This is a genomic window from Microbacterium timonense (genome assembly GCF_900292075.1).
Taxonomy (GTDB): Bacteria; Actinomycetota; Actinomycetes; order Actinomycetales; family Microbacteriaceae; genus Microbacterium; species Microbacterium timonense.
The window spans coordinates 115,343-230,685 of sequence record NZ_OLMV01000005.1 but is presented as its reverse complement, the minus strand read 5'-3'; the positions used below and the strand labels follow the sequence as shown (position 1 = coordinate 230,685).

Here is a 115,343-nt window from a genome sequence, read left to right as displayed (position 1 = left end):
TGATGCTAAGGAGAGGCCGCCACGCGGTCACCGGGCTTGCGCGACAGCGGTGTCCTGTGCTTCTCGCGGGGGCTCTCACGGGGATGGCGTCGTGATCGCGGCGGACGTGACCGTCTACGGGGCCACCTCCGCCGGCGTCTGCGCCGCGGTGGCCGCCGCTCGCACGGGCGCGCGGGTGGTGCTCCTGGAGCCGGGACGCCACGTCGGCGGCATGACCAGTGGTGGGCTGGGCTACACCGACGTGGGGGACGTGCGAGCGCTGGGCGGCATGGCGGCCGAGTTCCGGGCGGCCGTGGCCGACCACTACGGCGTGGCGGTCGGCCATTACGCCGGCCCCGAGCCGCACGTCGCCGAAGAGATCTTCCTGCGCTGGATCGAGGAGGCAGGAGTGCTCCTCGTCACCGACGCGCGCCTGTCCGCGGTCGAGGTGCGCGATGGACGGATCGCGCGGCTGACCCTCGCAGACGGCTCCACGGCCGAAGCGGCGGTGTTCGTCGACGCGAGCTACGAGGGCGATCTCCTGGCCGCAGCGGGTGTCTCGTACGCCGTCGGACGGGAGTCACGCGCGCTGTACGGGGAGCAGTTCGCCGGACGGCGGGAGGTCGTCCCCGGTCGTCATTCCCTTCCACCGTGGATCTCACCCTTCCGCGACGACGACACCGGGCTGAACGCGGGGCCGCTCCTGCCGCAGATCAAGCCGGAGCCGATGGCCGAGGTCGGCGAGGGCGACGGCGGCATCATGTCCTTCGGGTACCGGGTGTGCCTGTCGTCGGCGCCCGACCGCATCCCGTTCCGCCGCCGGGACGGGTACGACGACGCCCATTGGGAGCTCGGGCGCCGCATCTTCGCCGACGCCGCGCGCCGCGGAGACGTCCATCCCGCCGGCCGGTACCTGGGTCTGGAGCCGAACCTTCCGGGCGGCAAGGCCGACGGCAACTCGCTCGGCCCCTTCTCGCTCAGCGTGCTCGACGGCAGCGCGTGGGAGTACCCCGACGCCGATCCCGTCCGGCGCGAAGAGATCCGGCTGCATCACCTGCGCCACGCCGAGGACTTCCTGTGGTTCCTCGCCAACGATCCCGCCGTGCCCGCCGGCGTGCGCCGCGACATGCAGGCCTGGGGTCTTCCGGCCGACGAGTTCGCCGACACCGGGCATCTCCCCCATCAGCTGTATGTCCGCGAGGCGCGCCGCATGCTCTCGGATGCCGTCCTCACCGAGCACGACCTGCGCGCGGGAGCCGTGCCGCCCGACGTGGTGGCACTGGGCTCGTACCACCTCGACATCCGTGAGGTGCAGCGCTCCTGGCGCTGGGTCTACGAGCACCCGGACCCCATCGCGATGGCGGTCACGGAGGGATACCTGTCGGTTCGCGTCCCGGTGTACGGCATCGGCTACGGGTCGCTCGTGCCGCGACGTGAGGAGTGCACGAACCTCGTGGTGGCGGTCTGCGTCTCGGCATCCCACGTGGCCTTCTCCTCGCTGCGTATGGAGCCGCAGTACCAGATGCTCGGCCATGCGGCGGGCCTGGCGGCCGCGTCGGCCGCGCGAGGCGGCCATGCGGTTCAGGATGCCGATACGGACCACCTGCAGCAGCGGCTGCGAGACGGCGGTGCCGTGCTGGCGGTCTGACCTGCTCCGCCGGCGGGCGGCATGAGAGGGTAGGCCCGTGACGACGGATCAGCACTCGCCTGATGAACTGTCGCGGTTCGCGGAGCTCATGCGGAACGAAGAGGAGTTCCCGGGCATCGCAGACCGCATCGATCCGGCGGTCCGCCGGCGACGGCGACGCCGTGCCCTCATCATCACGATCGTGGTGATCGCCCTCATCCTGTGTGCCGTCGGCGGATACACCGGCTGGGCACTGAGCGCACCGGTCGCCGCGCCCGCCGCCGTGTCGGCGGCGCCGCACGTGGCCGCTCCTGCCGCGGCCACGGTCAGTCTCCCCTCCAGCGGAGCGTCGGCGATCAGCGTGTCGGGCGCCGACGCCTACCTCGGGCCGACCGCCAGCGGCATCTGGGCCACGAGCGGCTCGAACGACCCTCGCCCCATCGCCAGCATCAGCAAGCTGATCACTGCGCTGGTCATCCTCGACGCCCACCCGCTCGCCGATGCCTCAGACCCGGGCCCGACGATCACCTTCGACAAGGCCGATCACGACCTCTACGACAAGTACTACGTGATGGGCGCCACGATCGCCGCGATGCCGACGGGCAGCACCATGTCGCTGCACGACGCCCTCGCCACGATGCTCATCCCCTCCGCCAGCAACTACGCCGAGGCCGTCTCGACGTGGGCGTTCGGCTCCCAGGGCGCGTTCCTCGGCGCCGCGCGAGCATGGCTCGCCGCCAACGGCTTGTCGGGCACGACCATCGTCGAGCCCACGGGGATCAGCTCGCGCAACACCAGCACGCCGACCGATCTCATCGCGCTCGGCAAGCTCGCCCTCGCCCACCCCGCGATCGCTCAGATCGTCGCCACCCCCTCGCTCACGCTGCCCGGCCCGGGCGCGATGCACAACACCAACGGGCTGTTGGGCACCGACGGCATCACGGGGCTCAAGACCGGCAACCTCGGTGAGAACAGCTACAACCTGCTCTACTCGGCATCCCTCGAGGTCGGGGCGGGCGAGCCGCTCACGGTCGTCGGGGTGGTGCTCGGCGGCGCCACCCGCGAAACGGTCAACGCCGACGTGGTGCGCACGCTCGACAGCGTCCGCAGCGGTTTCCACGAGGTGCCCGTGGTCGCGCAGGGCCTCGAGGTGGGCTCGTACTCGACGCCGTGGGGTTCCACGGCCCGCATCGTCGTCGCCGAGGACGCGTCGATCTTCACGTGGTCTGACACCCCGATCACGGTGGCGATCCAGACGACGACGCCGAAACTGTACGAGGACGGGGAGCAGGTCGGCACCCTCACCTGGACGGCGGGTCCGCAGACGGCCACCGCGCGACTCGAGATCGACGGAGACATCTCCCCGCCGACCGAGTGGTGGCGTCTCACCCACCCGTCCGAACTCGGGGCGGGATAGCCCGCGGCCCGCTGCCGCCCCGCGCGCGCCGCCGATAATGAGGTGGTGGAGCCGTGGGAGATGCGCGAGTGGTTCGGCGACTACCTCGACGCCTCCAACAGACACGACCTGGATGCCATCCGCTCGTTCCTCGATCCCGGCGTACGGCGCGCTCACCTGCCGGGCGGTGCGGATGCCTGGATCTCCGATGTCGCGGACCTCTTCCACGGCTTTCCGGACTGGCGGTGGCGGCGCATCCAGCTCATCGTCGAGGACGACCGCATCGCCGCGCACCTGCGCGGAAGCGGCACGCATCTCGGCGTCTTCCGGGGCGTTGCGGCCACGCGACGGCACGCGAACGTCGCGGAGTTCGCCATGTACCGGCTCGCGAGCGGGCGGATCGTCGAGTACTCCGGCTCCGACACCGACCGGGAGCTGCTGGCCCAGCTCGGCAGGACGGAGGCCTAGCGGGTCACCCGGTCCACGCCGTCGTCGGATCGAGGAGTCGTGCGGCCCGGCCGTGCAGGGTGAGGGCGAGCTCGGCCGCGGCCTCCAGCTCCTCGCACAGGTCCACGGCGCGCTCGAGGTCGGGGGCGCACACGACGCTGCCGTGATTGGCCAGCAGCAGCACGTGGGCGTCCGCGGCGGCATCCGCCACGCCCCGCGCGAGCGCGTCCGATCCCGGTGCCGCATAGTCCACCAGCCGCACGCGGCCGAGCGTCCGCAGCCGGTAGGGCGTGTAGGGCGGAAGCGGGTCGGCCCCTGGTGCGCAGGCGAGACACGACACCGCCGTCGCGGCGCGGGAGTGAAGGTGGATCACGGCGCGCGCATCCGGTCGCACCCGGTACGCCGCGACGTGCAGCGCCCATTCCTTCGTCGGGGCCGGTCCGGCCACGTGCGCACCGTCCAGGGCGAGCTCGACGACGTCGCCGGCGGTGACCCGGCGCAGGGACGAGCCCGTCGGCGTGATGAGGACCCGGTCACCGATCCGCACGCTGGCGTTGCCCGAGCTGCCCGGCGAGAGGCCCGCCGCCGCCACGGCCCGGCATGCGTCCACCAACTGTTGCGCGGTCATCGCTCCTCCTCCTCGAACGCGGTGGTGAAGAAGTCGCGGCCGCCGAAGTTGCCCGACTTGAAGCACAGGTCCAGCGCGCGACCGGCGGGATCGGTCGCCGTCGTCCATGCCACGCCCGGCGCGGCCACGCGACGCACGCGAAGCGTCGACACGCCGAGAGCCGCGGCGACCGCACCCGACGTCTCGCCGCCGGCCACGAGGATACGGCGGACGTCGGCAGTGACAACAGCGCGCTCGGCGATCCGCGAGAGCGCGGTCTCGACCAGGGCGGCGGCGCGGTCGCGACCCCATCGCTCCTGCACGCGCGCCACCACCGCCGGCTCGGCCGTCGCCGACACCAGCGGGATGCCGTCCGTCCCTCGCACGAAGTCGACGGCCGCCGCCACCACCCCGTCCAGATTCGCGGCGAGCGCGTCCACGTCGAGCACCCAGCGCGGGCCGGGGTAGGCCGCGACCTGCGCACGCGTGCGCTCTGAGCCGCTTCCCGAGAGGACGAGCGCGCGCCCGGCCGGCCGAGCCGGCGCGCCGACGCGGTCGCCGGTCGCGAGCGTGCGCGCGAGCGCGACCGCCAATCCGGCCGCGCCCCCGAGCACGAGATCGCCGGATGCCGCGACCGCGGCGGCTGCGGCATCCAGATCCTCTTCCATCACGGCGTCGACGAGGACGTGCCGGACGCCGTCGTCACGCAGACGGCGCAGGTGGTCCGCCACGGCGGCCGGTCCGGACCGCGCGGCCTCGATGGGCACCAGTCCGACGCGATGCGGCGTCTGCCGTGCGAGGACGCGCACCAGGTCGGGGTCGCGCATCGGTGTGAGCGGGTGGTGCGCGAGCGACGACTCCGACAGCAGCCGGTCGCCGACGAACAGGTGGCCGCGGTGCATCGTCCGCTCCACGGCCGGTGTGGCGGGGGTCCCGAACGAGACGGCGCCGCCCACTTCGTCGACGAGCGCGTCGGCGACGGGTCCGATGTTGCCGCGATCCGTCGAGTCGAACGTCGAGCAGTACTTCTGGTAGAGCCGCCGCGCGCCCCACGATCGCAGGACGCGCGCAGCTGTCACGCTCTCGCCGACGGCCTCCTCGACGGGGGCGGTCCGCGACTTCAGAGCGACGATGATGCACGCGGCAGCGGGCGCGGTCGCGGGGTCGGGAACCCCGAGGCGCACCTCCGCATCCAAGCCGGCAGCCGTCACGCCGGCGGCGACGTCGCACGCGCCGGTGATGTCGTCGGCGATGACGCCGAGCTCGACGGTCATTCGGCGACCCGCACGGCGATGCCCGCCTCCTCGAAGCGCGAGAGCACGCCGAAGTCGGCCCTCGCGTCGGTGATCAGCAGATCGACCGTATCGAGGGACGCGATGCGCACGACCGATGTCTTCTGGAGCTTGTCGGCGTCGGCCAACAGGACGACCCGCGACGACTGGCGTGCGAGCAGGCGCTTGATCGCCGCGTCGAGCACATTGGTGCCCCACAGCCCGTCGAGGCCGACCGCGGTCGCCGACAGCAGCGCGATGTCGCAGCGGATGCCGCGCAGGGTCTCCTCAGCGATCGGCCCGGCGAAGCAGCGGGTGTCGGGCTGATAGTGCCCGCCGGCGGCGATGAGTCGCGGTTCGGAGTCGCGGGCGAGCGTCTCGATGACCGGGAGCGAGTGCGTGACGATCGTGCGGTTGTGCAGGAGCGGCGCGACCGCTGCCACGGTGGTGCCGGCGTCCAGGGCGACCACCTCGGCGCCGTCGGCCTCAGCCGCCGCCACCCGGGCGATCGCTCGCTTCTGCGCGGCGCCGACCTCATCCCGCCGTTCGAACGGCACGCCGGCCGAGTGCGCTGCCGCACCTCCTGCGACGCGGCGCAGCACGCCCTCCTCCTCGAGCAGGCGCAGGTCGCGACGCACGGTCATCTCCGAGACGCCCAGGCGCTGGGCCGCGTCGGCCGACGAGATGTAGCCCCCGTGGGCGACGAGCCGCTCGAGCTCCGCGCGCCGCTCCGGCGCCCCCGTGTACCGCATGGCCGCTCCCTCCGCGTCCCCTCGATCCTGATGATTATCGAACACATTTGGCAAATCTGTTCAAAATGTCACAAACTATCGGTGATGGCTCGCACAGAGACCGGGGCGCTGATCCTCGGACTGGACATCGGCAGCACGACGACGAAGGCCGTCCTGGCTGCCGTGACCGATGACGTCCGCGTCGTGCACGTGGCGAGAGCCGCGACCCCGGGCGACCCGGTGGAGCTGATCTCCACGGCCGCCGCCGTCACCCGGGCCTGCGCGGCTGCCGCCTCTCGCCCCATCGCCGCGGTCGGCATCGCCTCGATGGCCGAGAGCGGCGCGGCGCTGGACGCCCACGGGGCCCCGCTGACCTCGCTGCTCCGGTGGGATCGCGCGATCGACCGACGTCATCTCGACGACCTGCTGGCGCGGCATCCCGATCTTTCATCGCGCACCGGCGTTCCGGCGACGACCAAACCGGCAGCCGTCGGCCTCACCGCCCTCCGGGACGAGGACCCCGCCGTCTTCGCCGCGATGCGGCACTGGGCGGGAGTTGCGGACCTCGTCGCCCACGCGCTGACCGGCACGCGAGCGACCGACCACACGCTCGCCACCCGCACGATGATGGCCGGAGCCCGCGGCGAGACGTGGGACGCGGAGGTCCTCGACACCGTGGGAATCGACCTCGCGACACTGCCCGAGGTGCGGGCACCGGGGGACCCGGCAGGGACCACCGCGGAGTCCGCGACCGCCTTCGGACTGGGCGCGGGCATCCCGGTGTTCGTCGCCGGACACGACCACGTCGTCGGCGCCTGGGCGAGCGGCGCGCGCTCCGCCGGCGCGGTGGCGGACTCCCTGGGCACGGCGGAAGCCGTCGTGAGGGTGACGGATGCCGCCGCCTCGGCCTCCGAGCCCGCGGATGCGGCGCTCATGCCGGCGGCGGTCTCGGCCGGGTTCTCGGTCGGCCGCACCGTGGACGGCACGGCGATCACCATCCTCGGCGGCAGCCGCGCGTGCGGCGCGATGCTCGAATGGTGGGAGCACGCCCACCCCGGCGACGACGCCCGGGCGACCCTGTGCGCCCAGCCCGCCGGGTCGTGGCGCACGAGCCGCATGACCGTGCTGCCCTACCCGTCGGGCCGGCAGTGCCCCGTGCCCGACCCGGCGGCCGGCGTCGTCGTGCGCGACGAGGCGCCGAAGCCCCGCGAGCGTGCGCGTGCCGTGCTGCAGGGGCTGGTGTTCCATGCCCGCTGGATGCGCGAGACCATCGACGCCGTCGCGGGCTCCCCCAGCCGCGAGCTGACCGTCCTCGGCTCGCTCGCCGACCGCATCCCGGCGTGGGCCCCGCTTTCGGCCGCCGCCGGGATCCCGACGTTCCGCGCCACCACGGCGGAGCCGGTGGCCGCCGGCGCGGCGCTGCTGGCCGCCGTGCGCGCCGGCGAGGCATCCGACCGGCTCTCACTCGCCCGCGAGCGCGTTGCGCCGACGCAGGCGCCCGACCTCGACCGCGCCTATCGGCGGTTCCTCGACACCATTCTCGAAGGAGACACATGACCACCCTCGATGCCATCGCCCGCCCGTCCGGAGCGTTCGCGATGGTCGCCATGGACCAGCGCGAGAGCCTGCGTCACATGTTCGACCTCGCCGGCCACGGCCGGCCCGCCGACGACGTGCTCATCGACTTCAAGCTCGCCGTCGCCGAGGAGCTCGGCCCGTACGCGTCGGGCTTCCTCGCGGACCGGCAGTACGGCTTCGACCGTGTCAGCGCCGCCGTGCCCGACTCGACCGGGCTGATCCTCGCGGTCGACGCCCTCGACCAGGCCGACGGCGGGCCGGTGGAGGACACGGATCTGGATGAGGCGGCGGTCGCGGCCATCCCCGCAGGCGTGGACGCGCTGAAGCTGCTGCTCATCTGGCGCCGCGACGAACGTCGTCAGGCACGCGTCGCGCTCGCCGAGCGGTTCATACGGGTGGCGCGCGAGAACGGCGTGCTCTCGGTGCTCGAGCCGGTCGTGCGACAGGCGCCCGGCGAGACGGGCTTCGATGCGGATGCGGCGATCCGCGAGGCCGCTCGGGAGCTGTCGACTCTTCGCCCCGACCTGTACAAGGCGCAGGTGCCGCTGGCGGGCACGGGCGACGAGAAGCAGCAGCGGGAGGCGAGTGCGCTGCTGAACGCCGCCATGACGGGCCCCTGGGTGGTGCTGTCGCAGGGGGTGGACCGCGACCGCTTCGCCGACGCGGTGCGCGCGGCATGCCTCGAGGGCGCGAGCGGCTTCCTGGCCGGGCGCGCGCTGTGGAGCGACGTCGTCGGCAGCGACACGGTGCGCGAGGACCTGCGCGCACGCTCCGTCGAGCGCCTGACGATCCTCGGTGACATCGTGGATGAGACGGCACGGCCGTGGGAGGAGGCGTGAGCGTGCGCGTCGGCGTCCTGCACACGGTTCCGGCGCTCGTGCCGGTGTTCCACGGCCTGCTGACCGAGCGCCGTGACGACCTCGACATCGTCCACGTCGCCGATCCGTCCCTGCTGTCGCGGGCCGTCGCGGCCGGCATCACCGACGACGTCGCCGGCGACCTGCGCCGGCATGTCGCCGCGCTGCGGGATTCCGGCGCGGGCGCGGTGCTCGTCACCTGCTCCTCGATCGGCGAGGCGGCGACGGATGCCGCTGCCGCGGTGGGCGTGCCCCTCGTGCGCGTCGACGCCGCCATGGCTGACGAGGCCGCGAGGCGGGCCGGCGCCGGGCGCGAGGCCGCGGAGCGGGCCGGCGCCGGGCGCGGACGCATCCTCGTGCTCGCCACGCTCGAGGCCACACTCGGCCCCACCAGCCGCCTGGTGCAGTCGGCAGCGTCGGTGTCCGACGTGGAGGTCACCGCACGGGTGGTGGCCGACGCCGCGGAGGCCCGGGCGTCCGGAGATCTCGCTCGTCACGATCAGCTCATCGCGGAGGCGATCGCGGCGGCGGGTGACGTCGACGTGATCGTGCTCGCGCAGGCGTCGATGGCGACGGGCGCCGGAGACGACCCGCGGGTGCTCACGTCGCCGGCGTCGGGGGCCGCGCGCTTCGTCGAGAGCCTCGCGGACCGATGAGCGGCGTCTCCCTGCTGACGTACGCCGACCGTCTCGCGGGCGACCTGCCGGGGCTCGGACGGCTGCTCTCCGCCGAGTTGGCCGTCTTCTCCGGCGTCCACGTGCTGCCGTTCTTCACGCCGTTCGACGGCGACGACACCGGTTTCGACCCGGTCGATCACACCGCCGTCGACCCACGCCTCGGCTCGTGGGACGACATCCGCCGCATCGCCGATGCCCGCGAAGTGACGGCCGATCTCATCGTCAACCACGTGTCGAGCCGGTCCGCCGAGTTCGAGGACTGGCTCACCCGAGGACCGGCGTCGGCGCACGAGGGCATGTTCCTCACGTTCGACCGCGTCTTCCCGCACGGTGCGAGCGAAGCGGACATCACCGCGTTCTACCGCCCGCGCCCCGGCCTCCCCTTCACGCCCTATCGCGCGGCCGACGGCACCCGCCGGCTCGTGTGGACGACGTTCATGCCGTCACAGGTCGACATCGACGTGACCCACCCGGCCGGCACCGCCTATCTCGAGCGTCTCGCCGGCACGCTGGCGGCCGGCGGCGTGGGCACCGTGCGGCTGGATGCCGTCGGCTATGCCGTGAAGACTCCCGGCACCGACTCGTTCATGACGCCCGAGACGCTCGCCTTCGTCGCGGAAGCCGCCGCGCTGATCCGCGATCGCGGCATGAGGGTGCTCGTCGAGGTGCACGCCCACTACTCGCAGCAGCAGGCGATAGCGCCCCTCGTGGATCTCGTCTACGACTTCGCGCTGCCGCCGCTGCTCCTGCACGCTCTCGGGACGGGCCGCAGCGACCGGCTCGTCTCGTGGCTCGGCATCCGTCCCGCCAACGCCGTGACCGTGCTCGACACGCACGACGGCATCGGCGTCATCGACGCCGGCCCTTCGGGCGATCGCCCTGGCCTGCTGTCGCAGGATGAGATGGCCGACGTGTTCCGCTGGGCGCACGAGGCCACCGGCGGCCACTCCTCGGTCGCGTCGGTGATCCCGGCGTGGATGACGCTGCCGCACCAGATCAACGCGACCTTCTTCAGCGTGCTGGGGCGCGACACGAAGCGGATGCTGCTGGCGCGGGCGGTGCAGATCTTCGTGCCCGGCGAACCGCAGTTCTACTACGTGGGCCTGCTCGGCGGCCAGGACGACACCGAGTTGTTCGCGCGGACCGGCCAGGGGCGCGACGTCAACCGGCATTCGTACACGCCCGGAGAGATCCGGGCGGCGCTGGCGACCGACGTGGCGCGCGGCCAGCTCGCGCTGGCGCAGCTGAGGCGGCATCCCGTGTTCGAGGGCACCTTCTCGTGGGAGGCGCCGGACGATGCCTCGCTCCTGCTGACGTGGCGCGCGGAAGGCCACGAGGCGGTCCTTCGCGTGCGGTTCGACGACCCCGACTTCGAGATCACGCTCGACGGCGTGCCGGTAGACCTGCTCGCCTGAGCGGACGGGTAGCGCTCGCGGGCTCCCCGCGTGGCTCGCGGCCGGCGGTGCGGCGGGTGGCGGGGCGGGCGGCGGTCGGCTGTCGGCGCGGGCGGCGGGCACCGCTCGACAGGTCAACCGGGCTTCCACAGGAGCCCCGGGCATGCAAACGTCCTGTAGAACCGCGGTTGACCTGTTGAACGGCGGTTGAGCTGTTGAACTGCGGTTGACCTGTTGAACGGCGAACCTCCTGTGGAACCGCAGGTTGCCCACGGCAGCGCGCCCGACCGACGAACGGCCTACGGACGCACCCGACCGGCGACGCGGCATGCAACAGGCGCGATGCGCCGCGGGCCGGATGTTCGCGGAGGGTGCCGCTGCGGTCGATGCGGGGCCGCGGCATCCGCTCGACAGGTCAACCGGGCCTCCACAGGAGCCGCGGGCATGCGAACGTCCTGTAGAACTGCGGTCGACGCTGGCGCCGGCATCCGCTCGACAGGTCAACCGGGTCTCCACAGGAGCCGCGGGCATGCGAACGTCCTGTTGAACTGCGGTTGACCTGTTGAACTGCGGTTGACCTGTTGAACTGCGGTTGACCTGTTGAACTGCGGTTGACCTGTTGAACTGCGGTTGACCTGTTGAACTGCGGTTGACCTGTTGAACGGCGAACCTCCTGTGGAACCGCAGGTTGCCCGCGGCAGCGCGCCCGACCGACGAACGGCCTACCGACGCACCCGACCGGCGACGCGGCATGCAACAGGCGCGATGCGCCGCGGGCCGGATGCTCGCGGGGCGTGCCGCAGCGGTCGACGCGGGACCGCAGCATCCGCTCGACAGGCCAACCGGGCTTCCACAGGAGCCCCGGGCATGCGAACGTCCTGTAGAACTGCGGTTGACCTGTTGAACGGCGAACCTCCTTGGAACCGCGGGTTGCCCGGTGCCGCGCCCCCGACCGACGAACGGACTACGGACGCACCCGACCGGCGACGCGGCCTACAACAGGCGCGATTCGCCGCGGGCCGGATGCTCGCGGGGCGTGCCGCAGCGGTCGACGCGGGCCGCGGCATCCGCCCGACAGGTCAACCGGGCTTCCACAGGAGCCCCGGGCATGCGAACGTCCTGTAGAACTGCGGTTGACCTGTTGACGGCGGTTGACCTGTTGAACCGCGGTTGACCTCTTGAACGGCGAACCTCCTGGGGAAGCGCGGGCTGCCCGGTGCCGCGCCCCCGACCGACGAACGGCCTACCGACGCACCCGACCGGCGACGCGGCATGCAAGAGGCGCGATGTGCCGAGTGCCGGATGCTCGCGGAGCATGCCGCTGCGGTCGATGGATGCTGCACCGGTGCAGCACCGGCGCAGCTTCGGCACTGCGAGGCCGGTGAGGCCTAGGACTGCCCCGCCGAGGATGCCGACCGGTCGTTGAACCCGCCGGCTGTGATGGCTCGCGGGTCACGACGAATTTCGCCGGCGGTTACGCTTCGGGTGTGGCGGGGCAGACGACAGACCATACTCGCGAGGCATACGACGAGATGGCCGGCAGCTACGCCGAGCTGATCCGCGACACCCGGTACGAGGCTGCCGTCGACCTCGGCATGGTGACGCTGTTCGTGCAGTCCCTGGCGCAGCGACCGGCGACGGTGCTCGACGCCGGCTGCGGCACCGGGCGCATGATCACCCACCTGTCGACGCTCGACCCCGAGCTGGTCATCGCGGGGAGCGACCTGTCGCCGGGGATGCTCGCGCGGGCGCGGTCGCAGCATCCCGGCCTGGAGCTGGTCGCCGCCGACAACGCGTCGCTGCCGTTCGCCGATGAGCGCTTCGACGGCGTCCTGGCCTGGTACTCGACCATCCACACCCCGCCCCACCGGCTCGGCGCAATCTTCGAGGAGTTCCGGCGTGTGGTCCGCCCCGGCGGTCTCGTGCTGCTCGGCTTTCAGGCGGGGACGGGCGACCGCCGCCTCGACAAGCCGTACGGCCACGATGTGGACCTCGTCGCCTACCTCCACCACACGCCGTATGTGCGCGATGCGCTGATTCACTCGGGCCTCGCGCCGGTCGCGGTGCTGGATCGAAGCGCCCGGGGCGGCGGCGCACGCCGCCGGGGTCGGGGCGCGTTACGCCCGGTGCCGCCTCCTCCACAGGGGCGCTGTTCACGACTCGAACTCCGGTTCTCCACAGTTTGGAAGTGACCGCTGATCAGGCCCTTTGAATGTCGGTGACCCTCGGCACAATGGTCTCATGAAAGCCCTCGCCGATGCTCTCGCCGAGCTCGGCGACGCGCTCGCCGAGACGGTCATGGCAGCGGGCGACGATCTTCGAGTCGTCGACGATGCCGAGGTCCTGACCGTGCTGGCCGCCGCGGGACGGCTGCGTCGCCAGACCGAGGCGGTGATGATCGAGGCGGTCGCACAGCTCCTCGATCGTGACGAGGCGGCACCCCACCCCGAGCGGGTGACGACGCGATACGGGTGCCGCAACACGAACGAACTCGTGCAGCGGGCGACGAGAGCGTCCTCGCGCACCAGCGCCGACGTGGTGGCAGCCGCGAAGGCGACACGGTGTCGGCTCTCCCTCTCGACCGGTGACGTGCTGCCTGCTGAGTTCCCACGGATGCGCGACGCGCTCGTCGCCGGTCACGTCGGGCTGGACGGAGTGATCGCCGTCGCCGGCGTGCTCAGCGGCTGCAGCGCCGGTCGCGCGGAACTCCTGGCGGCCGATGAAGAGCTCGCCGCCGCGTCGGGGCTCGCCACGGACGGTACGCCGCCCGCCTCTGCGGACGAGCTTCGCGCCCAGGCTCACGTGTGGGCGGCTTACCTCGATCAGGACGGCGCCGAACCGGCGGAGTCACGTGCGCTGCGTAAGCGCGGCGTCACGCTCGGCCGGTGCCGCGACGGGCTCATCCCCATTCGCGGCAACCTGCTGCCCGAGGTCGCGGCACAGTTCGAGACGGCGTGCGACAGCGTGCTGAATCCGCGCGTCGACGGCGCACCTGGGCCCGGACCGCGCTTCGTCGACAGCGACGCCGCCCCCGGCGGCGACGCCGAGAGCCCGATCGAGGCCGCGGCCGATCCGCGTACGGCCGCTCAGAAGCGACACGACGCCCTCGCCGTCCTGCTCACGGCCGCTGCGGCCTCCGGAGATCTGCCGATGCTCGGCGGCGCGGCCCCCACTCTCGTCGTGCAGGTGCGCGAAGAGGATCTCATCAACGGGCGGGGCTACGCCCACCTGCCCGGACGCGACGAGCCCATCTCGATCGCTGCGGCCCGCCACGTCGCGTGCGCCGGTGTGATCGAGCGCGTCCTGCTCGGCGAGAACGGGCGAATCGTCTCGCTGGGAACGCTCGAGCGCGTCTTCAACCACCATCAGCGACGCGCGATCACACTCCGCGACGGCGGTTGCGTCGTTCCCGGCTGCCACGTGCCCCCGCAGTGGTGCGAGATCCACCACGTCGAAGAGCACTCACGGGGAGGGCCCACCCACACCGACAACGGCGCGCTGCTGTGCTGGTTCCACCACCGCACGATCGACAACGGCGGATGGGAGATCCGGATGGTCGCGGGAATCCCGCACATCCGCGGGCCGTACTGGTGGGACGCTGCCCGACGATGGCGACCTGCCGGAAGGTCGCCGACGCGACGATCCGACCGACTCGCCCATCGAGGAAGCGGGTGATGAAGTGCAGTCCACGTGTGAACAGCCCGCGCTAGAAGAGCTCGTTCAGCAGCTCCACGACGCGATCGACGAGCGCCTCACCTGCCCCGGGCGCGACGCGGCACGCGTCCACCACCTCATACCCGCCCTCCGTGAAGGCGTGCCGCGGGGGCACATACCAGAGCGCACCGTCCGTGTATCCGACCACGAGGGTCACCGCGGCCCGCGACCGTCGCTTGATGGCGACGCCCAGTTCACTGAACAGCTCCGCCGGCACGAACGCGACGCCCACGTCGCCGATCCGCAGCGCCGAAACGTCGGCCTCGATGGTGGGCTCCCGGCCGGCCCTCCAGGCGTCGAGCACGGCCTCGGCTTCGGCGAGGTGAAGCTCCCGCCACCAGACCGCGGACTCGAGCTCCGGCTCCGCAGCCGCTCCAGCCCGCGCCCGCATGTCGCCGGCCCCAGCCGTCGTGTCGTCGGCTCGCCCTCTCTTGACGTCGGCCCGGCATCTGCTCACGTCGGCCTCCGCCTCCGCGACGGATGCCGCGCCCCTCCGCGGCAGCGGCACGCGCACGCGCCGAGACCGCAATGGAGCATCCGCGACCGCGGCTGCATCCCGCAGGAGTGCGCCTGCCGCCGCGGCCAACGTCACACCGGTCTCACGCGGACGCGACCAGTCCGCGCGCTTGTCGGGAGGATCGATGTCCCCCGCCGCGCCCTGGAGGAACAGCACCCGCCCACCGGACGACCGCTCCAGCTCATCGCGCAGCACGCCGGGAAAGTCGGCGGTGAGGCTGCGCACCGAGCTCTCCAGCGACGACGGATGGCACGCGTACGACACGAGCGTGGCGACGGCGCTGCCACGCGGCATCCCATCGCTCACTGCATCGAACGCCACCGCCACCAGTTCGGGGTCGACATGACCCGCGGGGTTGGGTGCGATCGCGACCGATCCGTCCGGCTGCGGCAGCCGGCGATTGACACCGAGCCGCACATCAGCCCGTCCCGCCCGGACGCGGACGGCGACCCGTGCGTCATCGGCCGCGAGCACACACTCGGCCACCGCCGCGGCGAGGTGGCGACGGTATTCCACCGTGAGCGGATGCCGGCCGCCCGGCATGTCGCCGGCCTCGGCGACCACGGGACCGTAGTGCGTGTGGCTGCACGCCAAGAACACGCGCTCCGGGCCGATACCGGTCACGGCGTGCACCGCGTGCTTGAGCGCTGCGACGAGCTCATCGCTGTAAAGCCCGATGAGATCGAGCGCGACCACGGCATGCCGGGTGTCGCCCGCATCCCCGTCGTCGGCGAGCACGAGCGCGGTCGCTGTCAGGTGGTCGTGCACGTCGCTGGCGACGCCTCTGCCCACGAACCCCGACAGCGGGATGCCGAGGGGCGGCGTGATCGTCGCACGTGCCGTCCCGGCGGTCAGCGCCACGACCGCGCCGCCCTCGGGATCAGCAGCACGGGTGCCGCCGACGGCCATCGTGCGGCGAATTGCGTCATGGGAACAGTGAACCCGCCCAGACCGGCCCGGCATAAGGGACGATCGCGATCGCAATCGCCCGGACCACGGCGCCCGGCGGTCAGCGCTGCAGCACCTCGCGCACGAAGGCGGGAACGACGTCCACCGCGACCTTGGCGTCATGCTCCTCGGCGCGAGCGAGCGCCGCCTCGACGTCGGCGCGCGACGCCGTCCCCGCCAAGAGGTCGAGGGCCGCGAGCCCCGCGACCCCCATGTCGGTCGCGGCGACCAGCCACGGCCGCAGCGAACGAGCGGGTTCCCAGGTCGTGTCCACGGCGGCAAGACTCGCCAGTTCGCTCAGCCGCTCGCGCAGTTCCCGGTCGCCCGCGCCGTCCAGCGCCGCGGCGGCGGCCCGGTCGAGCGGGGGATCCATGGGAGCCGACGGGGGCCACGACGACAACGTGCGCACGAGCGGCGCGAGGGCCGCCGCATCCGGACCGGCCACGACCCGCAGCGCCGCGGCGGCCGCACGATCGGGATCGTACGCGGCGGGGTTCCAGGCCCAGTCGGCGAACGCCGCGATGCCGAAGCACCCTGGCCAGAACTCGACCATCGGATTCGACCAGGCACCGCGAAGACCCGACCCGTCGACATGGGAGGTCCGCCCCACCAGCGGGCCCAGGAACGCCCGCCCGCGATCGAAGTCGTTCACCGGGAAGTTGTCCCACAGCAGCAGCCGGTCCCCGAACACCTGTGCGGCGGCGTCGATGTCATCGCGCGTGACCTCGCCGACGACGATGTCGCGACCCGTCCACCACACGAGCGCCTCCTGGGGCAGGCCTGCGGCGAAGGCCTCGCGATACGGCGACGTGGACGTCCCGGCGTAGTCGGTCGGCACGACGAGGAGATCCGCGCCGGGGCGATGCCGGCGCACCACGCGCTCGGCGAACCGGCGAGCCGCCTCCGCGTGGGCGGTCCCCAGCGCGGCGGCGTCCGCACCGAAGTGCGCACGGTCCTCCTCATGCCGCGGCTCCGGCGGCACGTCGTCGAACAGCAGCGCGATCCCGGGGATCCCGGCATCCAGCAGTTGCACCGCCTTCGTCGCGAGCAGCTCGTGCTCGCGCTCGTCCGAGAACACCATCGACCCGGCGGGGTGCAGCGCCACCACGACCTCGACGCCGACCTCGGCCCCCGCGCGCGCGAGCTCCCCCAGCCGTGCCAGCTCGGCCTCGGGGTACAGCTCTCGCCATCGCTCGCGATGCCACGGATCGTCCTTGGGCGCGTACACGTAGGAGTTCAGCTTGAGCCGGCCCGCCAGCCGCACGGCGGCCAGCCGCTCCTCATGCGACCACGGCTCGCCGTAGAAGCCCTCGATGATCCCGCGATGACGCAGCACCGGCGCGTCCTCGATGAGCATCGATGGCACGACTCCGTCGCGGGCTGCGGCCAGCTCGTCGAGGGTTCCGCGCGCATAGCGGACGCCGCGCGGACCGGATGCCTCGATGAGCGCGCGTCCGGCCGACACCTCGATCCGATAGGCCTCCGCGGGCAGATCCTCGACCACACGTTCGGTGATCTCGAGCTGCGTGAGCGACCAGTGGCCTGCCTGCAGGTCGAGACGCCGCGGGTGGGGGATGACGGGCACGGGACGCGGGATCGTGTCGGCATCGAGCACGTGGGAACGTTATCACATAGAATGTCCGTCATGGGCTCCACTCCCTCGCTGACGAGTGACTCCGATCATCAGACGATCCAGGCCGCGCGGTACTCGCTGTCATGGCGAACCGGCTCCCGCGACCTGGTGACCTCTCCCTACTTCGAATTGACCGACGCCGAAGGCGCTCGGTGGATGCGCATCTGTGCGCTCTCCAGCGTGCATTCGCGTGCGGCGCGCGACGAGAGCATGGGTCTCGAGCCGCCCCAGGTGCGCACCGAGGCCGACGCCCTCGTGGTGACGGTCCGCTCGCGCTCCAGCGCGTGGGACGACCGCGTGCTCGAGCTGCGCTGCACGCCCGACGCGGTGGAGGTCACGCTCGAGGCGCGGGGCGGCGGCGCCCTCACCGACGTCACGATCCTCGGGGGCGACGGCATCCTGCCCACCGGCGCCAGCGGCACGTTCCGCTCCGGCTTCGAGGCGCAGTCGCTGTATGTGCCGAGCCCGACCGAGCCGGTGGCGTTCGTGCGGCCGGTGTGGTCTGCCGCGTCGCTCGGAGTCGTCGGCGACGCCGACCCCGGCCGCCTCAACGGCGTCTTCTCGCCGCCCCCGCTCGCTCTGGCGTTCGGCCGCGACCCGGCGACCGACCCGTTCTCGCCCGGACCCGGGCCCTGGCTGGCGATGTGGCTGCGGGCGCCGGTGGAGGAGCTGGGCTTCACCACCATGCGGTTCGACCCGGTCGACGGCGGGGGACTCCTGCGTCTCGCCTACGAGGGACACACCGCGGTCGACGGACTCTGGCGCTCCCCCACGGTGGTCATCCAGCCCGTCGAGTCTCCCGCGCAGGCCCTCCACGATTACCGTGACGACCTCGTCCTCGCCGGCCACGCGCCCGCGCTGGCCCCCGCTGTCGAGCCCTGGTGGCTCGAGCCGATCTTCTGCGGGTGGGGCGCGCAGGTCGCACGCACCGGCAAGAACGGGTGGGCACCCGACCTGTGCCGTCAGGAGATCTACGACGATTTCCTGCACACCCTCGCCGCGGCATCCCTCGATCCCGGCACCGTCGTCATCGACGACCGGTGGCAGGCCCACTACGCCACCGCCGAACCCGACACCGAGGCATGGCCCGACCTGCGCGGGTGGATCGACGCCCGGCACGCCGAGGGGCGCAAGGTGCTGCTCTGGTTCAAGGCCTGGGACCCGGCAGGCCTGCCCCCCGAGGAGTGCGTGACGGATGCCGTGGGCCGGCCCATCGCGGCCGACCCGGGGAGCCCGGCGTATCTGGCCCGGTTGGACGCCATCGTCGAGCGGCTGCTTTCGGCCGAGGGCCTCGATGCCGACGGCTTCAAAGTCGACTTCACCCAGCGCGCGCCCAGCGGGACGATGCTCCGGTCCGGCGCCGACAGCGACGGCGTGTGGGGCGTCGCGGCGCTTCATCGCCTGGTCGCCCGCATCCACTCGGCGGCCAAGCGCATCAAGCCCGATGCGCTCGTCATCACCCACACCGTTCATCCGTCGTTCGGCGGCGTCACCGACATGATCCGCACCAACGACGTGCTCGAACACGACGTGAGCGGCCGCCCCGTGTCGGTGGCCGCGCAGCTGCGAGCGCGCTACGAGATCGTCGCCGCGGTGATGCCGGGCTACCCCGTCGACACGGATCAATGGCCGATGCCCAACCGCGAGGAGTGGCTCGACTATGCGCAGACCCAGGCGGGCCTCGGGGTTCCGGCGCTGTACTATCTCGAGCAGGTGCGCGAGGATGAGCCGATCGATCTCGAGCACCTCTCGCTCATCGGTCGCACGTGGGACGAGTACCGGAAGAGACTGAGATGAGGGCGACGGCGGTCGCGCGAGGTGTCTGGCGCATCGCCGACACCTGCCACGTCTATCTGATCGTGGATCCCGACGCCCCCGATGGCGAGCGCGACGCGATCGCCATCGACTTCGGCTCGGGGCTGGCACTCGGGGAGCTCGCCGAGCTCGGCATCCGTCGCATCACCGACGTCTTCATGACGCACCACCACCGCGACCAGGGACAGGGGCTCCCGCTCGCCGTCGCCCACGGCGCGCGCATCCACGTGCCGCCGGTCGAACGTGAGCTGTTCGACCGCGTCGAGGAGATGTGGGAGGCCCGCCAGCTCGACAACGACTACAACCTGCGACAGGACCGGTTCTCGCTGCTGGAGTCGGTGCCGGTGCATGCCACGGTGCCCGAGTACCGGCAGGTGGAGGCATCCGGGGTCAGCCTGTTCGTGCTGCCGACGCCGGGGCACACGATCGGATCGGTGACGTACCTGCTGGACCGCGACGACGAGCGACTGGCGTTCACCGGCGACCTGCTCTACGCACCCGGCAAGGTCTGGTCGCTGGCGGCCACGCAGTGGTCGTACACGCAGAACGAGGGCCCGGCGATGACGGTGCTCAGCGCGCTGCTGCTGCACCGCTATCACCTGTCGGTGATCGCCCCTTCGCATGGCGAGCTCATGCGCGACCCCGACCACGCACTGGAGCTGCTCGCGCAGACCATGCAGCAGTACGTCGACTCCCGCCGCTCGTACCCCTGGGATCTGCGCGCCCGGCTCGAGGACCCCTTCGTGGCGCTCACGCCGCATCTGCTGCTGAATCGCACGTCGATGTCGTGCTCGTACGTGGTGCTCTCCGAGACCCGCGAGGCCCTCATCGTCGACTACGGGTACGACATGACGACGGGCCTGGTGCTCGGGCAGGAGCGCGCGGCGCGACGGCCGTGGCTGGCGTCCCTCCCCGCCCTGCGCGAGCTGTACGGCGTGACGCGCATCAGCGTCGCACTGCCCACCCATTACCACGACGACCACATCGCGGGGCTGCCGCTGCTGCGCGACGTCGAGGGCACCGAGCTGTGGATCCCCGAGAACGTGGCCCCGACGATGGCCGATCCGTGGCTCGAGGACCTGCCCTGCCAGTGGTACGACCCGATCGTCGCCGACCGTGTGCTTCCGCTCGGAGAGGCGTTCTCGTGGAACGAGTACACGATCACGGCGCACGAGCAGCCCGGTCACACCCTGTACGCGGTGGCGTACGAGATGCAGGTCGACGGGGTGACCGTCGTCTTCACCGGCGACCAGCAGGAGGGTCTCGGCGGCCGCGACGGCCGGCGCGACATCATGAACTACCAGTACCGGAACCTGTTCCGCCTGGGTGACTACGTCAAGAGCGCGGCACTGTACCGCCGCATCGCTCCGGGGCTGATGGCCAGCGGCCACTGGGACCCGCGCTGGGTCGACGACCAGTACCTCGACTACCTCGCCGAGTCCGGGCGGTTCGTCGACGAGCTGCACGAGCGCCTGCTGCCGCTGGACGAGCTGTCCATCGGCCTGGACGGACAGACGGCGCGACTGCTGCCCTACCGTCGCCGCGCGGTTGCCGGTGTGTCGGCGGATTACACCGTACGGGTGCGCAATCCGCTCCCCGAGCGTGCACGCGCCCGGATCAGGCCCGTGCTGCCGGTAGGCTGGCGCTCGTCCGGACAAGAGTTCGAGATCGACCTCGAACCCGGCGAGGAGTCCTCTGTGCAGATGACCGTGACCCCCGCGTCCTCCGGGCGCCGGCAGCGAATAGCCATCGACGTCGCCATCGGCGACCTGATGCTCGGCCAGCACGCCGAAGCCCTTCTCGACGTCGCGGAGGCGGCATCGTGAACGACCGGCGCGCCCCTTTCGCGCGCCCGACCATCCGTGAGGTGGCCGACGCGGCCGGCGTCTCCCGGTCCACGGCGTCCCGTGCGCTGTCGGGGAACGGGTACGCCGCGCCCGAGGTGCGCGAGCGCGTGCGCGCCGTCGCGAAGGAACTCGGTTACGTCGTGGACGTCACGGCGCGCAGCCTCAAGCAGCGCACGAGCCGATCGGTCGGTGTGCTCGTATCGGACCTGCGCAACGTCTTCTACGCGGAGCTCGCCTCGGGCATCGGAGAGGAGGCGCGGGCGCACGGACGCACGCTGGTGCTCGTCGACCTCCGTGGCGACGGCTCCGACGAGCTCGAGGCCGCCGAGGCGCTCGTCGCCTCACGGGTCTCGGGGGTGATCGCGACACCGGTGTCGAAGGAGCTGAGCGGCTTCCTGAGCCGCATCGGGGTGCCGCTGATCGAGGTCGACCGCCGCTTCGACGCGGAGGGGACCGACGCGGTCGTCGTCGACAACCGCGCCGCTGCACGCGACACGACCTCGCGGCTGCTGAAGGCCGGGCACGAGCGCATCGCGCTGCTGATCGACGAGACGGAGTGGACCACCGGCGACGAACGCCAGCGGGGGTACCTCGACGCCCTCGCGGCTCGGAAGGTGCGCGTGGACGAGACCCTCATCGTGCAGGCGGGGTGGGATGCCGACGAAGCCAGGGCTGCCGCCGAGCGCATCCTGTCGCGGCCGGATCGCCCCACGGCGGTGTTCGCCGCGAACAACGTCCTCACCGAGGGCAGCTGGCGCGCCGCCGTCGCGCTCGGCCTCGACATCCCCTCGGATGTGAGCCTGGTGGGCTTCGACGATGCGCCGTGGATGAGCATGGTGGAGCCCGGCGTCTCGACGCGATCGCAGGATGCCGGCGCTCTCGGCGCGACGGCCATGCGCGCCCTTCTGGAACGCATCGACACGCCCGACTCGCCGGTGCGCACGATCGTGATGCCGACCCGCTTCGTCGATCGCGGGTCGATCGCGCCGCCTCGGCGATGACGGCACGCGACGGGGGCCCCGACGCCTCTCCGCTCGTCGACGCGGCCCGGATCGACGAAGACCTCGCCCGCGCCCTGGTTGCCGCGCAGTTCCCCCAGTGGGGTGATCTGCCAGTGCGCCGTGTGCGCGACGGCGGCAACGACCACCGCATCTTCCGGCTCGGCGACGCCCTGAGCGTGCGGCTGCCCAGCGCACCGGGCTACGTCCCGCAGGTTCGCAAGGAGCAGGAGTGGCTGCCGCGTCTGGCACCCGAGCTTCCGCTGCCGATCCCGGCTGTCGAGGGGGTCGGCGAGCCGAGCGAGCTGTTCCCCGCCCCCTGGTCGGTGTACCGCTGGATGCCCGGCCGGCCGGCCTCGGTCACCGAGGTCGCCGACTGGGCACGGTTCGCATCGGACCTCGCGGCCTTCCTCGTCCGGCTGCGGGCGGTGGACGCGACGGATGCCCCGGCCCCGGGTCAGCACAGCGCCTTCCGCGGCGGACCGCTGGAGCACTGGGACGACGAGATGAGCGTCATCCTCCACCGCGTGCACGGCCGGGAACGCGACCTCGCCTCCGGCATCTGGCGTGATGCGCTCGCGGCGCCCTCCACCGGACAGCCGGTGTGGTTCCACGGCGACGTGTCGCTGAACAACCTGCTGGTCGAAGACGGCGAACTGCGCGCGGTCATCGACTTCGGCTGCTCCGGCGCCGGCGATCCCGCCTGCGACACGGTGTTCCGCTGGACCTCGACGCAGCCGGCAGCACGCGAGCAGTACCGCACCGACTACGACGTGGACGAGGGGACCTGGGCCCGCGGCCGCGGGTGGGCTCTGTGGAAGGGCCTCATCATGATCACGAACAAGCCGCCGGGCCAGGCCGCGTTCGCCCGGCACGTGCTGGACCGGTTGTTCGCCGAGGCCTGACACGATCTCGTCGTTGTCACCTGCTGAGCTTTTGCTAGTATGTGGGAACGATGTCACATCGTGCGCGATTCCGTCGTCGCGCAGCTCGGAGGAACCAATGGCAACGCAGCAGCCCGTGCTCGCGCTCGACATCGGCGGCACGAAGCTCGCCGTCGCGATGGTGACGCCCGACGGCAGGACGCACGGTCTGATCGTCGAGCCGACCGACAAGCACCGCGGGCCCGACGCGGTCATCGCGCACCTGTTCGACATGGGGCACCGCAGCAGCGCTGCCGCCGGCGTCGGAGCCCCGGCAGCTGTGGGCATCAGCTGCGGCGGTCCGCTCGACGCCGAGACCGGCGTCCTCACCGGTCCTCTGCACCTGCCCGGCTGGATCGATGTTCCGATCGTGGCGATGGCCTCCGAGGCGTTCGGCGTTCCGGCCGTGCTCGAGAACGACGCGACGGCGGCGGTGCTCGGTGAGCACCGTTTCGGCGCGGCCCGCGGCGCCGACATCGCGCTGTACCTCACACTCTCGACGGGCGTCGGGGGCGGCTCCATCATCGACGGGCGCCTCCATCGGGGCGCTGCGGGCAACGGCGGCGAGTTCGGTCACGTGATGGTGCGGCCCGGCGGCCGGCGGTGCGAGTGCGGACGGCACGGATGCCTCGAGGCCTACGCGTCCGGGACGAACATCGCCGTACGGGCGAACGAGCTGCTGGCCGAGGACGACCGGCCGTCGTCGCTGCGTGACCTCCCGCTGGTGCGCGCCGAGCACGTCTCGGCGGCCGCGGCCGCCGGCGACACCCTTGCCCGCGAGCTGTGGGACGACACGATGGCGCTGCTCGGCCAGGCGGTGACCGATCTGGTGAACGTCTTCGAGCCGCACGTCGTCGTCCTCGGCGGAGGGGTGACCCGCTCCGGCGCGCTGCTGCTCGAGCCGGTGCGCGATATCGTGCGCCGTTCCGCCATGCCCCCCGCCGCCGCACGCGCGACCGTCACCCTCGCCGGACTCGGCGACGAAGTCTGCGTGGTGGGCGCCGGCGCGCTCGCCCTCGATCTCACCGTCAACCTCGATCTCAAGGGACCCGCACGTGTCTGACTGGCTGCACGCACAGCTCGACGCTCACATCCGCACCGCCCAGGAGGCGAAGCCGCTGCTCGATCAGGTGCGCGCCGTCGGCGCGGTCCTGATCGACGCCTTCGAGCGCGGCGGCACGCTCTACACGCTCGGCAACGGCGGCAGCGCCGCCGATGCGCAGCACTTCACCGGCGAGGTCATCGGCCACTACAAGCGCGACCGCCGGCCCCTTCCCGCGGTGACGCTCACCACGGATGCGACGGTCTCCACGTGCATCGCGAACGACTACGCGTTCGAAGACATCTTCTCGCGTCAGGTGCAGGCGCTGGCGCGGCCCGCCGACGTCGTCGCCGCCTTCACGACGAGCGGCCGCTCGGCCAACATCGTCAATGCGCTCACCGCGGCACGGGCCAACGGCGCAACCACACTGCTGTTCGTCGGCGGCGACGGCGGACCCTCGCTCCCCCTCGCCGATCATGCCTTCATCGTGCCCTCCTCCGAGACCCCGCGGATCCAGGAGCTGCACACCTTCCTCCTGCACGCGCTGTCGGAGATCCTGGATGCCTGGGCGGCAGGGGAGGAGCCGGCATGACCGACGCGACGACCCCCAGCGAACGTGCCGGCGTCGCCGAGCACGTCGATACCGAGGCAGCCGACCTCGCCCAGGCACCCGACGTCGGCCGACGACACGACGTCGCTCCCGATCACCCCGACATCACCGAGCAGGACCGCAAGGCGCCGGTCGCCAACGCTCCTTCGGGGGAGCAGCCACGCGGGATGGCGCCGGCTCCCCGCCCGGCCGCGACGCCCGACCGCACGCTGCACATGATCGGCAACGCGCACCTCGACCCGGTGTGGCTGTGGCCGTGGCAGGAGGGCTACCAGGAGGCCCGCGCCACCTTCGCGAGCGCGTTGGACCGCATGGACGAGTACCCCGACTTCGTCTTCACGTGCGACCAGATCGTGCTGCTGTCGTGGGTCGAGGAGCAGGACCCCGATCTCTTCGCCCGCATCCAGGAGCGGGTGGCGGAGGGTCGCTGGGTGAACGTCGGCGGCTGGTGGGTGGAGCCCGACTGCAACATGCCGATGGGCGAGTCGTTCGCCCGTCAGGGGCTCTACGGTCAGCGCTACCTGCAGTCCCGGTTCGGGACGATCTCGACCGTCGGCATGAATGTGGACCCGTTCGGACACAGCGCGTCACTGCCCCAGATCCTCCGCGGTCAGCGGATGGACTCGTACTGCTTCCTGCGGCCGGGCCCCCACGAGGGCGACCTGGACGACACGCTCTTCCACTGGGAGTCCGCCGACGGCTCGCGCGTGCTGGCCTACCGCATCCCGTTCGAGTACTGCAGCCCGCCCGGCGACGTGTCGGGGCAGACCGAGAAGTCCCTGGCCCAGCTCGACCGATCGCTCGGCGAGATGATGGTGTTCTATGGGGTCGGCAACCACGGCGGCGGACCGACGAAGGCCAACATCGAGTCGATTCACCGCTACGACCGCATGGGAAGCTTCGGGAGGATGACGATGTCGTCACCGCGCGCGTACTTCGACGAGATGATGGCGCGCGGCGAGGGCTTCCTCGACGGACTCACCGTGCGTCGCGACGACCTGCAGCATCACGCCCCCGGATGCTACTCGTCGCACTCCGGCATCAAGGCGTGGCAGCGCCGCGCCCAGTGGGCCGTGCTGTCGGCGGAGCGGTGGGGCGCGATCGACACCGCGCTCACAGGAGCCGAGTACCCGCGCGAGGACCTCGAGCGGGCGTGGAAGCAGATCCTCTTCAACCAGTTCCACGACATCCTCCCGGGTTCCGCGATCGAGCCGTCGTACGACGACGCGCGCGACCAGCTGGGCGAGGCGGTGGCGATCTCCAAGCGGATCATCACGCGCGCCCACAACCGCATCGCCCGCCGCATCGACATCCCGATGGATGCCGCGACCCAGCCGGTCGTCGTCTTCAATCCGCACCCCTGGCCGGTGTCGGTCGACGTCGACATGCAGTACGGCGCGCAGCCCCGGGGGGTGCGGATCGTCGACCACGAGGGCTCCCCGGTCCTCTCGCAGGCGACGCAGTCCACGGCGACGACCGGCGACATGTCGCGCGGCGCCGTGACCTTCCGCGCGGACGTCCCCGCCCTCGGGTACGCGCTGTACCGCATGCTGCCCGGTCCGGCACTGCCGGCCGAGACCGGTCTCACGGTCTCTGAGGACGGCACGGTGATCGAGAACGCCCACGTTCGCGTGGAGTTGGACCCCGAGACCGGCGACGTGGTGTCGCTGCGCGACAAGACGACGGGCCTCGACCCGCTCTCGGGCACCCGCGGCCAGCCGCGCACGGCCGTGTGCGACGACCCCACCGACACGTGGGGCCACCGCGTCATCTCGTACGCGTGGCCGGGGGATGCCATGACCCTGGATCGCATCGTCGTGCGCGAGACCGGCCCGCTGCGCTCGCGGGTGCGCGTCGAGAAGTCGTGGGGAGCCAGCACGCTGGTCGAGGAGTACCTGCTCGCCCATGACGCGCGCGCCGTGCGCGTGGACGTCACGATCGACTGGCGTGAGAAGGCGCACCTGCTGAAACTCCGGTTCCCCGTGGGCCTGGAGGACCCTGCCGCCACCTACGAGATCCCCTACGGCACCATCCAGCGTCCGGTGGACGGTGCGGAGGAGCCTGCACAGTCGTGGGTCGACCTCACCGGCACGGTCGGCGGCGCGCGGGCGGGACTGACCGTGGTGGCCACCGCCAAGCACGGCTGGGATGTTTCGCCGGCGGGCTCTGCGGGCCTGGAGACCTCGAGCATCGGCATCACGGCTGTCCGCAGCCCCGTGTACTCGTGGCACGACCCCCGCCTGCTCGACCCGGACGGCGTGTACGCCTTCCAGGACCAGGGCGTGCAGCGCTTCAGCCTCGAGCTCATTCCCCACGCCGGCGACTGGCGCGCGGCGCAGCCGATCCGCCGTGCGGCGGTGCTCGGGTCTCCCGTGCGCGCACAGCTGGAGTCGTTCCACGACGGCGACCTGCCGCCGCTCGACGGCTTCGCCGACGACGGCGCCGGCGCAGTGATGGTGACCGCCGTCAAGGGCAGCGAGGACACCCCCGACGTCGCTCCGGCGGACCTGATCGTCCGCGCCGTCGAGACGCGCGGCGAGGCGGCGTCCGCCCGCATCGACCTGCCCCTGGTCGGTCGCACGATCGAGGGGGAGTTCCGGCCGCACCAGGTGCGCACGTTCCGCGTGCCGCTGGACCCGGCCGCCGAGATCGTCGAGGTCGACCTGCTCGAGTGGCCGCTCGGCGAGCAGCCGACGTGACCTCCACCGCGTCGGGCACGGTGCCCGCTCCGGCCGTGACCGTGCTCGACGCCGACCCGGCGGACTTCGTCATCGACGTCCGGCGCGACGGCGACCGGCATCTCGTCACCGTCCGCTTCGCCGGTCACGAGCCCGTCGACGCGGCCGTGCGGGTCACCGTGCGCATGGAGGACGCCGACGACCCGTGGTGGCTCATCCCCGGACTGTTCTACGGCGAGAACCGCCCGGCGGCGAATGACCGGCTGTACCCGCGTTTCGAGGCCGGGGCGCGCTCGCCCGTACAGCACGCGGCGTTCGTCAGCGACGAGTGGCACTTCCGGTCGGACCGCGCGGCGACCCCCGTGGTCTTCGCGTGGCCGGCGCCCGGCGTCTCCGGTGTCGCCCTCTCGGTCGATCCCGCGACGACCTTGGGGCTGACCGGGATCGGCTTCGCCGCACGGGACGGGGCGGCCGAGCTCGCGGCCACCTTCCCGGCGAGGGAGTTCCCGGTGACCTACTACGGCGACGGCACACCGCGACCGGCTGAGGTCCAGCGGCACCGGTTCGAGCCTGGCGCAGAGGTGCAGCTGACCGTGCGCGTCCACGCCCTCAGCGCCGACCGTCACGACTACGCGCGCGTGCTGCGACGGCTGCACGCGGCATCCGCCCCCTCCGCACCGCTGCGCCCCTGGATCGATGTCGGGACCGCGGCGGAGCTGAGTGCAGAGGGTCTCCTGCGTTGGCACTACGATCCCGACCCCGGGGTCCTGCTGGAGACGGTCGGCTTCGACCGGGAGGTCTCCGGAGGAGACGGCAAGCCGGTCGATCGTCAGGCCATGCACGTCGGGTGGGTCTCGGGAATCCCCTGGGCGTACGCGATGCTGCGGCATGCCGAGCGCGTCGGCGACGCGCACCTGCGCGCGGCCGCCGTGTCGGTGATCGACTTCTGCACCGCGGAACTCTCCCCCAGCGGCACGCTGTGGGGCGTCTGGTACCGCGACCGCGGCTGGACCCAGAGCTGGACGACGCACCGCCGGGGGCTGCACAGCCGCACGCTCGGCGAGGCGACGCAGTTCCTGGTGCGCGCGGCGGATGTCGCGGATTCCCCTGCGTGGCGGCAGGTCGCGCGGTCGAACCTCGACGTCGTCGTCGAGCGCCAGCGCCCCGACGGCAACCTGGGCAGCATCCACCACGCCGAGACCGGCGAGGTGCTCTCGTGGCAGGGGTCGGCGGGCCTGGCGTGGGTCGGCGCTCTGGTGGAGGCGGCCGCGTGGGACGAGCGGTACCTGGATGCCGCGCAGCGCGCCGGCCGGTACTACGCGCGCTTCGTGCTCGACGAGTACCTGCACGGCGCCCCGGAGGACGTCGACCTGGCGGTCACCAGTGAGGACGGCTACGTCGCCGTGATGGCCTACATGGCGCTTCACCGCGCGACCGGCGACCCCGAGTGGATCGATCTCGCGCGTCGGTCCGCCGACTTCGCGCTGACGTTCCGCTACACCTACGACGTCGACTTCGCCCCCAGCACCATGCTCGGGGTCTTCGACTTCGGCACGCGGGGTGCCGATCAGGCCTCGGCATCCAATCAGCACCTGCACGCCTACGGCCTCGTCTGCACGCGGGAGCTGCTGGAGCTGTCCGCCGCGACCGGCGACATTCACTACCGGGAGCGCGCCCTCGAGACGCTCGCATGCTTCCGGCAGTTCGTGGCCCGCTTCGACGGCGACTTCAACGCGTATCGGGGCATGGTCACCGAGCGGTACTACCAGACCGAGTGCTTCCAGCCGAAGGGGATGCTGCTGACGCTCTCGCACGCCTGGAGCGCCGGCGTCCTCCTGCTCGGCTGCGAGGACGCGCTGGCCGCCGACGCCGCCTGACCGCAGGGGCGGAGCGCGAGAAGCGCTTGCACAGCGCCGCCGGGGAATCAAGCCCCTCGGCCCGGCCACCGCGCGGGGGCACCATAGCGTGTCGGCATGATGCGGAGGTGTGCGTGGACGTCATTCTGGTCCCGGGACTGTGGCTGGACGCCTCCTCCTGGCAGGACGTCGCCGAGCGGCTCGAGACCGCAGGGCACACACCCCACGCGCTGACCCTGCGAGGGCTCGACTCGCGCTCCGCCGACCGGCGCGGCAGCATGATGGCCGATCACGTCGCCGAGATCGTCTCGGCGATCGACCGGTGCCACGGCCCCGTCGTGCTGGTGGGCCACGCGGAGTCCTGCGGGCTCGTGCACGCGGCCGTCAACCGGCGGCCCGACCGGGTCGCGCACGCGGTTCACATCGGGGGCCTGCCCAGCGCCGACGGGACGCACGTGCTGAGCGGGTTCGCGGTGGATGCCCGCGGCACGACGACGCACACCGCGGGCTACCGGGCCGTCGACCAGACGCTGGCGTCGCTGCACCGACGGATGACGGAGAACTCCTCGCACGTGCTGGACCAGGTGCAGCGCCTGACCGACCCGCGCCGTTTCGCGGTGCCGGTCACCATCGTCGCGACGGAGTTCACCACCGAGGACGTGCGTCGCTGGGCGGCCGCCGACATCGATCCGGCGCGCGAGCTGCCGCACCTGCACCACGTGACGCTCGTCGACCTGCCGTGCGGCCGGTGGCCGCAGATGGAGCGCCCCGCGGACCTCACCCGCATCGTGCTGGACGCACTGCCGGTCAACGGCACGCCGATGGTGGGCGCGGAGCCCGCACCGATGTGACCCCCGGCGTCAGCCGACGGGCGCGGGTGCTGCCGCGGTCGTGCGGACGGCGGCGATCGAGCCGGTCAGCCCCGACTCGTAGGCGGCGAGGATGACGCCGAGCACCTCGATGCCCTCGATGTGCGTCTGGATCGGCCGCAAGCCCTCGAGAACGCACTCGGCGAAGTGGGCGACCTCGGCCGCGAACTCGTGGACCGGCTCGAAGGACTGGGTCTGCGGCTCCTCGCCGCGCAGCCGCACGTGCAGCGTCGTGCCGTCCGAGCTCAGCGAGCCCTTCTCGGCGACCAGAGAGAACTTCTCGGTGCCGACCGCCGGCTCGTACGCCCAGCTCGTCGTCACGTGGCCCACCACGCCGTTGTCGTAGCGCACGAGGACCTGTGCCGAGTCCTCCCCCTCCATGAACTCGAGCCGGTGACGCGAGAGCATCGCCGCCACCTCGCTGGGGCTTCCGCCGGCGAAGTGCTGCAGCAGGTACAGCGGGTGGTAGCCGGTGTCGATCAGCTCGCCACCGCCCGACGTCGCTGCCTGCGCCCGCCACCCCATGTTCTCGAGGGTGAAGTCGTTGAAGAAGCTGTCGGTGGTGCGCACCTCGTAGACGCGTCCCAGGGCGCCGCTGTCGACCAGGGCCTTGGCGGCGGCGACGGCGGGCTGGAACAGCTGGTTGTGCGCGCACATGATGGTCACGCCGTTGCGCTCGGCGGCCGCCGAGATCGCGTCAGCCTCGTCGAGGGTCAGGCACAGCGGCTTCTCGCACAGGACGTGGAGTCCGGCGTCCGCGGCGGCGATGATCGCCTCGGCGTGCAGGTGGTGCGGCAGACAGATGTCGACGGCGTCGAGACCGCCCGCCGCGATCATCTCGCGGTAGTCGGCGTACAGACGCACGTTCTCGTCGTCACCGCGCCGCTTCTCGGCGCTCTCCCGCACCGGGTCGGCGATCGCGGCGAACTCGACGATGTCGGGGTTGCGGCGGTAGCCCGCCACGTGAGCCCCGGCGATCCCGCCCGCGCCGATGAGTCCGATGCGTACCTTGCCCTGGTTCCCCGCGGTCATCGCAGTCCTTCCGTTCCGAATCGCACCGCGGAGCCCGTTGCAGCCGCGGCGTTGGCCGCGACGACGAACCGTGTCAGTTCGATCGCCGCCCGCTGGTTGTCTGAGGGGTCCGCGCGCCCCCGGATGGCGTCGACCCACAGCTCGAACGGTCGCGCGACGCGTTCTGCCGAGGGGACGGGCGTCCACTGGTCGCCGAAGCGGCCGCCCTTGGCGATCAGCTCCTCCCGGCCGAAGCCGAACAGCAGTGACGCCTCGGTGCCGCGCACCTCGAACGCGAACGCCCCGGGCGTGGTGACGAAGCTCGCCTCGGCCACTCCCAGCGCCCCATCGGCGTAGCGCGCGACGACGACCGCGTTGTCTTCCACGGCATGCGCGGTGACGTGCCCGTACTCAGCCGAGACGCGGTCCGGGCGGGCGCCGAGGAATCGCTGGACGAGATAGGCCGGATGGCACCCCAGGTCCGTGAAAGCCCCGCCGATCGCCGCGACGGGATCGGCGAAGCGCTCGGGCAGCCAGCCGCCGAGCCAGCCGTCGTGCGCCATCCGCACGCGCGCGTAGGTCACGGTGCCGAGCGCTCCGGAGTCGACGAGGGCGGATGCCGCGACCACTTCGGGATCGGCCAGCCGCGGCAGCGAGACCACGAGCGCGACGCCGGCCTGGCGCGCCTGCGCGACGAGCGCCTCGCACTCCTCGACGGTGGGAGCCAGCAGCTTCTCCGTGAACACGTGCTTTCCCGCGGCGATCGCCCGCGAGATCACCTCGGTGTGGTCGGCCGTGGCCGTGGTGACGGTGATCGCGTCCACGTCCGGACGGGAGACCAGCTCGTCGAGCGAGCCGGTCGCCTCGATGCCGAGGTCCGTCGCGCCTGCGCCGGCGAGTGCGGCGTCGGCATCCCATCCCGCGACCACCCTGGTGCCGGGATGGTCGGTCGCGTCCCGCGCGTAATCCCCCGCGTGCACGTGCCAGAAACCTGCGATCCCTACGCCGATGACGTTCTCAGTCACGTCGTCCACTCCTCTGTGTCCTCGGGTCCGGTCGATGCCGGTCGGCGTGTGGCAACGTTACCAGATAGGCTCGACGTCATCGCCGACGACGGCGGATCCGACCGGATCGGAGGGATGATGAGGCTCTATCTCATCGGCGCAGGGGTCATCGGGCGCACGCATGCCGCTGCCGCGGGCCGGCTCGGCGAAGACGTCGAGCTGCACGTCGCCGACCCGGCGCCGACCGTGCTGGCGGGTGTCGTGATGGATTGGGGCCCCTACGACATGTCCACGCTGTTCGATCTGCTCGATCCCGTGCGCGTGGAGGTGCGCGACGCCTGGGTGGGGCGCGCCGTCACCGCGGCCGACCCGGCGGGCGTGCCCTTCGACGTGGAGACGGACGCGGGCGCCGCCTGCGGTTCACACGTCGGGACGGCGCGGTCCTTCCCGTCGTGTTCGGTCGCGCGACGGGCACGCACGCGACCGAGACGGCGCACGCCGAGATCTGGGGCACGCACGGCTCCGTGCACTGGACCCCGTTCGACTCCCACCGGCCCGTGGTGATCCGCAGCGACGAGGATGGGCAGGCGGTGGAGCGCGAGGTGGCGCCACCGCCGCGTTCGGAGATCTCCATCATGGAGCGTCCGCTGCTCGCGTTCGTCGACGCGGTCCGCGGCCGGGCCTCCGCCGCGACGACGGGGCGTCGTGCGGTGGCCGAGTTCCTCGTGCTGCAGGCGATCTACCAGGCGGCCCGCACCGGCACGCCGCAGACGGTGGAGGTCGGCGCGTGAGGGCCGCGGGCGTCGCGACGGCCCTGTACGGCTGGATGGAGCGGTTCGCGAGGGAGGGCGTGGAGTGGGACTGGGGGTCGCTGTATGCCGCATGCGCGGCATCCGGAGTCGACGCCGTCGAGACCGATCCGACCCCGGCCAAGCGCGAGATCCTCGACAGGCTGGGTCTGCGCGTCTCGGCCTCGTACATCGGGATGCCGTTGACCCCGCCCTTCGCCGACCTCGGCGTCCACGAGCGGGTGATGCCGGTCGCCCGACGGCTCGCCGATGCCGGCGGAGAGGTGCTGGTGCTCAACTCCGATGCACCGGGTGGTGGTGCTTCGGCGAGGAAGTCCGCTGCCGAGGTGCGGCGGCAGGGCGAGAACCTGAGCCGCATCGCCGACCTCGTCGCTCCGCTCGGCCTGCGGATCGCGCTGCACAACCACGCCGCCGTCCACGCCGACGCCACCGCCGACCTGTCGTCGGTGGTCGAGCACGCCGACGCCGGTGTCGGACTCTGCATCGACACGGCGTGGGCCCTGGTGGCCGGGCATGATCCCATCGCGTGGGCGCGCGACTACGCACCAAGAGTGCTGGCCGTGCACCTGCGGAACCAGGAGGGGGTCCTGCCCACCGAGACACTCCCGGAGGGAGAGCTCGACGTCGCCGCGTTCCTGGACGCCCTCGGCGATTACGACGGCTGGCTCACGCTGGAGCTGTGGCACCCTGAGCCCCTGACCCCGGGCGTCTCCATGCAGGAGGCCGTCCGCGCGTCAGCGGGCTGGCTCCGTCGACAGGCGCCCCTCGCCTGATCCGGCGCCATGCGGACCGGGCCACGACCGCGACCGGCTCACAGCGTGAGCAGCACCTTCGTAGCCCGCCGCTCGTCCATCGCGCGATAGCCCTCCGCCGCGTCATCGAGGGGCAGGGCGAGATCGAAGACCCTGCCGGGATCGATCCGGCGGTCCCAGATGAGCTGGATGAGCTCCGGCAGGAACCGGCGCACCGGAGCAGGGCCGCCGTGCAGGTGCACTCCGGAGTAGAACAGCTTGCGCCCGTCGAGCGACACGTCGTGCGCGACCCCGACGTAGCCGACGTGCCCGCCGGCGCGCGTGGCCCGGATCGCCTGCATCATCGACTCCTGGGTGCCCACCGCCTCGATCACGCTGTGCGCACCGTAACCCCCGGTGAGTTCCTTGATCTTCGACGCTCCCGCGTCGCCACGTTCCTCGACGATGTCGGTGGCGCCGAACTCCCTCGCGAGCGCCTGCCTGTCGGCGTGACGGCTCATGGCGATGATGGGTTCGGCGCCCAACTGCTTCGCCGCGAGGATGCCGAGCAGTCCCACGGCCCCGTCGCCGACGACCGCGACGGTCTTGCCCGGCCCCGCCTCTGCGGCGACCGCCGCGAACCAGCCGGTGCCGAGCACATCCGAGGCGGCCAGGAGCGACGGGATCAGCTCCGGATCCGGTGTGCCCGGAGTCGCCACCAGAGTGCCGTCGGCCAGCGGCACGCGGGCGTACTCCGCCTGCGTGCCGATCCGACCCATCGGGACGGCGTGGATGCATCGCGACTGGTACCCGGCCCGGCAGATCTCGCACGTGTTGTCCGACGCGAAGAACGAGCCCACGACGAAGTCGCCGACCTTCACGTTCCTCACGTCGGCGCCGACCTCGGTGACCACGCCCGCATACTCGTGGCCCATCGGCGTGTGGTCCACCGCGTCCTCGCCCCGGTAGGGCCACAAGTCGGAACCGCAGATGCACGTCGCGGCGAGGCGGATGACGGCGTCGGTCGGCTCGATGATCGACGGGTCGTCGCGTTCCTCGACCCGGACGTCACCGGGCCCGTACATGACCACTGCACGCATGTGGGTTCTCCTTGCTCTGAGCTCTTCGGCACGACATCCGGTGCCTGACCAGCCTGGCGCAGATCAGGCGTCAGCGGGTGAACAGCAGGAGCACGCTGCTGTGGAGCCGGATGCGCTCGGCCTGCCGGTAGCCGAGCGCCGCCAGATCCTCCACGGCCCCGGAGTCGACGGCGCCGTCGCGGGCGTATTCGACGAGCCACACGCGGTCGACACCCACGAAGCGCCCGCGCGCCGCCGCCTCCGGCACCGAATACACGCTGGAGTGCCAGCTGGTGCTGTCGGCGTACGAGGTCTCCAGCGTGACGTCGTCCAGGCCCGCGAACGCCGCGGGGTCGGTGTCCAGTGCCAGTCGGGGGCGCCGTGAGGGACGCACGGAGTCGTCGAAGACGATCGCGTCGCCCGCGCGCGCCTCCTGCTGGATCGTCGCGGCGATGTCGTTCCAGTCCGACCGGTTCTTCGCCCACGGCGTGCGCTGGGCGGCCCACACCGGCATCACCGAGATCACCACCGCCGTGAGTGCGATGGCGGCGACGGTCTGCTGCGGCATCCGCGCCACCCGGATGCCGGCGAGGCGCCGCACGCCCAGCGCCACGAGGATCGCCGCCGCCGGCGCGGCGAACGTGCCGTACCGGGGCGTGTACCCGGCGACGAAAGGACTCGCGGCCAGCAGGATCCCGGTGGGGACGCCGAGCCACGCCAGCGCGAGCGTCTCGAGGTCGAGCTCCCTCGGTTCGCCGGCACGGCGGCGTCGCAGCCGGTCGCGAACCCAGGCGATCACGGCCACCGCGATGAGGGTCCACGCGATGACGGCGAAGGGCCATGCGGTGAACCACATCTTGACGAGCACCATGTCGGGTCTGAGGACGTCACGGTGGGCGAGGAAGGCGATCTGCTGACGCTGGCTCACGGCCAGCACGACCACCGGGCTCGCGGCGACGGCCGCGGCCGCGGAGGCGATGACCCAATGCCACAGGTGCCGCCGTCGACGCGCGTCGAGGACGAGCACCACACCGACGGCGAGGGTCAGGAGCGCGAGGTAGAGGAAGACGTAGATCCCGACGGTCAGGACCGCCCCGTAGAGAGCCCAACCCCACTTCGACGGAGCGCCGCGGCGGAGCATCTCCACCACGATGACCCACAGCACTGCCGCCAGCGCGGCCGAGAATGCGTAGCTGCGGGCCTCCTCTCCGGCGTAGGTGAGACGAGGGAGCACGGCGGTGAGGGCACCCGCGAGGATGCCGAACCCCACGGTCCCGAACCGTCCGCACAGCCACGTGACGGCGGCGGCGCAGACGCCGACCGCGAGGGCCGACGGGAACCGGACCGAGAACGGGCTGGCACCGAACACCTGCACCCAGGCATGCAGTCCGAGGTAGTAGGCGCCGTGAACGGCGTCGATGTGCGTCAGCATGGTGAGCAGGGTGCCGCCCGGCCGCACGGCGGACAGCACGCTCGCCGCTTCATCCCCCCACAGCGACGGGATCCACGACCCGAGCATGCTGACGGCCGCGGCGAAGACGCCCACGAGGCCTGCGGCCGGTCCCAGGCGGAGGAATCGGCTGCCGGGCGCCTCGTGCGATCCGGCGGCGCCGCTGCGACGCTGCGCCGTGACCGCCGGCATCCGTTCCCGTACCGGCATCCCCGTGCGAGTGACCGATCCCTCTTCGAACCTCTCCGCCGAGACGCCCATGCTCCCAGGGTGGCCGTCGCCTCTGTGAACGGGCCGAGAGACCCGGTCGCGCCGCTCACCCGGGGGTGGGCGGCACCGTCAGATCGCGACGTGGAGCTTGGGCCCCGGGCCGGCACCGTCCGGACGCCTGCCGGCGAGGATGGCCGGCAGCTCGTCCAGGGCCACCGTGGCAGCGATGAGCGGCCGCGGGTCGACCACACCCGCGGCATACGCGTCGATCGTGCCGGAGAGGCCGGGCGAGGCGCTCAGGACGCCGATCGCCGTGACGTCCTTGAGCGCCAGGTCGCGCGTGTCGAGGAGACTCGGGCTCCCGGCCAGGCCGATGTAGACCACGCGTCCGCCCGGTTCGACCAGCTCGAGCGCGCGGGCGGGGAGACGGGCATCGTTCGAGGCATCGATGACAGCGTCCCACGGCAGCTCGGGCAGCCGCCCCGCGGTCCAGACGCTGTCGAAGCCCAGCGACCGGGCGAAGACGATCGAGCCGTCGTCGCGGGCGAGCAGGTGCACCTCGGCGCCCGCGGCACGCGCGAACATCGCGCAGAGCAGCCCGATGGTGCCGGGTCCGAGGATGAGGCACCGGTCTGCGGGTGCGAGTGCGGCTGCCCGCACCGCCCGGAACGCGTTGCCGCCCGGCTCCACCATCGCGCCCTGCACATCGTCCACCGCGTCGGGAAGGGGATGCAGCGATCCGACGGGCGTCGCGAGCTTCTCGGCGAGCGCGCCGGGCCTGCCGCCGCGGATGCCGAGCTCCACCCGCCGCTCGCACACGTGCTGCCGTCCCCGCCGGCAGCGTCGGCAGGAACCGCAGCCGAGCATCGTGTCACCGGTCACCCGCCGGCCGACCCAGGCGTCGTCGACTCCCGCCCCGACGGCGGAGACGGTGCCCATCCATTCGTGGCCGATCCGCATCGGGAACGCGGCGTGCCCGGAATGCAGGTACGCCATCTCGCCCGTGTAGAACTCGACGTCCGTGCCGCAGATACCCGCCCGGTGCACGTCGACGACCACCTCCCCCGGCACGGGCTCCGGCTCGGGCACCTCGGCGACCTCGGCCCGATGCGGCGCGGTGATGACCAGCGCCTTCATCGGGCGTGCCACGGGAGGGCCGGGAGGCCACGCAGAGCGTCAGTGGGATTCACGGGAGACCTCCGATCCGGAGGATCCGACGAGGAAGTCGAGGTCGGCGCCCTGGTCGGCCTGGAGGACGTGATCGACGTAGAGCCGTTCCCACCCGCGGCGGGGATTCGCGTAGCCGTCGACGGCGGCCTGGTTCGGCATCCTCCGTGCCAGCTCGTCGGCGGGCACGTCGAGGTCGAGGCGGCGGCCTCGCACGTCGAGGGTGATCCAGTCACCGGTGCGCACGAGCGCGAGCGGCCCGCCCGCGGCGGCTTCGGGGGTCACGTGCAGCACCACCGTGCCGTACGCGGTGCCCGACATCCGTCCGTCGCAGATGCGCACCATGTCGCGCACGCCCTTGGCCAGCAGCTTGGCGGGAAGCGGCATGTTCGAGACCTCGGGCATGCCGGGGTAGCCCTTGGGGCCGCACCCGCGCAGCACCATCACGCTGTCCTCATCGATATCGAGGTCGGGATCGTCGAGGCGGGCGTGGAAGTCCTCGATCGAGTCGAACACGACGGCCCGCCCCCGGTGCCTGAGCAGGTGCGGCGAAGCGGCGGCGGGCTTGATGAGGGCGCCGCCGGGCGCGAGCGACCCGCGCAGCACGCTGATCCCGGCATGCGGCTGCAGCGGGCTGTCGCGGGAGGTGATGACGTCGGCATCCCAGATCTTCGCGTCGTCGAGATAGTCCACGAAGGGCCGACCGGTGATCGTCAGCGCGTCGGGGTCCAGGAGGTCGCGCACCTCCCTCATCACCGCCAGGAACCCGCCGGCCCGGAACAGATCGTCCATGAGGTACCGGCCCGCCGGCTGCAGGTTGACCAGCAGCGGCACGTCCGCGCCGATCCGGTCGAAGTCGTCGATCGTCAGGTCGATGCCCAGGCGCCCGGCGATGGCGAGCAGGTGCACGACGGCGTTCGTCGACCCGCCGATCGCCGCCAGCGCAACGATGGCGTTGCGGAAGCTGCCCTTCGTCAGGAACGTCGACGGCCGCCGGTCCTCCGCGACCAGTCCCACCGTCAGGGCCCCGGTCAGATGCGCGGCCTCCCGCAGCCGCGCATCCGGCGCCGGTGTTCCCGCCACACCAGGCACCACCAGGCCCAGCGCCTCGGCGACCAGCGCCATCGTCGAGGCGGTGCCCATCGTGTTGCAATGGCCGGGCGAGCGGATCATCGAAGACTCGGACTTCACGAACATGGCCTCGCTCAGCGTGCCGGCTCGCACCTCCTCCGACAGCCGCCACACGTCGGTTCCGCACCCCAGCGCCTCACCCCGGAAGTGCCCCGTCAGCATCGGCCCGCCCGGAACCACGACCGCCGGCAGGTCCACCGACGCCGCGGCCATCAAGAGCGCGGGGATCGTCTTGTCGCAGCCGCCGAGCAGCACCACGCCGTCGATCGGGTTGGCGCGCAGCATCTCCTCCGTCGCCATCGCCGCCATGTTCCGCCACAGCATCGCCGTCGGCCGCACGTTCGTCTCGCCCAGCGACACCACCGGCAGCTCCAGCGGGATGCCGCCCGCCTCGTACACGCCGTTCTTCACCGACTGCGCCACCTCGGACAGGTGCGCATTGCACGGCGTCAGGTCCGACGCGGTGTTCGCGATCGCGATCTGCGGCCGCCCCTCGAACGCCGAATCCGGCACCCCGCGCCGCATCCACGCACGGTGGATGTACGCGTTGCGATCATCACCGGAGTACCACTGGGAACTGCGCAGCGTCACCGTCGACCTCACCCTCGGGTCCGTCTCATCCGCGTCGACCCTCACGCCATCCTGCCCGACCCGACGACCGCCCGTCAGCCATACGTGCCGACAGGTCAACCGCGCTTGCACAGGAGAGTGAACCGATTCAAGATCCTGCGGAAGCGCGGTTGACCTGTTGAGCGAGCGAGGAAGAGCGAGGAACGAGCGCGGAAGAGCGAGGAACGAGCGAGGAAGAGCGAGGAACGAGCGCGGAAGAGCGGGCCGGAACGCCCCGGACCCGGCGACAGCCCGGGGCGTTTCGTGCCGGTTGGTCCTACTTCGACACGGTCACCTTGAGCGGAGCGCTCGTGGTCGTGCCTGCGGCGTTGGTGAACTCCACGGTGTACGTGTACGTCCCCTTGGCCTTGCCGGTGACCGCGACCTGCGCATGCTGCGCCCCGGGGGTGGCGGCCGTCAGCGCACCGGCGCCGACCTCGACGCCGTTCTCGAGGAACCGGTACGACGTCGCGTTGGTGCCCCACCACAGGTCGGCGGTCACGGTGTAGGTGCCGTCGCCGTCCTTGTTGCCGGCGGACAGCGACGGCTTGCCGGGAGAGGCGTCCGTCACCTTCACGGTGAGCGGCTGGGTGGCGGTGCTGCCCTTCGAGTTGAGCAGCTCGCCGGTGAACACGTAGGTGCCGTCGGCCAGACCCTCGATGTCGACGACCGCGCGCTGCGCCCCCGGCGACATCATCGTGAGCGGAACCTTGGCGATGAGCTCGCCGTCGCGGTACAGCTTGAACAGCGAGCCGTTCTCACCCCACCACAGGTTCATCGTCAGCTGGAACGTGCCGTCCTTCAGCCCGGTGTCCCACCCGTCGTTCGACGACAGCACTCCCTTGGCCGGAGCGGACTTCGCGCCGTCGTTCTGCGCCACCTCGGGAAGGGTGACGGATGCCGTCGCCGCCGACCGCTCGCCTTCGCCGAGCTCGTTGACCCCGGCCACCTCGTACGCGTGCGTCGATCCAAGCTCCAGCCCCTTCACGGTGCACGCGGTGGCGCTGGTCTCGCACACGGGCTCGTCAGCACCGGCCTCGTACACGCGGTAGCCCGAGAATCCCGGACCGGCGGGCGCCGAGGCATCCCACGTGACGCGGATCGACGTGTCACCGGCGAGCGCCGCCGCCGCATTCTGCGGCGCTCCGGGCAGCGTCTCGTCAGCCACGGCGAGCCACGAGATGACGGGCTTCTCGCTGCCGGCGCCCTCGTTGGTCACGACGTAGTCCACCGTCGCGGGAGCCGCCAACGTGAAGGTCAGCGATGCTGCGAGCGGCGTGTTCGATCCCGAGAGCGGAATGCTCCCCTTCGCGAGCTCCGTGCCGGCGACCGAGACTGTCTGGTACATCGAGCGGTTGATGTTCCACCACTCGGTGAACCCGCCCGTCAGGGTGTACGTGCCGGCGTCCAGCGGCAGACGGTAGATCAGCTTCGTCGTGTCCTGGTAGAGGCCGGTGGAGTACTTGTCGGTGATGTCGGTGGTCCCCTTGGTCTTCATGCCGTCAGCGACATATCCCCACTGATCCGCACTCGACGAGACCTGGTCGACCTGGTCGTTGCGCAGCGTGACCGACTCCGCGACGGCCGTGTACTGCGGCGACGCCACGCCGTTGGTGCCGGAGTCGATGTAGTACACGAGCGCCTGCGGCACGATCTCGAACGCCGCGACGACCGCCTGGTCGGTGTCGGTCAGTCGGCCGGTGACCGTGAGCTTCGCGAACTCGCTGCGCGGCTGCGCGGCGGATGCCGCATCCCACTCGACCGCCTTCTCGGCACCCGCGACGCGCACCGTGTCGGGCAGCTCGTCCGCCACGCCGAGGGCGCCCTGGACGCCCAGGTCGCGCGGGAGCGTCTGCACGTACACCAGCGCCAGCCGCGCGTTGTAGCCGCTGGTGCCGTTGGTGCCGAACTCCACGTGCACCACGCTGTCGGCGTCGAGGGTGACCTTCTGCGCGACCGGGGTGGCCCCTCCGGTCGACGTGGCGGTCACGGTGCTCCCGGCGCCGCCGCCGACCGTGACCTTCGAGTACACGTTGGTGGTGAGGCCCGCGCGCGGCGCCTGCACGGCGACGATGTTGTACGACCCTGCCGGCAGCGTCAGGTGATACGTGACCGGCTTGTTGTAGTCGGCGCCCACGTACGACGAGCCCCAGTCCTGCGGAGTGCCCGCCGCCAGCGTCGTCGCGGCGGTGGAGTAGCCCCACGTCGGGCCCGAGGCTGTTCCGTCCCACTTCTGGTCGCTGGTGTCGTTGAGCAGGTCGGGGAAGGATGCCTTGACCGCGGCGTAGGCCGAACCCTCCGGCGCCCCGGTCGCCCCGGAATCGACGAAGTAGGTGAGGTCAGCGGGCGTCACGAGCACGGTGGCACTGAACCGCTGGTACAGACCCGACGACAGCTTCTCGGTCGACCGCCCGGTCGCGACGAACGTGCCGAGCTCCGCGACCGTCTTGGCGCTGTTGAGGGATGCGAGGCTCCAGGTGACCTCGGCCTCGGCTCCTCCCAGCGTCAGCGACTCCGGAAGCGTGCGGTCGTCGGACGCGATCGAGACCACCCCGAGCGCGAGCACGTCGGGGCTGACGTCCTTCGGGGTCAGGCCATCGGCGGCGGCGGCCACTCGCGCCGCCAGGGCCGCGGCGCCTTCGGCATCGAGGCCATACGCGTCCGGGTCCTTCAGCGCGTCCTGCGCGTCGCCGCGGACCACGGCGAAGGGTGCCCACGTCTCCGGGCTGTACTCGCTCTCCTGCAGGCCCTTCACGGACTCCAGGGCCGCCGCCAGCCCGGTGGTGTCGACGCGAGCGGAATCCGCCGTCGCGGTGATCACGCCCACGGCGTCCACGTTGATGGAGGCGTCGTTCGCCGTCTTGATGACCACGGTGTGGGCGGCGTCACGCAGTCCGCGCAGCATGAACGTCGTGCGCTCGCTGCCGGCGCTGAAGGTCGGAGCCCCGGCAGCCACCTGAACCCCGTCGACGATGACGTCGAGCGTCGTCGTCCCGGAGTTCGTGCCGATGATGTCGAGCCCGGTCCCCGTGAACGAGTAGGTCATGGCCGCGCCCTTGGCCGTGCTCTTGGACGCGGTGCGCTGCCATTCGAACATCCCCTGGCCGTTCACGTGGCTCCAGTTGCCGTCGAACTCCAGCACCGGCACCGACGTGTCGGCCCAGCTGGTCTGGTGCATACCGTCGATGATCGTGTCGTAGTACGGCGTGTAGCCGGGCAGGTTCTGCACCTTCAGGTTGTCGAACTGCACGAAGTTGAAGCTCGAGCCCAGCTGGATGCGGCCGGTCGCCTGCGGGGCGGCATCGGTGAAGCTCGCGATCTCGACGCCGTTGACCAGCGCCTTGTAGACCGGTCCCGCCACGCTCACCGCGATGTTGTTCCATACTCCGGGGCCGGTCTTGAAGGCGGCCGCCGGAGTCCCGGCGAGGCTCCCGCTGGACAGCGTCGCACCGAAGCGCATGAAGGTCCAGGCGCCGGTCGGGTCGATCCGCAACTCGGCTGCCGACACGCTCTGACCATTGGCGGTGCCGCCCTGTTCCCGCGCGCCGATGGTGGCGTACTGCGCGCCGCCGGCCTCGAAGAGCACATCGGCCGACACGGTGTAGTTCGCCCACCGCGCATCGCCGATCGTCGTCTTCGGGTCGCCGCCGTTCCACGCGCCACCGGCCATGCCCGGCCCGACCTGCTGACGCAGCACACGCTCGTGCGCGGCATCCCCCGTCGCAACCGACTCGAAGGCGCCGTTCGTGTCGTTGGTGTACCGGGGAGTGGCGCCGTTGTCCTCGTTCTGCACGGCCGGGGTGCCGGACGGCTTCGCCTTGGCGCCGCGGCTGTCGAGGTACGACTCGCCGCTGTCCACCAGCTGACCGGTCGCCGGGTCGTAGCCCTTGATGGCGTCCTCCTCGGCGTAGTCGAAGTCGTCGGCGTAGAGCACGTCGTCATCGGTCACGCCGTTGACGTTGCCGCTGCCGTCGGTGTCGAGGACGTCACGGCCGCCGTCGGCGTCGGTGTACTCGGGCGAGGAGGGCAGCGAGCTGCCGTAGCCCTCCTTGGCCGTCAGTGCGCCGCCGGCACCCGCCGTGGCGTGGTCGAGGGTCGTGAAGGTGAGCGCCGACCACGGCTTGACGGTGATCGTGTACGAGCCGTCCGCTGCGGGCGAGAGCTCGCCGACGGGCTGGAGGTAGTTCGCGTCGTAGGCCTCACCGTCATCGGCGGCGCGCGTCTCCCACAGCTCCGCCGTCTGGTCCGGCCCGAGGTCGAGGCCGTTCGCGACGATCCGGTAGGTCTTGGTGAACTTCGAGTCGTTGACGATGACGGTCGAGAAGTCCGACGCGTCCGGCGCCGCGAGCGTCGTGTACGACGCGCCGCCGGCCCGTGCGCCGCCGGGCGGATTGCCGGTGCCGAGCTCGCTGCGAGAGGCCTGCGGGATGGCCCGCCAGATGCCTGCCGTGTTGTCGGCGTTCTCCCACCCGAGCTTCGCGAACTGGGTGAACTGCTCGAGCACCGCCAGGCCCCCGTCGTAGTACATCCAGCCCGACCACGGCTCCCGGGCGTTCACGAGCTCCTTGGACGAGTACTGGAACCCGTCGTAGAACGAGCCGATCGCCGGCTGGAAGATGTTGAGGGTGCGCCGCGAGGCGGAGAAGCCCGTCGTCACCCAGTTGCCCATCTCGAGGGCGCTGTTGGTGCCGCCGAACCGGGTTCCGAAACCGCCCTGCTCATCACTGGCGTTGTTGTTCGGGCGGTCCGCCGAACTCGAGAACGTCGACTGACCTTCCGAGTTCCAGACCTCCTTGTCGAGCTGCTCGGCGATCTTCTTCATGTTGCCGGCGCTGTCGTCGGCGCTGGAGTAGTGGAAGCCGACGACGTCGACGGCGTCGCGCAGCGAGGAGTCGGTGGCCGAGGTCATCGCGTTGCCGAACGACAGCGGCGGCGTGCCGACGGTGTCGGCGGCGATGGTCTGGATGGAGTGGAAGAGGTTCTTCTCCTCTTCCGAGGCGAAGCCGTTGTTCGGGTCTGCGGCACTCGCCCCCTGGTAACCCGTGGTGTCGCCCTGCACCCAGCCCGAGAAGTCCTTGTACAGCTGGATGTTCGGGTTGCCGGTCTCGTTCGTGTCGGGGTTGATGGAGTCCACCATGACCCCGTATTCCCGGTAGGCGGCGAGCACGGTGTTCTTGAACCAGATGTACTGGTCGGCGTCGCCGGCCACCCACGCCGGCCGGTTCCAGCGCAAGAGGCTCACGTGGACGTCTCCGTGGGCAACGAGCTGCGCGTCGGCGGCCAGCTGGAATCCCGGCTCGCGCAGGACGTTCGGGTACTCGTCCCGCGTGCGCATGGTCGAGGCGTTGGGACCCGTCGACGTGTTGCGGTCGTTACCCATCTCGATCTTGACGGTGTTCATGATCGGGTGGTCGCCGCCGAAGAGCGTCTCGATGAGCTCCCAGTACTTGTCGGGATGCTGCGACTTGTAATCGAGAAGAAGGGCGCTGGTCGAGTTCGCCGACAGCACGCCGAAGCCTTTGAAGGTGAGGCCGTTGCGGTTCTGCGCGGCGGCGGCGACGTCGGCGCCGTTGACCGTCACCACGACGGGATCCGTCACGGCCGCCTGAGCGACCGTCGGCACGGTGATCGGGGCGGCGACCACGGCGGCCGTGACCACGGCCGTCCACGTGGCGCGCATCCGCCGACCCGCCCGCCGCGGGGTCGTCCGAACCGCCTTCGGACGAGGCATCCTTGCCTCCGACATCTGCATTCTCCGTTCGCAGGGCTTCACCCGTGCGGCCTGGTCGGGTCCCGGGCCGCACACACGGGCACGACCGCGTGCCCGCAGCGAGATCATCCTCCGCGGAGCACGGATGCGGGAAGCAAATCGAACACAATCGTTCAGTGTTGAACGAATTCGATCACGCTTGTACGCTGAGCCGATCATGGAACAGCCGTCAGACCCCCCGGCGTTCGGGCTCTCACGCCGCGAGCACATCCTCGACGAGTTGCGGCGGACGGGCGCGGTCCGCGTGGCAGACCTGGCCCGCGAACTCGGCGTCTCGGAGCTGACGATCCGGCGTGACATCGGCCACCTCGCCGACCGGGGTCTGGTGACGCGTGTGCACGGCGGGGCGACGCTGCGCAGCCGCCTGGACACGACGGTGCCCGCCTCGCCGTCGGGCGCCGCGATCCGATTCCGTGTCGGGATGGTGGTGCCCTCCCTCACGTATTACTGGCCACACGTCATCATCGGGGCGCGCGCCGCGGCGACCGAGCTCGGAGTGCAGCTGATCCTCCGCGGCGCGAGCTACTCCGTCGACGACCAGCGCCGGCAGATCTCCTCGCTCGTCGAGTCCGGGAGCCTGCACGGGCTCATCGTCGCGCCGGAGACGCAGGGGCCCGACGGCCGGGCGCTGCTGCACTGGCTCGAGGCCCTGCCGATCCCGGTGGTGCTGGCCGAGCGACGCGTCCCCTCGGCGCTGGCCCTCACGAGCCTCGAGTGGGTGACGACCGACCACGTGTTCGGCGGCTCTCTGGCCGCGGACCATCTGGCCGCGCTCGGGCACCGTCGCGTCGGCATCCTGACCTCCGCCGGCTCCCCCACGTCGTGGCAGCTGCGGCGCGGGTGGGATCGTGCGGTCGGCGAACTGGGTCTGGAGTGCCTCGTCGACGTGGATGCGACCATCGACTCCCTCGACGGTGTCGCCCGCGAGGCGCTCGTGTCCGATCTGCTCGAGCAGTGCCGCCGTACTCGGACGACCGCCCTGCTGATCCACAACGATCCGCAGGCGGTGCTGCTGCAGCAGTATGCGCGGGACCACGGCTGGGCCATTCCGGAGGATCTCGCCGTGGTGGCCTACGACGACGAGGTGGCCGAGAGCGCGGAGCCGCCCATCACAGCGCTGCGACCGCCGAAGCAGCACATCGGCAGGCTCGCGGTGCAGGCGATGGTGGATCGTCTGACCGAGGGATCCCGCAGGCCGGTGCAGCGCACCCACGTGCTGCCGGTGCTGTACCCGCGCGAGTCGAGCGCCGCCGTCGCACCGCGATGACCGAGCGGGCCGATCGGCGTCTCGACGCCGTAAGGGGGGCGGATGCCGCGGTCAGGCGCCGAACCGGCGCTGCGCCTCCCGATACGGCATCGCGCCGTCGAGGAACCCGAGGGTTCCCGTCTCACGCAGTTCCCGCCCGGCGCGTTCCACCGCACTGAGCACTGCTCGGGCCAGCCCTCCTCCGATGCTCACGCGCCGGACGCCGAGCTGGAAGAGCGACGGTGCAGGGATGACGGTCGGTGTGAGGCCGGCCACGAGGTTCAGCGGTGCGGGGATCTCCGCGGCCAGGCGACGGATGGCGTCCGGGTCATCGACGCCGGGAACGAAGATCGCGTCGGCGCCGGCATCCACGTACCGGCGTGCCCGTTCCACCGTCTCGGCGAACGGATCGCCCTCGAGGGTGTCGACGAAGTAGGCGTCCGTCCGCGCGTTGAGCACGAAGGTGCCTGCGGGCGCGGCCGCCCGTGCGGCGGCCACGCGTTCGGCGGCCTCGTCGATCCCGAACAGCCGGCCCGCCACCGCGTCCTCGAGATTCGCGCCTGCGGCGCCGAGTCCGACCGCCCGCGCGACCGTGCGGGCGACGTCTTCGGGATGGTCGCCGTATCCCGCCTCCAGGTCGGCACTGACCGGGACCTGCACGGCCGCGACGATCTCGGCGATCCGCTCGAACATGCGATCCGCATCCAGTCCTCCGCCGTCGGGAACACCCAGCGACCAGGCGACCCCGGCGCTGGTGGTCGCGATGGCGGGGAACCCGGCCTGCTCGAGGATTCGCGCCGAACCCGCATCCCACGCGTTGGGGATCACGAACCCCGGTCCCGAGTGCAGCGCAAGGAGGGCGGCGGCGCGGTCGATGTGTGGCGTGTCGTCCATGCTTCAAGCTTTGCGCCGCCGGCGTCCGATCACCACCAGGAGCCCGCCCACCAGTGCCAGCACGGAACCGCCGACGATCGACGCGATCGGAATCGCCGCACCACCAGTCACCGGCAGCCCCGCAACGGCCGCGGGCGCCGGCTGAGTCGGGGGTCCCGCCGCGAAGCCGGTGTAATGGGAGGGATCCTCATCGGTGATGACCACATCGAGCCCGGGGACCTCGGCGGTGACCGTGCCGAGGTTCGCGTACGGGCCCGCGATGGCGCTTCCGAAGGCGTTGCAGGTCAACGAATCACCGGGCTGGAGCGGGCCCGGGACGACGTGGGATTGCACGCCACCGCACCAGATGTCACCGGCCGGCACTTTGTCGTCGGCTACCGAGATGTCGGTGAGCGGGACGTTGCCGGTGTTGGTCACCACGTACGTCCACTCCACCACACTCCCGGCCCCGACGTGCACTCCGGGCGCGTCATCGGCATCCTGTCCGTTCGTCGACTTCTCGATGTCGACACCGGGGACGGCGCCGAAGTAGTGCGACGGGTCCTCGTCGGTCACCTGCTGCTGATCGGGATCCACTCCCGACACCGCCCCCGTGTTGACGTACTGCCCGGAGGTGGCCGTTCCCGCCGCGACGCACGTGAAGGAGGCGCCGGGCGCCAGCGGTCCGGCGATGAGGTTCGCGCCGGTGCCGTCGCAGTCGATGTCAGCGGCGTCGACCTGATCGTCGGTCACCGTGATGCTCATGAGAGGGACATTGCCGACGTTGGTCACGGTGTACGTCCAGCGCACCGAGCCGCCCACCATCACGAAGGGGCCGGGCACGGCATCGGCATCGGCCCCGTTGGTCCACTTCTCGATGTCGATGGCGGGCGCGGCGGCGAAGTAGTGCGACAGATCTTCGTCGGTCACCTCCGCGGGAGGCTCCGGTTCCCCGTCCTCACCGGTCAGCTGTGGTCCCGCGGCGGTGACGGTGCCGGTGTTCTCGTATTGGCCGGCGGCTGCGAGCCCTTGCGCGATGCAGGTGAAGGACGCGCCCGGCTCGAGCGGCCCCGTGATCACGTTCTGGCCGGTGCCGTCACAGTCGATCTGCGACGCCGCGATCTTGTCATCGGTCACGACGATGTCCCTCAGCGCCACGTTTCCCGTGTTGGTCACCACGTACGTCCAGGTGATCGCCGCCCCCTCGGAGACCCGCACACCGGGCGCCTCATCCGCGTCCTCGCCGTTGGTCGCCTTCTCGATGTCGATCGTCGGCGCCGCCCCGAAGTAGTGCGAGAGATCGCGGTCCGTCACCTCCAGCGGTGGCTCCTCGGGTTCGCCCTCCGGGCTCGTCGTCGTCGGGGCCGTGCCGGTCACGCTGCCGGCGTTGACGTACTGTCCTGCCACCGCGGAACCGGTCGCCACGCAGGTGACCGACGCGGTGGGGGCAAGCGGCCCGGGAATCACGTTGCTGCCCGTGCCACCGCAGTCGATGACCGCGGCATCCACCATGTCGTCGGTGACGGTGACATTCGTCAACGGAACGTTCCCGGTATTGGTGACGACGTACGTCCACCGCACGGGGCTGCCGACGGCCACCGTCGGTCCGGTGCCCTCGTCGGCGTCGGCCCCGTTCGTGGCCTTTTCGATGTCGACCTCGGGCACCCACCCGAAGTAGTGCGAGAGGTCGTCGTCGGTGACCTCGGTCGCCGTCGGGTCCAGCGCCGTGACCGTGCCCGTGTTCTCGTACTGTCCGGCCGTCGCCACTCCCGTGGCGGTGCAGCTGAACGCGCCGCCCGGTGCCAGAGGTCCGGGCACGAAGTTGGTGCCGGTGCCCGAGCACTCGATGGACTCCGGGTCCACTTTGTCGTCGGTCACCTCGATGTCCGTCAGATCCACCGCACCCGTGTTGGTGACGACGTAGGTCCACCGCACCTCGCCGCCGAGAGGGATGTAGGGGCCTGTCGGCTCGTCGGCGTCCTGCCCGTTCGTCGACTTCTCGATGTCGATGGCGGGCTCAGGCAGGAGCGCGAGGTCGACGGAGAAGGTGCTGAAGGCGTCCGGGATCAGCGGTGGCGCCAGTCCTGCGACGTCCTCGCCGGTCGGACCGTCGGCTCCGATCAGGCGGCCACCGTCGTACCGGTACGACAGCGTCACGGGAGTGCTGCTGAGCCCGGTCGACTCGGGATCGGGCGTGGCTGTGTTGTTGTTGTCCGCGGTCTCGTTGGGGTCGTTCGCGTCGCTGGATCCCACCGTGCGCACGACGTGGTCGGCCAGCGGGCCGCCGGCACGGAACATCGCGGCGGGAATGTGCACGGTGTACCGGCCCGCCGGGATCTTCGCGACCGACCAGCGTCCCTGCGCGTCCGTGATGGCCGACGCGACGACTTCGCCGTCGGCGTCCCGCACCTGCACGGTCACGCCGGCGGCGCCCTGCTCGCCGGCATCGAACCTCCCGTTTCCGTTGCGGTCGATCCAGACCAGATCGCCCAAGGTGAAGCCCGGCATGAGCACGTACGGCTCGCTCGAGAGAAGCGGCTGGGTGGGGAACGTCGGCGAGTAGATCATCGCGCGGTTGACGTACACGTTGTCCAGGTCGGTGCTCGTCGAGACCATCGGGATGAGGGCGCGCACGCGGGTCCCGGTCCCGAGCCACTCCGCGGCCACGAAGCGCACCGCCGTCACATCATCGAAGTCGGTGATCTCCGCAGCGGTGCGCCACAGGCCACCGGGGGCCGCGGGATCCGCGTTCGCCGGATCCCGGGGGTCGTGGCTGAGCGTGGCGGGCGCGCTCGTCGCGTAATACCACGTTCCCGCGACGCTCCCGGCACCGCCGCGGACGAACGTCGGCGCCGCGAGCGCACCGGTCAACTGCACGACACCCTCGTAGTCGGAGGCGTACTGGTCACGGGCGGAGCCGACGCCGGCCTGCCCGTCGCCGTTCCACGGCAGCACGTCGATGAGGTCGGTGGGCTGGTACGAGATGACGGTAGACGTGTTGGCCCAGTCCAGTGACCAGGTGTACGTCTCGCCGCTGGCGACGAACGGCTTGTCCACCGTCTTGACCAGTCCCAGCTGACCGGAGCCTGTCGCGCGCGTGGTCGCGGTGGCGGTCGGCGTGTTCTGAGAACTGGGTGATTCCGCCCTCACGGTGTTGACATACGTGTCGCCCGGCTGCGCGACCGTCTCGAGCGTGGCGCACAGCTGCAAGGCGGTCGCGCCCGTGCGCACCCAGTAGTTCGCCGCGGTCGCGGTGATATCGCCCAGCGAGAAGATCACCTCCCGAGTCGCGGCGTTGTAGCTGACGGTCACCCCTGCCGGCAGTCGCGACTGCGTGCAGACGGGGTTGTAGATGAGCCCCGCGGGGACGGTGTCGATGACGCGGACGTTCTCCATGACCGCGCCGACGGCCGCGTCGTTGATGCCGATGCTCAGGTTCCAGATGGCGTCCTGACCCGGCAGATACGTCGCCTGGCCGACCGTCTTGGCAACCGCCAGTCGCATGCCCTGATAGCGCAGCTCCTTCTGCATGAGGTTCCAGCCGTCGCCTCGGGGTCCCTGCGACCAGCCGCCGACGTTCGACAGGCGAATGCCGGTGAGCATGGGCTCGCCGCTGTTCGGGCCGCCGTTGTAGACGCTGCGGACCCGAAGGGGCACTTTCAGCGAGAGCACGAAGCCCGCGTGCTCGGTGTGCGCCGGGTCGGCGGGACGCACGCGCACCATGTTGACCCTGTCACGCCAATCCGCCCCGAATGCCGTCGGATCCGTCTGCCACGGACCGGAGTGGCTGCGGCAGTTCGTGTTGTCGGCGACGAGCGAGGAGCGGTCGACGGGGTACAGTCCGCCGGCCTGCGGGCCCGCTTGCGTGTTGACGGCGTTGGACCCTGCGGCGTACTCGATGACGTAGTCGCCGGGATTGTCGAGGCCGATGGAGGATGCCGCGGAGGCGGGCCCATCGATCGCGAGGACGGAGACATCGAACGTGTCGCAGACGGTGGGGCTGTCTACCGGGAACCCGCGGGTGTCCTGCGCACCGGGCGCTTGCACGCCTCGGGCCGGGTAGTTGCCGTTGTCCTGGGTGGGGGCATCCGCCGACAGCTCCGTCCACGACTGGACGCGTTGCCCGGAGGCGATGGTTCCGTTGTCGACCCACGCGTTGCCGGCCCCGTTGGTGTAGCGCTTGTAGCCGACCAGGGGGAGGTTGGCGGCCAGCTGACGGGAGACATCGGTCCAGACGATCGCGCCGTTCTGGCCCGTCTCATAGAAGCCGCCGGAGTTGTTCAGCAGGACGCCCTGCGGGATGTCTTCGCCCGCGTTGGGACCCCCGTTGTACTGCCAGCGCGACTGCAGCGGCAGGTACAGCCCGAGCGTGAAGGGACCCGTCTCGACGTGCCCGGCGATCACGGGCCGCACCCGGACCATGTTCACCTCGTCCCGCCAGTCGGCACCGAACATCGCGGCGGGATCGGTGGTCCACGGTCCGTCCTCGTCTCGGCAGGCACGCACCTCGGTGACGTTCGCGGAGTTGTCGAGCCCATTGCCCCCGCCCGTCTGTGTGTCGACGGCGTTCGTGCCGACCGCGTATTCGATCACGTAGTCGTTGCGATCGAAGCCCGGATTGCCGGTGTAGTCCTGCAGGTGGGGGTTCGGATCGGCGCCGGTGACGGGTGTGAGCGGGTCACCCGAGATCCGCCACACCGATACATCGAACACGTCGCACAGCATCGGGTCGGTGACCGAGATCCTGGCGGTGGTCGCGGAGGTCCATACGTGGGAGTTCACGACATCGCCGAGCGAGAACTGATTCCACGCCGTCAATCCGCCCGTGATCCCCTCGTACTGCTTGTCGCCCTGGAGCGTGCCGCAGTCGCTGACCGTGCTGCGCACAGTGAATGTGCGCGTGGCCACGTTGTTCCCCGTGGCGGTGTTGCCGTCCCATCCGGGTTCCCGGCCCGTGTCGTTGACGAGCCAGCCGCCTGCCGTCCACCCGTCGGTGTCACGCGCCTCGTTGCGCACCGAGAACGTGTCGTTCACGTTCGCGCGGCACGGATCGGGGATGCTCGGGGTGGGCACGAAGAAGAGCGCCGTCCAGGTGTTGCTCTTCGTGGTGTTGCCGTTGGAGTTGGGCGTGAAGCTCATGTCCCACCCGTCCGCCGGCTGAGGGCCCGTCTCGCACGTCGGCGTGCCGGTGTTGAAGTTTCCGGTGCTCGGGCTGCACGACAGCAGCACCGCGTCGGGGTACTGCGTCATCACGTCCTTGAACGCGAGGTCGTCGATATTGCTGGTGATGAGGCTGCCGCCCGACTCGGAGATGTTGAAGGCGTACTGCACGACGAAACCGGGAGTGGCCGGTGTCGCCGGATCGTTGTCGAGGTCGCGCTGCTGGAACTGCGGCGCCAGGGCGGTGTTGCCCTTCTGCAGGTCCCACCGGGGGGTTGTCGTCGGGAACTGCCGGCTCACCACGTTGTCGCCGGTTGCGGTCGTGCCGTCCCAGCCGGGTTCGAACCCGGGGGCGCTGCCACCTGGGGGGTTGTTCGGCTGACCTCCGATCATGTGCCAGCCGTCGGTGTGCTCGATCCGGTTCTCCCACGCCACCGTGCCCGCCGGGGGTGCGTCGCCCGGCTGCCACCCCGCGTCGACGGCGCGATACGCGTCGGTGGCCGGCACGAAGGTGCCCACCAGGATGTGCGCTGATTCGTAAGGCGAGTTGGCCGGCTTGGAGACGGTGATCGGCCAGCCGTCCGCTCCGGCGGCCTCGTTCTTCGGGCACGTGACCGTCCAGTCGGTCTCGAAGCGATCGTCGCCCGGTCGTTGACGCCCCGCGCAGTAGTGGAGGATGGCGTTGGGGAACTGCGTCATGCGGTCGGTGAGCGTGATGGGCCAATCCAGCTCGGAACCCCCCGCGCCGCGGAGGTTGTCGATGTCGATCCAGTAGTAGTGATCGAACCCGAGCGTGGGGACGCCGTTGATCGTCCGCGTGGCACGGATCGGCCCATTCTGGAGAGACTTCTTCGCCTCCCATTCCGCCGTCCCGGTGACCTCCACGACGGGACCGCGCACGGAGCCGGACTCCGCGGCGTCGTCCTGACCCGTGTACGCGCGTGCCGTGACGTCGGCGAAGCCGGGAATGGGGGTGTTGTCCGCGAAGCGATACGCCAGCTGCACGCTGCCCACGTTCGACGACATGGGCCCGAGATTGCACACCACCACGATCGAGCCATCGGGTCTGGTGACGGCGGACGAGGCCGGATTCGCGCCGTTCTCTGCGGCGAGGCATCCCGCCGGCAGGCCGTTGGTGCCCGGGCCAGAGAGCCGCAGCCGCGCGTCGGCGACATCCGACGGGTCTTCCGGGTCGGCCACGGGGTTGATCGTCATCTCGATGACCACGTTGGGCACGGTGACGGCGGCGGGAAGGCCCGTCAGCGACACCGGAGTAGTTCTGCAGCACCGTGTCACCCACCCGCACCAGGCAGTTGTCGGGGCCGGTGTCCATCCCGGGCCCCGGTGCGGGGTCCCACGGTGCGGCTCCCGTGGTGGCATATCCCTCGCACGAGCTCGGGATCTGCAGCCGATCGATCTTCAGGGTGGCGATCGGCTGGAGCCCGGCATCCCGGGCCGTCACCTGCGTGGGTCCCGCGATGGCGACCGGGCCCGTGATGCCGCGCTCCGGGTTTCCGGTGGTGGGGATCTCGGCGCGCGCGAACACGTTCTGTCCCGCGGCGCTGTCGGGGAAGCGATGGGCACCTGGTGCGACAACCCGGACGTAGTAGCTGCCGTCGGCCATGTTGGCGAAGCTGTAGCCGCCGTTCGTCCCCGTGGTCGTCGTCCTGACGACGGGTCCGGAAGGCGACGACAGAAGCTCGACGGTGACGCCCGGCTTGACGGACTCGTCCGGGGTGCGCAGGCCATCACGATTCGCATCTGCCCAGGCCACCCCGCTGATGAGACTGCCCTGCGCCGCCGATGCGACGCCCGGCGACAGCAGTCCAGCCGTCAAGGCGACGACCGCCGCGACTATCCACGCGCGTTTGAGCACGACATCCTCCCGTCCGCGCCGCGGCCCCCCGAAAACGTCGCAGTTCGATGCGGTGCTCGTCTCCCCCGAACCGACCGCGCGTCAGCGCTCCCGCCTACCGTGGCCCCGAGCGCCCGAAGGCGACATCACCCAGATCGAATGAAACGGCTGGTCAACCGGGCAGCGCGTTGCCTGCGGGCGCGCTCAGACGGCGTCGCTGCGCCGACGGATCCCTGCTCGCCACACGCGCTCAGCGATGAGCCAGGCGATCCCCAGCGCGCCGAGCTGACCGAGCAGCCGGCCGACGAACGCGCCGATGAGGATGAACGGCGTCACGTGCTCCGGTGAGAACACCGGCAACGACACCAGGAACAGCACGACGGCGGATGCCGCGGACGCCAGCACCCAGTCGAACCGCCGGAGCCTGCCGCGCACCCGCGCGAACAGCGCGAGTGTCGCGTCGAACGGAAGCGCACCGGCCAGGAGCGACACGATGACGAGCACCCCGAGCGGTGTCGACGCCGAGGAGAGCACGCCGACGATCAACGCCACCAGGGTGGCGGCGAAGGGCAGCGCGAGCAGTCGCCGCGCCAGGTACGGCAGGATGCTGTGCACCCCCGCCGCCAGCGCGTACGCCGGTGGGAACGTGGCGGCCAGCAGCACGGTGATGGGCGTCACCGCCAGCAGCAGAAGAGCTCCGATCGCCCCGAACGCCGCCGCCACGAGCAGATCGCGTGTGGTCGCCCGCCTCGACGTCCGGCCGCTGCGCGCAGGACGGGGCGTGGTGGCCGAGCCCGCCGGTTCGGCGTCCCGCGCGTTCAGGCGAGCTCCTCGACGGCCCACGCCAGGCCCGTCGTCACACCGAAGCGGACGGCGCCGCCGTCGGCCAGGTCGAGTGTCACGATCTCCCCCGTCGGGCGAGAGAGGAACAGTGCGAGATCCTCGGCGGAGTACTTGTCGGCGAGGTGGAATCGGGCGCCGTTGACGTGAAGGGCGAGGTCGGTCATGGCCGAACACTATCGGCCCGAGGCGACCTGCTGCCACGCGGGCCGTAGCCTGGACCTGTGGCGGTGAAGGAGCTGTGGCTGGTGCGGCACGGAGAGAGTGTCGGGAACGTCGCCGCCACGCGCGCGGAGGTCGACGGCCTGGATGCGATCCCGCTCGACATCCGCGACGCGGACGTACCGCTCTCGCCGACGGGCGAGGAGCAGGCGCGGGCGCTGGGTCGGTGGCTGGACGGGCGACGCGACGACATCGACTGCTACTGGGTGTCGCCGTACCTGCGAGCACGGCAGACCCTGGCATTGGCGTCGGGGAACCGCGCGGTCACCGCCGTCGTGGACGAGCGGCTGCGGGATCGGGAGCTCGGCATCCTCGACCTGCTCACCCGCCGGGGCGTCGCCCGCCTGCATCCCGAGGAGGCGGCGCGCCGACGTCACCTCGGCAAGTTCTACCACCGTCCTCCCGGCGGGGAGTCGTGGGCAGACGTCGCGCTGCGGCTGCGATCGTTCCTGCGCGACGGGCTCGAGCAGCCTGCGCAGCGCGCCCTGCTGGTTGCCCATGACGCGGTGGTGATGCTGCTGCTCTACGTCCTTCTGCCGATGCGCGAAGACGAGCTCCTCGAGTTCGCCGCCGACCACACCGTCCTGAACGCCTCGGTGACCCACCTCGTCCGCGGCGCGGACGGGTGGCGTCTCGACGCCTTCTCGGACGTCGCACACCTTCAGCGCGAGGGCGCTGACGTCACCGTGCACCCCGGGAGCCCCGATGTCGAACCGGAGTGAGCAGGTCACCGCGGCGGTCCTGCGGGCGTGGGGCCTGCCCGACCCGGGAGACTCCAAGAAGACGCGCGGGGAGGTCATGATCTTCGCCGGATCCCGCAGTGCACCCGGCGCGGCGCTGCTCGCGGGTGAAGCCGCGCTGCGCGTGGGCGCCGGGCGGGTCGGTCTCGCCGTGCCGCCCTCCATCGACGTGCACATCGGTGTCGCCCTCCCGGAGGCGGGCGTGTTCGCCCTGCCCGAGGACGCCTCCGGCCCGCTGCCCGGGCGCCTGCGTGAGCACGTCGCCTCGGCGGACGCGGTGCTGGTCGGCCCGGGGTTCGACGATCCAGACCAAACGCGGGCCACGCTTCTCGCCGTCGCCGGCGCGCAACCGAGCCTGCTCGTCGTGGATGCCTTCGCGACCGGCGTGCTTCCCGACGTCGACCGGACGGCACTGCCCGACCGGCTGATCGTCAACGCCAACAAGGAGGAGGCCGGCATCCTGCTCGGCCGCGCGCTCGCAGACGACGCGCCCGCGGACCTGCTCGAGATCGCACGCCGCTTCGACGCCGTCATCAGCTGCTACGGTCTGACGGCGCATCCCGATGGCAGGACGTGGCGCAGCGATGAGGGCGGGCCCGGGCTCGGGACGTCGGGCAGCGGCGACGTGCGAGCGGGCGCCATCACAGGCTTCGCGGGTCGCGGCGTCGACGCCGCCCAGGCGGCGGTCTGGGGATCGTGGGTCCACGCCCGGGCGGGGAGCCGGCTCACCGAGCGCTCCGGCTTGGGCTTCCTCGCGCGGGAGCTGGCGGGTGAGCTGACGCCCACGCTGCACGAAGTGCTGGGATCGGCTTCCTGAGCCCGGGGCTCACGAGGTCGTCGTATCGACCTCTGAGGTCGCTGCGCCGGGGGCATCCATCGCGCGCAGCGCCGCCGCCACGACGTCCGCGCACGAACCTCCCTGCTCGTGGGCGGATCGCTGCCGCCGTGCCCCGTTGCCGCGATGGAGGATCTCGCCGAACGCGGCCACCACCGCCGTCCGTTCGGCAGGATCGGCGAAGCCGGCGTCGATGTGGGCCAGCAGCGCGCTGACCGCCTCGGAGGCCGGGCAGGGGTGGCCTGTGAGCGGGTGCACGAGGTCCTCGTCCAGGCCGGACCGGCTCGCACGCCAGGACGCGAGCCGCAGGAGCCCGGTGGGCACGGGATCGATCTCTTCGCCTGCCGCCCACGCCGCGGCCGACACCGTCACGAGGGAGCGCACCGCGACGGCCAGTGCCGCAGCATCCTCCGGATCCAGGCACACGTCCGCGATACGCACTTCGACCGTCGGCGCGTGATCCGACAGCCGGGCGTCGAAGTAGACCATTCCCGGATCCAGCAGCACGTTCGCATCGAGGAGGCGCCGGATGCCGTCGCGATATGCCGCGGCGGACCCGAACGGGTCGTACGGGCCGGCCGTCGGCCAGCGGCCCCACGCCTGGTAACGGTAGCTGGCGAAGCCGGTGTCGCGGCCCTGCCAGAACGGAGAGTTCGCGCTGAGCGCAAGGAGCACAGGCAGCCAGGGGCGAATGCGGTCGAGGACTCCGACGCCCTCCTCGGCGCCGTCCACGGCCACGTGGACATGGAAGCCGCAGGTCAGCTGCTCATCCATGGTGAGCCCGAAGTGCCGCTGCATCTGGTCGTAGCGGGGTGTCGACACCAGGTGCGGGGTACACGGAACGGGTGCCGTCGCCAACGGCACCGCCCGTGCGCCGACGGACCGCGCGGCCGCGTCGGCGGCACCGCGGCCGGCGACGATCGAGGCCCGCAGCCCGTCCAGCGTCGAAAGCGGTGGACCCACCACTTCGATCTGCTCCCGTTTGACCTCCAGTTCGAGGCCGGGGGCGACCGCGGCCGCGCGGCCCATCAGCGCCTGTGCGACCGGGGTCGGCACGAGCGTCTGCGCGTCCACCAGCAGCAGTTCCTCCTCCACTCCGACGGTGCGCACCGGCCGCCCGGGCTGGGCCGGCACCACGCCGCGCTCCGGCGCTGCGAGAGGAATCGTCATGAGAGCGCCTCCTTCGGCAGGTCACCCAGTCCGGTCCACAGGTGCGCGATCGACGCGGCTCCGCCGAGCAGCATGCGCAGGCTGACGCTCTCGTCGCTGGAATGCCAGTGGTCCTCCGGGAGCCCCGTGCCCAGGAAGAGGACGGGGGCATCGAGGACCCTGCTGAGGAGGTCGGCTGGTCCCCCACCCGCGTTTCCGACGCGACCGATGTCGGCGCGCCCGAACCCGGCCGCGATCGCCCTTGTCATCGCGTCCAACGCCGGACCGCGTGGCGTGATGTAGGGGTCCTGCCCGATCTCGACGTCCACCTGCAACGAGTACTCGACGCTGTCCGGGATCGCCCGGGCGACGAAGTCGCGCAGCTGGTCGGCGACGACCTCCACACGCTGGTTCGGAACTGTCCGGATGTTGAGCGTCGCCTTCGCCACGGACGGGATGACCGCCCGCGGGATCCCCTCGGGGTCACCGGCGAGGAGGGTCAGCACCTCCAGCGACGGGCGCACCCACAGCCGTTCCTTGGGATCGTATCCGCTCTCGCCGGTGATGCTGCGGGTCTCGGTTCGGGTGGTCCACGACTCCTCGTCGAACGCGACCGCGTCGAGCTCCTCGGCACGTTCGTCGTCGACGGGTTCCACATCGTCGTAGAACCCGGGCAGCGTGATCCGTCCGCCCGAATCGCGCAGCGCGCTCAGCAGGTCGGCGAGCACATGCGCGGGGTTGGGCGCGACCCCCGACACGATGCCGCTGTGGACGTCACGTGCCGGTCCCTCGATCGAGAGGGAGGCGGTCACGATGCCCCGCATCGACGTCACCACCGCGGGGTCGTCGGTGGTCCATTGCACGGTGTCGGAGAACACGATCACATCGCACGCGAACTGCTCGCGGCGCTCCTCCAGCAGGTCCTTGAGGTGCGGCGAGCCCGTCTCCTCCTCCCCCTCGACGAGAAGCTTGAGGTTCACCGCCGGGCGATCCCGCCCGGCGGCAGCCAGGTGTGCGCGCAGGCCCCACAGGTGGGCCAGCACCTGACCCTTCGCGTCCGACGCGCCGCGCCCGTACACCCGGCCATCGCGGAGCACCGGCTCGAAGGGCGGCGTCGCCCGCCACTCCTCCGGCTTGGCGTGGCGGACGTCGTGATGGCTGTACACGAGCACGGTCGGCAGCCCCGGGTCCACCAGCCACTCCCCGTAGACGGCGGCGGCGTCGCCGGTCTGGTAGACGGTGGCTTTCAGCCCGGCATCCCGCATGTCCTGAGCCAGCCAGCGGGCCGAGCGCAGCACGTCCGAGGTCCGCTCGGGGTCGCCGGCGACGGAGGGGATGCGCACCCACTCGCACAGCCCCTCGACGATGCGGCGGGTGGATTCCTCGAGGAACGAGGTGACCGCATCGGCGTCGAGAGGGTCGCGCGCCTCACCGCGGACCGCGGCTCCCCCCGCGCCACCCTTCGCGGACGTCATGACATCCCGCCTGGCACATCGAGCCTCCGGCACATCGAGTCCCCCTCGCCGAAGCACCGCGCGGCGCCTCTCATGTGCCTCTCACACTGGGCCCGATCAGGCTGAGACGCTGGGGGATTGACGCAGGCAGCCGCGCCCGGTTATGGTCCCCGCCGCGCCGGGAGCGCGCCCGCACTCAGAACCCGAGCCGCTCCAGGAAGTCGTTGCGGAACACACCCCGCGGGTCCAGCCGGTCGCGGAGTGCCGCGAAGTCGCTCCAGCGCGGGTAGAGGCGCGGCATCCGGTCGGCCGCCCCGTCGAGCACGAAGAGCTTGCCCCAGTGCGGTCGCGCGCCGTACGGCTCGAGCGCGGCTTCGATGACGGGCAGCAGCGCCTCGACTTCGGGCTGGTCCGGTTTCCACGTGAAGTGGATGCCGACCACGTCGGTGTCGTACGCCGGCGACAGCCAGAGCCCGTCGCGGGCGACGGTGCGCAGCTCGCACACCTGCAGGAGTGGAGCCACCCGCGGCGCGAGGGCGCGGATCTGCTGGATTGCGGCGACCGCGTTCGGCCGGGGCACCAAGTACTCAGATTGCAGCTCGTCGCCGTTGGAGGGTGTGAACTCGAGCTTGAAGTGCGGCAGCCGGGCATACCAGGGGCCCGGTCGGCCGAGCTGATCGGTGCAGCTCTCGGCCGACACGTCCGGAAGCGGATGCCTCTTCGCCGTGGCGGGCGCGGCCCCGAGGACGTCGTCCGGCGCGTCGCCGGCAGCATCGGCGCGGCGCTTCACCCACAGCTGGTCGACGATGCCGGGATCGCGCCACGTGTGGAACATCGAGACGCTGTAGCCGAGCCCCGTGACCGCGTCCAGGTCGGCCAGCACCTCGTCCAGCGGGAGCCGTTCGTACACGGTCTGGGCGACCTCGAACGTCGGCACGATGTCGAGTTCGACCGCCGTGACGACCCCCAGCGCACCGAGCGAGACCACCGCACCGTCGAAGTCCGCGTCTCCGCGCCGCAGCGTCTGAAGTTCCCCGTCGGCGGTCACGAGCTCGAGGCCGGCGACCGCGGAGGCGAGCGAGCCCACCGCATCACCCGAGCCATGGGTGCCGGTCGCCACGGCGCCGGCGAGCGAGATGTGCGGCAACGAGGCGAGATTGGCCAGCGCCCACCCCTCCCGGTCGAGCACAGGCGCGAGGCCCCCGTAGCGGAGCCCGCCTGACGCGCGCACGACGCGGCGCGCGCTGTCGATCTCGACCGTGGCCGGCAGCGTGCCGGACAGGATGTGCACACCGTCGGTGTCGGCGATGGTGTTGAAGCAGTGGCGGCTGCCGAGGACCTTGGCCCGCGAGGCCGAGCGGACAGCGTCGATCAGCTCCTCCGTCGACGTCGGCGCCACGACGCGCGCGGCGCGGTACTCGAGGTTGGAGGCCCAGTTGCGGTGCACGTCGGCGGTGGGTGCGGTGGAGGTCATGACTGCGATTCTGCCGCGGGTTCGTCGAACGGCGACGGACCGAGCTCGTCCAGGAGGGCCTTCATCTTCGCGTACGCGCGGTTGCGGTACGCGACCAGCTCCGGAATGCGGGCCGGGTCGATCGCGCGGAACCCCCCGCCCGTCTTGGTGCCGAGCTCACCGCGAGCGATCCGCTCGCTGAGGATCGCGGGCGTCGCGAAGCGCTCGGGGAAGTCCTCCTGCAGCGACGCGTAGCAGAAGGCGTACACGTCCAGGCCCGCCATGTCGGCGATCGCGAACGGCCCGAAGAACGGCAGGCGGAAGCCGAACGTCGAGCGCACGATCGCGTCGATGTCCTCGGTGGTGGCGACGCCCTCGTCCACGAGCTGGGTTGCTTCGTGGAACAGGGCGTACTGCAGGCGGTTCAGCACGAACCCCGTCGCGTCCTTCACCCGGGCGCCGACCTTCCCGCTGCCCTCGATGAGCTGTTCCACGGCGGTGATCGTCGCCTCCGAGGTCAGCGGGTGGGGGATGATCTCCACTCCCGGCACGAACGGTGCCGGATTGGAGAAATGCACGCCCAGGAAGCGCTCGGGGTGCGAGACCGCCTCGGCGAGCCTCGTGATCGAGATCGTGGACGTGTTGCTGCCGATGATCCCGCTCGGGTTGGCGTCGGAGATGCGGCGCAGCGTCGCGTGCTTGACTTCGATCCGCTCGGGCACGGCCTCCTCGACGAACTCGGCGCCGGTGACCGCCTCTTCGATGCTCGCGGCCGCGGTGATGTTCGCCGCGATCGTTGCCGAGGCGCCCGCGGGGAAGAGCCCCTGTTCCTCGAACTGCTGCGTCTCCAGGCGGATCCGCTCCAGATTCGCCTCGGCGATCTCAGCGGTCGCATCGGAGATGACGACGGGGTGACCGGCCAGGGCGAAGACCTGGGCCATGCCACCGCCCATGTAGCCGCTGCCGACGACGGCGATACGGGTCATGAGCACGCCTCCGTGTCATCTTCGCGAGCGGTGGCCGCGTTGTCGTACTGCTCGATCGCCGCCACCTTCGCAGCGGAGGCGGAGCTGGGATCGAATCGGTAGTCCAGCCACTCCGACACCAGGCGCTTGGCCAGCTCGAGGCCGATCACGCGCTGTCCCATGGTGAGCACCTGGGCGTTGTTGCTCAGCACGGAGCGCTCGACGGAGTAGCTGTCGTGCGCGGTCACGGCCCGGATGCCGGGCACCTTGTTCGCCGAGATCGCGACGCCGAGCCCGGTGCCGCACACGAGCAGCGCACGGTCCGCCTCGCCGCCCGCGACGCGGCGCGCTGCTTCGACGGCGACGTGCGGGTAGTCCGTGTGCTCGTCACCCGATACGCCGACGTCGAACACCTCGGCGACACGAGGGTCGGCCTCGAGCAGCGCCTTCAGCGCCGTCTTGTACTCGTAGCCGGCATCGTCGCTTCCGACGACGATGCGCAGGGGGTCGGTCATCGCTCTTCCTTCCGTGCGGTCTTCGCGATCGAGGTCGCGATCAGAGCCAGCGAGGTGGCGCCGGCATCCGGGTGTCCGAGACTCTTCTCGGCGAGTGGACGCGCCCGGCCGAGGGCCGGGCGGAGCTGGGATGTCGCGGCCGCCGCGGCGGTCGCGGCCTCGGCCGCGGCCGTGAGGGCGTCGGTGAGCGCGGCGCCGGAGGCCAGGCGGGCCTCGAGCTCGCGGACGAAGGGCTCGAGCGCGTCCACCATGGTCTTGTCGCCCACCCCCGCCCCGCCCCGCGCGGTCACGGCCTCGAGCGCTGCCCGGGCGGCGGCGACCGTCGTCACGCGCGGGTCCGCATCGTCCTGGTCGAGCGACCGGCCGATGGCGCGGAGCATCGTGCCCCACAGCGCCCCGGAGGTGCCGCCGGCCTTCTCGCTCCACGCATCCCCCGCCGTCGCCAGCATGGCCGCGAGCCCCGCGTCGGGGTCGGCGGCGGAGCGCGCGGCGTCGATGCCGGTGCGCATGCCCACGCCGTGGTCGCCGTCGCCGGCGATCGCGTCGATGCGCCCGAGCTCGGCTTCGTTCTCGTGCATCGTGGCACGCGCGGCGTCGAGGAAGGGCAGCGCGACCGCCGCCGCGTGCCGGGACCGGTCCGACGCCGCGGGGGTCTCGAGCGCCGTCTGCGCCGCGGCATCCTGCTCCTGCACGTCGCCGGGGGCGGCGACCTGCAGCGCGCCCTTCCGGTAGGCCGGTGTATAGGCGGGGGCGCTCCACAGCGGCTCGAGCTCGTCGTCCAGCCACACCAGCGTCAGTGAGAGGCCTGCCATGTCGAGGCTGGTGACGAGCTCGCCCACTTCCGGCTCCACCACCGTGAGGCCCGCAGCGCCGAGAAGCTCCGCGACGTCGCGGTAGAGGACGAACAGCTCCTCGTACTTCACCGTGCCGAGTCCGTTCACCAGCACCGCCACGCGGGTGCCACGGTCCTCCGGCACGTCGTCCAGGAGCGCGTCGACGAGCGTCCGCGCGAGCTTCGCTGAGCCGGCCCTCGGCACGTCGCGGATGCCGGGTTCCCCGTGGATCCCCAACCCGATGGACATCATCCCCTCCGGCACCGTGAACAGCGGCTCGTCGGCGCCAGGGAACGTGCAGCCGCCGAAGGCCACGCCGAGGGTGCGGGTGCGATGGTTGGCCAGCCGCGCCAGGCGCTCGACCTCGTCGATCGTGTCGCCGCGCTCGGCGGCGGCGCCGGCGATCTTGAAGACGACGAAATCGCCCGCGATGCCTCGCCTCTTGTCGAGCTCGTCAGGGGGTGCGCTGGCGATGTCGTCCGTGCACAGCACCGTGCGGACGTCGATCCCCTCCTCGCGCAGACGCTCCTGCGCCTCGCCGAAGTGCAGCACGTCGCCGGCATAGTTGCCGTAGCTGAAGAGCACGCCGCCGCCGCGGTGGGCGGCCTTCGCGACGCGGTACGCCTGTCCGGCCGAGGGCGACGTGAAGATGTTGCCGCATACCGCGCCGGCCGCCATCCCCGCACCGACGACCCCCGCGAAGGCGGGGTAGTGGCCGGAGCCGCCGCCGACGACGAGCGCCACCGTGCCGGGCGCAGCCGGCGCCGAACGCACCACTCCACCGTCGACCGCCCTCACCAGGTCTGCGTGCGCCGCCACGAATCCGGCGAGCGCCTCGCGAACGAACTGCGACGGGTCGTTGGCGATGCGCGTCATGAGCGCCCTCCTCGAACGCTCTGAGGCTGTCGGACCCTGCTCGTGCCCAGTGCGTACCCTTCTCGCTTGGGCAGCACGTGGCGGCGGAGGTAATCCCGGTTGTCAGCGCACACGCTCAGGCCGTCGCCGCCGTAGTTCTCGACGCAGATGACGCCTTGGAAGCCCTGCTCGATCGCGTACCGGAACGCGCGGCGGTAGTCGATCAGCCCGTACTGCATGGGCGCGGGCACCGCGAAGTACTCGCCCCGAGCCGAGTCCTCGTCGCGCGCGTAGTTCTTCACGTGCCAGAAGTTCGCGTACGGCAGCGTCTTCTCGACCAGCTCCCACCACGGCTCGATGGGCCGGTGCAGACGGATCAGGTTCCCGATGTCGGGGTTGAGCCCGACGTTGTCCAGGCCGATGTCGTTCACGAGGCGCACCGCCGAGTCGGCGGTGCCGAGGAACGTGTCCTCGTACATCTCCAGGGAGACGAGGATGCCGAGCTCAGCCGCATGCCGTCCCAGCTCCTGCAACCGGCTCACCGCGAGCGCCCAGTCCGCAGGATCGTCGCGGTGGCCTTCCGCCGTCCAGAACCACAGCTCCTTCTGCTGCTGCGCGGTGAGGGCCTGGTGAAGGCCGAACGACACCGTCTCGATCCCCAGCGCGGCCGCTGCTTCGAGCGTGCGGTGACTGTACGCGAGGTTCTCTTCGCCGTCGGCGTGGTCGATGACGCTGCGGCGGATGGCCGAGATCGAGGTGGGGACGACGCCCGCCTCGGCGGCGACGTCGGCGAACGCCCGCAATCGCTGCGCGTTCAGATCGCCCACCCGCAGCCACGAGTCGGTGACGTCGACCCTGTCGAAGCCGGCATCCGCGATCTCGGTCAGGGTGCCGATCCACTCCTCCGGGCCCGCGTCGGTGACGCTGCGGCCATCGGACGTGCGCCCGGGGAAGGGCAGCGCGGCGGCCGCGATCGGCCAGTTCTGCGCGGTGAGACCGCTCACGCGGCATCCTCCTCGTGCTCGATGCGGACCCCCGTGACGAGCACCGGGTCGTCGACGACGCGCACCTGGCCTGTGATCGTCAGCTCGGCGGGCGCGGTGACGCCGGTCAGCGACAGCCCGGCGCTGAGGATCACCACGCCGGGTTCCACGATGCGGCGGCGCTCGAGCCCGGTGAAGGAGAAGCGGTCGGCGTGCAGCGAGAACGAGACCGACGCGGCCGCCCCGGCCTCCAGCGCCACGCGGGCGTACCCGACGAGCTGCTGCACGGGCCGTGTCACCTGCGCCACCGGGTCGGAGCTGTAGAGCTGGACGACGGTGGCGCCCGCGCGATCTCCCGTGTTCGTCACGGTCACTGTTGCGACGACCGTCCCGTCCGCCGGCATCTCGGCGCGGTCGAGCACGACATCACCGAGGTCGAACGTCGTGTACGACAGGCCGTGTCCGAACGAGAACGCCGGCGCGATCGACAGGTTGCTGATGCGGTCGCCGTCCTGTCCGAGCGGCGGGGCGAGGTAGGTGTGCGGGAGCGCGCCGCCGGTCCGCGGGATCTGCACCGGCAGATGCCCGCTCGGATTCACGGCGCCCGTGAGGACCCCCGCGAGCGCACCGGCGCCTTCGACGCCCGGCATGAACGACTGCACGATCGCGGCGGCGCGGTCGGTGTACGCGCCGAGCGCGTACGGGCGACCCGAGAGCACCACGAGCACGACGGGGGTCCCGGTGGCCAGCAGCGACTCGACGAGGCGCCCCTGCTCCCCGGGAAGGTCGAGGTTCGGGGCGTCCGACCCTTCGCCCGAGGTGCCCTTGCCGAACATCCCTGCCCGGTCTCCGACGACGGCGATGACCACGTCGCTGGACGCAGCCGCCGCCACGGCGCGCGCGATCTCGCCCTCGTCGGCGGAACCGGTCAACGGGCAGCCACGCTCGACTCGCACGTCGGCGCCGGCCATGGCCGCACGCAGCGCATCGGGGAGCGAGACGGCCTCGATGCCCAGCCCCATCTCGGGATGCCGCGGCATCACGTGGATCGGGTAGGAGTATGCGCCCATCATCGCGCCGGGGTCGTCGGCGCACGGACCGATCACCGCGACGCGGCGCGTCTCGGCCGTCAGCGGCAGCGTGTCGTGGCGATTGTCCAGCAGGACGATGGACTGCTCGGCGAGGCGCCGGGCGATGTCGCGGTTGCGCTCGCCGTCGAGGTCCACGTCGGCGGGCTCCGCCGGCGACCAGCCGTCGTCGAGCAGACCCAGCTCGATCTTCTGCCGCAGCACGCGGCGGGTGGCCGTGTCGACGTCGGCCAGGGTGCGCGCCGGGTCCGGATCGTCGACATCCACCACGCGATAGGCGGCGATGTCGGGAAGCTCCACGTCGATCCCCGCGTGCAGTGCCAGCCGGCCAGCCTCGGGCATGGTGGCGGCCACGCCGTGCTTGGACTTCAGGAACGCCACCGCCCAGTAGTCCGAGACGACCGTGCCGTCGAAGCCCCACTCGCCGCGCAGGAGCTCGGTGAGCAGCCAGCGATCGGCGGCCGCCGGCACCCGGTCCAGTTCGGTGTACGAGTTCATGACGCTCGCGGCGCGACCGACCCGCACGGCCATCTCGAACGGTGGGAGCACCAGATCGCGCAGCTCCCGCTCACCCATCGAGACCGGAGCGTGATTGCGGCCGCCGCGCGAGGTGGCGTGACCGGCGAAGTGCTTCAGCGTGGCGAGGATGCCGGCATCCTGAAGCCCCTGCACATACGCGGTGGCGAGCGTCCCGACGACGTACGGGTCCTCGCCGAGCGTCTCCTCCACGCGACCCCAGCGGTAGTCGGTGACGACGTCGAGCACCGGAGACAGGCCTTGATGCACCCCGACCGCTGCCATGTCGGCGCCGATCGCGTGCGCCATCTCCCGCACGAGTTCGGGGTCGAAGGTGGCCGCCCAGGCCATCGACGCCGGGTAGACCGTGGCGCCGAGGGTCGTGAACCCGGTCAGGCACTCCTCGTGGACGATCGCGGGGATCCCCAGGCGTGTCGCGTCGATGAGGTGCCGCTGCGACCGCTGCACCTGCTCCATGCCCTGGCGCGGACTCACCGGCGTGGTGCCGAAGACGCGCGTCAGCTGACCGATGCCCTCCGCGACCGCCTCCTCGAAGGGCGGACGCCCCTGCGAGAGCACGTCCTGCATGGGCGCGATGATCTGCGTGGAGTCCCGTTTGTCCGCCCAGTAGCTGCCCAGCTGCGCGAGCTTCTCGGCGTGCGTCATCTCGGCGAGCAGCGCATCGACGCGTGCATCGATGCTCGCGGTAGGGTCAGCCCAGCGCGGTGAAGTCACGACGTCCGTCGGCTGTGTCATCCTCGACCTTCCGAATATTTGTTTTTGTAAACAACAATTCTCGAATCACAGATTACCTTCGTTGTAAACGCCGTGCCAACTCGAGGAGGAGCAGATGAAGGCGGAGCTGGTCGCAGCGGATCCGAGCGGGATCTTCCATGGGGAGGGTGCGTTCTGGGACGACACGAGCGGAGCGATCCGATTCGTCGACATGCTGCGCGGCGATGTGCTCACCGCCACCGCCGCGGGACTGGAGCGACGGCATGTGTCCGACGTGACAGCGGTGCTGCGCAGTCGCCGCCGGGGCGGCTTCGTCATCGCGACCGAGCGGGGGTTCGCACTGACCGACGGGGACTTCGGCATCGAGCAGGAGATCCCGGTCTTCACCGACCCGGACGTTCGGATGAATGAGGGCGCCTGCGACGCTGCGGGCCGCTTCTACTGCGGGAGCATGGCGTTCGACTCGCGCGATGGCGGCGGCCGGATGTACCGACTCGACCCCGACCTCTCGGTGCACGTGGTCATGCCGTCGGTCACGGTGCCGAACGGACTCGTCTGGAACGCCACGGGCGACGTGGCACTGCACGCCGACACCGGCGAAGGGGTGATCTGGACGTACGAGTTCGACGCAGGTCGCGGCGAGTTCGGCTCGCGGCATCCGCTGGTCCGCTTCGACGGCGCCGCCGGCCTGCCCGACGGCATGTCGATCGATGAGGAGGGCGGCATCTGGGTGGCGGTGTGGGGCGGCGGCGCCGTGCACCGCTACTCGCCGGCGGGCGCGCTGGATCTCACGGTCGACCTTCCCGTGTCGAACGTCACCTCGTGCGCGTTCGGCGGCAGTGACCGTCGCACGCTGTTCATCACGACCTCTCAGCAGGGGTTGTCCGAGCCGGAGCCGCTGGCGGGATCGCTGTTCGCCGCCGAGGTCGGCGTCGCCGGCGCACCCGTCCACACGTTCGCGGGCTGACTCACATCCAGCCGCCGTCGCGCGTCGTCAGGCTGCAGTGAACACGAGCGCGACGTTCTGACCACCGAAGCCGAACGAGTTGCTCAGCACCGCCGTCTGCGGCGCATCGCGCCGCACCGCGGGCACGTCGAGGTCGATCTCGGGGTCGATGCCGCTGCTGATGTTCCGCGTCGGAGGCACGATGCCGTGCTGCACGCTGAGCGCGGCGAGGATCGCCTCCACCGCGCCTGCGGCTCCGAAGAGGTGACCCATGGCGGCCTTCGGCGCAGTGACGGTCACCCTCCCGAAGACTTCGGCGATCGCGGCGGCCTCTCCCGCATCCCCCACGGAGGTGCCCGTCGCGTGCGCGTTGATGTGCGAGATCAGCGAGGGCTCGACGCCGGCGTTTCGCAGCGCAGCACGCATGGCCGCGATCTGGCCGGCACCGTCGGGAGCCGGTGCGGTCATGTGGTGCGCGTCCGAGGCGATGCCCGCGCCCGCCAGCACTGCCCGCACGCGTGCGTCGCGCGCCTGCGCGTGTGTCGCGCTCTCGAGCACCACGACGCCGGCGCCCTCGCCGAGCACGAACCCGCTGCGGTCGGCGGCGAACGGACGTGACGCGTCGGCGGGGTCCCCGTCAAAGCGGGACAGCGCGCGAGCCTGCCCGAATCCCGCCACCGTGATGGGGGTGATCGCCGCCTCCGTGCCGCCCGCGATCACCACGTCGGCCTCGCCCGCTCTGATCAGTCGTGCCCCGAGCGCGAGCGCTTCGGCGCCCGACGAGCACGCCGATACCGGCGTGTAGACCCCGCCGCGCGCGTTGTAGGCGATGCTCACCGCAGCCGCGGCGGCGTTGGGCATCAGCATCGGGACGGTGCGGGGTGACACGCGACGCGCGCCGGCGGACGCGAGCGCCTCGTGCTCCTTCAGCAGCGTCTGCACGCCGCCGATGCCGGTGCCGATCACCGAGACGAGTCGCTCCGGGTCCACCTCCGGCGATCCGGCGTCCGCCCACGCCTCGGCGGCCGCCACCAGGGCGGCCTGCTGTGACCGGTCCAGCCGACGCGCTTGCGCAGGCGCGAGCAGGGTTACCGGGTCCACAGCCATCGTGCCCGCCGCCGTGGGGGCGAGGTCCGCGCGTCGGGACGTACCCAGAACATCACCGCGGATGCCGGATGCGCCGTCGAGGAGCGCCTCCCACGTGGTGGCTGCATTCCCTCCCAGCGGCGTGATGGCACCCAGCCCGGTCACCACCACATCGTCGCGCGCTCCACTCATCACGGGCCTCCTTGTATGTCATACAACACCGGCAAGAGTCATTTGTATCACATACAATTCGAGGATGGATGCCGCTCCCGCCTCGGACCCGCCCACGTCCGCGCGCATCCCCACCCGGCAGCGGATCCTCGAGTCCACCGCCCGGCTCACCGTGGAAAAAGGCGGCGGCGAGGTCAGCGTGGCGGAGATCGCCCGCAGCGCCGACGTCTTTCCCAACCAGATCACCTACCACTTCGGGTCCAAGGACTCGCTGCTCGTGCAGGCCGCATTCCTCGCACTGCTCCACGACGCGGAGCGCATCGAGCGCGTCGGTCGTCAGGCCGCCGATGCGGCCGCCTTCCGCAAGGGGATCGCCCGCGTGGTGCTGGCACTGCCGTCCCTCCCAGCTGTCGCTCGAGCGCTGGCCGCGGGCATCGCCCAGCCACCACTCGCCCCCGTCATCGACCGTCGGGTCCAACTGCTGTTCGTGCAGTCAGAGCGATATCTGCGCCGACTCCGCCTCGAGCGCGGGTGGGTGACCGAGCGCGACCCGGGCGTGGAAGCACGGACCTTCTGGAGCGCGGCGCTCGGAGCGACCCTGCTGTCGCGGGCCGGAGTCAGCGGATCGCCGGCAGATCTGGACCTTGCCGGGACCTTGACGATCCGCGAACCGGAATCCCGCGTCGATCGCGCCGGTCAACGAGCCTCCTGACGGGCCCCCTCCCGCGGCCACATCGTCTCGGGCCGGATGGGGTCGCCGCACTCCGCGCACGTCACCGACGGGGTCAGCGTTGCTCCGCAGCTGTGCTCGAAGACGACGGGTGGACCGTCTGGACCGGGCAGATGCTCGTCTCCCCACGAACGCAGGACCACGAGCACGGGCAGCAGGCTCCAGCCCAGATCCGTGAGGCGGTACTCGTGGCGGGCAGGGCGCTGCTGGTACTCGATCCGCGCGACGAGGCCATTCGCCTCGAGTTTGCGCAGGCGGGCCGTCAAGATATCGCGGGGGGCGCCGGTGTAGCGGCGGATCTCCTCGAAGCGGCGATTGCCGAACATGATCTCGCGGATCGCGAGGAGCGTCCACCTCTCCCCCACGACCTCCAGGGTGCGCGCGATCGAGCACTCTCTCACGTCGGTCACATCGGGCATGAGTCCGATCATAACGCCGAGTTGGATTTTCCAACTGACTGTTCTACGGTGACGATATCGGGCCGCGCACGGGCCCGCGGACGAGAGGATCGGAAGATGCCCGGGATTCGGGATGCTGTCGTGCTGGTGACTGGCGCCAACGGCGGCCTGGGAAGACACTTCGTCGAGCAGGCGCTCGCCCGCGGCGCCGCGAAGGTGTACGCCGCCGCGAGGACCCCGCGGGAATGGCAGGATGCGCGAGTCGTCCCGCTGCAGCTCGATGTGACGGATGCCGCATCGGTCCGGCGAGCGGCCGAGCTCGCGCCCGACGTGAACGTCCTCATCAACAACGCCGGCGCGAGCAACGGGTCGAGCCTGCTCGCAGACGACCTGACGGCCGCTCGGGACCTGTTCGAGACCAACTTCTGGGGCGCGCTGTCGGTGGCCAACGCGTTCCTGCCGACGTTGCGCGAGCACCGGGGCACGATCCTCAACGTGCTCTCGGTGCTCAGCTGGCTCGCCATCGGCGACGCGTACAGCGCGACGAAGTCCGCGCTGTGGTCGGCGACGAACACGCAGCGGATCGCCCTCGCACCGCAGGGGATCCATGTCGCAGCGCTGCACCTGGGCTATGCCGACACCCCCATGACGCGTGACGTCACCGCGGAGAAGCTGGACCCCGCCGACGTCGTCGCTGCCGCGTACGACGGCATCGAGGCGGACCAGTACGAGATCCTCGCCGACGACCTCAGCCGCCGCGTGCGCAACGGACTGGCCGGCCCGCTTGACGAGCTCTATCCCGCGCTCGCGCGTACCGCCTCGTGACCCGCGAGCGCACGTACACCTGGGCGGACCCGCGGGAGGTCGCGATGTCGGCCGCGCGGGTGAGCGGCATCGAGTTCCTCAGCCTCGTGGGCCGCGGCGAGCTGCCACTTCCGCCCGCGCTCGAGACGCTGGGCATCAACCCACTCCAGGTGGGCGCAGGGTGGATCGAGTTCGAGCTGATGCCGCAGGAATGGCACTACAACCCGCTGGGCAGCGTGCACGGGGGCGTCCTGTCCACTCTCGCCGACACCGCGCTGGGGTGCGCTGTGCACTCGATGCTCCCCGCCGGGACCCGGTATACGTCGCTCGATCTCACGATCAAGTTCACCCGCGCAGCCACCGTCGACAGCGGGCCGCTGAGGTGCCGGGGCGAGCTCGTCTCGATCGGCCGCCGCACAGCCACCGCCGAGGCGCGCACCACCGATTCCCGCGGCCGGATCATCGCTCACGCGACCACGACCTGCCTCCTCATCAGCGACGAGAGCTGACGCGGAGGGCAGGCGGGGACCGGTATAGGTCAGGACGGCGCGCGTCAGCGGACGCACCGCGGGTCGCCAGAACGCTTCGGGGAGCCTCGCCGCCCGTGGGAAGCACTGAGGGCAGCAGGCGACCGCCCGGCTGCCCGTGTGTACAACGTTAGAAATTCTTCTTGACCTCCGCCAGTCCGAGCCACCACGATGGGCCTGAACGGAAATTACGACGTTGTAAACCGGGTATGCGGAGCTTCGTCGCCGCTCCACCGGAGGCGTGATCCTCCGGTGTCAACGCTCCCGCACGACGCCGTGCGGCTGCACACGAGAGGAACTCGAAGGTGAAGTGGACAGATCAAGGGTGGCGCACCGAGAAGCGCTCCCGCCGTGTTTTGGTGGCCTTCGCCGCTGCGACCGCGTTGGGGGTTTCCACCCTCCTCGCGGCACAGCCGGCCGCAGCCGCTGAAGACCCCTGGGTGGCCGAGGTCGACAACGTCGTCCCCGACGTCTACCGGTTCACGGTTCCGAACTCGGCCATCCAGCCGGCGACCGGGATCACCGGCACGGTCGTGGCGGTCGAGGGGAACTTCGCGCCGGGCAAGACATGGACGACCCTCAACATGGGCGCCAGCGGAGGCAACTGGACCTCGACCATCGGCCCGCTCGAGCCGGGTCTGTACTACTACCAGTACTCGGCGCGCCCGGCCTGGAACCAGGATGCGATCGCGTTCCGCAACCCCGCCAGCCCGCAGGAGGTGACCTCGAAGCCGACGTGGAACACGCTGTTCGTCGACGGTCCGGGCGCCGAATGGCTGGCGGACGTCCCCAACGGAGGGGCGCTGCAGGACCTCACGTACCGCAGCAAGGTCACCGAGGCCGACCGGTCGGCGTTGGTGTGGACGCCCCCGGGCTATGACGAGAACCGCGCCGAGCCGTACCCCGTGCTCTACCTCCTGCAGGACGAGGGCCAGAGCTATCGCGAGTGGGTCGAGCTCGGGCGGCTGAAGCAGATCCTCGACAACCTGACGGTCGACGGGGATGCCGAGCCGATGGTCGTGGTCATGGCCGACGGCGAGTCGGCCGACATCCGCGGCGAGGTGGTCAAGAGCCTCGTTCCCACGGCGGAGAAGGCGTTCAACATCTCGCGGGATGCCGAGGATCACGCGATCGCAGGCATCGGGCGAGGGGCCTCGCAGGCGTTGAGCATTCTGGCCAAATCCACGAAGGAGTTCTCGAACGTCGGCTCCTTCTCGGGCGGCTTCGATGAGAAGGTCAGCAAGGGCAAGGCCAAGCAGATCAACGCCGAGACGGACATGATCCGGCTCTACGTCGGCAACGTCACCGACCCGAACTACAACTCGACGGTCGATCTTGCCGGCAAGCTCAGCGCCGCCGGCATCGAATTCCAGTCCGACGGCTCCGACCCCGAGACCGGCGGCACGTGGGACACGTGGCAGAAGAACCTCCACGACTTCGCGCAGCGCGTGTTCCAGGACTCGGGCGACACCGGACCGAGTGAAGGCCACCTTCCGCTCGAGCCGCACTCGCTCCCCGCCGCCGGCACCACGCCGACGCCGTGGATCGACGAGAACGGCGTCGTGACCTTCGAGACCGGCACGGAGTTCGCGGGTGCCAACAACGTCACGGTGTGGGGCAACTTCGGCCCTGCGGGCAGCTGGCCGCGCACCCCGATGACCAAGCAGGAAGACGGACGCTGGCGTCTGACGATGCCGGTCGAAGCGGGTTCGTACTACTACAAGTTCGTCGTCGAGGGCGCGGACCGGAAGGACACCACCAACCCGACGAGCGTGCTCTCCGAGCCGAACTGGAGCACCTTCCAGGTGCCCGGCGACGAGACGCTCCGTGGGGAGTACACGACCCCCGTCGCCCCCGAGGCCCGCGGCAACGTCGAGGTCATGAACTACACGAGCAGTGCGAGCGGCAACCCCACTCGCTCCGCGTACGTGTGGACGCCCCCGGGCTACGACCCCGACCGCGCTGAGGCCTACCCGGTCTTCTACCTCCAGCACGGCGGCGGGCAGACGTGGACGGACTGGATCGAGGTCGGCTTCGCCGCCCAGATCCTCGACAACCACTACGCCAAGGGCGACATCGTCCCGATGGTGGTCGTGATGGCCAACGGCAACGGCGTGAACTTCCCCACCGAGATCACGCAGCGCATCACCGTGGCCGCAGAGGCGCAGTACAACGTCAGCAGCGACCCCGCCGATCGCGCCCTCGCGGGCCTCTCGATGGGGTCGGCCGCGGCATTGAGCACGCTCTACCAGCTGCCCGGCCAGTTCGCCTACATCGGGGCCATGTCGGCGTTCACCAACCCTCCCGCCAACGCGAATGTTGCGGCGATCAACGAGGGCACGAAGCTCCTGCGCATCTACTCGGGTGACATCCAGGACTTCACGTATCCGAACACGCTGAGCCTCATCGACGCGCTCAACACCCGCGGGATCGAGCACGAGTTCGCTCCGATCATCCCCGGACCGCACAGCTGGGACGTCTGGCAGAAGGCACTGATCGACCTCCTGCCCCGCCTGTTCCAGGCCTGATGTCTCTGCCCCGGCTTGGGGCGAGATGACGACCCGCGAGGGCGAGAACCGACTTCTCGTCCTCGCGGGTCATCGGGCTGCGAGGAGCAGCCTCCGTATTTCCCCGATCTCGCCCTGGCTCCCGAACGCCGAGCCGAGTGCGACGACGCGACATCCTGCCGCCAGAAATGCGGATGCAGATTTCGACGTCACCCCTCCGGTGGCTACGAATCGCACCTGCGGGAACGGGCCGTGCATGTGGCGGATCCACTCCGGGCCGAGGCGTTCGGCGGGGAACGCTTTGAGCCAGGTGAATCCGGCGCGCATCGCGGCCTGCACTTCACTCCCCGTCGCGACCCCCGGGATGTGCGGCATGCCGAGAGCGACGCTCGCACGAGCCACGTCGGGGTCGAATCCCGGTGCAACGGTGAACGCTGCACCCGCGTCGCGCACCGCGTCGAGTTGCTCGGGCGACGTGATGGTGCCCGCCCCGACGTCGAATCCCCGCGCTCGTCCCGCGTGGGCCACCGCGCGCAGCACGAAGAGGTCGTCCGGATGCATCACCGGAACCTCCACGGTACGCACGCCGACGTTCCAGGCCGCTTCCGCCAGCGCGAGCGTGCGCTCCAGCCCCTGTCGGCGGAAGATCGCCATCAAGGGCGCATCGGCGAAGGTGGTCTCGAAATAGGTGTCGCTCACGAGCGGTCCTCCGTGTGGATGACGGCGGTGTCGAACGGGCTGCGCAGCACAGCCGCCGCCGCGTGGTGGCCGCCGAGGAGTCGCGCGGGCGGTGGCTCCTCGCGCAGCCACCCGGCGATCCAGCCGGCAGCGAAGGCGTCGCCGGCGCCGACCGGCTCCACGACGTCCACGGGCGGCGTGTCGACACGCCACACCTTCCCCGATGCGAACTCCACCGCCTCGGCAGACCCGTCCTTGATCACGAGATGCGCGACATCGGGGAGGAGTTCCCGCACGTCCTCGGCGGTGGCGGTCCCCCACAGCGTCTCGGCTTCGTCGCGACCGACCATCACGATGTGGGCGGTTCGGGCGAGCGCGAGCAGAGCGGATGCCGCGGCATCCTGCGAGGGCCACAGCGTCGGGCGGTAGTTGACGTCGAAGCTCGTCGCCGCGCCCGTGAGCGCGCCGGCCAGAACCGCCCCGACGAGCTCCCGTGCGGCATCCGACAGCGCCGCAGTGATGCCGCTCACGTGAACGATGCGCGGCGTCTCCACGCCCGCCACGTCGGCGCACGACAGGAAGGATGCTGCCGAACCGGCGCGGTAGTAGTACACGCGGGAGCCGCTCGGCGCGGGCTGCTTGATCATCAACCCCGTCGGTCGCGTGGCATCGACGCGGACGAGCGTGGTGTCGACGCCGCGCCGACGCACGCTGTCGGCGACGAGTCGGCCCAGAGGGTCGTCGCCGACGCGCGACAGCCAGGCGGAGCGGATGCCGAGCGAGGCGGCACCGATCGCGACGTTGCTCTCGGCACCTCCTGCCGAGACGGTGACGGCCGCCCCCTCGGTCAATGCGCCGATGCCGGGTGAGAACAGAGCCATCGTCTCCCCGATGGTGAGGAGCTCCGAACCCCTGGCGTCGGTCGTTCCACTCACACTGGCGCCATCGTGGCCGCGAGCGCACGCTCGACCCCGCGCAGTTGCGCAAGACCTTTCATGCGCCCGATGAGCCCGTAGCCGGGATACGTCCGTCGTGAAAGGTCGTCCAGAAGGAAGTGGCCGTGGTCAGGGCGCATCGGGATGACGGGGGCGTCATGTCCGGTCGCCGCGCGCCGCTGCTCTTCGCTCAGCAGCTCACGGATCACCCCCACCATGTCGGACCCGCCATCGATGTGACCGTCCTCGAAGAAGCTCTTCCCGTCCTGCTCGATCGTGACATTGCGCAGGTGGGCGAAGTAGATGCGATCGGCGAAGCGCCTGGTCATCTCCACGACGTCGTTGGTCGAGACCGATCCATACGACCCCACGCACATCGTGAGGCCGTTCGCCCACGACGGGGCGGCATCCAGCAGCCACTGCGCGTCGTCGGCGTTCGAGACGACACGAGGCAGCCCGAAGAGGGGGCGGGGCGGGTCGTCCGGATGGATCGCGAGACGAACGCCCGACTCCTCCGCGGCGGGGACCACGCCACGGAGGAAGGTGCCGAGGTTCTCGCGCAGGTCCTGGGCCGTGAGGCCGTCGTAGAGCGCGAGGCCGGCGCGAAGCGACTCGAGATCGTACGACTCCTCGGAGCCGGGGAGTCCGAGGAGCACGGTGTTCTGCAGAGCGGTGAGCGTGTCTTCGTCCGCGGCATCGATGAAAGCGCGTGCGCGCGCGATCTCATCGGCCGTGTAGTCGGCCGCCGCGCCCTCGCGCACGAGGATGAACAGGTCGAACGCGGCGTGCGCGATGAAGTCGAACCTCATCGCGAATCCTCCGGTGGGCAGCGACCATCGCTGGTCGGTTCGCGCCCAGTCGATGACGGGCATGAAGTTGTAGCAGACGGTGCGCAGGCCCGCGGCGCCGAGGTTGCGCAGCGTCTGGGCGTAGTTGGCGATGGCCCGCGAACGCTCGGGGCCACCCCACTTGATGTGTTCGTGCACAGGGACCGACTCGACGACCGACCAGCGCAGCCCCGCCGCTTCGATGACAGCCTTGCGATGCTCGATCTCCTCGATGGACCACACCTCTCCGTTGGGGACGTGGTGCAGAGCGGTGACGATTCCCGTCGCATCGGTCTGACGGATCTCACCGAGGGTGATCGGATCGTCCGGACCGAACCAGCGCCATGTATGTTCCATGTTCTTCCTTTCTGCGGCTCGGGGCTGTCGGATCAGCGCTGGCCGCGGGCGGCAGCGCCTGATACGGCACCCGCTACGGCCGACGATGCAGCACGCACGGCTGCCACCGAGCGAGGATGGGCTGCCACGAGGGGCGAGACCACGTGAAGCAGGGCGGTGACGTCATCCGCGGATGCCGCGGCGGAGGCGACCGCTTCACTCGTGGCATCGGACGGCAGCAGGTCTGCGCGCACCGCGGCGATCCACGATGCGAGCGCCCGCGCCGACCCGCGTGGCACAGCACCGTTCCGGACGGTGCGCTCGGCGACCGGTGCGAAGCGGAAGCGCACCTTCGCCGTGGCATCGCCCGCGATCTGGTGGAGCCGGTGCTGGATCCGCGGATTCGCGAACCGCTCCACCAGGTCACGGCGGTAGTCCTGGTGCTCGATCGCGTGTGGAAGGTGCACGACGGCTTCCGCCCAGAAGTCCTCGACGAGGCCGCGGCACACCGGGTCGGATATGGCCGACGCGACCGTCTCGTGTCCGCGTGCGAGACCGGTGAAGGCGAGGATGCTGTGCGCTCCGTTGAGCAGCCACAGCTTCCGGTTCTCCCACGGCTCGATGTCGTCGACCAGCCGGGCGCCGGCCGTCTCCCACGCGGGCCGTCCCGCGGGGAACGCACCCGAGAGCACCCAGTCCGAGAAGGGCTCCGTGACCACCGGTGACGCGTCGATCCATCCGGCGCGGGCGATCGCCTCGTCATCCGCGTCCGCACGCGGTGTGATCCGGTCGACCGAGGTCGAAACGAAGGCGACCTCGGTCATCATCCACGCGGCGAGGTCGGGCGACACCCGTCCTGCGAAGTCGAGAAGACCGCGGGCGAGGTAGGACCCATTCGCAGGGATGTTGTCGCAGGGCACGATCGCGATCGGACCTGCGCCGGTGCGTCGGCGCGCTTCGAGTCCGATGAGCAAGCGGCCCAGTGGTGTCTGCAGCGCGGCATCCGTCATCGTCCCGCCGCCACCCAGCACATGCACCAGCTCTTCCAGATCGCGTTGGGCAAGTGGATCGTCGGCATCGAACGTCCCGCCCGGGCGGAGCCGGTAGCCCGCCTCCGTCACGGTCAGCGTGACCAGGGCCACCGCCGGATCGCTCAGCAGCTCGATGAGTCGGTCCAGGCGCGATGCGTCATGCGCTTCGAGGATGCTCGGCACCACCTCCACGGCGTCGCCTCTCGGTGCTCGCACCGTCAGGGTGTACAGGCCGTCCTGCGCTTGGAGCAGGCGGGCCTGGACGGGCGAGCGCCCGGTGAAGGCCGCGATGCCCCACTCCTCCGCATCCGCGGCATGGGCGGTGTACCACGCCTGGTGGGCGCGATGGAAGTTGCCGAGCCCGAGGTGCACGATGCGCACACGCCGCGGACGAGAGACTCCTCCGCGCCCGGCGAGCGCCGCACTGTCGAGTCGAACCCCGGTCACAGCTTGAACGCTTTCCTCGGGATCTCGTCGACGAGATCCCGAGCGATTCGTCGGGCGGCGGCGAGACCCACCCGCTCCTGCCGCACCAAGCGGGCGAGGAAAGATGCGTCGACCCGCCGAGCCATGTCGTGACGCGCGGGGATGGACAGGAATGCGCGGGTGTCGTCGATGAACCCGCTGCCGCGGTAGAAGCCGGCGGTCTCGGTCACCGCGCTGCGGAACCGCATCATCGCGTCCGGGGCGTCGAGGAACCACCATGGCGCGCCGATGTACACGCTCGGGTAGAAGCCGGCGAGGGGTGCCAGCTCACGCGAGTACACCGTCTCATCGACGGCGAAGAGCACGAGGTGGAACCCCGGTGCCGTGCCGAACGCGTTGAGCAGGGGCTGGAGGTTGTCGGTGAACTCGGTCCGAAGCGGGATGTCGTGCCCGGTGTCGGGGCCATAGGTCTCGAAGGTCGGCGCGTGATGGTTGCGGCTGATGCCCGGATGGATCGTCATGACCAAGCCGTCCGCGACGCTCATGCGCGCCATGTGGAAGAGCATGTGCCCGCGGAGGAGCCGCTGCTCGTTCGGCTCGAGACTTCTGGCACGTGCTCGATCGAACAGCCGCTCGGCATCCGTCGCCGACAGGTCGGCGGTGAAGGGGTCCCGAACGCCGTGGTCGGCGGAGACCGCCCCCTCCGCCACGAAGTACGCCCGGCGCTCTTCGAGAGCACGCAGATATCCGGCGAAGGTGCCGGGCTGAGCCGTGGCATCGAGCAACGACTGGACCCGCTCGGGGAAGTCCGCGCCCGCAGGGTCGAGGTAGGCGTCCGGACGGAAGGTCGGGATCACCCTCCCGGCCACCGCACGCCCGTCGGAGATGGCGCGGTGAGCCGCCAGGTCGTCCAGCGGGTCATCGGTCGTCGCGAGCACCTCGATGCGGAAGCGATCGAACAGCGCGCGGGGCCGGAAGTCGGGCTCACCCAGCACCGTCGAGATCCGGTGGAAGATGGCGTCCGCAGTGCTGCCGTCGAGCTCGTCCACGATCCCGAAGAGGTGAGCGAACAAAGAGCCGAGCCAGTACCCGCTGGCCGTCCCCGCGAAACGGTGCCAGTTCTGTGCGACGAGCCGCCACACCGCACGCGGATCCTGCGGTCGATCCGCCGCGAGCCCGAGATCGTCGAGTGAGACGCCCCCCGCGAAGAGAAGCCGGGTCACGTAATGGTCGTGCCGGATGAACAGTTCGACGGGATCGGGAAACGGGGCATCCTCGAGGATCAGCCGCGGGTCGACATGACCGTGCGGTGAGATGATCGGTGCGTCCGCGACTTCTGCGTAGAGTTCTTCGGCGATCTCCCGTGTGTGTGGGTCGACGGGCAGAAGCGCGGCTGGTGAGCCCGGTCCCGCCACCGCGGCGTTCATGAGGGCCTCGCAGCGCGATCGACGGCGCTCCGGTCGAGGACTCGCGCGCCGGCCTGCGCCCGCAGGCTGAGCTCCGCTGCTTTGAGCGCGTGCTCCTGCGTCATGGCGGTCTCGGTGCGCTGGAGGCAGTCCAAGATCAGCTCGCCGAAGAACGGGTAGCCGACGGTGCCGGTCGCGTTGATCCGGTGCTCGCCCTCACCGTCGACAAGGAAGAGCTGGCCGGGTCCGTCGTTCGTGGCGATGTTCGTGTACTTGCGCAGCTCGATGTATCCGTCTGTGCCGAGGAGGATGGTACGCCCGTCACCCCACGTGCCCAGCCCGTCGGGCGTGAACCAGTCCACGCGCACGAATCCGGTCGCGCCGTTGTCGGTCACGACGTGGGCGTCGCCGTAGTCGTCCAGCTCGGGAAACTCCGGGTGAGCGTAGTTCGCGATCGATGAGCTGAGGATCTCGGCATCCTTGGCCCCCGTGTAGTGGAGGATCTGCTCGAAGTTGTGACTGCCGATATCGCACAGGATGCCACCGTACTTCTCCTTCTCGAAGAACCACGCGGGCCTCGTCGCGGGGTCGCCGATGCGGTGCGGGCCCAGCCCGATCACTTGGAGAACCCGCCCGATTGCGCCCTGATCGACGAGCTGACCGGCCAGTACGGCGGCCTCGACATGGATGCGCTCAGAGTAGTAGACGGCGTACTTGCGGCCCGTCTGCGCGGTCGCGTGGCGGACCGCGGCGAGCTGCTCGAACGTGGTCAGCGGCGCTTTGTCGGTGAAGTAGTCCTTTCCTGCGGCGATGGTCCGCAGACCGAGCCCGGCGCGCTCAGAGGTCACTGCCGCCCCGGCGACGAGGTGGACCGCATCGTCGTCCAGGATCTCCGCCTCGGAGCGTGCCACCTGCACCTGGGGGAATCGTTCGCGAAAGGCCGCCACCTTCGTGGGATCGGGGTCGAACACCCACTTGAGAGTGGCTCCGGCTCCCAGGAGTCCCTCGCTCATTCCATAGATGTGGCCATGGTCGAGGTGGGCCGCCGCGAAGACGAACTCCCCCTCATCGACGACGGGTCGGGGCATGGGTGACGGCGCGTAGCGCGCGCCCTCTGATGCGGGCATTCGGATTCCGCTCCTCGGTCAGACGGTGGACGCACCGACGATGATGGCGCCGTCTTGGTCGTAGACGGACTCGCGTTTGCGGTAGAACCGCGGAGCGCGTTCGACGAGCGTTCCGGTGCGGTAGTAGGGGTCGTCCGGCCGAAGCGGAAGATGGACGACCGCCCCCTCGATTCCCGACTCGTAGATCGCGGTGACCAGTTCGACGGCGCTGCGACCGTCCTCCCCGCCGACGGCGGGTGCGCGGCCGGTCGCGATCGCGTCGAGCACGTCCGCGATCTGGCCGGTGTGTCCGACATGCGGGAGCGGCCGATGCGCAGCCGCGACCGCTTCGATCTCGGTGACCAGTTCGCGGTTCCCGCCTCGTTGGGGGAAGCCGTTGGGCTGCGCAGAGTCGGCGGCGACGCTCCACGGCTGGGCGATCTGCGCGCGTTCGCCCTGGATGACGATCTCCTGGCGTTCTCCGTGGTGCACGACGGAGCTCGTCAGCTGGGCGAGTGCCCGGCCGTAACGCAGGATGGCGACCGAGAGGTCTTCGACCTCGGCGTTGTCGTGCTGCACGTTCGTGATCATCGAGACCACCGCCTCCGGTCGCCCCAGCAGCCAGAGACTGAGGTCGATGTGATGGATGGCGTGGTTGAGGGTCGGGCCGCCGCCCTCGGACTCCCAGGTGCCGCGCCACCACAGATCGTAGTAGGGCAGCCCTCGCCACCACGCGGAGTCGATGCGCACGTGGGAGATCGAGCCGATGAGGCCGGAGTCGAGGACTTCCTTGAGGATCATGAGGTCGTCGCGGAACCGGTTCTGCGCGATGACGGAAAGCAGGCGACCTGACTCGCGCTGCGCGGCCAGCATGGCGTCGCAGTCCTCGACAGAGGCTGCCATCGGCTTCTCCACGATCACATGGATGCCGGCGCGAAGCGCCGCGATCGAGAACTCGGCGTGGCTGGACGGCGGCGTCGCGATGCTGACCAGGTCGACGCCCGCGTCGGCGATGAGCCGCTCGGCGTCACTGTAGACGACGGCGCCTTCGAGCCCGAACCTGACTCGCTTCGCCTCGGCCTTCTCCGCAGACAAGTCGCTGAGAGCGACGATCTCGCACTGTTCCGGAAACTCGAGGTATCCGCGGATGTGCTCGTCGGCGATGTTGCCGACGCCGATGATGCCGATCTTTAGCATGGGCTCTTCTCAGTTCTTTCGTCGTAGAGAGGGAGGGTGGGGCAGCGGCAGACGCCGCCCCACCCGGGGACGTCACGCGGCGTCGATGGACTGCTGAAGCTCGGCGATCATGGCTTTCGCGGCATCGGCGGGCGTGCGCTGACCGAACAGCACCTCCTGCTGGTACCGCTGCAGGATGTCCTGGATGTTCGACGCGCCGTTCGGGACGAGGTCGGGCGCGTCCCCGAACAGCTCCTCGCGTGTCTCGGTGAACGCGACGACGGACTGCTCCTGCGGCGTCAGGTCGTCGTAGATGGCGTCGAGTGCCGCACTGTTGGCCGGCAGACCGCGCTCGGCGCCGAGGATCTTCGCCGCTTCGGGGTCATTGAGGAAGAAGTCGACCAGCGCCGCTGCCTCGGCAGGATGCTCGGTGCCCGACGAGATCGACCAGTACATGCCGGGCTTGGCGTACTCGAAGTCCTCGACGCCGCCCTCGGTGCGCGGGAGAGGCAGAAGAGCGATGTTGGCACCGGACGCTCCGCTGTACGCCGAGATGAGAGTCGCCGTGTTGGGGAACGACGCGACGGTGCCGACCGCCATCGGCGTCTGGTCGAGCGGAAGCCCGGTGGATTCCGCCTGGACTGAGGCCGGCGCGGCGGCACCGGCTTCGGTCAGATCAAGGGCGTTCTGGAACCAGAGCGCGAGCGTCTCGGGCGAGACGGCGACCCCTTCGGAATCGAACAGGTTCTCGCCGTGCTGGCGAACGAACAGCTGCAGCTGATATTCGGTGAACGGGAGCGACGCCCCGTACGTGCCGGCAGGAGCTGCGTCGGTGACCTCCGCACCCCACTCCTGGTACTCCTCCCATGTCCAGTCATCGGCGTTGTCCGGCAACGACACACCGATCTGGTCCAGCAGATCCGTGTTCACCAGCATCGCGGTGACGCTCGTCGAGATCGGCGCGGCGTACAGGGTGCCGTCGTACAGCCCCATGTCCCGCACGCTCGGGTTCATCCCCTCGAGATCGATGTCCATCGAGCCGAGGTCGGCCAGTGTTCCTCGGGCGGCGTACGAGGCGAGATACAGCTGGTCCATCTGCATGACGTCAGCGGAGTTCTTGCCTGCCGTGGAGGTCGCCAGCTTCTCCCAGTAGCCGCTCCAGTCCGAGAACTCGGGCTCGACCGTGATGTTCGGGTACTTCTCCTCGAAGAGGTCGATGACCTGTTGCGTGCGTTCATGCCGGCCGTCGCCGCCCCACCACGCCATACGCAGCGTGACCGGCTCGTCGCTGAGCTCTGTGGGCGAGGCAGCACCGCGGTTGGCGGTGCCGCATCCGGCGAGGATTGTCAGAAGGGCCGCGGCTGCACCGACCGCGACGGCCCGTTTGGTGAATGGCTTCATGTCGATCTCCTTCGTTCGATGGGGGTGTTCAATGGCTCGGCGAGCCGGGTGACGGGCGCTGCCCGCGAGGGGTCTGGGTCATTTGAGTCCGGTGGTCGCGATGCCCTTGACCAGGAAGCGCTGGCCGAACGCGAAAATCAGCACCAGCGGGATGATCGAGACCACACTCATCGCGAACATCGCACCGAACGAGGTCGATGACTGCGCGTCGACGAAGGCGCGCAGCGCGATCGGGACGGTGTAGTTGCCCGGGCTGGTCAGGAAGATGAGCTGGGAGAAGAAGTCGTTCCACACCCAGATGAACGTGAAGATGGCTGTCGTGGCCAGCGCCGGCACCATCAGGGGCAGCACGATCTGGAAGAAGATCCGCGCATGTCCGGCACCGTCGATGCGAGCCGCTTCATCGAGTTCCCGCGGCAGCCCGCGCATGAACTGGATCATGAGGAAGATGAAGAAGGCGTCGGTGGCCAGGAATTTGGGCACGATGAGAGGCCAGAACGTGTCGACCAGGCCGACCTGCGCCCACAGTACGTACTGCGGCACGATCACGATATGGATCGGCAGCATCAGCGTGATGAGCATGTACGCGAAAGCGGTGCGCTGAAGCCGGAACCGCAGCCGGGCGAAAGCGTATGCGGCCAGCGAACAGGTGATCAGGTTGCCCAGGATCGATCCGATGACGACGATCCCCGAGTTGATGAGGTACTTTCCGAACGGCGTACCCAGTGCCGTCCAGCCGTAGGCGTAGTTCTCCCACTCGAACGTCGTCAGCAACAGCGACGGATCCCCGAAGATCTCGCCGTCCGGTCGCAGCGAGCTCACAACCATCCACAGGATCGGGTAGAGCGAGACGATGACGACCGCGATCATCAGCGCGTGGCGCAGGATCGATCCCCATCGCGACGTGCGGGGCGCCCGGTAGGCGGTGTGCAGTGTCGTGGTGTCGAGGCTTTCGCCGGGCGACGACGAGGTGTTCGTGGTTCTCGGCGTGCGAGCGTCAATTGTCATAGTGGACCCAATACTTCGAGAGCCAGAAATTGATGGCCGTGAGGACTCCGATGATGATCAGGAGCAGCCATGCCAGAGCGGAGGCGTATCCCATGCGGAAGGCCCCGAAACCCTCCTGGTAGAGGTAGAGCGTGTAGAACAACAGGGAATCGGTCGGCCCGCCGGTTCCTCCCGACACGATGAAGGCCTGGGTGAAGGCGGAGAACGAGTTGATCACCGCGAGCACGAGATTGAAGAAGATGATGGGCGTGAGAAGCGGCAGGGTGATCGATCGGAAGCGGGTCCATGCCCCGGCGCCGTCGACGGCGGCGGCCTCGTACAGCTCCGCGGGGACCTGACGGAGCCCCGCGAGGAAGATGACCATCGGCGAACCGAACATCCAGACGTGAAGCAGGATGATCGTCGACAGGGAGGTGTCGGGGTTGCCGATCCAGCTCGTGTTCGACTCGATGCCGATGAGACCGAGCAGGGTGTTGAGCAGGCCTTCGCTGCCGAAGATCAGGCGCCACAGCATCGCGATCGCCACTGATGCTCCGAGCAGGCTCGGCAGGTAGAAAGCCGACCGGTAGAACGGAAGGCCCCTCATCCCCTTGTCGAGCAGGACCGCAAGCCCGAGCGCGACGCCCAGCTGGAGCGGAACGCCGATCAGCACATAGGTGAACGTGACGATGAGCGAGTTGTGCAGCCGCGGGTCGGTCAGCATGCGCCCATAGTTGGCCAGACCGATCCAGTTCGGATCCTGGAGCAGGTTGTAATCCGTGAACGACAGATACAGGGATCCGATGATCGGTCCCAGCGTCAAGACGACGGCCCCGAGGATGAACGGTGCCAGGAACAGCAGCGCCACCCGGTTGTCCGGGTGACGCACCGGACCATCTCGCTTTCGTGACCGGCGTTCCTTCGCCAGCGTGCGCAACTCCGCGACGCTCATCGCACATCCTCCTTGATGCGTGCGCACGACGGCACACGGTTTCCCCAACCCGCTCTGGTCGGGTTCCGCCAGCGGGTTGTTCGTATCAGTGATACGTATAAGTCCTAGTATGCTTCACGTGAAGTCGATGCGTCAACCACAGATCCGTTCCGTCTGGTGATGCGAGACGCGGAGAGCAGAGGGAGCATGGCAGGTCGCGCCACGAGCCGCGACGTCGCGCGGCTCGCAGGGGTGACGCAGGCGACGGTGTCGTACGTACTCACCGGTAAGGGTTCGATCTCGGCTGAGACGCGCGAAAGAGTCAAGGCGGCCGCCAAGGAGTTGGGCTATCAGCCGAACCTCGCTGCGAGGGCGATGCGCACCCGCAAGACCGGCCGGATCGCGGTGGTCATGGGCATACCGATCTACAACCCGGTGCAGATGCTCGCCGGAGCCGGGTCGGCGGCCAAGTCCGAGGGCTTCGAAATGGAGGTGCACAGTGTCGACGGCGACATCGACGCTGTGAGCTCGCGCATCGTGGAGCTCGCCGGCTCCGGGCAGTACGAGGCCGTGCTGTCGTTCGTTCCCACCTCCCCCGCCGTGGTCGCTGCCGTCCCCGCCGACGTCGCCTTCCTCACGGCCGCGAGCTTCGACGAGCAGATGCACTCCGCAGGGGAACTGGCGGATGCCGGTCCGGTGGCCACCCTCATCGAAGATCTCATCGCACTCGGACACACACGCTTCCTCCACGTCGCCGGCGAACCGGGCTTCGCGTCTGCCGACAGCCGCGTGCACGTGTACACGGCGACCATCGAGCGGCTGGGAGTGGAGTCCTTGGGCGTCGTCGGCTACGCGTGGACGGGTGAGGCGGGAGCGGAGGCGATCCGGGCGCTTCCCGAGACAGCACCGCCCCTGGCCGTCATCGCGGCCAACGACCTCGTCGCCATCGGCGTCATGCGTGGAGCTGCGGAGCGGGGGTGGTCGGTGCCGGGAGATGTGAGCGTGACCGGCTGGGACAACTACGACGTCAGCCCGTTCCTCTGGCCCTCGCTGACCACCGTCGACAATGACCGTGCCGAAGCGGGCCGTCACGCGATGCGGCGCCTCATCGCGACTCTGCGCGGGCAGGAGTGGCCGGAGTCCGACGAGCCCCCACGCGGCCGGATCATCTGGCGGGAGTCGACGGCGCCACCGAGGACACGTCAGAGCGATGCCCACGGGGAATGAGCGGACGGGGGACCGCCGGTGACGGCCCGCCGTCCGCTCATCCGCTAGCCGCAGCTGTGCGCGTCGTACGCGAACGACCGCGTCGTCGACACGTCGCCCTCGGCGCGCTCACCTTCGGCCGTGGCCGTGAGTTCACCCTCTGGCAAGGTGGCGAGGTGGGTGGTGAAGGGGTGGAACATCGACTTGCCCGCACCCACCACGCGGAAGGTCCGCTCTCCGAACTCGGCGGCGACGGTGATGGCCAGCGGGATTTCGTCGTTGTTCGTGACGGTCACCCTCACCTGGTTCTTGCCGCCCACGCACCGGCTGACGACAGTGACGTCGTAGGCGGCAGGTGCGGGCTTGTCGGCGGTCAGCGAGAGCAGCTCGAAGAAGTCGAGCGTGATCGCGTCGGCCGTCGGCTGCTCGCCGCTTCGGACCTCGCGGACCTCCACCTGGTGAGAACCGGCGGAGAGGGCGATCACCCCTACCGCCGTGGTCGTGAACGACCCGTCGCCGGACTGATCGATCGGTCCGCCTACGGCCTCGCCGTCGACGTAGAGCTGGGCGACACCCGCGCCCTCCGACGAGCCGCCACCGAAGTCGAGCCGGTAGACACCCGCTCGGGGCACCTCGATCGAATACGTCACCTGGCCGCCGGCGGTCGGGGTCGCGAGGACCACGGCCGCCCCGGCGCCTGCCGCCTGCGACTCTGTGCGCGTCGTGGCTGACCCGTCGCTGACCACACCATCGAGACCCTCCGCTTCGAGCCGTATCACTGCGGCGTCCGCGAGCGACGGGACGATGTCGACGCGCGCCGATGCTCCCGCCGGGAGCGCGAACGGCACTTCGGCCCGCCCGTCGACGACCGCGACGTCGGCATCCAGCTCCACGACCGGCGCCGGGACGGCGGGAGTGTTGGCGAAGACGGCAACGCGCGCTCGCACCGCGTCGGATCGAATCAGCTCGGAGGGGATGTTCGTCAGTCGCAGGTTGACGTCCTGCGCCTCTGCCGTCTGATTTCCCACCAGCGTCACCGAGCGCCGCAGATCGGGATCGAAGCCCGACAGCGCGTCGACCGGAGCGGGGCCGGCGATCGTGACCTCCCCCGCAGTCACTCCGAGATGGTCGATGTTGGGACCGCGCGAACCCGTGTTCGTCACCCGGATGGTGTTCTGCCCCTGTACGAGATCGGCGTGGACGACTTCGTACGCCCAGCCGCTCCATCCACTCGTCCGCGGGAATGCGGAGCGCGTCACCACCTCGCCGTTGACCGCCACGTCGGACGGCCGATCGCCCGTGCCTCCGTTGGCGTAGCGGACGAAGAGCGTGTACGTACCTGCGGCCTCGGCATCCACCGTCCACTCGGCCCAGTCACCGCTCGCGTTCAGCGGGTTCCAGAAGCCCGTGCCGGTGAACCCGCCCCAGTTCGAGGCGATCTGCGCTCCGGAGATCTGCGCGGTCTCCGCCTCGTAGATCGTGTCCGGTCCGGTGAACTCGGGAACATCGCCCGACACCGTGGAAACGAGATGCCCCGTCATGTCCCGATAGGCGTTGAGGTTCCACCACGCACCGCGCGGCGTGTTGAGGTCACGCGAGACGGCATTGCCGAGGGTCGGGCGGAAGGCCGGGTCCTGCCCGTCCCACTCCCATGACGCCACGTTCGCCGACTCGAGTCCGATCGTCGCTGCTCGCTCGAACTGCGCGAGCCAGCGAACGTGTTGACCGGCGTGCCAGGCATTCGGGTTGCCGTAGCCCTGACCCTGGAACTCGGTGATCGCGACCGGCATCGGGGTGATCCCGTTGGCCACCATCCAGTCGTTGATCTCCTTCACGTGCTGAGGAACGCTGGTCGGCGTCGGGGAGAGCTCGTGCCAGGTGAGCAGGTCCGGAAGGCAATCGTTCGCCTTGCAGAAGGTGAGGAACTCCGTGAGGCGCGGCATGTTGAACCCGTACACCTCCGGACCCTGCACACGTGCCCCGGGATCCACCGACGTGATGACGTCGTGCGCGATCTTGTGGGCCTGCAGGTACCTCGTGTACGGGCGCTGCGACGTGTTCCACTGGAGGTTCGGCTCGTTCCAGACGATCCACGAGTCCACCACGTACTGGTTGTCGATGGCCTCCTGCACCACGCCGCGGACGATCTCGCGCCATGTATCCCAGTCCCCGCCGTCGCCCGGACGGTAGGAGCTCAGGGGGTTGTCGACCGCATCCTTGTAGTAGTACACGCCGACCTGAAGATTCACGCCGGTCGCCTTCACCCGGTCATACGTCGCCCGATCGAACAGGCTCGGCAGGTTGGGGTGATGGTCCGCGCCGCGGATCGTGCGCACGTCGACCCCATCGATGAGATGCTGAGCGGGATCCACTGCATCGATTCCGTGCAGGAAGCCGCTGGCCACCTGGTTCGAGGGGCCGGCGTCGACGGCGTAGTCGACTGTCACGTTCACCGGCTCCGCCGCGTCTTCGGCGGCGAATGCGGATGCCGTGATCGAGCTCAGTGCGAGGCATCCCGCGGCCGCAGCGGCGATGATCGCGCGCCGCCCACGGGACGGACTTGTCATGCGTGGCGGAGGCGCTCCCTCGAGCAGCCCGTGCGTGGTGGACATCATCTACTCTCCTTTGCGCAGATCGACCGAGCCGCCAGGATGCGCTTCGGGAAGCGCCGGCGGCATTGCCGTGGCGGCGATACGTGCGTGACTTATACGTATCACCGACACCTTGAGGCATCGGAAGAGTCTGTGTCAAGAGTCGATTCGCGAGCGAGCGTGGTCCCCGCTCACAGTCGTCCTTCCCTCGCGATTTCGATATCGATCGGTGGCCTAAATGGTAGAGTCACATTCGCACCGATCGGTGCATAACGATGAAGGGCGAACAGTGAACAGGTTCGAGGGCAAGACCGCTGTCATCACCGGGGGCGGAACGAACGGAATCGGACGCGCCGCTGCGGCGCGGCTCGTCGACGAGGGTGCGCACGTGTTCATCATGGGCCGTCGTGAGCGTGAGCTCGAGGGGGCCGTCATGGAGATCGGTCGCAACGTGACCGCCGTCCCGGGCGACATCAGGAACGTCGCGGACCTCGAAGCGCTGTTCACGGAGGTCAAGAGTCACGGCAAAGGCCTCGACATCCTCTTCGCCAACGCGGGCGTCGCGACGTTCGCGACGATCGATGAGCTCACGGAAGATGATCTGAACCACGTGCTCGGCATCAACGTCGTCGGCACGATGCTCACGGTGCAGAAGGCGATCCCGCACCTCAACACCGGCGCGTCTGTGATCATCAATGTGTCCACTTCGGCGGACCGCGGCGCACCGGGCATGGGAGCGTACGCTGCGTCCAAGGCGGCGCTGCGCAGCTTCACGCGCACCTGGGCGAACGAGCTGAAGGATCGCGGCATCCGCGTCAACGCGATCTCCCCTGGCCCGACCGATACCTCCGGCGTCGTGGAACTGGTCGGCGCGGAGAACGTGGCGGCATACAACGAAAGCCTTGCCCGCCAGCTTCCGATCGGCCGCACCGCGCGCCTCGAGGAGATGGCAGGCGTCGTGGCGTTCCTCGCATCCGAGGACAGCAGCTTCATGCTGGGTGCGAACGTGCTCGTGGACGGCGGAGTGAACCAGATCTGAGACCCGGGTTCAGCGGCTGAGAACCTCAGATGTCGGCGAGGATCTCGGCACCGCCCCCGACTCTGGGAAGGATGCGGGCGGCGTTCGCTCGTAGTCGACCGGCGTGTCGGGCGAGAGCTCCAGGCCCAACGCTTTGTGCACTGCTCGGTGCCGAACCGATACGCTTCAGGGATGGGGCAGGTACAACGCGGCCGTCCGCGCTCGTTCGATGCGGAGGCGGCGCTCTCGGAGGCGCTGAACGTGTTCTGGGAACACGGATATGAAGGAGCAAGCCTCGCGCTCCTCACGGACGCCATGGGGATCTCTCGCAAGAGCATGTACGCCGCGTTCGGGAACAAGGAGGATCTGTTTCTTCGAGTCCTGCGGCTCTACGAGCAAGGCCCCGGCTCATACCCGCGAGACGCCATCGCGGAGCAGACAGCCCGCGAGGTCGCACGCACCTACCTTGAGGGAGCAATCCAAGCCGGCACCCAGCCGGGACGCCCGGCCGGCTGCCTGGGCGTGCGCGCGGCGCTTGCGGTCGGTGTCACCGGGGAGAACGTCCAAGGGATCCTTACGGCGTGGCGCGCGAAAAGTCAGGCCGACCTGCGAACGCGGTTCCAGCAGGCCATCGAGGAGGGGGACCTTCCCGAGGATGCCGACGCAGACCTCATCTCGCGCTACCTCACCACCGTCGCCGACGGCATCGCCGTGCAGGCCCAGGGGGGCGCGGACCGCGAGACCCTGCGCCGCGTCGCCGCTGCCGCGCTGGATAACTGGCCTCCTGCGTGAGTCGTCGCGGGCATAGTCCCCGCGCCGTAGGACATCGACACGCTCCGTCAGCAGATCGCGACCTGCACCAGACTCAACTCGCGAGATCGTCCAGCCAGCTCGAACGCATTCGCGTGGCACGTTCAGCGCTCCCCACGACAGCAGCGAACCCGATGGCGACGTTCGCTGCGATCGGCAGGTTGATGGGTGACTGGAAGGTCCCGATCGAGTCGGCGATGAATGGGGCCTCCGAGAGGGTCTGGAGGAGTTGAGGGACCGTTACGCTCAGCCCGATCACGACCAGCACAGTGGACACGATGCTGATCAATCGGCTCAGCCGCGGATGCGTGCGATGCAACTGCGCGCGACGGCCTTCCGCGGAAGCCGGGTCGGGCACGAGACGCGTCTCCTCGCCGGTGGCCGACACGTAGTGGCCCCGCTTCACACCGAAGGTGCCGACGGCGACCTCGATATGGCCTCCCGGCACCGCGAAGCGCGCCGGCACCTTCGAGTACGCGAGCAACGAACCGTCGAGGTACAGCCGAGCGCGGACGACGCCATCGCCGCCGTCGCCTCCGCGGCGGATGTCGACGGCGTATTCGGCTGTGGTGCCGTCGGGTCGGACGGAAGTATGCGTCAGCAGCGATCGGGTGAACACCTGCCACCACCGGAAGCGTGCCAGCGGCTCGCCCGCACCAGGCCGCACCCGGCCTTCGGCGAGACGGTTGCGCCATCCTCTCAGCACCGCGGGCTCCAATCGTCCGACGAGGCGCAGTCAGGAACGGAAGATCGTCAGTTCGTCACCCGTGAAGTAGTTCTGGGTGACGCCGCCGACGCGCACGAGGTATCGCCCGCCCTTCTCGTCGATCGACACGACGGTTCCGACATTTCCCGTCATCACGGCACCGGTGACCTGGACGGTGTCGCCGATCTGGAATTCCTGCATGAGGTGTCCTCTCTCTTCACGGGGTCGCCTGACGCGTCCCCGACTTCTCGATGGCACCGGCTCGTGCAGCCGGCGCGCAGTGCCTACCCGCCGACGAGCGCGTCCGCGACGATGGAGTAGCCGTTGTAGCTCGCGTGCACGATGACGCCTGGCCAGATCGATGCGGTCGCGCGGAACAGCAGTGCGGTGATCACCCCGACGACGAACGCCACGGGGAGGATGAGGTTGATGCCGTGCGATACGGCGAAGATCGCCGCGCTCACAGGGACGGCGACCCAGCCCCCGAAACGGAGCAGCCAGTTGGTGACGACGCCGCGGAACAGCCATTCCTCCCCCACCGGTGTCAGCACGGCGCCCGCGAGCAGCGTCAGCAGCAGCAAGGCAGGACCGCCGGACGCCGCCGCGGCGTAGTCGGTCTGGATGTCGTCGAGGGGGCCGAGAAGGAGCACGACTCCGAGGGCGATGAGGATGTTCAGCACGATCACACCGACACCGGCACCGATGGCGATGAAGATCCAGCGAGGTGCCACGGAACGGATTCCGAGCGCCGGGAGATCATGGACGCGGCTGAACAGGACGATCGCGACGGCGAGGAGGGGCGCGAGTCCCGCCACCAGATACTGCGCGACACCCGCAGTCGCCGAATCGGTCGGCATCGCGATCAGGAGGGCGATTCCGATCCCGTAGAGGACCGCAGCAGCAGCCAGCGCGATTGCCACACTGGCCCCGGTGATCGGTCGTCGACGGCCGGTAGGCAGGAACGTCGCCTGGGTCATGTATGTCCTCCGCAGTAGCACAGTGTGCTAGTTCGAGCATCGAATGTAGCACAGTGTGCTACCCTCATGGGGGATGAACGAGGATCAGTTCGCCAGCACGCGCGAGCGCATTCTGGAGGCGGCCGTCGCCGTCGCTCGCAGCGGCGAAAAGGTGACCGTCCGGGGAGTGGCCGCACGCGCCGGCGTGGGGATGGGAACCCTCCGGTATCACTTCGGGACGCAGCGCGAACTGCAGGACGCGGTCCTGTCTTCGCTGTACGAGGCCGCCCTTCCTGACGAGCGCATCCGCGACGCGAGCGTGCCGCCCGGCGAGCGTCTGCTCGAATGCCTGGGACACCTGTTGACGCCGCTCGGGATCGATCGCACCGCGCGCGAGGCGTGGACGGACATCTTCCGCACCTTCATCGATCTCGAGGCTCCTGACGCCACCCGTGACCGGTACGTCGAGTTGCACCGGCAGACGATGCGGCGGATCGAGTCGTGGCTGTCGATCCTGGTCGAGGAGGGTTCGCTTGCCCGCGGCGATAACAGCGCCCGCGCGACGTTCCTCCTGACCGTCGTGAACGGCCTGGCCGTGCAGCGCGCCCTCCCAGCGGAGTCGGCACCCCTCGAGACGGAGAAGACGGTGCTGCAGTGCACGATCGGGGCTCTTCCGTTCACGCGGTGAGGCGCGTCCTCAACGAGCAAGCACTCCGCGGCGTCCGGCCTGCGAGATGACCGATCTCGTCTGCGACGACGAGCACACGTGGCAGAAGAAAACCCCTGCTGAACAGGGGTTTTCATGGCGGTGACGGTGGGATTTGAACCCACGGTAGGGGGTTACCCTACACAACTTTTCGAGAGTTGCACCTTCGGCCGCTCGGACACGTCACCGCCGATCAGTTTACGACACGTGAGAGGATGCCGCGAATCGACGCCCACGGCACGACCCCGCAGCCGCGTCACGCCGCGAGGAAGTCCTCGTGGCGGTAGCCGTCAGGATCGAGCACGGCGACCGTCGATTCCGGCACCTCGAGGAACACGCCGGGAAGATCGTTCAGTGGCTCGGAGACGACCACCTGGGCGTGGTCGCCGAAGATCCTCAGGCGCTCGGCATCCGGGTACATCTCGCGAAGCGTGGGCAGATCGGCCGAGTGGAAAAGCGTCCGCGATCGACCCTGGGTCGAGTACCGGAAGGCCCACAGCGTCTGCCCGTCCGACACGGCGATCGTCCCCTGCATCGGGAACTGCACGCCCGCTGCGTGGCCGGCTTCCTCCACCCGGCGGATGGCGGCGCCCACCGCCCTTATCGGGTCGTCGGCGAGCCCGAGCGTGAGGGCGAGGTGGAAGAGCACCTCGGTGTCGGTCGTGCCCTCGATGTCGGGGTACAGCGACGGGTCGACGGCGAGCACGAGCTCGCGCTTGAACAGCCCGAAACCCGAGATCGCCCCGTTGTGCATGAACAGCCAGTTGTCGTGGCGGAACGGGTGGCAGTTCGTCTGCTGGATGGGCGGCCCTGCGGCCGCGCGCACGTGCGCGAAGAAGAGCGGACTGAGCACCGCCCGGCTGATCTCGCGCAGGTTCTGGTCGTTCCACGCCGGCTCGATGCTGCGGAAGACGGACGGATGCCGCGCGCCGGCCGCATCCGGCCCGCCGCCGTCGACGGGGTACCAGCCGAAGCCGAACCCGTCACCGTTGACGGTCTCAGCACCCAGCGGCGAGTTCTGCGCCATCGCGACGACGGAGTGCTGGGCGTCGAGGATCAGGGTGGCCGGCACGAGCGGCTCCCCGGTGTAGGCAAGCCAGCGGCACATCGCAACCCCCAGAGGTCGTGAGCTCGAGGCGCCGCACAGCGGCGTTGCCGTCATCGTAGGGCCGCCCAGCCGCCCGGTACAGCCCCGCGCCGAATCATCCGGCCCGGCCCACGGTGTCGGCGCACGGGTCTAGCCTGGGGCGCGTGACCCAGGAGCCCGCCGCCCAGGACGCACCGGCGACCGCCGCGCGCATGAACACGACGCAGCGATTCGTGCTGTGGATCGCGATCCTCGGCTCCTTCGTCGCGTTCCTCGACGGCACGATCATCAACGTCGCCCTGCCGGCGATCAGCGACGAGCTGGGCGGCGGCATCACGACGCAGCAGTGGGTCGTGGACGCGTACCTCATCACACTGGGTGCGCTCATCCTCGTCGCAGGCTCGGTGAGCGACGCCTACGGGCGGGTGCTCGTCCTGCGGATCGGCCTCATCGGGTTCGGCGTGGCATCCGTCGCGATCGCCGCCGCCCCGACCGCGGAGTTCCTCATCATCGCTCGCGGCGTGCAGGGCGCGGCGGGAGCATTCCTGGTGCCCAGTTCGCTCGCCCTCATCACCTCCAACTTCTCGGGCGCAGCGCAGAGCCGGGCGATCGGCGTCTGGACCGCCATGACGACCTCCGCGATGATCGTGGGCCCACTGATCGGCGGGGCGCTGGTCGACTTCGCCTCGTGGCGACTGGCGTTCCTCATCAACGTGTTGCCGATCGGAGCCACGCTGGTGCTGCTGGCGCGCGGCGGCTTCCGCGACACCCGGCACGCGGATGCCTCGATCGACTGGCTCGGCGCGGCCCTGTGCACCCTCGGGCTCGGCGGCATGGTCTTCGCGCTCATCGAGCAGCCCAACCTCGGGTGGTCCTCCCCCGCGATCTGGGGCCCGCTCGTCCTGGGCGCCGGGCTGTTCGTCGCGTTCATCCTGCGGCAGCGGTTCGTGCGCAGCCCAATCCTGCCGCTGGACCTCTTCCGCGTCCGCAACTTCTGGACGGGCAACGTCGCGACGACCTTCATCTACGGCGCCCTCGCACTGAACGGCCTCGTCGTGGTCGTCTACCTGCAGGAGGGCCCCGGTCTGCCTGCGACGCTCGCCGGCCTCGCCAGTCTTCCCATGACGATCCTCATGATCCTGTTCAGTTCGCGCATCGGCGCGCTGAGCGGAAAATGGGGGCCGCGGTTCTTCATGACCGTCGGGCCGCTGACGATGGGAGCGGGCGCGCTCCTTCTCCTCACGGTGAGCACCGAGTTCTCGTACTGGTGGCAGGTGCTGCCGTCGATGATCGTCATGGGGGCCGGCCTCGCCCTCACGGTCGCGCCTCTCACCTCCGCGATCCTCGGCGCGATCGGGCCGGAGCGCTCCGGCATCGCCTCCGCGGTGAACAACGCGGTCGCGCGGGTGGCAGGACTCATCACGGTCGCGCTCCTGGCGACCATCGTCGGGGGCACGCTCGATCTCGAGGGATTCCACCGCTCGGCGATCGTCACCGCGGCGCTCATGATCGCCGGCGGCATCACGTCGTTCCTCGGCATCCGCAATCCCCCGCGCGAGAAGACAGACGGCACGTCGTCCTGACGCGGAGCGATGCCGCAGCACAGCGGTCGCGGCATCCATCGTCCCGCAACGCGGTGCTCACCAGTGGTGCGACCGGGGGCGCGGTGGCCGCACGGTACCGACCCTGGAAGACTGGCGGCATGGCCGTCATCGAGAACTCGAAAGTCACCGTCGTCGGCGCCGGCAGCGTCGGCTCCAGCACCGCGTACGCTGCCCTGATCCGCGGATCGGCGCGGCACGTCGCGCTGTACGACATCGCGACCCAGAAGGTGGAGGCCGAGGTGCTCGACCTCGCGCACGGCACGCAGTTCACCGGCTCGAGCGACATCGTCGGCGGCAGTGACCTGTCTGTCGTGGAGGGATCGCACGTCGTCGTCATCACGGCCGGCGCCAAGCAGGACCCCGGCCAGACGCGCATCGAACTGGCCGGCGTCAACGCCCGCATCATCAAGACGATGATGCCGCAGCTGCTCGAGGCCGCGCCCGACGCCATCTACGTCATCGTCACCAACCCGTGCGACGTGCTGACGGTGCTCGCGCAGGAGGACACCGGCCTGCCGCCGGAGCGCATCTTCGCCTCGGGCACCGTGCTCGACACGTCCCGGCTGCGGTGGAAGCTCGCGCAGCGCGCGGGCGTCTCGACGAGCAGCGTGCACGCCTACATCGTGGGCGAGCACGGCGACACCGAGTTCCCGCTGTGGTCGAAGGCCACCATCGGCACCGTGCCCATCCTCGAGTGGGTGACGCCGCAGGGCGACCGCATGACGGTCGACGAACTGGACCAGATCGCGATCGACGTGCGCGACGCGGCCTACAAGGTGATCCAGGGCAAGGGCGCGACCAACTACGCGATCGGCCTGTCCAGCGCGCGCATCGTCGAGGCCATCCTCAACGACGAGCATGCCGTCATGCCGGTCTCCCCCGTGCTGCACGGATTCCACGGCGTCGACGGCGTCGCGCTCTCGGTGCCGTCGATCGTCAGCGCCGCCGGCGCCGTGCCGGTGGCCGAGACGCAGTTCGACGCGCGGGAGCTCGAACTCTTCCACGCCTCCGCCGACGCGCTGCGCCAGGTCGCCGGCTCGCTGCGCTCCTAACCACCGGACCCCAGGGCGGGCTGGCTTCCAACCCTGCATCACGGAGCAGGCACGATCCGTCGGAACGGACGGCGCGACCCCGTCGGCAGCGCGGCAGAGGCGACTCAGGTCCCGTGCTCCCGGGTGACGCACCCGGTAGCGTCGGCCTGGGTCGACGAGACGGGGGCATCATCGTGCGCACACTTCGCAGCCGCCGCGCCACGCGCGCGGCATGGGCGGCGGCAACCATCGTGGCGGTGCTCGGCGCCGCGGGATGCGCAGCCGCGGGGCTCGCGGCGGGGCCAGACACCACCGCTTCCGCGACCCCGACCGACACGGCGATTCCCGCCGACACGGCGGCGGCGTTGCAGGCCGTGCTCGACGACACGCGCGACGAGATCGGCTATCCGGGCGTCGTCGCTCGCGTCATCACGCCGGACGGCGTCTGGACCGGCGCGTCCGGCACCTCCGCGCCTGGCGGGGACACCGCGCCGGCGCCCGACGACCACACCCGCGTCGGCAGCCTCACCAAGACCATGACGGCGACGATCCTCCTCCAGCTGGTGGGCGAGGGCCTGGTCTCGCTCGACGATCCGATCTCGCAGTACGTCCCCGACTCGCCGAACGGCACGGCGACATTGCGCCAGCTCGCCGACATGACGAGCGGCATCCCGTCGTACTCCCTCGACCCCGCGTGGCAGGCGGCCTACTTCGGCGATCCGAGCGCTGTCTTCACGACACAGCAGCTGCTGGACTACGCCAAGGAGCTGCCGCTGGTCGGTGCGCCCGGAGAGGTGTGGCAGTACTCCAACACCAACTACGTCCTGCTCGGGATGGTGATCGAGAGCGTGCTGGACCGACCGCTGGACGAGGTGTTCGAGGACCGCATCTTCGCGCCCCTCGGAATGGACGATTCGGTGTTTCCAGCGAGCTCCGCCGCCATCCCGGAACCGCACCTGGTCGGCATCACCGCCCAGAACCAGCCCGCGGGACAGACCGTCGACGCCACCGATTGGAACCCGTCCTTCACCAAGGCCGCCGGTGAGGTGATCTCGACGCTCGACGACCTGACCCTGTGGGCGCACGCTCTTTTCACGGGCGAGGACATGCTGACGCCGGAGCTTCAGCAGCTGCGTCGCGACTCGATCCTCTCCTCGCCGCCCCCGAACGACGAGCAGGGCGGCTACGGACTCGGCTGGGGTCAGCGCCCCGACGGCTACTGGGGACACTCCGGGACGATCCCGGGATTCACGACATCCCTGTTCCACAGCTACGACGACGACACCACCATCATCGTCGTGGTGAACAGCGACGTGCAGCTCGCCTCGGGCGAGGTGCCCGCGCCGGCGGTGTTCGAGGCTCTCGCGTCGGCCCTGGGCTGAGCCCTCACGACGGAACGATGACGGATGCCTCGGCTCGAGGCGTCTGTCACCGGCGATGTCGCCTCCCCGCCGTACAGTGAAGCCATGGCCGCAGCCCGACGCCCGACGCAGACCGCGCCCTACCGGTGCACCGAGTGCGGGTGGACCACGATCAAGTGGGTCGGGCGCTGCGGGGAGTGCCAGCAGTGGGGCACGGTGGTCGAGGCGTCCGAGCAGACGGGCATCGTCCGGTCGGTCACGCCCGTGGCTCCCGGTGCAGGGCGCACAGCACAGCCGATCACCCGGATCGACACCTCCGATGCGCCGCGTCGCACCACCGGGGTCGGCGAGTTCGATCGCGTGCTGGGTGGAGGCCTCGTGCCTGGCGCCGCGATCCTGCTGTCGGGCGAGCCCGGGGTCGGCAAGTCGACCCTCCTGCTCGAGGTCGCCGCGCAGTCCGCGCGTGCCGGCCGGCGCGTGCTGTACGCCAGCGCCGAGGAGTCCACCGCACAGGTGCGCTTGCGGGCCGAGCGCACGGGCGCGCTGCACGATGAGCTGTATCTGGCAAGCGAGACGGATCTCGCGACGATCCTCGGCCACGTCGACGATGTCACTCCGGACCTGCTGATCGTCGACTCGGTGCAGACCGTGTCGTCCGCGCTGTCGGAAGGCATGGCCGGCCACCCGTCGCAGGTGCGCGAGGTCGCCGCGACCCTCATCCGCGTCGCCAAGGAGCGCGGACTGCCGACGATCATCGTCGGTCACGTCACGAAGGACGGCTCGATCGCCGGGCCGCGCATCCTCGAGCACCTGGTCGACGTGGTGTGCCAGTTCGAAGGGGACCGGCAGACGTCGCTGCGCTTCGTGCGGGCCCTGAAGAACCGGTTCGGTCCCACCGACGAGGTGGGATGCTTCGACATGACCGGAGCCGGCATCGCGGAGGTGCCCGACCCGAGCGCACTCTTCCTCGGTCACGGCAGTACCGAACCCGGAACGTGCGTGTCCATCGCGCTGGAAGGTCGCCGTGCCCTGCCCGTCGAGGTGCAGGCACTCACCATCGACAGCAAGTCGCCGAACCCCCGGCGCATCGTGAACGGCGTCGATGCGGCGCGCGTGGCCACCGTGCTCGCCGTGCTCGAGAAGCGCGTCGACATCAAGACCTCCGACAAGGACGTCTACGTCTCCACCGTCGGCGGCGTGCGGTTCGCAGAACCCGCAGCCGATCTGGCGATCGCCCTTGCGGTCGCCGGTGCGGTGAAGGGCTGGAACATCCCGCGCCACATCGCCGCCGTCGGCGAACTGAGCCTCGCCGGCGAGATCCGGCCGGTGACGCAGGCCGCGCAGCGGCGTACGGAGGCGGCGCGGTTGGGCTACCGCGACCTCATCGACGACCGCTCCGGGCGCCTGCGAGGGGCACTCGACGACGTGCGAACACGCGCCAAGGGCGATCCGAAGGACGGCGCGCCGAACTTCTGACCGACCGCCCGTTGCAGCGGGTGCGCGGGTCGGGAAGGATCAGCGCCCGCGCGGGCGACGCCGCCGCTGCGACGGCATGACCCCCAACGCGACCGGGATCACGAGTCCCGCGGCGCAGACGATTCCGACGAGCAGGAATTCCACCCGGCGAGTCTGCCGGGCCGCTGTGCGCAATGCAACTTCTGGTCCGGAGTGTCGCCCCCACCCCGCCGATCGAGCAGCGAGGCCCGCACCCCGCCGGTCGAGCCGCGCGGCCCGCGCCCCGCCGATAGAGCAGCAGGGAACGAGCGTATCGAGCCCCCGCAGCAACCCCGCGGTCGCGACCGAACGGCTCAGGCGTCGAGAGCGGCGATGAGGTCCCCCGGCGACGCCTGCATCGGGTGCGGACCGGCGATGTCGAAGAACACGGTCGTGATCTCGTGCTCGTGCGCACCCAGGAACGCCCGCAGCCACGCCGGCGACTGCAGCGCCACCCCCGGCGGCAGCGTGGCCGGCTTGTGGGCTGCGTCGCTGAACAGCAGCAGTGCGACATCCCCCGTCTTGGGGTCGCGGTAGGTCCACACCTCGCCGACGTCGAGCGGGTTGTCGCGGTGGCCGGGACGCATCAGGGGCACGACGGTCGGACCGTGCCGCAGCGCGAACGCCACGGCCGCCATGTCCTGCGTCTGAAGGGCATCACTCAGCTGAGTGTTGCGGAACTCGAGGGGCTCCTTCCCCTTCTTCGCGCGCTTGCTGCCTGCCATCCGTCCAGAGTAGCGAAGGGGCCTCCGCGTCCCGTCAGGCGAGGAACCCCCGCAGCAGCGCCTCCGAACCGGCGAGGTGTTCGAGGATCGCCGCCTCGGCGGCATCCGGTCGCCCCGCGAGGATCGCGGTCACGATGTGCTCGTGCTGGGCGTTGGAATGCTCGATGTTGCGCGGCAGCAGCGGGAAGGTGTCGAGCCACTCGTTCACTCGCGCGCGGTTCTCGGCCGCCAGGGCGACCAGCGACGGGATGCCGGCCAGCTCGGCGATCGTCAGGTGCAGCAGCGTGTCGAGCCGGCGATAGTCGCCGGTGGATGCCGCATTCACGGCCTCGTAGCGAGCCCACAGGTCCTCACGAGCGGCGGCGTCGAGGGTGCGAGCGGCGGCCGCGCGGGCTGCTCCGGCCTCGAGTACCCGGCGCAGCCCGAGGACGTCGTCGAGCTCGGCAGCGTCGACGTCGCGCGGGTGCGGAGGCTGCGGGAGCGGGTCAGCCACGAACGTGCCGCCGTACCGGCCGCGACGGCGCACGAGATAGCCGGTGTCGGCGAGCTCGCGGATGGCCTCGCGCACCGTGTCGCGGCTGACCGCGTACAGGACGGCGAGCTCACGCTCCGACGGCAGCGACTCACCAGGGGCGACGACACCGAGCCGGACCGTCTGCGCCAGCCTGGCCACGGTGTCTTCCAGGGCGTTGCCCTCGCGCACGGGCCGGTAGACGGCCTTGCGCACCTCGTGCAGCGACGCGTCGGTCACGGCAGCGTCCCGCGATCCAGCGCACAACTCAGGCTGACCGCCACCGCGCCCCCGAAAACCCCAGGGTGTGGCATCCGATCCCGTTGTTCTGCCTGAATTGCGAGCATGCGGCGACCTTACAGCGGCGTGACGTAGGCGTTGGTGATGCCGCCGTCGACCACGAACCCGGTGGCGGTGATGAACGACGCATCGTCGGACGCGAGGAACGCCACAGCCGCCGCCAGCTCCTCGGGCTCGGCGAAGCGGCCCATCGGCACGTGCACGAGACGGCGCTGAGCGCGCTCCGGGTCTTTCGCGAACAGCTCCTGCAGCAGCGGCGTGTTGACCGGTCCCGGGCACAGCGCGTTCACGCGGATGCCCTGCCGCGCGAACTGCACACCGAGCTCCCGCGTCATCGCCAGCACACCGCCCTTGGACGCGGTGTATGAGATCTGCGACGTCGCCGAACCCAGCAGCGCCACGAACGACGCGGTGTTGATGATCGAGCCCCTGCCGGCGGGCACCATGTGCCGCAGCGCCGCACGCGAGCACAAGTACACGCTCTTGAGGTTGACATCCTGCACGCGGTCCCACGCGGGCAGCTCGGTGGTCTCGATCGAGTCGTCGTCGGCCGGCGAGATCCCGGCGTTGTTGAAGGCGATGTCGATGCGACCGAACTCGGCGGCGATCCCGTCGAACACGGCGTTCACCTGGCGCTCGTCGGCCACGTCGACCGCACGGAAGACGCCGTCGACCTCGTCGGCGGCGACCTCACCCGCCGACGGATCGAGGTCTGCGATGACGACGCGCGCGCCCTCCGCCGCGAAGCGGCGCGCCGTGGCCAGACCGATCCCGGAGGCACCTCCGGTGATGATGGCCACCCGATCCTTGAGTCTCGCCGTCAGATCCATGGTTGTGGGCTTCCTTTCTGGTGCATGTCCCGATTTCCATCGCTCGAGGGACGCTCGATCGACCGAAAGTGGGACACGAAGGCGTGAGATGGGGACACACGGGGGATTGCGGGCGGCATCGGGTCACGCCTCCGTCGCGAAGAAGACGTTCTTCGTCTCGGTGAAGTGCTCGGCGGCGTCCGGACCGAGCTCGCGGCCGAGACCCGAGGCCTTCATGCCGCCGAACGGCGTCCAATAACGCACCGAGGAGTGCGAGTTCACCGACAGCACGCCGCTCTTCACGCCGCGCGATACGCGGACGGCGCGCCCCAGGTTCTCCGTCCAGATCGATCCCGCCAGCCCGTAGATCGTGTCGTTGGCGAGCCGGATCGCATCGGCCTCGTCGTCGAACGGCAGGACCGCCACGACCGGGCCGAACACCTCGTCGCGCGCGATGCGGTCACCACGATCAGCCAGAACGACGGTCGGCGCGAACCAGAAGCCGTCGCCCTCGGGCGCCGAGCCGCGGAAGGCGACCTTCGCGCCATCGAGGAAGCCGGCGACCGTGGAGCGGTGGGATGCCGAGATCAACGGTCCCATCTCGGTCCGCTCGTCTGCGGGGTCGCCCACGCGCCAAGCCTGCACCGCGGGTTCGAGCAGCTCGAGGAACCGGTCGTACACCGACCGCTCGACGAGGATGCGGCTGCGCGCGCAGCAGTCCTGCCCGGCGTTGTCGAACACCGCGCCGGGCGCCGAGGCGGCCGCCTTCTCGAGGTCGGCGTCCGCGAACACGATGTTCGCGCTCTTGCCACCGAGCTCGAGCGTGACGGGCTTGAGCTCACGAGCGCAGCCGGCCGCGACATCCGTCCCCACCGACGTCGACCCGGTGAACACGACCTTGCGCACGTCGGGATGCGACACGAAGCGCTGGCCCACGACCGAGCCCGACCCGGTGACGACGGTGAACAGCCCGTCCGGCAGGCCGGCCTCCCGGGCCAGCTCACCGAGGCGCATCGCGGTGAGCGGCGTGAGCTCCGCCGGCTTCAGCACCACTGCGTTTCCTGCGGCGAGCGCCGGAGCGAAGCCCCACGAGGCGATCGTCATCGGGAAGTTCCACGGCACGATGATCCCGACCACGCCGTAGGGCTCGTGGAACGTCACATCGAGCCCGCCCGCCACTGGGATCTGTTGACCGCTCAGGCGTTCCGGAGCGCCCGCGTAGAAGTTCAGCACCTGCGCGACGTGGGAGGCCTCCCACCGGGCCGAACCGATCGGGTGTCCCGAGTTCAGCACCTCGAGCTGCGCGAGCTCTTCGACGTGCGCCTCGACGACGCGGGCGAAGGCGCGCAGCGCGTCGGCCCGGGCCACCGGCGGCAACGACGCCCAGGCCCACTGGGCGACGACGGCGCGCGCGATGGCGGCGTCCGTCTGCGCCTCATCCGCCCGCGCGATCTCGCGGATCGGCTGCGCGGTCGCCGGGTTGACGACGGTGAACGTGGCGCTCATGCCCGGACTCCGCTCGCATGAGCGAAGGAGGAACGCGCGAGACGAAACGCGGATGCCTCGGCCACGAGCCCGGCGAAGAGCCGGCGGTCCTCGCGATTCTCCTCGGGGTGCCATTGCACGCCGACGAGGTAGCCGTCGCCGTCGGACTCGAACGCCTGCACCAGCCCGTCGTCGGTGCGGGCGGTCGCCACCAATCCCTCACCCAGTCGATCGATGCCCTGGTGGTGGTAGCTGTGCACATCCAGGGACCCGGCACCCACCAGCCCCGCCAGGCGCGAGCCTTCGTCGACCATCACTTCGTTCACCGCGAAGACCCCGCCGCCGATGCGGTACCGCTCGGTGCCCAGCGCCTCGGGCAGGTGCTGGTGCAGCGTGCCGCCCCGCGCGACGTTGACGAGCTGGAGCCCGCGGCAGATCGCGAGCACCGGCATCCGTCGCTCCTCCGCCCCGCGGAACAGTGCGAGCTCCCACGCATCCCGATCGGGGCGGGCCGGATCGGTGAGCGGATGCCGCGGCGCGCCGTACAGCGCGGGGTCCACGTCGAGGCCCCCGGTGAGGATCAACCCGTCGAGCCCGTCGAGCACGGCCGCCGCGGCGGCGTCGGGGTCGGGCTGCGGCGGGAGCAGCACGGCGATGCCACCGGACGCGGCGACCGAGTCGAAGTACTGCTGCGGCAGGAAGGCGGCGCGCACATCCCACACCCCCTGCTTGGCCTGCTCGAGATACGTCGTCAGGCCGACGACCGGCTTACGCGTTTCGCCTCGGTCGCCGGCGCTCCCTCGCTCAACGACCGGGTGGTCGGTCGTTGAGCGAGGGAAGCGAGACGAGACGCTCGAGACATCAGAGGCGTTCGAAACCACGCACCCTCTCCCAATCGGTCACGGCGGCGTCGTAGGCCTCGACCTCGATGCGCGCCTGGTTCAGGTAGTGCTCCACCACGTCATCGCCGAACGCAGCCCGCGCGATAGCGGACTGATCCAGCAGCTGTGCCGCCTCGCGCAGCGTCATGGGCAGATGCTCGACCCCGGCGGCGTAGGCGTTGCCCTCCAGCCGGCCGGGAAGGGGCAGCTCATGTTCGATGCCGTGCAGTCCGCCCGCGATGATCGCAGCGATGCCGAGATAGGGGTTCACGTCGCCGCCGGGCACCCGGTTCTCCACGCGGAGGGAAGAGCCGTGTCCCACCACGCGCAGCGCGCAGGTGCGGTTGTCGAGGCCCCACGCGATGCCCGTCGGCGCGAAGGAGCCCTTCGCGAACCGCTTGTACGAGTTGATGTTCGGCGCGTAGAGCAGCGTGAACTCGCGCAGCGTCGCGAGGATGCCGGCGATCCAATGCTCCATGAGCGGGCTGAAGCCGTGCTCGCCGTCGCCGGCCATGACGGCGTCGCCGGACGCCGACCGCACCGAGAGATGGATGTGGCAGCTGTTCCCCTCGCGCTCATTGAACTTGGCCATGAACGTCAGCGACTTGCCGTGCTGCTCGGCGATCGCCTTCGCACCGTTCTTGTACAGCGCGTGCTGGTCGGCGGTCTCGAGCACCTCGGCGTAGCGGAACGCGATCTCCTGCTGGCCGAGGTTGCACTCTCCCTTGACGCCTTCGGTGTACAGCCCGGCGCCGTCCATCGACAGGCGGATGTCGCGCAGCAACGGCTCCAGCCGCCCCGAGGCGAGCAGGTCGTAGTCGACGTTGTAGTCGGTCGCGGGGGTGAGGTCGCGGTAGCCCTTGGCCCAGGCATCCCGATACGTGTCGTCGAACACGATGAACTCGAGCTCCGTGCCCGAGTACGCCACGAGTCCGCGGTCGGCCAGTCTCGAGCGCTGTCGCTGGAGGATGTCGCGAGGCGACTGGACGACCGGCGCGCCGCTCTCCCACGTGAGGTCGGCCATGACGAGGGCAGACCCGGCGAGCCACGGGATGCGACGCAAGGTCGAGACGTCGGGGCGGAGCATCATGTCGCCGTAGCCGGTCTCCCAGCTCGACATGGCGTAACCGTCGACCGTGTTCATGTCGACGTCGACCGACAGGAGGTAGTTGCACGCCTCCGCTCCGTGCGGCAGAACCTCCTCCTGGAACAGCCGCGCCGACACGCGCTTTCCGACCAGGCGCCCCTGCGCGTCGGCGAAGGCCACCACGACGGTGTCGATGTCGCCCGCGGCGATCGCGGCGCCGAGCTGCTCGACGGTGAGGTTTCCCGGCATCCGCTTCTCCTCCGTGTCGACGTCACGAGCGCGGTCCTGGCGAACCGCGCTCATCCGCACACTCTAACCAGATTCCCCTCCAAAGGTAGACACAGCCGACCAATAGGCGCCACAATCGGCGAAAAGCGCATGAGCGCGACCCGAGCGCACCTCTCTTCGCGACCCCTGGAGGACCGATGTCCCAAGCGAGCAGTGCAGCACAGCCGGAGTCTCCGGCCTCATCATCCGACAGTTCCGCCAAGGTCGCCGGCGCGACCTATACGCGGGCCGGCCAGGAGTACTTCCAGCGCCGCACCCTGAAGCGCTCCGCGGGAGTGTGGGGATTGTGGGGCCTGGCCGTCGCCGCCGTCATCTCCGGCGACTTCTCCGGGTGGAACTTCGGCATCGATGCGGCCGGTTTCGGCGGCATGGTGATCGCCTTCGTCATCCTCGTGGCGATGTACTACGGCATGATCTTCTCGATCGGCGAGATGGCGGCCGCGATGCCGCACACCGGCGGCGCCTACTCGTTCGCGCGGTCGGCGATGGGACCGTGGGGAGGCCTCGTCACCGGCGCCGCCGAGACGATCGAGTACGTCGCCACGACGGCGGTGATCGTCTTCTTCTCCGCGTCCTATGCCGACGCGATCACGTCCGAGCTCCTGGGCGTGTCACTGCCGGGCTGGGTGTGGTGGATCATCCTGTACGCGGTGTTCATCGCCCTCAATGCGGCCGGCGCGAACATCTCGTTCCGCTTCGCGATCATCGTTTCGATCATCTCGATCGGCATCCTGGTGGTCTTCTCGGTGATGGCCCTGTTCTCGTCTGCGCTCGACTGGGGCTCCCTGTGGAACATCGCACCGGATCCGGGCTGGAACGAGTTCCTCCCGCACGGTGTGCTGCCGATCCTGTTCGCACTGCCGTTCGCGATGTGGTTCTTCCTCGGCATCGAGGAGCTGCCGCTGGCCGCCGAGGAATCGCACGACCCGGTGCGCGACATCCCGCGTGCCGGCTTCTGGGCCCGCGGCACGCTCATCGTCACCGGCCTGCTGGTGCTGTTCCTCAACACGGCGGTGATCGGAGCGGAGGCGACAGGCGTCGCAGCGGAGCCGCTGCTCGACGGCTTCCGCGCGATCGTGGGCGACCAGCTCGCCGCCGTGCTCGCGCTGTTCGCCCTGATCGGGCTGCTCGCATCTCTGCAGGGCATCATGTTCGCGTACGGCCGCAACATGTACTCGCTGTCGCGGGCCGGCTACTACCCCAAGTTCCTCTCGCTCACCGGCAAGCGCCAGACGCCGTGGGTGGCGCTCGTCGTCGGGGCGCTCATCGGCTTCATCGCGCTGGTGGTGCTCGACGTGCTGGCCAGCATCGACCCCGACAACGTCGGTGCCGTGGCCGGCGCGATCGTGCTCAACATCGCGGTGTGGGGCGCCGTGCTGGCGTACCTGATGCAGATGATCGCGTTCATCATCCTCCGCCGGAAGTACCCCAACGCCCATCGCCCGTACCGCAGCCCGTGGGGCGTCACCGGAGCGGTCGTCGCCGCGGTCATCGCGGCGCTCATCTTCCTCGGGTTCCTGCTCAACTCCGCGTTCCAGCCGGCGATCGTCGCGATCGGCATCGTCTACATCGTGATCCTCCTCGGGTTCGCGCTGTACTTCCGCCACCGACTGGTCCTCTCACCGGAGGAGGAGTACGCGATCTCCGGCGGCGAGCACGGCGACCCGCAGAGCGAGGGGTACGACGCGATGGAGACCGAGGTCTTCGGCGACAAGCCGTAGCGGTCGCGACCAAGGCGGGGGCACGAGCGAGGCGGATGGGGCCGCCTCGCTCCACCCGTCCGCGGGCCGGAGGACGCGGCACACAGAAGCGCCGGTCGCGGCGCTTTTGCGATCTCCGACACGACAAGAAACTTGTCCCCCAAAAGGTGGACAAGGATGCCTGGAATGGTTATCTTTGATGGGCCACCAACGGCTGGGGAGGTGTTGGCTGGCGAACTGGGGAGCTGGGATCTTCTGGGGCGAAACTGGGACCACTGAACTTCCGCAGCGAAGCGGCCCCTCGGATGCCATTGCAGGGCGTCCGAGGGGCCGCAACTCCGCCTCCGCCCTGACCGCTGGGAACGGCCGGTCCGGCACTGGGGAGGCCGGACGTCGGTGCTGGGGACACCTCGACGGTAAACATCAGACGGAATCGGGATCACTCTAACGTGTGCCCCCCGCCTCAGCGCCAGCATCCACGCCATTCCCGGCGTTTGGACGGCGGGCGGACGCAGCGCACGGCATCCTCAACTTCCCCTGAGCTTTCGCTTGCTGACCTGGGATGAGTTGTCCCCCATATGGGGGACACGGTATTTTGTGTAGTGCGGGATCTGAGGTCGCCTGGGGAGGCACTCAGTCTGGGACCCGCAACGGAAGCGAGCGATCTGGGGACGCCCGGCTTCCGTCCCCCAGCGACGATGCTCCCCTCGGTCGCAGGTACGCGTCCGAGGGGAGCATCGGAACCGCGTCGGCCGTGCAGACTTCCTGCTGGGGACAGGTACAGTGCTGGGGACACCGGCACAGCTCATGTCAACGCATAGGTTCCCGCCACACGATATCGGGCGGCGGGCCTCGCGAACGTCAGGACGCGGCACGACACGCGCCTACGCGCCGGAATGCGCACACCGGAAGCCCCTCAACGCATAGGTTCCCGCCACACGATATCGGCCGGCGGGCCTCGCGAACGTCAGGACGCGGCGCGACACGCGCCTACGCGCCGGAATGCGCACGCCGGAAGCCCCTCAACGAAGAGACGGGTCCGGCTCGGAGCGCTGATCGACGGCCGGCTGCCGTCAGTAGAGCAGGAACTGCTTCGGGTCGGTGGACGCGATGCCGCCGATCTCCACGGACAGGTGGTACGACGCTCCCCCGCCGGGGGCGCGCGGCCGCGTCGCGTCGGCGCAGGTGCCCACGGCGGACCGGGTGCGGTCCCACGTGAGCGGAGCGGCACTGGTGACGGTCTGGCCCGCAGCGATCAGCACGATCATGTCGCTCGGCTCGCCCTGGCAATCGGTCGATCGCCACCAGACATCGTCGCCGCTGGTGACCGTGAACGACTGCGCGCTGGTGCCGACGTTCAACGTGCAGTCCGGCCCGTTGTTGGTGAGCTTGATGGAGAACTGCGGGTTCTGATCACCGGCGTAGGTATCGGCTGAGGTCACGGGCTCGACGATGATCTCGCTCGCGACACACGGCATCGCGGTCGGCGTCGATCCGGCCGTAGGCGTCGTGCCCTCGACGACCGCCCCCTCGACAGCCCCCGTGTCAGTGGGATCGGGCGCGGCCTGGCCGGACGGCACGGGAAGCGACTCCGCCGTGCTCTGCGACGACGTCTTGTCGGCGGTGTCGGTGGTCTCACTCGCCGGCGCCGCCCACGGCTGGGCGATCAGCAGCCAGACGATCGCCGCAACGGCCAGCAATGCCAGCAGGAGCACAAGACGCCGACGCCGGTAGACGGCCGGCGAGTGGCGACGTCGCGGAGTGGTGCCGGTCATGCACACAGGGTAACCGCGCCTCCCGCCGTCTCCCGTGTGCGCGCGCCGGATGCCGGGAACCCCGGGCCGCGGCATGCCGGGAACCCCGGGCCGGGGCATGCCGACGCCGCGTCAGAGCCGCTTCAGCATGCGGGTGTTGCCGAGGGTGTTCGGCTTGACGTGCGCGAGGTCGAGGAACTCCGCGACGCCCTCGTCGGGCGAACGGATGAGCTGCGAGTACACGTCGGGATCGACCACCTGCTCGCCGATGGGCTCGAAGCCGCGACGAGTGAAGAAGTCGACCTCGAACGTCAGGCAGAACAGCCGCGACAGCCCCAGTGCGCGCGCGTTCTCTTCGAGGCCCTCGACGATCGCGCGACCGACGCCGTGATGCAGCCAGCCGTCCGCCACGATGAGCGTGCGGATCTCGCCCAGGTCCTCCCACATGACGTGCAGCGCGCCACAGCCGATGAGCTCGCCGGCGCCGTCCTCAGCCACGAGGAACTGCTGCGTCGCCTCGTACAGCACGACGAGGTCCTTGCCCAGCAGAATCCGCCGTTGCACGTACGGCTCCAGCAGCGCCTGGATGCGGCGGACATCGCGGGTGCGTGCCGGCCGGACGGTGAACTCTGCCACCCGTCCAGCGTAGAGCGCGGTCCGGTCGAGGCGGTGTCAAACGGTCGGGCTCAATCGCACAAACTCGGCTCCCGGACGGTCGATCGGGTCGATTGATCCCGTCGCTTTGACAGCCGACGCCGAAACGACCAAGACCGGACGCTGCAGCCGCCGGTTCGACGGCAGCAGCCCAGGACTGCGCCGGGTGCACGCGTCTCGTCTCGCTCGTTCCTCGCTCGCTCGACGACCGGAGACGACGAGGGGACGGATGCCGTGGCATCCGTCCCCTCGTCGATCCAGAAGTTACGCGTTCGCTGCGAGGTCCGGGGTGGCGGTGATCTCGCCGCCCTGGACGACACCCACAGCGACCTTCTCACCGCGCGGGCCGTGCTCGAACACGAACTCGCCGTTCTGCGCGTCGACCTTCACGTGGTCGCCGGCGTCGAGCTCGCCGTGCAGGATCTTCTCCGACAGCCGGTCCTCGATCTCCCGCTGCATCGCACGACGCAACGGGCGGGCACCCAGGGCCGGGTCGAAGCCGATGTCGATGAGCTTGTCCTTCGCGGCATCCGTCAGCTCCACCGTCATGTCGCGGTCGAGCAGGCGCTCGCCCAGACGCTTGGTGAACAGGCCCACGATCTGGCGCAACTCGTCCTTGTCCAGCTGCGGGAAGACGATGATGTCGTCGACGCGGTTCAGGAACTCCGGCTTGAAGTTGCGCTTGAGCTCCTCGTTGACCTTGCCCTTCATCCGCTCGTAGGTCGTACCGCTGTTGCCCTCGACCTGGAAGCCCACCGGGCCCCCGGCGATCGCCGACGAACCGAGGTTCGTCGTCATGATGATCACCGTGTTCTTGAAGTCGATGACGCGGCCCTGACCGTCGGTGAGGCGCCCCTCTTCGAGGATCTGCAGCAGCGAGTTGAAGATGTCGGGGTGGGCCTTCTCGATCTCGTCGAACAGCACGACCGAGAACGGCTTGCGGCGCACCTTCTCGGTGAGCTGGCCGCCCTCTTCGAAGCCGACGAAGCCGGGAGGGGCACCGAACAGCCGCGAGACGGTGTGCTTCTCACCGAACTCCGACATGTCCAGCGAGATCAGCGCGGCCTCGTCGTCGAAGAGGAACTCCGCGAGCGCCTTGGCCAGCTCGGTCTTTCCGACACCCGTCGGTCCGGCGAAGATGAACGACCCCGACGGACGCTTCGGGTCCTTCAGGCCCGCACGCTGACGGCGGATCGTCTTGGACAGCGCGGCGATCGCCTCCTCCTGGCCGATGACGCGCTGGTGCAGCGCCTTCTCCATGAAGACGAGACGGCTCGACTCCTCCTCGGTCAGCTTGAAGACCGGGATGCCGGTGGCCTGGGCGAGCACCTCGGCGATCAGGCCCTCGTCGACCACCGCGTGGCTGGCGACGTCACCCGAACGCCACTGCTTCTCCAGGCGCAGACGCTCGGCGAGCAGTGACTTCTCCTCGTCGCGCAGCGACGCGGCCTTCTCGAAGTCCTGGTCCTCGGAGGCGCGCTCCTTGTCCTCGCGGACCTTCGCGATCTTGTCGTCGAACTCGCGCAGCTCCGGCGGGCTGGACAGGATCGACAGGCGCAGGCGGGCGCCGGCCTCGTCGATCAGGTCGATCGCCTTGTCGGGGAGGAAGCGGTCCGAGATGTAGCGGTCGGCGAGGTTGGCCGCCGCGACGATCGCGCCGTCGGTGATCTGCACCTTGTGGTGCGCCTCGTAGCGGTCGCGCAGCCCCTTCAGGATGTTGATCGCGTGGGGCAGGCTCGGCTCGGCGACCTGGATGGGCTGGAAGCGGCGCTCGAGCGCGGCATCCTTCTCGAAGTGCTTGCGGTACTCGTCGAGCGTGGTCGCACCGATCGTCTGCAGCTCGCCACGGGCGAGCAGGGGCTTGAGGATCGACGCGGCGTCGATCGCACCCTCGGCGGCACCGGCACCCACGAGCGTGTGGATCTCGTCGATGAAGACGATGATGTCGCCACGCGTCCGGATCTCCTTGGTGACCTTCTTCAGGCGCTCCTCGAAATCACCGCGGTAGCGGGAGCCGGCGATCAGCGAGCCGAGGTCGAGCGAGTAGAGCTGCTTGTCCTTCAGCGTCTCGGGCACGTCGCCCTTGACGATCGCCTGCGCGAGGCCCTCGACGACGGCGGTCTTGCCGACGCCGGGCTCGCCGATGAGGACGGGGTTGTTCTTGGAGCGGCGCGACAGGATCTGCATGACGCGCTCGATCTCCTTCTCGCGCCCGATGACCGGGTCGAGCTTGTTGTCGCGCGCAGCCTGCGTGAGGTTGCGGCCGAACTGGTCGAGCACCTGTGAGCCTCCCTGGGTGCTGCCCTGGGTCTGCTCGCCCGCGCCGCTGGCGACGCCGGCGGGCTCCTTGCCCTGATAGCCCGACAGCAGCTGGATGACCTGCTGACGGACCTTGTTGAGGTCGGCGCCGAGCTTGACCAGCACCTGGGCGGCCACGCCCTCGCCCTCACGGATCAGTCCGAGCAGGATGTGCTCGGTGCCGATGTAGTTGTGACCAAGCTGCAGCGCCTCGCGCAGCGACAGCTCGAGCACCTTCTTCGCGCGCGGGGTGAACGGGATGTGCCCGGTCGGCTGCTGCTGGCCCTGGCCGATGATGTCCTGGACCTGCTCGCGCACGGCGTCGAGCGAGATTCCGAGGCTCTCGAGGGCCTTGGCGGCGACGCCCTCACCCTCGTGGATGAGACCGAGCAGGATGTGCTCGGTGCCGATGTAGTTGTGGTTCAGCATCTTCGCCTCTTCCTGGGCGAGGACGACCACACGACGGGCACGGTCGGTGAATCTCTCGAACATCGTTCACTCCTCCGGGACGCCTCGGGTCGGTTGACCCACTGCGCGCCTTTACATCGAGGGTAGCCAGCGCACCCGCACCGAACGGCCGTGTTCGCCGTGGGCATAGCGGTGTGACACGCCCTTGACACACAGCGGCGCGCAGGGGGCTCCTCGACCGCAGGAGCTCACGGGATGCGGATGCCGCGAGCCGCGGCATCCGCGATCGCGAGGCTCAGTTGGGGTTGATGGGGACGCGGACGTTGTCGAACTCGCCGCCCGTGAGGATGGCGTAGACCTGGACGTCCTCGTCGTCGACGCCGTCGGCCGTGGTGACGATGCCCCGGGGCGCCATGTCCATCGTGCACACCTGGTCGGCCGGGGGCGTCGCGAACGTGACGGTGACCTCGGTCGCGCTGGTGAGCTCGGTCTTCTCCACGACGGGCACGCACGTCGACGAACCCCACGAGAGGATGACGAACTGGCCGTCTGTCTCGGTCCAGCCGGCGCTGGGGAGGTAGTCCGTCTCGCCCGACGTCGACAGGCCGACCGCGCCTTCGAGGTCGGTGTCGCCGTGCCAGCCGTCCCCGGTCACCTCGATCTCGACGCCCTCCGCCGGGTCGGCGCCCTCGGGAGTGCCGACCATCGTGACGCGGGACGCGAGGTCTGCCGTGCAGGGCGTGTCGTCCTTCGGGTCGACGAGGGTGACCTTCATGACGCCGTCGGCGTAGCTGACGTCCTCCGCGGTGGGGATGCAGCTCGAGCTGCCCTGCGTGACGATGCCGATCATGCGACCGCCGTCCAGCCAGGCGGCGGTCACCTCCTGCTCGGTGCTGTCGTTCCCGGCGCCGGTCTGCGTCGGCGTGCCGCCGCTGCCGGTCGCGCAGGCGGTGAGGACACCTGCCAGCAGGACGGTCAGGCCGAGGCCTGCGAGGACGGTGCGCGTGCGAGGAGCCATGGGAGAACCCTTCCGTGAGCGGCGCGGACGCCGTGCCGGCGGCATCCGTCATCCCTATGGTGTCGCAGATGGCCGCTCGATCTCATCACATCGATCACGTGAAAGTCACGATCCGCTGCGAGGACGCCGCAGGATCGCGCTGCGTCACTGCAGAGCGGACGTGAGCCGGGCGAGGTTGTCGAGCACGGTGGAGCGCAACGGCTGCTTCTCCCACTCCTCGAGCGTGAGCTCCCGCGAGAGCGAACGGTACTTGTCTTCCACGGTCCGCATCTGACGCACGAACTCCTCGCCGCGCACCAGCATCGAGATCTCCATGTTGAGACCGAACGAGCGCATGTCCATGTTGCTGGACCCCACGATCGCCACCTCGTCGTCGATCGTGAGGCTCTTGGTGTGGAGGATGTAGGGCTTCTTGTACATCCAGATCTTCACCCCCGCGCGCAGCAGCGCCTCGTAATAGCTGCGCTGCGCGTGGTAGACGATGGCCTGGTCGCCCTCTTCGGATACGAACAGTTCCACGTGGATGCCGCGCTGGCAGGCGGTCGTGATCGCCAGCAGCAGCGCCTCGTCGGGGACGAAATACGGGCTCACCACGATGATCTGCCGCTGCGCGGCGTACAGCAGCGCCGCGAAAAGCTTGAGGTTGTTCTCGAATTCGAACCCGGGGCCGGAGGGGATGATCTGGCAGTCGAGATCGCCGGGTCCGCTCTCGACGTCGAACAGGTCGATCTCGTCGGTGAGCACCTCGTCGGTCTCGCTGTACCAGTCGCTCAGGAAGACAGCGTTGACCGATGCCACGACCGGCCCTTCGATGCGCGCCATCAGGTCGACCCAGTGCAGACCGCGGCGGATGTTCTTGCGCAGGTTGTACGTCGAGTCCGTCACGTTCTGCGATCCGGTGAACGCGACGCGGCCGTCGACCACGAGGAGCTTGCGGTGGTTGCGCAGGTCTGGTCGCTGGTACTTGCCGCGCAGCGGCTGCACGGGCAGCATCAGGTGCCACTGCGCACCCATCGCCGTGAGCCGCTTCAGCGTCTTGCGGTAGAACGGCTTGCCGCGGTTGGCCCAGTGATCCAGCAGCACACGCACGGCGACGCCGCGGGCGGCCACCTCCTCGAGGGCGCGGAAGAAGTTGTCGGTCGCG

At 70.2% G+C, this 115,343-nt stretch carries 90 protein-coding genes, 1 tRNA gene and 1 pseudogene (1 of these 92 cut by a window edge); 38 read left to right on the top strand and 54 right to left on the bottom strand.

All coding sequences use genetic code 11. The features are described 5' to 3' along the window. Positions 1–91: 91 nt before the first annotated feature. From C9992_RS14815 to C9992_RS14805, 3 genes are read left to right on the top strand one after another with little or no spacing between them, the layout of a single operon-like run. Complete coding sequence (locus tag C9992_RS14815) at positions 92–1,627, top strand: FAD-dependent oxidoreductase (protein WP_106816397.1); 1,536 nt, start codon at positions 92–94, stop codon at positions 1,625–1,627. 37 nt (positions 1,628–1,664) lie between these two features. Further along, positions 1,665–3,023: a D-alanyl-D-alanine carboxypeptidase family protein gene (locus tag C9992_RS14810; RefSeq protein WP_235008253.1), complete on the top strand. Its 1,359-nt coding sequence runs from the start codon at positions 1,665–1,667 to the stop codon at positions 3,021–3,023. Positions 3,024–3,068: 45 nt separating this feature from the next. Further along, entirely contained in the window at positions 3,069–3,470 is a 402-nt protein-coding gene (locus C9992_RS14805) for an ester cyclase (RefSeq protein WP_106816452.1), read from the top strand. A gap of 4 nt (positions 3,471–3,474) precedes the next feature. Here C9992_RS14805 and C9992_RS14800 read toward each other — a convergent pair whose 3' ends face one another. Genes C9992_RS14800 through C9992_RS14790 form a run of 3 tightly spaced genes read right to left on the bottom strand, consistent with a single transcriptional unit; the run spans position 3,475 to position 6,079 of the window. Beyond that, entirely contained in the window at positions 3,475–4,077 is a 603-nt protein-coding gene (locus C9992_RS14800; RefSeq protein WP_106816396.1) for a class II aldolase/adducin family protein, read from the bottom strand. Then, positions 4,074–5,330 (bottom strand): 3-oxo-tetronate kinase, encoded by a 1,257-nt coding sequence (gene otnK, locus C9992_RS14795; protein WP_106816395.1) that lies wholly within the window; start codon positions 5,328–5,330, stop codon positions 4,074–4,076. The genes C9992_RS14800 and otnK overlap by 4 nt, the downstream gene beginning before the upstream one ends. After that, positions 5,327–6,079, bottom strand: coding sequence for a DeoR/GlpR family DNA-binding transcription regulator (locus C9992_RS14790; RefSeq protein WP_106816394.1), 753 nt, complete (start codon positions 6,077–6,079; stop codon positions 5,327–5,329). Before C9992_RS14790 ends, otnK begins: the two co-directional genes overlap by 4 nt. 84 nt (positions 6,080–6,163) lie before the next feature. On the opposite strand from C9992_RS14790, the gene C9992_RS14785 reads away from it, so the two are divergent. The 6 genes from C9992_RS14785 to C9992_RS14760 all read left to right on the top strand — a co-directional run bounded on the left by C9992_RS14785 (position 6,164) and on the right by C9992_RS14760 (position 14,239). After that, entirely contained in the window at positions 6,164–7,615 is a 1,452-nt protein-coding gene (locus tag C9992_RS14785; RefSeq protein WP_160150901.1) for an FGGY family carbohydrate kinase, read from the top strand. Then, positions 7,612–8,475, top strand: coding sequence for a hypothetical protein (locus tag C9992_RS14780; protein WP_106816392.1), 864 nt, complete (start codon positions 7,612–7,614; stop codon positions 8,473–8,475). The genes C9992_RS14785 and C9992_RS14780 overlap by 4 nt, the downstream gene beginning before the upstream one ends. Beyond that, entirely contained in the window at positions 8,472–9,149 is a 678-nt protein-coding gene (locus C9992_RS14775) for a hypothetical protein (protein ID WP_146145339.1), read from the top strand. The genes C9992_RS14780 and C9992_RS14775 overlap by 4 nt, the downstream gene beginning before the upstream one ends. Further along, positions 9,146–10,585 (top strand): alpha-amylase family glycosyl hydrolase, encoded by a 1,440-nt coding sequence (locus C9992_RS14770; RefSeq protein ID WP_106816390.1) that lies wholly within the window; start codon positions 9,146–9,148, stop codon positions 10,583–10,585. Before C9992_RS14775 ends, C9992_RS14770 begins: the two co-directional genes overlap by 4 nt. 1,466 nt (positions 10,586–12,051) lie before the next feature. After that, the gene (locus tag C9992_RS14765) at positions 12,052–12,756 is read left to right on the top strand and encodes a class I SAM-dependent DNA methyltransferase (protein WP_106816389.1); all 705 of its coding nucleotides are present in this window, start codon (positions 12,052–12,054) and stop codon (positions 12,754–12,756) included. Positions 12,757–12,805: 49 nt separating this feature from the next. Then, on the top strand, positions 12,806–14,239 hold the full coding sequence (locus C9992_RS14760) for an HNH endonuclease signature motif containing protein (protein ID WP_106816388.1): 1,434 nt from the start codon (positions 12,806–12,808) through the stop codon (positions 14,237–14,239). Positions 14,240–14,270: 31 nt separating this feature from the next. Here C9992_RS14760 and C9992_RS14755 read toward each other — a convergent pair whose 3' ends face one another. Together C9992_RS14755 and C9992_RS14750 are read right to left on the bottom strand one after the other, a co-directional pair. Further along, positions 14,271–15,704 (bottom strand): hypothetical protein, encoded by a 1,434-nt coding sequence (locus tag C9992_RS14755; RefSeq protein ID WP_106816387.1) that lies wholly within the window; start codon positions 15,702–15,704, stop codon positions 14,271–14,273. Positions 15,705–15,804: 100 nt separating this feature from the next. Then, positions 15,805–17,358 carry a beta-N-acetylglucosaminidase domain-containing protein gene (locus C9992_RS14750; RefSeq protein WP_106816386.1) on the bottom strand — a complete coding sequence of 518 codons (1,554 nt, stop codon included), beginning with the start codon at positions 17,356–17,358 and terminating at the stop codon, positions 15,805–15,807. 30 nt (positions 17,359–17,388) lie between these two features. Between C9992_RS14750 and C9992_RS14745 the strand changes: the two genes are divergently transcribed. The 9 genes from C9992_RS14745 to C9992_RS14705 all read left to right on the top strand — a co-directional run bounded on the left by C9992_RS14745 (position 17,389) and on the right by C9992_RS14705 (position 29,996). Further along, positions 17,389–19,173 (top strand): alpha-amylase family protein, encoded by a 1,785-nt coding sequence (locus tag C9992_RS14745; RefSeq protein ID WP_106816385.1) that lies wholly within the window; start codon positions 17,389–17,391, stop codon positions 19,171–19,173. Then, on the top strand, positions 19,170–21,017 hold the full coding sequence (locus C9992_RS14740) for an MBL fold metallo-hydrolase (protein WP_106816384.1): 1,848 nt from the start codon (positions 19,170–19,172) through the stop codon (positions 21,015–21,017). The genes C9992_RS14745 and C9992_RS14740 overlap by 4 nt, the downstream gene beginning before the upstream one ends. Continuing rightward, on the top strand, positions 21,014–22,039 hold the full coding sequence (locus C9992_RS14735; RefSeq protein WP_106816383.1) for a LacI family DNA-binding transcriptional regulator: 1,026 nt from the start codon (positions 21,014–21,016) through the stop codon (positions 22,037–22,039). Before C9992_RS14740 ends, C9992_RS14735 begins: the two co-directional genes overlap by 4 nt. Next, positions 22,036–22,941: an aminoglycoside phosphotransferase family protein gene (locus C9992_RS14730; RefSeq protein ID WP_106816382.1), complete on the top strand. Its 906-nt coding sequence runs from the start codon at positions 22,036–22,038 to the stop codon at positions 22,939–22,941. The genes C9992_RS14735 and C9992_RS14730 overlap by 4 nt, the downstream gene beginning before the upstream one ends. 97 nt (positions 22,942–23,038) lie before the next feature. Continuing rightward, on the top strand, positions 23,039–24,022 hold the full coding sequence (locus C9992_RS14725) for an ROK family protein (protein WP_106816381.1): 984 nt from the start codon (positions 23,039–23,041) through the stop codon (positions 24,020–24,022). After that, entirely contained in the window at positions 24,015–24,593 is a 579-nt protein-coding gene (locus C9992_RS14720; protein ID WP_106816380.1) for a D-sedoheptulose-7-phosphate isomerase, read from the top strand. The genes C9992_RS14725 and C9992_RS14720 overlap by 8 nt, the downstream gene beginning before the upstream one ends. Beyond that, a complete protein-coding gene (locus tag C9992_RS14715) occupies positions 24,590–27,310 on the top strand; it encodes an alpha-mannosidase (protein ID WP_106816379.1) in 2,721 nt (906 codons plus the stop codon). The genes C9992_RS14720 and C9992_RS14715 overlap by 4 nt, the downstream gene beginning before the upstream one ends. Next, positions 27,307–29,166: a hypothetical protein gene (locus tag C9992_RS14710; RefSeq protein ID WP_235008252.1), complete on the top strand. Its 1,860-nt coding sequence runs from the start codon at positions 27,307–27,309 to the stop codon at positions 29,164–29,166. Before C9992_RS14715 ends, C9992_RS14710 begins: the two co-directional genes overlap by 4 nt. Positions 29,167–29,279: 113 nt before the next feature. Continuing rightward, positions 29,280–29,996: an alpha/beta fold hydrolase gene (locus C9992_RS14705; RefSeq protein ID WP_106816377.1), complete on the top strand. Its 717-nt coding sequence runs from the start codon at positions 29,280–29,282 to the stop codon at positions 29,994–29,996. Between the two features lie 9 nt (positions 29,997–30,005). Here C9992_RS14705 and C9992_RS14700 read toward each other — a convergent pair whose 3' ends face one another. Further along, positions 30,006–31,046, bottom strand: a complete 1,041-nt coding sequence (locus C9992_RS14700; protein WP_106816376.1) for a Gfo/Idh/MocA family protein — start codon at positions 31,044–31,046, stop codon at positions 30,006–30,008. Next, positions 31,043–32,050, bottom strand: a complete 1,008-nt coding sequence (locus tag C9992_RS14695) for a Gfo/Idh/MocA family protein (RefSeq protein ID WP_106816451.1) — start codon at positions 32,048–32,050, stop codon at positions 31,043–31,045. The genes C9992_RS14700 and C9992_RS14695 overlap by 4 nt, the downstream gene beginning before the upstream one ends. A 117-nt stretch (positions 32,051–32,167) precedes the next feature. Here C9992_RS14695 and C9992_RS18115 point away from each other — a divergent pair, with 117 nt between their 5' ends. The 3 genes from C9992_RS18115 to C9992_RS14685 are packed head-to-tail and all read left to right on the top strand — an operon-like array spanning position 32,168 to position 33,611. Then, the gene (locus tag C9992_RS18115; RefSeq protein WP_160150900.1) at positions 32,168–32,593 is read left to right on the top strand and encodes a hypothetical protein; all 426 of its coding nucleotides are present in this window, start codon (positions 32,168–32,170) and stop codon (positions 32,591–32,593) included. Beyond that, complete coding sequence (locus C9992_RS14690; RefSeq protein ID WP_327317760.1) at positions 32,482–32,820, top strand: Gfo/Idh/MocA family oxidoreductase; 339 nt, start codon at positions 32,482–32,484, stop codon at positions 32,818–32,820. The genes C9992_RS18115 and C9992_RS14690 overlap by 112 nt, the downstream gene beginning before the upstream one ends. Further along, a complete protein-coding gene (locus C9992_RS14685; RefSeq protein ID WP_106816374.1) occupies positions 32,817–33,611 on the top strand; it encodes a sugar phosphate isomerase/epimerase family protein in 795 nt (264 codons plus the stop codon). The genes C9992_RS14690 and C9992_RS14685 overlap by 4 nt, the downstream gene beginning before the upstream one ends. 38 nt (positions 33,612–33,649) lie before the next feature. Here C9992_RS14685 and C9992_RS14680 read toward each other — a convergent pair whose 3' ends face one another. The 5 genes from C9992_RS14680 to C9992_RS14655 form a co-directional block, all read right to left on the bottom strand. After that, positions 33,650–34,669: a zinc-dependent alcohol dehydrogenase family protein gene (locus C9992_RS14680; RefSeq protein ID WP_106816373.1), complete on the bottom strand. Its 1,020-nt coding sequence runs from the start codon at positions 34,667–34,669 to the stop codon at positions 33,650–33,652. A 70-nt stretch (positions 34,670–34,739) separates the two neighbouring features. After that, positions 34,740–36,359: a glycosyltransferase family 39 protein gene (locus C9992_RS14675; protein WP_106816372.1), complete on the bottom strand. Its 1,620-nt coding sequence runs from the start codon at positions 36,357–36,359 to the stop codon at positions 34,740–34,742. A gap of 78 nt (positions 36,360–36,437) precedes the next feature. Further along, entirely contained in the window at positions 36,438–37,445 is a 1,008-nt protein-coding gene (locus C9992_RS14670; protein ID WP_106816371.1) for a zinc-dependent alcohol dehydrogenase, read from the bottom strand. Between the two features lie 39 nt (positions 37,446–37,484). Next, complete coding sequence (locus C9992_RS14665; RefSeq protein WP_235008251.1) at positions 37,485–39,242, bottom strand: IlvD/Edd family dehydratase; 1,758 nt, start codon at positions 39,240–39,242, stop codon at positions 37,485–37,487. 250 nt (positions 39,243–39,492) lie between these two features. Next, positions 39,493–44,895 carry a chitinase N-terminal domain-containing protein gene (locus C9992_RS14655; protein WP_106816370.1) on the bottom strand — a complete coding sequence of 1,801 codons (5,403 nt, stop codon included), beginning with the start codon at positions 44,893–44,895 and terminating at the stop codon, positions 39,493–39,495. A 247-nt stretch (positions 44,896–45,142) separates the two neighbouring features. Between C9992_RS14655 and C9992_RS14650 the strand changes: the two genes are divergently transcribed. Continuing rightward, on the top strand, positions 45,143–46,252 hold the full coding sequence (locus C9992_RS14650; protein WP_106816369.1) for a substrate-binding domain-containing protein: 1,110 nt from the start codon (positions 45,143–45,145) through the stop codon (positions 46,250–46,252). A gap of 51 nt (positions 46,253–46,303) precedes the next feature. On the opposite strand, the gene C9992_RS14645 is transcribed toward C9992_RS14650, so the two are convergent. From C9992_RS14645 to C9992_RS14625, 5 genes and pseudogenes are all read right to left on the bottom strand, one after another. Beyond that, the gene (locus C9992_RS14645) at positions 46,304–47,125 is read right to left on the bottom strand and encodes an isocitrate lyase/PEP mutase family protein (protein WP_106816368.1); all 822 of its coding nucleotides are present in this window, start codon (positions 47,123–47,125) and stop codon (positions 46,304–46,306) included. A 3-nt stretch (positions 47,126–47,128) separates the two neighbouring features. Then, positions 47,129–53,533 (bottom strand): DUF7507 domain-containing protein, encoded by a 6,405-nt coding sequence (locus tag C9992_RS14640; RefSeq protein WP_106816367.1) that lies wholly within the window; start codon positions 53,531–53,533, stop codon positions 47,129–47,131. A 274-nt stretch (positions 53,534–53,807) separates the two neighbouring features. Further along, positions 53,808–54,038 (bottom strand): annotated as a pseudogene (locus C9992_RS18585) (SdrD B-like domain-containing protein); the annotation flags it as partial. 285 nt (positions 54,039–54,323) lie between these two features. Further along, positions 54,324–54,842: a hypothetical protein gene (locus C9992_RS14630; protein WP_235008250.1), complete on the bottom strand. Its 519-nt coding sequence runs from the start codon at positions 54,840–54,842 to the stop codon at positions 54,324–54,326. 95 nt (positions 54,843–54,937) lie between these two features. Further along, a complete protein-coding gene (locus tag C9992_RS14625) occupies positions 54,938–55,126 on the bottom strand; it encodes a hypothetical protein (RefSeq protein WP_106816366.1) in 189 nt (62 codons plus the stop codon). A gap of 57 nt (positions 55,127–55,183) precedes the next feature. Between C9992_RS14625 and C9992_RS14620 the strand changes: the two genes are divergently transcribed. Both C9992_RS14620 and C9992_RS14615 read left to right on the top strand, forming a co-directional pair. Next, complete coding sequence (locus tag C9992_RS14620) at positions 55,184–55,903, top strand: histidine phosphatase family protein (RefSeq protein ID WP_106816365.1); 720 nt, start codon at positions 55,184–55,186, stop codon at positions 55,901–55,903. Then, positions 55,887–56,738 carry an ADP-dependent NAD(P)H-hydrate dehydratase gene (locus tag C9992_RS14615; protein WP_106816364.1) on the top strand — a complete coding sequence of 284 codons (852 nt, stop codon included), beginning with the start codon at positions 55,887–55,889 and terminating at the stop codon, positions 56,736–56,738. The genes C9992_RS14620 and C9992_RS14615 overlap by 17 nt, the downstream gene beginning before the upstream one ends. A gap of 9 nt (positions 56,739–56,747) precedes the next feature. On the opposite strand, the gene C9992_RS14610 is transcribed toward C9992_RS14615, so the two are convergent. The 8 genes from C9992_RS14610 to C9992_RS14575 form a co-directional block, all read right to left on the bottom strand. Then, positions 56,748–57,926: a glutamate--cysteine ligase gene (locus tag C9992_RS14610; protein WP_106816363.1), complete on the bottom strand. Its 1,179-nt coding sequence runs from the start codon at positions 57,924–57,926 to the stop codon at positions 56,748–56,750. After that, positions 57,923–59,380, bottom strand: a complete 1,458-nt coding sequence (locus C9992_RS14605; RefSeq protein ID WP_106816362.1) for a M20/M25/M40 family metallo-hydrolase — start codon at positions 59,378–59,380, stop codon at positions 57,923–57,925. The genes C9992_RS14610 and C9992_RS14605 overlap by 4 nt, the downstream gene beginning before the upstream one ends. A 175-nt stretch (positions 59,381–59,555) precedes the next feature. Then, positions 59,556–60,833, bottom strand: coding sequence for a D-arabinono-1,4-lactone oxidase (locus C9992_RS14600; RefSeq protein WP_106816361.1), 1,278 nt, complete (start codon positions 60,831–60,833; stop codon positions 59,556–59,558). Next, a complete protein-coding gene (locus C9992_RS14595) occupies positions 60,830–61,798 on the bottom strand; it encodes a 3-hydroxyacyl-CoA dehydrogenase family protein (protein ID WP_106816360.1) in 969 nt (322 codons plus the stop codon). Before C9992_RS14595 ends, C9992_RS14600 begins: the two co-directional genes overlap by 4 nt. After that, a complete protein-coding gene (locus C9992_RS14590) occupies positions 61,795–62,292 on the bottom strand; it encodes a ribose-5-phosphate isomerase (protein WP_106816359.1) in 498 nt (165 codons plus the stop codon). Before C9992_RS14590 ends, C9992_RS14595 begins: the two co-directional genes overlap by 4 nt. Next, positions 62,289–64,001: a dihydroxyacetone kinase family protein gene (locus C9992_RS14585; RefSeq protein ID WP_106816358.1), complete on the bottom strand. Its 1,713-nt coding sequence runs from the start codon at positions 63,999–64,001 to the stop codon at positions 62,289–62,291. The genes C9992_RS14590 and C9992_RS14585 overlap by 4 nt, the downstream gene beginning before the upstream one ends. Then, positions 63,998–64,984: a sugar phosphate isomerase/epimerase family protein gene (locus tag C9992_RS14580; protein ID WP_106816357.1), complete on the bottom strand. Its 987-nt coding sequence runs from the start codon at positions 64,982–64,984 to the stop codon at positions 63,998–64,000. Before C9992_RS14580 ends, C9992_RS14585 begins: the two co-directional genes overlap by 4 nt. Continuing rightward, positions 64,981–67,323: a glycoside hydrolase family 3 N-terminal domain-containing protein gene (locus C9992_RS14575; protein WP_106816356.1), complete on the bottom strand. Its 2,343-nt coding sequence runs from the start codon at positions 67,321–67,323 to the stop codon at positions 64,981–64,983. The genes C9992_RS14580 and C9992_RS14575 overlap by 4 nt, the downstream gene beginning before the upstream one ends. A 94-nt stretch (positions 67,324–67,417) precedes the next feature. On the opposite strand from C9992_RS14575, the gene C9992_RS14570 reads away from it, so the two are divergent. Further along, the gene (locus tag C9992_RS14570; RefSeq protein WP_106816355.1) at positions 67,418–68,269 is read left to right on the top strand and encodes an SMP-30/gluconolactonase/LRE family protein; all 852 of its coding nucleotides are present in this window, start codon (positions 67,418–67,420) and stop codon (positions 68,267–68,269) included. Positions 68,270–68,296: 27 nt separating this feature from the next. Here the strand turns inward: C9992_RS14570 and C9992_RS14565 are convergent, their stop codons facing one another. Then, the gene (locus tag C9992_RS14565; protein WP_106816354.1) at positions 68,297–69,526 is read right to left on the bottom strand and encodes a beta-ketoacyl-[acyl-carrier-protein] synthase family protein; all 1,230 of its coding nucleotides are present in this window, start codon (positions 69,524–69,526) and stop codon (positions 68,297–68,299) included. Positions 69,527–69,590: 64 nt separating this feature from the next. On the opposite strand from C9992_RS14565, the gene C9992_RS14560 reads away from it, so the two are divergent. Next, positions 69,591–70,217, top strand: coding sequence for a TetR/AcrR family transcriptional regulator C-terminal domain-containing protein (locus C9992_RS14560; protein WP_106816353.1), 627 nt, complete (start codon positions 69,591–69,593; stop codon positions 70,215–70,217). Here the strand turns inward: C9992_RS14560 and C9992_RS14555 are convergent. After that, positions 70,202–70,654, bottom strand: a complete 453-nt coding sequence (locus tag C9992_RS14555; RefSeq protein WP_106816447.1) for a winged helix-turn-helix transcriptional regulator — start codon at positions 70,652–70,654, stop codon at positions 70,202–70,204. The two genes, C9992_RS14560 and C9992_RS14555, sit on opposite strands and share 16 nt — an antisense overlap. Positions 70,655–70,750: 96 nt before the next feature. On the opposite strand from C9992_RS14555, the gene C9992_RS14550 reads away from it, so the two are divergent. The 3 genes from C9992_RS14550 (at position 70,751) to C9992_RS14540 (ending at position 74,492) form a co-directional block, all read left to right on the top strand. After that, positions 70,751–71,458 carry an SDR family oxidoreductase gene (locus C9992_RS14550; RefSeq protein WP_106816352.1) on the top strand — a complete coding sequence of 236 codons (708 nt, stop codon included), beginning with the start codon at positions 70,751–70,753 and terminating at the stop codon, positions 71,456–71,458. Continuing rightward, on the top strand, positions 71,455–71,946 hold the full coding sequence (locus tag C9992_RS14545; protein WP_200826354.1) for a PaaI family thioesterase: 492 nt from the start codon (positions 71,455–71,457) through the stop codon (positions 71,944–71,946). Before C9992_RS14550 ends, C9992_RS14545 begins: the two co-directional genes overlap by 4 nt. Before the next feature lie 323 nt (positions 71,947–72,269). Continuing rightward, positions 72,270–74,492, top strand: a complete 2,223-nt coding sequence (locus C9992_RS14540; protein WP_146145338.1) for an alpha/beta hydrolase-fold protein — start codon at positions 72,270–72,272, stop codon at positions 74,490–74,492. 69 nt (positions 74,493–74,561) lie between these two features. On the opposite strand, the gene C9992_RS14535 is transcribed toward C9992_RS14540, so the two are convergent. From C9992_RS14535 to C9992_RS14490, 10 genes are all read right to left on the bottom strand, one after another. Further along, the gene (locus C9992_RS14535) at positions 74,562–75,170 is read right to left on the bottom strand and encodes a bifunctional 4-hydroxy-2-oxoglutarate aldolase/2-dehydro-3-deoxy-phosphogluconate aldolase (RefSeq protein WP_235008249.1); all 609 of its coding nucleotides are present in this window, start codon (positions 75,168–75,170) and stop codon (positions 74,562–74,564) included. After that, a complete protein-coding gene (locus C9992_RS14530) occupies positions 75,167–76,084 on the bottom strand; it encodes a sugar kinase (protein WP_235008248.1) in 918 nt (305 codons plus the stop codon). Before C9992_RS14530 ends, C9992_RS14535 begins: the two co-directional genes overlap by 4 nt. After that, positions 76,081–77,268 carry a mannonate dehydratase gene (gene uxuA, locus C9992_RS14525; RefSeq protein ID WP_106816350.1) on the bottom strand — a complete coding sequence of 396 codons (1,188 nt, stop codon included), beginning with the start codon at positions 77,266–77,268 and terminating at the stop codon, positions 76,081–76,083. Before uxuA ends, C9992_RS14530 begins: the two co-directional genes overlap by 4 nt. Positions 77,269–77,300: 32 nt before the next feature. Then, positions 77,301–78,725 (bottom strand): mannitol dehydrogenase family protein, encoded by a 1,425-nt coding sequence (locus C9992_RS14520; RefSeq protein WP_200826353.1) that lies wholly within the window; start codon positions 78,723–78,725, stop codon positions 77,301–77,303. After that, complete coding sequence (gene uxaC / locus C9992_RS14515) at positions 78,722–80,131, bottom strand: glucuronate isomerase (protein ID WP_106816348.1); 1,410 nt, start codon at positions 80,129–80,131, stop codon at positions 78,722–78,724. Before uxaC ends, C9992_RS14520 begins: the two co-directional genes overlap by 4 nt. Further along, positions 80,128–81,237 carry a Gfo/Idh/MocA family protein gene (locus C9992_RS14510; RefSeq protein WP_106816347.1) on the bottom strand — a complete coding sequence of 370 codons (1,110 nt, stop codon included), beginning with the start codon at positions 81,235–81,237 and terminating at the stop codon, positions 80,128–80,130. The genes uxaC and C9992_RS14510 overlap by 4 nt, the downstream gene beginning before the upstream one ends. Before the next feature lie 18 nt (positions 81,238–81,255). Further along, entirely contained in the window at positions 81,256–82,413 is a 1,158-nt protein-coding gene (locus C9992_RS14505; RefSeq protein WP_106816346.1) for a Gfo/Idh/MocA family protein, read from the bottom strand. A gap of 72 nt (positions 82,414–82,485) precedes the next feature. Continuing rightward, on the bottom strand, positions 82,486–83,793 hold the full coding sequence (locus C9992_RS14500) for an ABC transporter substrate-binding protein (protein WP_106816345.1): 1,308 nt from the start codon (positions 83,791–83,793) through the stop codon (positions 82,486–82,488). A 78-nt stretch (positions 83,794–83,871) separates the two neighbouring features. After that, entirely contained in the window at positions 83,872–84,801 is a 930-nt protein-coding gene (locus C9992_RS14495) for a carbohydrate ABC transporter permease (protein ID WP_106816344.1), read from the bottom strand. Then, positions 84,791–85,717 carry a carbohydrate ABC transporter permease gene (locus C9992_RS14490; RefSeq protein WP_407662250.1) on the bottom strand — a complete coding sequence of 309 codons (927 nt, stop codon included), beginning with the start codon at positions 85,715–85,717 and terminating at the stop codon, positions 84,791–84,793. Before C9992_RS14490 ends, C9992_RS14495 begins: the two co-directional genes overlap by 11 nt. A 201-nt stretch (positions 85,718–85,918) precedes the next feature. Between C9992_RS14490 and C9992_RS14485 the strand changes: the two genes are divergently transcribed. Then, positions 85,919–86,938: a LacI family DNA-binding transcriptional regulator gene (locus tag C9992_RS14485; RefSeq protein WP_106816342.1), complete on the top strand. Its 1,020-nt coding sequence runs from the start codon at positions 85,919–85,921 to the stop codon at positions 86,936–86,938. A 44-nt stretch (positions 86,939–86,982) separates the two neighbouring features. Here the strand turns inward: C9992_RS14485 and C9992_RS14480 are convergent, their stop codons facing one another. Then, the gene (locus C9992_RS14480) at positions 86,983–89,529 is read right to left on the bottom strand and encodes a CBM35 domain-containing protein (protein WP_160150898.1); all 2,547 of its coding nucleotides are present in this window, start codon (positions 89,527–89,529) and stop codon (positions 86,983–86,985) included. A 268-nt stretch (positions 89,530–89,797) separates the two neighbouring features. Between C9992_RS14480 and C9992_RS14475 the strand changes: the two genes are divergently transcribed. Further along, positions 89,798–90,547: an SDR family NAD(P)-dependent oxidoreductase gene (locus tag C9992_RS14475; RefSeq protein ID WP_106816340.1), complete on the top strand. Its 750-nt coding sequence runs from the start codon at positions 89,798–89,800 to the stop codon at positions 90,545–90,547. A gap of 171 nt (positions 90,548–90,718) precedes the next feature. Beyond that, entirely contained in the window at positions 90,719–91,318 is a 600-nt protein-coding gene (locus tag C9992_RS14470) for a TetR/AcrR family transcriptional regulator (protein WP_106816339.1), read from the top strand. Positions 91,319–91,391: 73 nt separating this feature from the next. On the opposite strand, the gene C9992_RS14465 is transcribed toward C9992_RS14470, so the two are convergent. The 3 genes from C9992_RS14465 to C9992_RS14460 form a co-directional block, all read right to left on the bottom strand. Continuing rightward, positions 91,392–92,042, bottom strand: coding sequence for a hypothetical protein (locus C9992_RS14465; protein WP_106816338.1), 651 nt, complete (start codon positions 92,040–92,042; stop codon positions 91,392–91,394). 30 nt (positions 92,043–92,072) lie between these two features. After that, on the bottom strand, positions 92,073–92,243 hold the full coding sequence (locus tag C9992_RS18255) for a KOW domain-containing RNA-binding protein (RefSeq protein ID WP_200826351.1): 171 nt from the start codon (positions 92,241–92,243) through the stop codon (positions 92,073–92,075). 83 nt (positions 92,244–92,326) lie between these two features. Further along, positions 92,327–93,019 (bottom strand): CPBP family intramembrane glutamic endopeptidase, encoded by a 693-nt coding sequence (locus tag C9992_RS14460; protein ID WP_106816337.1) that lies wholly within the window; start codon positions 93,017–93,019, stop codon positions 92,327–92,329. A 73-nt stretch (positions 93,020–93,092) separates the two neighbouring features. Here C9992_RS14460 and C9992_RS14455 point away from each other — a divergent pair, with 73 nt between their 5' ends. Next, positions 93,093–93,686 (top strand): TetR/AcrR family transcriptional regulator, encoded by a 594-nt coding sequence (locus C9992_RS14455; protein ID WP_106816336.1) that lies wholly within the window; start codon positions 93,093–93,095, stop codon positions 93,684–93,686. 115 nt (positions 93,687–93,801) lie between these two features. On the opposite strand, the gene C9992_RS14450 is transcribed toward C9992_RS14455, so the two are convergent. After that, positions 93,802–93,892: transfer RNA gene (locus tag C9992_RS14450), tRNA-Ser, on the bottom strand. Positions 93,893–93,960: 68 nt separating this feature from the next. Beyond that, the gene (locus tag C9992_RS14445; protein WP_106816335.1) at positions 93,961–94,812 is read right to left on the bottom strand and encodes a class II glutamine amidotransferase; all 852 of its coding nucleotides are present in this window, start codon (positions 94,810–94,812) and stop codon (positions 93,961–93,963) included. Between the two features lie 191 nt (positions 94,813–95,003). Between C9992_RS14445 and C9992_RS14440 the strand changes: the two genes are divergently transcribed. From C9992_RS14440 to radA, 4 genes are all read left to right on the top strand, one after another. Further along, positions 95,004–96,374: an MFS transporter gene (locus tag C9992_RS14440; RefSeq protein ID WP_106816443.1), complete on the top strand. Its 1,371-nt coding sequence runs from the start codon at positions 95,004–95,006 to the stop codon at positions 96,372–96,374. A 119-nt stretch (positions 96,375–96,493) separates the two neighbouring features. After that, on the top strand, positions 96,494–97,447 hold the full coding sequence (locus C9992_RS14435) for an L-lactate dehydrogenase (RefSeq protein WP_106816334.1): 954 nt from the start codon (positions 96,494–96,496) through the stop codon (positions 97,445–97,447). Positions 97,448–97,620: 173 nt separating this feature from the next. After that, positions 97,621–98,808, top strand: coding sequence for a serine hydrolase domain-containing protein (locus tag C9992_RS14430; protein ID WP_200826350.1), 1,188 nt, complete (start codon positions 97,621–97,623; stop codon positions 98,806–98,808). 84 nt (positions 98,809–98,892) lie between these two features. Then, positions 98,893–100,263, top strand: coding sequence for a DNA repair protein RadA (gene radA, locus C9992_RS14425; protein ID WP_106816441.1), 1,371 nt, complete (start codon positions 98,893–98,895; stop codon positions 100,261–100,263). 332 nt (positions 100,264–100,595) lie between these two features. On the opposite strand, the gene C9992_RS14420 is transcribed toward radA, so the two are convergent. The 6 genes from C9992_RS14420 to C9992_RS14395 form a co-directional block, all read right to left on the bottom strand. After that, positions 100,596–101,006 carry a dehydrogenase gene (locus C9992_RS14420; protein WP_106816333.1) on the bottom strand — a complete coding sequence of 137 codons (411 nt, stop codon included), beginning with the start codon at positions 101,004–101,006 and terminating at the stop codon, positions 100,596–100,598. Between the two features lie 34 nt (positions 101,007–101,040). Further along, positions 101,041–101,757 carry a FadR/GntR family transcriptional regulator gene (locus C9992_RS14415; RefSeq protein ID WP_106816332.1) on the bottom strand — a complete coding sequence of 239 codons (717 nt, stop codon included), beginning with the start codon at positions 101,755–101,757 and terminating at the stop codon, positions 101,041–101,043. A gap of 116 nt (positions 101,758–101,873) precedes the next feature. Next, a complete protein-coding gene (locus C9992_RS14410; protein ID WP_106816331.1) occupies positions 101,874–102,647 on the bottom strand; it encodes a 3-oxoacyl-ACP reductase in 774 nt (257 codons plus the stop codon). Between the two features lie 123 nt (positions 102,648–102,770). Further along, positions 102,771–104,132: an aldehyde dehydrogenase family protein gene (locus tag C9992_RS14405; RefSeq protein ID WP_106816330.1), complete on the bottom strand. Its 1,362-nt coding sequence runs from the start codon at positions 104,130–104,132 to the stop codon at positions 102,771–102,773. Continuing rightward, on the bottom strand, positions 104,129–104,866 hold the full coding sequence (locus C9992_RS14400; protein WP_106816440.1) for a gamma-glutamyl-gamma-aminobutyrate hydrolase family protein: 738 nt from the start codon (positions 104,864–104,866) through the stop codon (positions 104,129–104,131). Before C9992_RS14400 ends, C9992_RS14405 begins: the two co-directional genes overlap by 4 nt. A gap of 106 nt (positions 104,867–104,972) precedes the next feature. Then, the gene (locus C9992_RS14395; RefSeq protein ID WP_106816439.1) at positions 104,973–106,328 is read right to left on the bottom strand and encodes a glutamine synthetase family protein; all 1,356 of its coding nucleotides are present in this window, start codon (positions 106,326–106,328) and stop codon (positions 104,973–104,975) included. Positions 106,329–106,504: 176 nt separating this feature from the next. Here C9992_RS14395 and C9992_RS14390 point away from each other — a divergent pair, with 176 nt between their 5' ends. Continuing rightward, positions 106,505–108,088 (top strand): amino acid permease, encoded by a 1,584-nt coding sequence (locus tag C9992_RS14390; RefSeq protein ID WP_106816329.1) that lies wholly within the window; start codon positions 106,505–106,507, stop codon positions 108,086–108,088. 1,052 nt (positions 108,089–109,140) lie between these two features. Here the strand turns inward: C9992_RS14390 and C9992_RS14385 are convergent. The 5 genes from C9992_RS14385 to cls form a co-directional block, all read right to left on the bottom strand. Next, positions 109,141–109,842, bottom strand: coding sequence for a hypothetical protein (locus tag C9992_RS14385; protein ID WP_106816328.1), 702 nt, complete (start codon positions 109,840–109,842; stop codon positions 109,141–109,143). Between the two features lie 111 nt (positions 109,843–109,953). Then, complete coding sequence (locus C9992_RS14380) at positions 109,954–110,457, bottom strand: amino-acid N-acetyltransferase (RefSeq protein WP_106816327.1); 504 nt, start codon at positions 110,455–110,457, stop codon at positions 109,954–109,956. A gap of 282 nt (positions 110,458–110,739) precedes the next feature. After that, positions 110,740–113,265, bottom strand: a complete 2,526-nt coding sequence (locus C9992_RS14375) for an ATP-dependent Clp protease ATP-binding subunit (RefSeq protein ID WP_106816326.1) — start codon at positions 113,263–113,265, stop codon at positions 110,740–110,742. Between the two features lie 211 nt (positions 113,266–113,476). Next, on the bottom strand, positions 113,477–114,199 hold the full coding sequence (locus C9992_RS14370) for a hypothetical protein (RefSeq protein ID WP_106816325.1): 723 nt from the start codon (positions 114,197–114,199) through the stop codon (positions 113,477–113,479). A gap of 144 nt (positions 114,200–114,343) precedes the next feature. Beyond that, a protein-coding gene (cls, locus tag C9992_RS14365; RefSeq protein ID WP_106816324.1) for a cardiolipin synthase crosses the window boundary here: on the bottom strand, positions 114,344–115,343 show its 3' portion. Its footprint extends 467 nt past the window's final position; 1,000 of the gene's 1,467 nt are visible here — the last part of the coding sequence; the start codon falls outside the window, past its right edge; the stop codon is at positions 114,344–114,346.

What these genes read in the sequence shown, in the direction of transcription:
- C9992_RS14800 (WP_106816396.1), bottom strand. Translation starts at nt 4,077, where the DNA reads ATGACCGCGCAACAGTTGGTGGACGCATGCCGGGCCGTGGCGGCGGCG.
- otnK (WP_106816395.1), bottom strand. Translation starts at nt 5,330, where the DNA reads ATGACCGTCGAGCTCGGCGTCATCGCCGACGACATCACCGGCGCGTGC.
- C9992_RS14790 (WP_106816394.1), bottom strand. Translation starts at nt 6,079, where the DNA reads ATGCGGTACACGGGGGCGCCGGAGCGGCGCGCGGAGCTCGAGCGGCTC.
- C9992_RS14785 (WP_160150901.1), top strand. Translation starts at nt 6,164, where the DNA reads ATGGCTCGCACAGAGACCGGGGCGCTGATCCTCGGACTGGACATCGGC.
- C9992_RS14780 (WP_106816392.1), top strand. Translation starts at nt 7,612, where the DNA reads ATGACCACCCTCGATGCCATCGCCCGCCCGTCCGGAGCGTTCGCGATG.
- C9992_RS14770 (WP_106816390.1), top strand. Translation starts at nt 9,146, where the DNA reads ATGAGCGGCGTCTCCCTGCTGACGTACGCCGACCGTCTCGCGGGCGAC.
- C9992_RS14760 (WP_106816388.1), top strand. Translation starts at nt 12,806, where the DNA reads ATGAAAGCCCTCGCCGATGCTCTCGCCGAGCTCGGCGACGCGCTCGCC.
- C9992_RS14755 (WP_106816387.1), bottom strand. Translation starts at nt 15,704, where the DNA reads ATGGCCGTCGGCGGCACCCGTGCTGCTGATCCCGAGGGCGGCGCGGTC.
- C9992_RS14745 (WP_106816385.1), top strand. Translation starts at nt 17,389, where the DNA reads ATGGGCTCCACTCCCTCGCTGACGAGTGACTCCGATCATCAGACGATC.
- C9992_RS14740 (WP_106816384.1), top strand. Translation starts at nt 19,170, where the DNA reads ATGAGGGCGACGGCGGTCGCGCGAGGTGTCTGGCGCATCGCCGACACC.
- C9992_RS14730 (WP_106816382.1), top strand. Translation starts at nt 22,036, where the DNA reads ATGACGGCACGCGACGGGGGCCCCGACGCCTCTCCGCTCGTCGACGCG.
- C9992_RS14725 (WP_106816381.1), top strand. Translation starts at nt 23,039, where the DNA reads ATGGCAACGCAGCAGCCCGTGCTCGCGCTCGACATCGGCGGCACGAAG.
- C9992_RS14715 (WP_106816379.1), top strand. Translation starts at nt 24,590, where the DNA reads ATGACCGACGCGACGACCCCCAGCGAACGTGCCGGCGTCGCCGAGCAC.
- C9992_RS14700 (WP_106816376.1), bottom strand. Translation starts at nt 31,046, where the DNA reads ATGACCGCGGGGAACCAGGGCAAGGTACGCATCGGACTCATCGGCGCG.
- C9992_RS18115 (WP_160150900.1), top strand. Translation starts at nt 32,168, where the DNA reads ATGAGGCTCTATCTCATCGGCGCAGGGGTCATCGGGCGCACGCATGCC.
- C9992_RS14680 (WP_106816373.1), bottom strand. Translation starts at nt 34,669, where the DNA reads ATGCGTGCAGTGGTCATGTACGGGCCCGGTGACGTCCGGGTCGAGGAA.
- C9992_RS14675 (WP_106816372.1), bottom strand. Translation starts at nt 36,359, where the DNA reads ATGGGCGTCTCGGCGGAGAGGTTCGAAGAGGGATCGGTCACTCGCACG.
- C9992_RS14670 (WP_106816371.1), bottom strand. Translation starts at nt 37,445, where the DNA reads ATGAAGGCGCTGGTCATCACCGCGCCGCATCGGGCCGAGGTCGCCGAG.
- C9992_RS14655 (WP_106816370.1), bottom strand. Translation starts at nt 44,895, where the DNA reads ATGCGCGCCACGTGGACGGCCGTGGTCACGGCCGCCGTGGTCGCCGCC.
- C9992_RS14650 (WP_106816369.1), top strand. Translation starts at nt 45,143, where the DNA reads ATGGAACAGCCGTCAGACCCCCCGGCGTTCGGGCTCTCACGCCGCGAG.
- C9992_RS14645 (WP_106816368.1), bottom strand. Translation starts at nt 47,125, where the DNA reads ATGGACGACACGCCACACATCGACCGCGCCGCCGCCCTCCTTGCGCTG.
- C9992_RS14625 (WP_106816366.1), bottom strand. Translation starts at nt 55,126, where the DNA reads ATGACCGACCTCGCCCTTCACGTCAACGGCGCCCGATTCCACCTCGCC.
- C9992_RS14615 (WP_106816364.1), top strand. Translation starts at nt 55,887, where the DNA reads ATGTCGAACCGGAGTGAGCAGGTCACCGCGGCGGTCCTGCGGGCGTGG.
- C9992_RS14610 (WP_106816363.1), bottom strand. Translation starts at nt 57,926, where the DNA reads ATGACGATTCCTCTCGCAGCGCCGGAGCGCGGCGTGGTGCCGGCCCAG.
- C9992_RS14605 (WP_106816362.1), bottom strand. Translation starts at nt 59,380, where the DNA reads ATGACGTCCGCGAAGGGTGGCGCGGGGGGAGCCGCGGTCCGCGGTGAG.
- C9992_RS14600 (WP_106816361.1), bottom strand. Translation starts at nt 60,833, where the DNA reads ATGACCTCCACCGCACCCACCGCCGACGTGCACCGCAACTGGGCCTCC.
- C9992_RS14595 (WP_106816360.1), bottom strand. Translation starts at nt 61,798, where the DNA reads ATGACCCGTATCGCCGTCGTCGGCAGCGGCTACATGGGCGGTGGCATG.
- C9992_RS14590 (WP_106816359.1), bottom strand. Translation starts at nt 62,292, where the DNA reads ATGACCGACCCCCTGCGCATCGTCGTCGGAAGCGACGATGCCGGCTAC.
- C9992_RS14585 (WP_106816358.1), bottom strand. Translation starts at nt 64,001, where the DNA reads ATGACGCGCATCGCCAACGACCCGTCGCAGTTCGTTCGCGAGGCGCTC.
- C9992_RS14575 (WP_106816356.1), bottom strand. Translation starts at nt 67,323, where the DNA reads ATGACACAGCCGACGGACGTCGTGACTTCACCGCGCTGGGCTGACCCT.
- C9992_RS14570 (WP_106816355.1), top strand. Translation starts at nt 67,418, where the DNA reads ATGAAGGCGGAGCTGGTCGCAGCGGATCCGAGCGGGATCTTCCATGGG.
- C9992_RS14565 (WP_106816354.1), bottom strand. Translation starts at nt 69,526, where the DNA reads ATGAGTGGAGCGCGCGACGATGTGGTGGTGACCGGGCTGGGTGCCATC.
- C9992_RS14560 (WP_106816353.1), top strand. Translation starts at nt 69,591, where the DNA reads ATGGATGCCGCTCCCGCCTCGGACCCGCCCACGTCCGCGCGCATCCCC.
- C9992_RS14555 (WP_106816447.1), bottom strand. Translation starts at nt 70,654, where the DNA reads ATGCCCGATGTGACCGACGTGAGAGAGTGCTCGATCGCGCGCACCCTG.
- C9992_RS14550 (WP_106816352.1), top strand. Translation starts at nt 70,751, where the DNA reads ATGCCCGGGATTCGGGATGCTGTCGTGCTGGTGACTGGCGCCAACGGC.
- uxuA (WP_106816350.1), bottom strand. Translation starts at nt 77,268, where the DNA reads ATGGAACATACATGGCGCTGGTTCGGTCCGGACGATCCGATCACCCTC.
- uxaC (WP_106816348.1), bottom strand. Translation starts at nt 80,131, where the DNA reads ATGAACGCCGCGGTGGCGGGACCGGGCTCACCAGCCGCGCTTCTGCCC.
- C9992_RS14510 (WP_106816347.1), bottom strand. Translation starts at nt 81,237, where the DNA reads ATGCCCGCATCAGAGGGCGCGCGCTACGCGCCGTCACCCATGCCCCGA.
- C9992_RS14505 (WP_106816346.1), bottom strand. Translation starts at nt 82,413, where the DNA reads ATGCTAAAGATCGGCATCATCGGCGTCGGCAACATCGCCGACGAGCAC.
- C9992_RS14500 (WP_106816345.1), bottom strand. Translation starts at nt 83,793, where the DNA reads ATGAAGCCATTCACCAAACGGGCCGTCGCGGTCGGTGCAGCCGCGGCC.
- C9992_RS14495 (WP_106816344.1), bottom strand. Translation starts at nt 84,801, where the DNA reads ATGACAATTGACGCTCGCACGCCGAGAACCACGAACACCTCGTCGTCG.
- C9992_RS14485 (WP_106816342.1), top strand. Translation starts at nt 85,919, where the DNA reads ATGGCAGGTCGCGCCACGAGCCGCGACGTCGCGCGGCTCGCAGGGGTG.
- C9992_RS14480 (WP_160150898.1), bottom strand. Translation starts at nt 89,529, where the DNA reads ATGTCCACCACGCACGGGCTGCTCGAGGGAGCGCCTCCGCCACGCATG.
- C9992_RS14470 (WP_106816339.1), top strand. Translation starts at nt 90,719, where the DNA reads ATGGGGCAGGTACAACGCGGCCGTCCGCGCTCGTTCGATGCGGAGGCG.
- C9992_RS18255 (WP_200826351.1), bottom strand. Translation starts at nt 92,243, where the DNA reads ATGCAGGAATTCCAGATCGGCGACACCGTCCAGGTCACCGGTGCCGTG.
- C9992_RS14460 (WP_106816337.1), bottom strand. Translation starts at nt 93,019, where the DNA reads ATGACCCAGGCGACGTTCCTGCCTACCGGCCGTCGACGACCGATCACC.
- C9992_RS14455 (WP_106816336.1), top strand. Translation starts at nt 93,093, where the DNA reads ATGAACGAGGATCAGTTCGCCAGCACGCGCGAGCGCATTCTGGAGGCG.
- C9992_RS14445 (WP_106816335.1), bottom strand. Translation starts at nt 94,812, where the DNA reads ATGTGCCGCTGGCTTGCCTACACCGGGGAGCCGCTCGTGCCGGCCACC.
- C9992_RS14440 (WP_106816443.1), top strand. Translation starts at nt 95,004, where the DNA reads ATGAACACGACGCAGCGATTCGTGCTGTGGATCGCGATCCTCGGCTCC.
- C9992_RS14435 (WP_106816334.1), top strand. Translation starts at nt 96,494, where the DNA reads ATGGCCGTCATCGAGAACTCGAAAGTCACCGTCGTCGGCGCCGGCAGC.
- radA (WP_106816441.1), top strand. Translation starts at nt 98,893, where the DNA reads ATGGCCGCAGCCCGACGCCCGACGCAGACCGCGCCCTACCGGTGCACC.
- C9992_RS14420 (WP_106816333.1), bottom strand. Translation starts at nt 101,006, where the DNA reads ATGGCAGGCAGCAAGCGCGCGAAGAAGGGGAAGGAGCCCCTCGAGTTC.
- C9992_RS14410 (WP_106816331.1), bottom strand. Translation starts at nt 102,647, where the DNA reads ATGGATCTGACGGCGAGACTCAAGGATCGGGTGGCCATCATCACCGGA.
- C9992_RS14405 (WP_106816330.1), bottom strand. Translation starts at nt 104,132, where the DNA reads ATGAGCGCCACGTTCACCGTCGTCAACCCGGCGACCGCGCAGCCGATC.
- C9992_RS14395 (WP_106816439.1), bottom strand. Translation starts at nt 106,328, where the DNA reads ATGCCGGGAAACCTCACCGTCGAGCAGCTCGGCGCCGCGATCGCCGCG.
- C9992_RS14390 (WP_106816329.1), top strand. Translation starts at nt 106,505, where the DNA reads ATGTCCCAAGCGAGCAGTGCAGCACAGCCGGAGTCTCCGGCCTCATCA.
- C9992_RS14385 (WP_106816328.1), bottom strand. Translation starts at nt 109,842, where the DNA reads ATGACCGGCACCACTCCGCGACGTCGCCACTCGCCGGCCGTCTACCGG.
- C9992_RS14375 (WP_106816326.1), bottom strand. Translation starts at nt 113,265, where the DNA reads ATGTTCGAGAGATTCACCGACCGTGCCCGTCGTGTGGTCGTCCTCGCC.
- C9992_RS14370 (WP_106816325.1), bottom strand. Translation starts at nt 114,199, where the DNA reads ATGGCTCCTCGCACGCGCACCGTCCTCGCAGGCCTCGGCCTGACCGTC.